Origin of the sequence: Ruegeria sp. HKCCD6428 (genome assembly GCF_013110595.1) — a bacterium.
GTDB lineage: Bacteria > Pseudomonadota > Alphaproteobacteria > Rhodobacterales > Rhodobacteraceae > Ruegeria.
Map to the genome: position 1 here is coordinate 169264 of NZ_WVQX01000003.1, position 112459 is coordinate 281722.

General features: G+C 59.3%; 114 protein-coding genes and 1 pseudogene (1 of these 115 cut by a window edge). 61 read left to right on the forward strand and 54 right to left on the reverse strand.

Annotated features, from left to right (window positions below):
* The 7 genes from GS620_RS09530 to GS620_RS09560 form a co-directional block, all read left to right on the forward strand.
* Positions 1–701, forward strand: partial view of a class I SAM-dependent methyltransferase gene (locus tag GS620_RS09530; protein ID WP_152459015.1) — the 3' portion only. 34 nt of this gene lie to the left of the window's left edge; only the last 701 of its 735 coding nucleotides appear in the window; the start codon falls outside the window, past its left edge; it ends in the stop codon at positions 699–701.
* Positions 702–1001: 300 nt separating this feature from the next.
* Positions 1002–1562 carry a F0F1 ATP synthase subunit delta gene (locus GS620_RS09535; protein WP_171232889.1) on the forward strand — a complete coding sequence of 187 codons (561 nt, stop codon included), beginning with the start codon at positions 1002–1004 and terminating at the stop codon, positions 1560–1562.
* Entirely contained in the window at positions 1563–3101 is a 1539-nt protein-coding gene (gene atpA, locus GS620_RS09540; protein WP_152459013.1) for a F0F1 ATP synthase subunit alpha, read from the forward strand.
* Positions 3102–3116: 15 nt separating this feature from the next.
* On the forward strand, positions 3117–3995 hold the full coding sequence (locus GS620_RS09545; RefSeq protein WP_171118815.1) for a F0F1 ATP synthase subunit gamma: 879 nt from the start codon (positions 3117–3119) through the stop codon (positions 3993–3995).
* Positions 3996–4013: 18 nt separating this feature from the next.
* Positions 4014–5438, forward strand: a complete 1425-nt coding sequence (atpD, locus tag GS620_RS09550) for a F0F1 ATP synthase subunit beta (protein WP_171118813.1) — start codon at positions 4014–4016, stop codon at positions 5436–5438.
* 12 nt (positions 5439–5450) lie between these two features.
* Positions 5451–5861 (forward strand): F0F1 ATP synthase subunit epsilon, encoded by a 411-nt coding sequence (locus tag GS620_RS09555; RefSeq protein WP_171118811.1) that lies wholly within the window; start codon positions 5451–5453, stop codon positions 5859–5861.
* A gap of 114 nt (positions 5862–5975) precedes the next feature.
* A complete protein-coding gene (locus tag GS620_RS09560) occupies positions 5976–6326 on the forward strand; it encodes an H-type lectin domain-containing protein (protein WP_171615506.1) in 351 nt (116 codons plus the stop codon).
* Positions 6327–6370: 44 nt separating this feature from the next.
* On the opposite strand, the gene rpiB is transcribed toward GS620_RS09560, so the two are convergent.
* A complete protein-coding gene (rpiB, locus tag GS620_RS09565) occupies positions 6371–6820 on the reverse strand; it encodes a ribose 5-phosphate isomerase B (protein ID WP_171363929.1) in 450 nt (149 codons plus the stop codon).
* A 103-nt stretch (positions 6821–6923) separates the two neighbouring features.
* A complete protein-coding gene (locus GS620_RS09570) occupies positions 6924–7943 on the reverse strand; it encodes a ribose-phosphate pyrophosphokinase (protein WP_152459007.1) in 1020 nt (339 codons plus the stop codon).
* Between the two features lie 107 nt (positions 7944–8050).
* On the opposite strand from GS620_RS09570, the gene GS620_RS09575 reads away from it, so the two are divergent.
* Together GS620_RS09575 and GS620_RS09580 are read left to right on the forward strand one after the other, a co-directional pair.
* Positions 8051–8653, forward strand: a complete 603-nt coding sequence (locus GS620_RS09575; protein ID WP_171615508.1) for a 2-hydroxychromene-2-carboxylate isomerase — start codon at positions 8051–8053, stop codon at positions 8651–8653.
* Positions 8650–9483 (forward strand): alpha/beta fold hydrolase, encoded by an 834-nt coding sequence (locus GS620_RS09580; RefSeq protein ID WP_171615517.1) that lies wholly within the window; start codon positions 8650–8652, stop codon positions 9481–9483. Before GS620_RS09575 ends, GS620_RS09580 begins: the two co-directional genes overlap by 4 nt.
* On the opposite strand, the gene GS620_RS09585 is transcribed toward GS620_RS09580, so the two are convergent.
* Genes GS620_RS09585 through GS620_RS09595 form a run of 3 tightly spaced genes read right to left on the reverse strand, consistent with a single transcriptional unit; the run spans position 9470 to position 11906 of the window.
* The gene (locus GS620_RS09585) at positions 9470–10504 is read right to left on the reverse strand and encodes a low specificity L-threonine aldolase (RefSeq protein ID WP_171615519.1); all 1035 of its coding nucleotides are present in this window, start codon (positions 10502–10504) and stop codon (positions 9470–9472) included. The two genes, GS620_RS09580 and GS620_RS09585, sit on opposite strands and share 14 nt — an antisense overlap.
* Positions 10504–10977, reverse strand: a complete 474-nt coding sequence (locus tag GS620_RS09590) for a YcgN family cysteine cluster protein (RefSeq protein WP_171615521.1) — start codon at positions 10975–10977, stop codon at positions 10504–10506. The genes GS620_RS09585 and GS620_RS09590 overlap by 1 nt, the downstream gene beginning before the upstream one ends.
* A complete protein-coding gene (locus tag GS620_RS09595; RefSeq protein WP_171206267.1) occupies positions 10974–11906 on the reverse strand; it encodes a bifunctional riboflavin kinase/FAD synthetase in 933 nt (310 codons plus the stop codon). The genes GS620_RS09590 and GS620_RS09595 overlap by 4 nt, the downstream gene beginning before the upstream one ends.
* A gap of 260 nt (positions 11907–12166) precedes the next feature.
* Here GS620_RS09595 and GS620_RS09600 point away from each other — a divergent pair, with 260 nt between their 5' ends.
* Together GS620_RS09600 and GS620_RS09605 are read left to right on the forward strand one after the other, a co-directional pair.
* Positions 12167–12748 carry a methylenetetrahydrofolate reductase C-terminal domain-containing protein gene (locus tag GS620_RS09600; RefSeq protein WP_171615523.1) on the forward strand — a complete coding sequence of 194 codons (582 nt, stop codon included), beginning with the start codon at positions 12167–12169 and terminating at the stop codon, positions 12746–12748.
* Positions 12745–13734 (forward strand): methylenetetrahydrofolate reductase, encoded by a 990-nt coding sequence (locus GS620_RS09605; protein ID WP_171615525.1) that lies wholly within the window; start codon positions 12745–12747, stop codon positions 13732–13734. Before GS620_RS09600 ends, GS620_RS09605 begins: the two co-directional genes overlap by 4 nt.
* A gap of 75 nt (positions 13735–13809) precedes the next feature.
* On the opposite strand, the gene GS620_RS09610 is transcribed toward GS620_RS09605, so the two are convergent.
* From GS620_RS09610 to GS620_RS09630, 5 genes are all read right to left on the reverse strand, one after another.
* Entirely contained in the window at positions 13810–14253 is a 444-nt protein-coding gene (locus tag GS620_RS09610) for a MaoC family dehydratase (protein WP_117872517.1), read from the reverse strand.
* A 101-nt stretch (positions 14254–14354) separates the two neighbouring features.
* Positions 14355–15230, reverse strand: coding sequence for a TIGR01459 family HAD-type hydrolase (locus tag GS620_RS09615; protein ID WP_171168937.1), 876 nt, complete (start codon positions 15228–15230; stop codon positions 14355–14357).
* A 102-nt stretch (positions 15231–15332) separates the two neighbouring features.
* Entirely contained in the window at positions 15333–16409 is a 1077-nt protein-coding gene (locus GS620_RS09620; protein ID WP_171168936.1) for a DUF389 domain-containing protein, read from the reverse strand.
* Between the two features lie 132 nt (positions 16410–16541).
* Entirely contained in the window at positions 16542–17462 is a 921-nt protein-coding gene (locus GS620_RS09625; protein ID WP_171229002.1) for a manganese-dependent inorganic pyrophosphatase, read from the reverse strand.
* Between the two features lie 110 nt (positions 17463–17572).
* Complete coding sequence (locus tag GS620_RS09630) at positions 17573–18553, reverse strand: TraB/GumN family protein (RefSeq protein WP_171232882.1); 981 nt, start codon at positions 18551–18553, stop codon at positions 17573–17575.
* Positions 18554–18663: 110 nt separating this feature from the next.
* Here GS620_RS09630 and GS620_RS09635 point away from each other — a divergent pair, with 110 nt between their 5' ends.
* From GS620_RS09635 to GS620_RS09660, 6 genes are all read left to right on the forward strand, one after another.
* On the forward strand, positions 18664–19386 hold the full coding sequence (locus GS620_RS09635) for a DUF2161 domain-containing phosphodiesterase (protein WP_171615527.1): 723 nt from the start codon (positions 18664–18666) through the stop codon (positions 19384–19386).
* Positions 19387–19490: 104 nt separating this feature from the next.
* Positions 19491–19778: a co-chaperone GroES gene (gene groES / locus GS620_RS09640; RefSeq protein WP_152458994.1), complete on the forward strand. Its 288-nt coding sequence runs from the start codon at positions 19491–19493 to the stop codon at positions 19776–19778.
* A gap of 53 nt (positions 19779–19831) precedes the next feature.
* A complete protein-coding gene (gene groL, locus GS620_RS09645) occupies positions 19832–21475 on the forward strand; it encodes a chaperonin GroEL (protein WP_152458993.1) in 1644 nt (547 codons plus the stop codon).
* Positions 21476–21719: 244 nt separating this feature from the next.
* Positions 21720–22562: a DMT family transporter gene (locus tag GS620_RS09650; RefSeq protein ID WP_171168928.1), complete on the forward strand. Its 843-nt coding sequence runs from the start codon at positions 21720–21722 to the stop codon at positions 22560–22562.
* Between the two features lie 38 nt (positions 22563–22600).
* A complete protein-coding gene (locus tag GS620_RS09655) occupies positions 22601–23374 on the forward strand; it encodes an alpha/beta fold hydrolase (RefSeq protein WP_171206261.1) in 774 nt (257 codons plus the stop codon).
* On the forward strand, positions 23371–24522 hold the full coding sequence (locus tag GS620_RS09660; protein WP_171615529.1) for an alpha-D-ribose 1-methylphosphonate 5-triphosphate diphosphatase: 1152 nt from the start codon (positions 23371–23373) through the stop codon (positions 24520–24522). The genes GS620_RS09655 and GS620_RS09660 overlap by 4 nt, the downstream gene beginning before the upstream one ends.
* Before the next feature lie 67 nt (positions 24523–24589).
* Here GS620_RS09660 and GS620_RS09665 read toward each other — a convergent pair whose 3' ends face one another.
* The 4 genes from GS620_RS09665 to GS620_RS09680 form a co-directional block, all read right to left on the reverse strand.
* A complete protein-coding gene (locus tag GS620_RS09665; RefSeq protein WP_171615531.1) occupies positions 24590–25657 on the reverse strand; it encodes a 5-(carboxyamino)imidazole ribonucleotide synthase in 1068 nt (355 codons plus the stop codon).
* A gap of 2 nt (positions 25658–25659) precedes the next feature.
* Positions 25660–26415, reverse strand: a complete 756-nt coding sequence (locus tag GS620_RS09670; protein WP_171206258.1) for an NAD(P)-binding domain-containing protein — start codon at positions 26413–26415, stop codon at positions 25660–25662.
* Positions 26412–26897, reverse strand: a complete 486-nt coding sequence (gene purE, locus GS620_RS09675; protein WP_117872985.1) for a 5-(carboxyamino)imidazole ribonucleotide mutase — start codon at positions 26895–26897, stop codon at positions 26412–26414. The genes GS620_RS09670 and purE overlap by 4 nt, the downstream gene beginning before the upstream one ends.
* A 76-nt stretch (positions 26898–26973) precedes the next feature.
* Positions 26974–27198: a YdcH family protein gene (locus tag GS620_RS09680; protein ID WP_152458986.1), complete on the reverse strand. Its 225-nt coding sequence runs from the start codon at positions 27196–27198 to the stop codon at positions 26974–26976.
* 163 nt (positions 27199–27361) lie between these two features.
* Here GS620_RS09680 and GS620_RS09685 point away from each other — a divergent pair, with 163 nt between their 5' ends.
* The 3 genes from GS620_RS09685 (at position 27362) to GS620_RS09695 (ending at position 28980) form a co-directional block, all read left to right on the forward strand.
* Positions 27362–27775, forward strand: a complete 414-nt coding sequence (locus tag GS620_RS09685) for an Hsp20 family protein (RefSeq protein ID WP_058275530.1) — start codon at positions 27362–27364, stop codon at positions 27773–27775.
* 5 nt (positions 27776–27780) lie between these two features.
* Positions 27781–28005 (forward strand): DUF1150 family protein, encoded by a 225-nt coding sequence (locus tag GS620_RS09690; protein ID WP_152458985.1) that lies wholly within the window; start codon positions 27781–27783, stop codon positions 28003–28005.
* A gap of 84 nt (positions 28006–28089) precedes the next feature.
* Positions 28090–28980: a PhzF family phenazine biosynthesis protein gene (locus GS620_RS09695; protein WP_171615533.1), complete on the forward strand. Its 891-nt coding sequence runs from the start codon at positions 28090–28092 to the stop codon at positions 28978–28980.
* 51 nt (positions 28981–29031) lie between these two features.
* Here GS620_RS09695 and GS620_RS09700 read toward each other — a convergent pair whose 3' ends face one another.
* The 4 genes from GS620_RS09700 to trxB form a co-directional block, all read right to left on the reverse strand.
* Complete coding sequence (locus tag GS620_RS09700) at positions 29032–29868, reverse strand: hypothetical protein (RefSeq protein WP_171615534.1); 837 nt, start codon at positions 29866–29868, stop codon at positions 29032–29034.
* Between the two features lie 126 nt (positions 29869–29994).
* On the reverse strand, positions 29995–31716 hold the full coding sequence (locus GS620_RS09705; RefSeq protein WP_152458982.1) for a bifunctional sulfate adenylyltransferase/adenylylsulfate kinase: 1722 nt from the start codon (positions 31714–31716) through the stop codon (positions 29995–29997).
* A gap of 196 nt (positions 31717–31912) precedes the next feature.
* A complete protein-coding gene (locus tag GS620_RS09710; RefSeq protein ID WP_171615536.1) occupies positions 31913–33604 on the reverse strand; it encodes an adenylate/guanylate cyclase domain-containing protein in 1692 nt (563 codons plus the stop codon).
* Between the two features lie 215 nt (positions 33605–33819).
* Entirely contained in the window at positions 33820–34761 is a 942-nt protein-coding gene (trxB, locus tag GS620_RS09715; protein ID WP_171615538.1) for a thioredoxin-disulfide reductase, read from the reverse strand.
* Positions 34762–34988: 227 nt separating this feature from the next.
* Here trxB and GS620_RS09720 point away from each other — a divergent pair, with 227 nt between their 5' ends.
* A complete protein-coding gene (locus tag GS620_RS09720) occupies positions 34989–35489 on the forward strand; it encodes an Lrp/AsnC family transcriptional regulator (RefSeq protein ID WP_152458979.1) in 501 nt (166 codons plus the stop codon).
* Between the two features lie 119 nt (positions 35490–35608).
* On the opposite strand, the gene GS620_RS09725 is transcribed toward GS620_RS09720, so the two are convergent.
* The 5 genes from GS620_RS09725 to lgt all read right to left on the reverse strand — a co-directional run bounded on the left by GS620_RS09725 (position 35609) and on the right by lgt (position 39828).
* Positions 35609–36391, reverse strand: a complete 783-nt coding sequence (locus tag GS620_RS09725) for a Hint domain-containing protein (protein ID WP_171168906.1) — start codon at positions 36389–36391, stop codon at positions 35609–35611.
* Between the two features lie 334 nt (positions 36392–36725).
* A complete protein-coding gene (locus GS620_RS22200; RefSeq protein ID WP_256367481.1) occupies positions 36726–36854 on the reverse strand; it encodes a hypothetical protein in 129 nt (42 codons plus the stop codon).
* Between the two features lie 267 nt (positions 36855–37121).
* The gene (gene pgeF, locus GS620_RS09730) at positions 37122–37880 is read right to left on the reverse strand and encodes a peptidoglycan editing factor PgeF (RefSeq protein WP_171615540.1); all 759 of its coding nucleotides are present in this window, start codon (positions 37878–37880) and stop codon (positions 37122–37124) included.
* The gene (locus tag GS620_RS09735) at positions 37877–38944 is read right to left on the reverse strand and encodes a class I SAM-dependent methyltransferase (RefSeq protein WP_171615542.1); all 1068 of its coding nucleotides are present in this window, start codon (positions 38942–38944) and stop codon (positions 37877–37879) included. Before GS620_RS09735 ends, pgeF begins: the two co-directional genes overlap by 4 nt.
* Positions 38941–39828, reverse strand: coding sequence for a prolipoprotein diacylglyceryl transferase (gene lgt / locus GS620_RS09740; RefSeq protein ID WP_171615544.1), 888 nt, complete (start codon positions 39826–39828; stop codon positions 38941–38943). The genes GS620_RS09735 and lgt overlap by 4 nt, the downstream gene beginning before the upstream one ends.
* Before the next feature lie 97 nt (positions 39829–39925).
* Between lgt and GS620_RS09745 the strand changes: the two genes are divergently transcribed.
* The 5 genes from GS620_RS09745 to GS620_RS09765 all read left to right on the forward strand — a co-directional run bounded on the left by GS620_RS09745 (position 39926) and on the right by GS620_RS09765 (position 43132).
* Complete coding sequence (locus GS620_RS09745; protein WP_152458974.1) at positions 39926–40174, forward strand: accessory factor UbiK family protein; 249 nt, start codon at positions 39926–39928, stop codon at positions 40172–40174.
* Between the two features lie 321 nt (positions 40175–40495).
* Entirely contained in the window at positions 40496–40996 is a 501-nt protein-coding gene (locus GS620_RS09750) for a YbjN domain-containing protein (RefSeq protein WP_152458973.1), read from the forward strand.
* A gap of 39 nt (positions 40997–41035) precedes the next feature.
* On the forward strand, positions 41036–41851 hold the full coding sequence (gene proC / locus GS620_RS09755) for a pyrroline-5-carboxylate reductase (RefSeq protein WP_171615546.1): 816 nt from the start codon (positions 41036–41038) through the stop codon (positions 41849–41851).
* On the forward strand, positions 41844–42182 hold the full coding sequence (locus GS620_RS09760) for a tRNA-binding protein (RefSeq protein ID WP_117867910.1): 339 nt from the start codon (positions 41844–41846) through the stop codon (positions 42180–42182). The genes proC and GS620_RS09760 overlap by 8 nt, the downstream gene beginning before the upstream one ends.
* Entirely contained in the window at positions 42182–43132 is a 951-nt protein-coding gene (locus GS620_RS09765) for a D-glycerate dehydrogenase (RefSeq protein ID WP_171615548.1), read from the forward strand. Before GS620_RS09760 ends, GS620_RS09765 begins: the two co-directional genes overlap by 1 nt.
* On the opposite strand, the gene GS620_RS09770 is transcribed toward GS620_RS09765, so the two are convergent.
* Complete coding sequence (locus tag GS620_RS09770) at positions 43129–43707, reverse strand: thymidine kinase (RefSeq protein ID WP_171615550.1); 579 nt, start codon at positions 43705–43707, stop codon at positions 43129–43131. The two genes, GS620_RS09765 and GS620_RS09770, sit on opposite strands and share 4 nt — an antisense overlap.
* A gap of 354 nt (positions 43708–44061) precedes the next feature.
* Here GS620_RS09770 and GS620_RS09775 point away from each other — a divergent pair, with 354 nt between their 5' ends.
* Both GS620_RS09775 and GS620_RS09780 read left to right on the forward strand, forming a co-directional pair.
* The gene (locus GS620_RS09775) at positions 44062–44523 is read left to right on the forward strand and encodes a hypothetical protein (protein WP_152458969.1); all 462 of its coding nucleotides are present in this window, start codon (positions 44062–44064) and stop codon (positions 44521–44523) included.
* A gap of 166 nt (positions 44524–44689) precedes the next feature.
* Positions 44690–46492, forward strand: coding sequence for a hypothetical protein (locus GS620_RS09780; RefSeq protein ID WP_171615552.1), 1803 nt, complete (start codon positions 44690–44692; stop codon positions 46490–46492).
* Between the two features lie 18 nt (positions 46493–46510).
* On the opposite strand, the gene GS620_RS09785 is transcribed toward GS620_RS09780, so the two are convergent.
* A complete protein-coding gene (locus GS620_RS09785) occupies positions 46511–47635 on the reverse strand; it encodes a beta-ketoacyl-ACP synthase III (RefSeq protein ID WP_171232869.1) in 1125 nt (374 codons plus the stop codon).
* 159 nt (positions 47636–47794) lie between these two features.
* Between GS620_RS09785 and GS620_RS09790 the strand changes: the two genes are divergently transcribed.
* The 3 genes from GS620_RS09790 to GS620_RS09800 are packed head-to-tail and all read left to right on the forward strand — an operon-like array spanning position 47795 to position 52349.
* Positions 47795–48262: a MarR family winged helix-turn-helix transcriptional regulator gene (locus GS620_RS09790; RefSeq protein ID WP_152458966.1), complete on the forward strand. Its 468-nt coding sequence runs from the start codon at positions 47795–47797 to the stop codon at positions 48260–48262.
* A complete protein-coding gene (locus GS620_RS09795; protein WP_171615554.1) occupies positions 48259–49296 on the forward strand; it encodes an efflux RND transporter periplasmic adaptor subunit in 1038 nt (345 codons plus the stop codon). The genes GS620_RS09790 and GS620_RS09795 overlap by 4 nt, the downstream gene beginning before the upstream one ends.
* 11 nt (positions 49297–49307) lie before the next feature.
* Positions 49308–52349 (forward strand): efflux RND transporter permease subunit, encoded by a 3042-nt coding sequence (locus GS620_RS09800; protein WP_171168886.1) that lies wholly within the window; start codon positions 49308–49310, stop codon positions 52347–52349.
* A 225-nt stretch (positions 52350–52574) separates the two neighbouring features.
* Here the strand turns inward: GS620_RS09800 and carB are convergent, their stop codons facing one another.
* Complete coding sequence (gene carB, locus GS620_RS09805; RefSeq protein ID WP_171329289.1) at positions 52575–55919, reverse strand: carbamoyl-phosphate synthase large subunit; 3345 nt, start codon at positions 55917–55919, stop codon at positions 52575–52577.
* A gap of 177 nt (positions 55920–56096) precedes the next feature.
* Here carB and GS620_RS09810 point away from each other — a divergent pair, with 177 nt between their 5' ends.
* From GS620_RS09810 to aspS, 4 genes are all read left to right on the forward strand, one after another.
* Entirely contained in the window at positions 56097–57224 is a 1128-nt protein-coding gene (locus GS620_RS09810) for an aminodeoxychorismate synthase component I (RefSeq protein ID WP_171615556.1), read from the forward strand.
* On the forward strand, positions 57179–57826 hold the full coding sequence (locus GS620_RS09815) for an aminotransferase class IV family protein (RefSeq protein ID WP_171615558.1): 648 nt from the start codon (positions 57179–57181) through the stop codon (positions 57824–57826). Before GS620_RS09810 ends, GS620_RS09815 begins: the two co-directional genes overlap by 46 nt.
* Positions 57823–58494: a CPBP family intramembrane glutamic endopeptidase gene (locus tag GS620_RS09820; protein WP_371809794.1), complete on the forward strand. Its 672-nt coding sequence runs from the start codon at positions 57823–57825 to the stop codon at positions 58492–58494. Before GS620_RS09815 ends, GS620_RS09820 begins: the two co-directional genes overlap by 4 nt.
* Before the next feature lie 77 nt (positions 58495–58571).
* The gene (gene aspS / locus GS620_RS09825) at positions 58572–60350 is read left to right on the forward strand and encodes an aspartate--tRNA ligase (protein ID WP_171168880.1); all 1779 of its coding nucleotides are present in this window, start codon (positions 58572–58574) and stop codon (positions 60348–60350) included.
* 169 nt (positions 60351–60519) lie between these two features.
* Here aspS and GS620_RS09830 read toward each other — a convergent pair whose 3' ends face one another.
* Positions 60520–61239 carry a response regulator gene (locus GS620_RS09830; protein WP_171615561.1) on the reverse strand — a complete coding sequence of 240 codons (720 nt, stop codon included), beginning with the start codon at positions 61237–61239 and terminating at the stop codon, positions 60520–60522.
* A 136-nt stretch (positions 61240–61375) separates the two neighbouring features.
* Between GS620_RS09830 and mce the strand changes: the two genes are divergently transcribed.
* A complete protein-coding gene (gene mce / locus GS620_RS09835; protein WP_170346086.1) occupies positions 61376–61780 on the forward strand; it encodes a methylmalonyl-CoA epimerase in 405 nt (134 codons plus the stop codon).
* Between the two features lie 24 nt (positions 61781–61804).
* Positions 61805–62077 (forward strand): DUF1467 family protein, encoded by a 273-nt coding sequence (locus GS620_RS09840; RefSeq protein WP_117867937.1) that lies wholly within the window; start codon positions 61805–61807, stop codon positions 62075–62077.
* Positions 62078–62083: 6 nt separating this feature from the next.
* On the opposite strand, the gene GS620_RS09845 is transcribed toward GS620_RS09840, so the two are convergent.
* Both GS620_RS09845 and GS620_RS09850 read right to left on the reverse strand, forming a co-directional pair.
* Complete coding sequence (locus GS620_RS09845) at positions 62084–62782, reverse strand: EI24 domain-containing protein (protein WP_171206244.1); 699 nt, start codon at positions 62780–62782, stop codon at positions 62084–62086.
* The gene (locus tag GS620_RS09850) at positions 62779–63357 is read right to left on the reverse strand and encodes a nitroreductase family protein (protein ID WP_171206243.1); all 579 of its coding nucleotides are present in this window, start codon (positions 63355–63357) and stop codon (positions 62779–62781) included. Before GS620_RS09850 ends, GS620_RS09845 begins: the two co-directional genes overlap by 4 nt.
* Positions 63358–63493: 136 nt before the next feature.
* Here GS620_RS09850 and GS620_RS09855 point away from each other — a divergent pair, with 136 nt between their 5' ends.
* A complete protein-coding gene (locus GS620_RS09855) occupies positions 63494–63769 on the forward strand; it encodes a DUF167 domain-containing protein (RefSeq protein WP_171168874.1) in 276 nt (91 codons plus the stop codon).
* On the opposite strand, the gene GS620_RS09860 is transcribed toward GS620_RS09855, so the two are convergent.
* The gene (locus GS620_RS09860; protein WP_170346090.1) at positions 63757–64005 is read right to left on the reverse strand and encodes a hypothetical protein; all 249 of its coding nucleotides are present in this window, start codon (positions 64003–64005) and stop codon (positions 63757–63759) included. The two genes, GS620_RS09855 and GS620_RS09860, sit on opposite strands and share 13 nt — an antisense overlap.
* Before the next feature lie 120 nt (positions 64006–64125).
* Between GS620_RS09860 and GS620_RS09865 the strand changes: the two genes are divergently transcribed.
* The 5 genes from GS620_RS09865 (at position 64126) to GS620_RS09885 (ending at position 66063) form a co-directional block, all read left to right on the forward strand.
* A complete protein-coding gene (locus tag GS620_RS09865; protein ID WP_171118712.1) occupies positions 64126–64833 on the forward strand; it encodes a M48 family metallopeptidase in 708 nt (235 codons plus the stop codon).
* Entirely contained in the window at positions 64830–65198 is a 369-nt protein-coding gene (locus tag GS620_RS09870; RefSeq protein ID WP_152458953.1) for a YigZ family protein, read from the forward strand. The genes GS620_RS09865 and GS620_RS09870 overlap by 4 nt, the downstream gene beginning before the upstream one ends.
* Positions 65199–65267: 69 nt before the next feature.
* Positions 65268–65519 carry a DUF6455 family protein gene (locus GS620_RS09875; protein WP_152458952.1) on the forward strand — a complete coding sequence of 84 codons (252 nt, stop codon included), beginning with the start codon at positions 65268–65270 and terminating at the stop codon, positions 65517–65519.
* Between the two features lie 14 nt (positions 65520–65533).
* Positions 65534–65803, forward strand: a complete 270-nt coding sequence (locus GS620_RS09880; RefSeq protein ID WP_152458951.1) for a DUF6455 family protein — start codon at positions 65534–65536, stop codon at positions 65801–65803.
* Positions 65803–66063, forward strand: a complete 261-nt coding sequence (locus GS620_RS09885; protein ID WP_152458950.1) for a DUF6455 family protein — start codon at positions 65803–65805, stop codon at positions 66061–66063. The genes GS620_RS09880 and GS620_RS09885 overlap by 1 nt, the downstream gene beginning before the upstream one ends.
* Here the strand turns inward: GS620_RS09885 and GS620_RS09890 are convergent, their stop codons facing one another.
* On the reverse strand, positions 66064–66306 hold the full coding sequence (locus GS620_RS09890) for a CDGSH iron-sulfur domain-containing protein (protein ID WP_171615563.1): 243 nt from the start codon (positions 66304–66306) through the stop codon (positions 66064–66066). It lies immediately after the preceding gene.
* Between the two features lie 229 nt (positions 66307–66535).
* Between GS620_RS09890 and GS620_RS09895 the strand changes: the two genes are divergently transcribed.
* Positions 66536–66724, forward strand: a complete 189-nt coding sequence (locus GS620_RS09895) for a hypothetical protein (RefSeq protein ID WP_050604769.1) — start codon at positions 66536–66538, stop codon at positions 66722–66724.
* 609 nt (positions 66725–67333) lie between these two features.
* Here the strand turns inward: GS620_RS09895 and rimO are convergent.
* A complete protein-coding gene (rimO, locus tag GS620_RS09900) occupies positions 67334–68722 on the reverse strand; it encodes a 30S ribosomal protein S12 methylthiotransferase RimO (protein WP_171615565.1) in 1389 nt (462 codons plus the stop codon).
* Between the two features lie 40 nt (positions 68723–68762).
* Between rimO and GS620_RS09905 the strand changes: the two genes are divergently transcribed.
* Positions 68763–70772: an AsmA family protein gene (locus GS620_RS09905; RefSeq protein WP_253283860.1), complete on the forward strand. Its 2010-nt coding sequence runs from the start codon at positions 68763–68765 to the stop codon at positions 70770–70772.
* 47 nt (positions 70773–70819) lie between these two features.
* On the opposite strand, the gene GS620_RS09910 is transcribed toward GS620_RS09905, so the two are convergent.
* From GS620_RS09910 to GS620_RS09925, 4 genes are read right to left on the reverse strand one after another with little or no spacing between them, the layout of a single operon-like run.
* Positions 70820–72316: a phosphomannomutase/phosphoglucomutase gene (locus GS620_RS09910; protein ID WP_171615567.1), complete on the reverse strand. Its 1497-nt coding sequence runs from the start codon at positions 72314–72316 to the stop codon at positions 70820–70822.
* A 15-nt stretch (positions 72317–72331) separates the two neighbouring features.
* The gene (gene kdsA / locus GS620_RS09915; protein WP_171615568.1) at positions 72332–73165 is read right to left on the reverse strand and encodes a 3-deoxy-8-phosphooctulonate synthase; all 834 of its coding nucleotides are present in this window, start codon (positions 73163–73165) and stop codon (positions 72332–72334) included.
* 5 nt (positions 73166–73170) lie between these two features.
* Positions 73171–74748 (reverse strand): capsule biosynthesis protein, encoded by a 1578-nt coding sequence (locus tag GS620_RS09920; RefSeq protein ID WP_171329311.1) that lies wholly within the window; start codon positions 74746–74748, stop codon positions 73171–73173.
* Positions 74726–75385: an ABC transporter ATP-binding protein gene (locus GS620_RS09925; RefSeq protein ID WP_152458943.1), complete on the reverse strand. Its 660-nt coding sequence runs from the start codon at positions 75383–75385 to the stop codon at positions 74726–74728. Before GS620_RS09925 ends, GS620_RS09920 begins: the two co-directional genes overlap by 23 nt.
* Positions 75386–75607: 222 nt before the next feature.
* Here GS620_RS09925 and GS620_RS09930 point away from each other — a divergent pair, with 222 nt between their 5' ends.
* A complete protein-coding gene (locus tag GS620_RS09930; protein ID WP_371809795.1) occupies positions 75608–76219 on the forward strand; it encodes a uracil-DNA glycosylase family protein in 612 nt (203 codons plus the stop codon).
* Positions 76212–77000, forward strand: coding sequence for an SseB family protein (locus tag GS620_RS09935; RefSeq protein WP_171615569.1), 789 nt, complete (start codon positions 76212–76214; stop codon positions 76998–77000). Before GS620_RS09930 ends, GS620_RS09935 begins: the two co-directional genes overlap by 8 nt.
* Before the next feature lie 59 nt (positions 77001–77059).
* Here the strand turns inward: GS620_RS09935 and yghU are convergent, their stop codons facing one another.
* Positions 77060–77938, reverse strand: coding sequence for a glutathione-dependent disulfide-bond oxidoreductase (gene yghU / locus GS620_RS09940; protein ID WP_170346105.1), 879 nt, complete (start codon positions 77936–77938; stop codon positions 77060–77062).
* 234 nt (positions 77939–78172) lie between these two features.
* On the opposite strand from yghU, the gene GS620_RS09945 reads away from it, so the two are divergent.
* Positions 78173–78691: a YHS domain-containing (seleno)protein gene (locus GS620_RS09945; RefSeq protein ID WP_171615570.1), complete on the forward strand. Its 519-nt coding sequence runs from the start codon at positions 78173–78175 to the stop codon at positions 78689–78691.
* Positions 78692–78740: 49 nt separating this feature from the next.
* On the opposite strand, the gene GS620_RS09950 is transcribed toward GS620_RS09945, so the two are convergent.
* Both GS620_RS09950 and metF read right to left on the reverse strand, forming a co-directional pair.
* Positions 78741–79406, reverse strand: a complete 666-nt coding sequence (locus GS620_RS09950; RefSeq protein WP_152458939.1) for a J domain-containing protein — start codon at positions 79404–79406, stop codon at positions 78741–78743.
* A 230-nt stretch (positions 79407–79636) separates the two neighbouring features.
* The gene (gene metF / locus GS620_RS09955; RefSeq protein ID WP_171615571.1) at positions 79637–80503 is read right to left on the reverse strand and encodes a methylenetetrahydrofolate reductase [NAD(P)H]; all 867 of its coding nucleotides are present in this window, start codon (positions 80501–80503) and stop codon (positions 79637–79639) included.
* Between the two features lie 94 nt (positions 80504–80597).
* Here metF and GS620_RS09960 point away from each other — a divergent pair, with 94 nt between their 5' ends.
* A complete protein-coding gene (locus tag GS620_RS09960) occupies positions 80598–81503 on the forward strand; it encodes a LysR family transcriptional regulator (protein ID WP_152459911.1) in 906 nt (301 codons plus the stop codon).
* 98 nt (positions 81504–81601) lie between these two features.
* Complete coding sequence (locus GS620_RS09965) at positions 81602–82387, forward strand: inositol monophosphatase family protein (protein WP_171118687.1); 786 nt, start codon at positions 81602–81604, stop codon at positions 82385–82387.
* 18 nt (positions 82388–82405) lie between these two features.
* Here the strand turns inward: GS620_RS09965 and GS620_RS09970 are convergent, their stop codons facing one another.
* Both GS620_RS09970 and putA read right to left on the reverse strand, forming a co-directional pair.
* On the reverse strand, positions 82406–83149 hold the full coding sequence (locus tag GS620_RS09970; protein ID WP_171615573.1) for a rhomboid family intramembrane serine protease: 744 nt from the start codon (positions 83147–83149) through the stop codon (positions 82406–82408).
* A 42-nt stretch (positions 83150–83191) separates the two neighbouring features.
* Positions 83192–86590, reverse strand: a complete 3399-nt coding sequence (gene putA / locus GS620_RS09975) for a bifunctional proline dehydrogenase/L-glutamate gamma-semialdehyde dehydrogenase PutA (RefSeq protein WP_171615575.1) — start codon at positions 86588–86590, stop codon at positions 83192–83194.
* 108 nt (positions 86591–86698) lie between these two features.
* On the opposite strand from putA, the gene GS620_RS09980 reads away from it, so the two are divergent.
* Both GS620_RS09980 and GS620_RS09985 read left to right on the forward strand, forming a co-directional pair.
* The gene (locus GS620_RS09980; protein WP_171615577.1) at positions 86699–87181 is read left to right on the forward strand and encodes an Lrp/AsnC family transcriptional regulator; all 483 of its coding nucleotides are present in this window, start codon (positions 86699–86701) and stop codon (positions 87179–87181) included.
* Between the two features lie 84 nt (positions 87182–87265).
* Positions 87266–87778, forward strand: a complete 513-nt coding sequence (locus GS620_RS09985; RefSeq protein WP_253283872.1) for a hypothetical protein — start codon at positions 87266–87268, stop codon at positions 87776–87778.
* Positions 87779–87892: 114 nt separating this feature from the next.
* On the opposite strand, the gene GS620_RS09990 is transcribed toward GS620_RS09985, so the two are convergent.
* The gene (locus GS620_RS09990) at positions 87893–88666 is read right to left on the reverse strand and encodes a FadR/GntR family transcriptional regulator (RefSeq protein WP_152458933.1); all 774 of its coding nucleotides are present in this window, start codon (positions 88664–88666) and stop codon (positions 87893–87895) included.
* 334 nt (positions 88667–89000) lie between these two features.
* Between GS620_RS09990 and GS620_RS09995 the strand changes: the two genes are divergently transcribed.
* The 4 genes from GS620_RS09995 to dld all read left to right on the forward strand — a co-directional run bounded on the left by GS620_RS09995 (position 89001) and on the right by dld (position 95096).
* The gene (locus GS620_RS09995; protein WP_152458932.1) at positions 89001–90050 is read left to right on the forward strand and encodes a TRAP transporter substrate-binding protein; all 1050 of its coding nucleotides are present in this window, start codon (positions 89001–89003) and stop codon (positions 90048–90050) included.
* 120 nt (positions 90051–90170) lie between these two features.
* On the forward strand, positions 90171–92234 hold the full coding sequence (locus tag GS620_RS10000; RefSeq protein WP_171615579.1) for a TRAP transporter large permease subunit: 2064 nt from the start codon (positions 90171–90173) through the stop codon (positions 92232–92234).
* Positions 92235–92246: 12 nt separating this feature from the next.
* Positions 92247–93398 (forward strand): alpha-hydroxy acid oxidase, encoded by a 1152-nt coding sequence (locus GS620_RS10005; RefSeq protein WP_171118676.1) that lies wholly within the window; start codon positions 92247–92249, stop codon positions 93396–93398.
* 18 nt (positions 93399–93416) lie between these two features.
* The gene (gene dld / locus GS620_RS10010; RefSeq protein WP_171615581.1) at positions 93417–95096 is read left to right on the forward strand and encodes a D-lactate dehydrogenase; all 1680 of its coding nucleotides are present in this window, start codon (positions 93417–93419) and stop codon (positions 95094–95096) included.
* 754 nt (positions 95097–95850) lie between these two features.
* Here dld and gph read toward each other — a convergent pair.
* Positions 95851–96510: a phosphoglycolate phosphatase gene (gene gph / locus GS620_RS10015; RefSeq protein WP_171615583.1), complete on the reverse strand. Its 660-nt coding sequence runs from the start codon at positions 96508–96510 to the stop codon at positions 95851–95853.
* A 206-nt stretch (positions 96511–96716) separates the two neighbouring features.
* Here gph and hemP point away from each other — a divergent pair, with 206 nt between their 5' ends.
* Positions 96717–96884, forward strand: a complete 168-nt coding sequence (gene hemP / locus GS620_RS10020) for a hemin uptake protein HemP (protein WP_083445319.1) — start codon at positions 96717–96719, stop codon at positions 96882–96884.
* Entirely contained in the window at positions 96881–97357 is a 477-nt protein-coding gene (locus GS620_RS10025) for a hypothetical protein (RefSeq protein WP_171118670.1), read from the forward strand. The genes hemP and GS620_RS10025 overlap by 4 nt, the downstream gene beginning before the upstream one ends.
* 50 nt (positions 97358–97407) lie before the next feature.
* Here GS620_RS10025 and GS620_RS10030 read toward each other — a convergent pair whose 3' ends face one another.
* The 8 genes and pseudogenes from GS620_RS10030 to GS620_RS10065 all read right to left on the reverse strand — a co-directional run bounded on the left by GS620_RS10030 (position 97408) and on the right by GS620_RS10065 (position 108388).
* Positions 97408–100473: an aminotransferase class III-fold pyridoxal phosphate-dependent enzyme gene (locus GS620_RS10030; RefSeq protein WP_171615585.1), complete on the reverse strand. Its 3066-nt coding sequence runs from the start codon at positions 100471–100473 to the stop codon at positions 97408–97410.
* Positions 100474–100575: 102 nt separating this feature from the next.
* A pseudogene (locus tag GS620_RS10035) lies at positions 100576–101454 on the reverse strand (NAD(P)-dependent oxidoreductase); the annotation flags it as partial.
* Between the two features lie 95 nt (positions 101455–101549).
* A complete protein-coding gene (cueR, locus tag GS620_RS10040; protein WP_171615589.1) occupies positions 101550–101939 on the reverse strand; it encodes a Cu(I)-responsive transcriptional regulator in 390 nt (129 codons plus the stop codon).
* Positions 101936–104404 carry a heavy metal translocating P-type ATPase gene (locus GS620_RS10045; RefSeq protein WP_171615591.1) on the reverse strand — a complete coding sequence of 823 codons (2469 nt, stop codon included), beginning with the start codon at positions 104402–104404 and terminating at the stop codon, positions 101936–101938. The genes cueR and GS620_RS10045 overlap by 4 nt, the downstream gene beginning before the upstream one ends.
* 78 nt (positions 104405–104482) lie before the next feature.
* On the reverse strand, positions 104483–105247 hold the full coding sequence (locus GS620_RS10050; protein ID WP_171615593.1) for an SDR family oxidoreductase: 765 nt from the start codon (positions 105245–105247) through the stop codon (positions 104483–104485).
* Positions 105244–106176 (reverse strand): SDR family oxidoreductase, encoded by a 933-nt coding sequence (locus GS620_RS10055; protein ID WP_152458921.1) that lies wholly within the window; start codon positions 106174–106176, stop codon positions 105244–105246. Before GS620_RS10055 ends, GS620_RS10050 begins: the two co-directional genes overlap by 4 nt.
* Positions 106173–107075 (reverse strand): bile acid:sodium symporter family protein, encoded by a 903-nt coding sequence (locus GS620_RS10060; RefSeq protein WP_171615595.1) that lies wholly within the window; start codon positions 107073–107075, stop codon positions 106173–106175. Before GS620_RS10060 ends, GS620_RS10055 begins: the two co-directional genes overlap by 4 nt.
* Entirely contained in the window at positions 107072–108388 is a 1317-nt protein-coding gene (locus GS620_RS10065; protein WP_171615597.1) for an NAD(P)/FAD-dependent oxidoreductase, read from the reverse strand. The genes GS620_RS10060 and GS620_RS10065 overlap by 4 nt, the downstream gene beginning before the upstream one ends.
* A gap of 140 nt (positions 108389–108528) precedes the next feature.
* On the opposite strand from GS620_RS10065, the gene GS620_RS10070 reads away from it, so the two are divergent.
* The gene (locus GS620_RS10070) at positions 108529–109116 is read left to right on the forward strand and encodes a TetR/AcrR family transcriptional regulator (RefSeq protein WP_253283863.1); all 588 of its coding nucleotides are present in this window, start codon (positions 108529–108531) and stop codon (positions 109114–109116) included.
* 257 nt (positions 109117–109373) lie between these two features.
* Positions 109374–110069: a THxN family PEP-CTERM protein gene (locus GS620_RS10075; RefSeq protein ID WP_171615601.1), complete on the forward strand. Its 696-nt coding sequence runs from the start codon at positions 109374–109376 to the stop codon at positions 110067–110069.
* Positions 110070–110244: 175 nt separating this feature from the next.
* On the opposite strand, the gene GS620_RS10080 is transcribed toward GS620_RS10075, so the two are convergent.
* Genes GS620_RS10080 through GS620_RS10090 form a run of 3 tightly spaced genes read right to left on the reverse strand, consistent with a single transcriptional unit; the run spans position 110245 to position 111554 of the window.
* Positions 110245–110406, reverse strand: coding sequence for a hypothetical protein (locus GS620_RS10080; RefSeq protein WP_171615603.1), 162 nt, complete (start codon positions 110404–110406; stop codon positions 110245–110247).
* Positions 110407–110456: 50 nt separating this feature from the next.
* On the reverse strand, positions 110457–111077 hold the full coding sequence (locus GS620_RS10085; RefSeq protein WP_171615605.1) for a pyridoxamine 5'-phosphate oxidase family protein: 621 nt from the start codon (positions 111075–111077) through the stop codon (positions 110457–110459).
* A gap of 12 nt (positions 111078–111089) precedes the next feature.
* On the reverse strand, positions 111090–111554 hold the full coding sequence (locus GS620_RS10090) for a nuclear transport factor 2 family protein (protein WP_171206217.1): 465 nt from the start codon (positions 111552–111554) through the stop codon (positions 111090–111092).
* A gap of 293 nt (positions 111555–111847) precedes the next feature.
* Between GS620_RS10090 and GS620_RS10095 the strand changes: the two genes are divergently transcribed.
* Positions 111848–112411 carry a TetR/AcrR family transcriptional regulator gene (locus GS620_RS10095; protein WP_171615607.1) on the forward strand — a complete coding sequence of 188 codons (564 nt, stop codon included), beginning with the start codon at positions 111848–111850 and terminating at the stop codon, positions 112409–112411.
* The last annotated feature ends 48 nt before the right edge of the window (positions 112412–112459 follow it).

The following is a 112459-nucleotide window of genomic DNA, read 5'->3' on the forward strand; positions in this document are numbered from 1 at the left end:
ATTACCGCAGCACATTGGGGCGTGCGGCGCAGGCGGCTATTCGCGGGCGTCTGATCGAGCTTTGGCCCGAAGCAAAAGGCCAGACAGTGGCGGGATTCGGTTTTGCGGTGCCTTTGCTGCGCCCTTACCTATCGGATGCGCGCCGGGTCATCGGGTTGATGCCGGGACCACAGGGCGTGATGCCATGGCCGGCAGGCATGCCCAACGTTTCGGTCCTGACCGAAGAAACCCTCTGGCCGATCGAGACCGGCCACGTGGACAAGCTTGTGGTGATGCATGGGCTGGAAACGTCGGAACGGCCAAACCAGTTGCTTGACGAATGCTGGCGCGTGCTGGGCCCCGGTGGCCGGGCCGTCTTCATAGTACCCAACCGGGCGGGTCTGTGGTCACGGTCGGACAAGACCCCGTTCGGGTTCGGGCGCCCGTACTCGGCAACTCAGCTGGAGAACCAGCTCAAGGCGCATCACTTCCTGCCCGAGGTGCATTGCTCGGCCTTGTATATGCCTCCGTCGTTCCGGCGATTCTGGTTGAAATCCGGCAACCTGATCGAAAAGACCGGCCAGCGGATTCCGACGGTCATGGCCGGTGGGGTGCTGATGGTCGAAGTCAGCAAACATATCCGCCCGCCAAGCGGCAGCGTGACCAAGGACGCGGTCAAAAAACCGATCAAGGCGCTGGACGGCTTGCTGAAGCCCGCCTGAGACCCCGGGCAATTCCACGCGAAATATTGAGGAAAAAAAGTCACAGGAATCGCAAAAACCTGCATATTCGTAACATTTTTCAACTGGGCCAATGTGTTCAAACCGTCGCACTTGCCGTAAGTTAATGAAAAATAACAATTTGTGGATAAATCTGTTACCGCTATAGCGTATTGCTTGGTTGGTTCGGCTCTGCTACATCCCCGGTGATTTTGATCCCCGACCGTCTGGCCGGGGTTTCTTCACGCCCCCGGGGTAGCTGCCGCACGCGAATTCGGGGCCCAAAATATCGGAAGGGTGGACGTGTCCGAACCAGCTTCGATTTCCACTGGCATCGCCGAGCGCTATGCCACCGCGATCTTCGAGATCGCAAAAGAGAACAACGACCTTGCAGGTCTGGAATCCGGCATCAATGATCTGGCAGCCGCGCTGGACGACAGTGCAGAGCTGCGCGACCTGATCGCATCGCCGCTGGTTTCCCGCGCTGAACAGGAAGGCGCGATCACTGCGATCGCAGACAAGATGGGTCTGAACCCCATCCTGCGCAACACGCTGGGTCTGATGGCGCAGAAGCGCCGCCTGTTCGTCGTGCCGCAACTGCTGAAGGTTCTGCGCGACATGCTGGCCGAAGAGCGCGGCGAAGTGACCGCCGAGGTTGCCTCGGCCAAGGCACTGACCAAGACCCAGATGGAAAAACTGTCCAAGACACTGTCCGAGCGTGTGGGCAAGACGGTGACAATCAATGCGACCGTGGATGATAGCCTCATCGGCGGTCTTGTCGTTAAAGTGGGCTCGAAAATGATCGATAGTTCGATCCGTTCGAAGCTGAACTCCCTACAGAATGCAATGAAAGAGGTCGGATAAATGGGAATCCAAGCTGCAGAGATTTCTGCAATCCTGAAGGACCAGATCAAGAATTTTGGTCAGGAAGCCGAAGTGGCCGAGATCGGTCGCGTGCTGAGCGTCGGTGACGGGATTGCCCGTGTATACGGTCTGGACAATGTGCAAGCCGGTGAGATGGTCGAATTCCCCGGCGGCATCATGGGCATGGCGCTGAACCTGGAAAGCGACAACGTCGGTGTCGTTATCTTCGGTTCCGACCGTGACATCAAAGAAGGTGACACCGTCAAGCGCACCAACTCGATCGTGGACGTTCCGATCGGTGACGAGCTGCTGGGCCGCGTTGTGGACGGTCTGGGCAACCCGCTGGACGGCAAAGGCCCGATCAACGCAACCAAGCGTGGCGTTGCAGACGTCAAGGCCCCCGGCATCATCCCGCGTAAATCGGTTCACGAGCCGATGGCAACCGGCCTGAAATCGGTTGACGCGATGATCCCGATCGGCCGTGGCCAGCGTGAGCTGATCATTGGTGACCGTCAGACCGGCAAAACCGCCGTTGCTCTGGACGCAATCCTGAACCAGAAAACCTACAACGACGCAGCAGGCGACGACGAGTCGAAGAAACTGTACTGCGTTTACGTAGCGATCGGTCAAAAACGTTCGACCGTTGCACAGCTGGTGAAGAAACTGGAAGAATCCGGTGCGATTGAATATTCGATCGTTGTGGCCGCAACCGCTTCGGACCCGGCACCGATGCAGTTCCTGGCACCCTACGCCGCAACTGCGATGGCTGAATACTTCCGCGACAACGGCCGCCACGCGCTGATCATCTATGATGACCTGTCGAAACAGGCTGTGTCCTATCGTCAGATGTCGCTGCTGCTGCGTCGTCCGCCCGGACGTGAAGCCTATCCTGGCGACGTTTTCTACCTCCACTCCCGTCTGCTGGAACGTTCGGCGAAGCTGAACGAAGACTTCGGCGCGGGTTCGCTGACCGCTCTGCCGGTTATCGAAACCCAGGGTGGTGACGTTTCGGCGTTTATTCCGACCAACGTGATCTCGATCACCGACGGCCAGATCTTCTTGGAAACCGAACTGTTCTACCAGGGCATCCGTCCTGCCGTGAACACCGGTCTGTCGGTTTCGCGTGTGGGCTCTTCGGCTCAGACCAACTCGATGAAGTCGGTTGCCGGTCCGGTTAAACTGGAACTGGCTCAGTACCGCGAAATGGCTGCTTTTGCGCAGTTCGGTTCAGACCTCGACGCCGCAACCCAGCAGCTGCTGAACCGTGGTGCGCGTCTGACCGAGCTGATGAAACAGCCGCAGTACTCGCCGCTGACCAACGCTGAAATCGTCTGCGTCATCTTCGCAGGTACCAACGGTTACCTCGACAAGATCGATGTGTCCGACGTTGGCCGTTACGAAGCTGGCCTGCTGGCACACCTGCGTGGCAAGCACGCGGATCTGCTTCAGTGGATCACGGACGAAGACCCCAAGATCAAGGGTGACGCTTCCGACAAGATCAAGGCTGCGCTGGACGAATACGCCGCAACCTTCGCTTAAGGGAGAGGCGGGCATATGCCAAATCTTAAGGACCTTAAAAACAGGATCGAGTCGGTCAAATCGACCCGCAAGATCACCAAGGCCATGCAGATGGTCGCGGCTGCAAAACTGCGCCGCGCCCAGGAATCTGCCGAAGCCTCGCGTCCGTATGCCGAACGGTTCAATGCCGTGATGGCAGGGCTGGCGGCTTCGGTCGGGGGCAGCGACAGCGCCCCCAAGCTGCTCCGTGGAACGGGCAGCGATGATGTCCATCTGCTGGTTGTCATGACAGCTGAACGCGGCCTCTGCGGCGGCTTCAACTCGAACATCGCCAAGCTGGCCCGCCAAAAGGCGGAAGAGCTGCGCCTGAAAGGCAAGACGGTCAAGGTTTTGACTGTCGGCAAGAAGGGCCGCGACGCGCTGAAGCGTGATTTTGGCGATCTGTTCGTTGGACATATCGACCTGAGCGAGGTCAAGCGTCTTGGCTATGCCAACGCGCAGGACATCGCGAAGGACATCCTGTCTCGTTTCGACGGGGGAGAGTTCGACGTGGCCACGATCTTCTACTCGAAGTTCGTCAACGTCGTGACCCAGATCCCGACGGCACAGCAAATCATCCCTGCCTCGTTCGAGGACGAAGCGGCGGGTGACGACAGCGGTGCCATCTTCGACTACGAGCCCAGCGAAGAAGCCATTCTGGCCGACCTGCTGCCCAAGGGGGTTGCGACTGCGATCTTCTCGGCTCTGCTCGAAAACGGGGCGTCTGAACAGGGTGCACGGATGTCCGCGATGGACAACGCGACACGCAACGCGGGTGAGATGATCGACAAGCTGACGATCCAGTTCAACCGCTCGCGTCAGGCCGTGATCACCAACGAGCTGATTGAAATTATTTCCGGCGCCGAAGCGCTGTAAGAAAACCGGAGACGAAACATGGCGAATGCAAAAGGCAAAGTCACACAGATCATCGGGGCCGTCGTCGACGTGCACTTCGAAGATCAGCTGCCTGAAATTCTGAACGCGCTGGAAACCACCAACAACGGCAAGCGCCTGGTGTTGGAAGTTGCTCAGCACCTGGGTGAAAATACTGTCCGCACCATCGCGATGGACGCGACCGAAGGTCTGGTCCGCGGCGAGGCCGTGACCGACACCGGCGCACCGATCTCGGTTCCGGTCGGCAACGCCACCCTGGGCCGCATCCTGAACGTGGTCGGCGAACCGATCGACGAAAAAGGCCCGGTCGAAGCATCCGAAACCCGCGCCATCCACCAGCCCGCGCCCGAGTTCGACGAACAGTCGACCGAGTCGGAAATCCTGGTCACCGGCATCAAGGTTGTTGACCTGCTGGCCCCTTACGCCAAGGGCGGTAAGATCGGCCTGTTCGGCGGCGCCGGTGTGGGCAAGACCGTTCTGATCATGGAACTGATCAACAACATCGCAAAAGTGCACTCGGGTTTCTCGGTGTTCGCGGGTGTTGGTGAACGGACCCGTGAAGGGAACGACCTGTACCACGAGATGATCGAATCGAACGTGATCAAGCCCGATAACCTGTCGGAAAGCCAAGTGGCGCTGGTTTATGGTCAGATGAACGAGCCTCCGGGTGCGCGTGCACGTGTTGCTCTGACCGGTCTGACCTTGGCCGAACAGTTCCGCGACCAGTCCGGTACCGACGTTCTGTTCTTCGTCGACAACATCTTCCGCTTTACGCAGGCGGGTTCCGAGGTGTCGGCTCTGCTGGGTCGTATTCCTTCGGCAGTGGGCTACCAGCCGACGCTGGCCACCGACATGGGCGCCTTGCAGGAACGGATCACCTCGACCAAGTCGGGCTCGATTACTTCGGTTCAGGCGATCTACGTGCCTGCGGACGACCTGACCGACCCTGCGCCGGCAACCTCGTTCGCGCACCTGGACGCGACCACCGTCCTCAACCGTGCGATCTCGGAAAAGGGTATCTATCCGGCCGTTGACCCGCTCGACTCGACCTCGCGTCTGCTTGATCCGGCCATCGTTGGAGAAGAGCACTACAAGGTTGCGACCGACGTTCAGCAGATCCTTCAGCGCTACAAGTCGTTGCAGGACATCATCGCCATCCTCGGCATGGACGAACTGTCGGAAGAGGACAAACTGACCGTGGCCCGTGCCCGTAAGATCGAACGTTTCCTGTCGCAGCCGTTCGACGTGGCCGAGGTATTCACCGGTTCGCCCGGCGTTCAGGTTCCTCTGGATGTGACCATCGCGTCGTTCAAGGCCGTTGTGGCCGGCGAATACGATCACCTGCCCGAAGCGGCCTTCCTGATGGTTGGCGGCATCGACGAAGTGATCGCCAAAGCGGAGAAGATGGCCGCAGAAGCCGCCTAAGGAGTATCCCTGATGGCAAACACGATGCAATTCGACCTCGTCAGCCCCGAGCGGAGCCTTGCTTCGCTGCAGGCGAGCGCGGTCCAGATTCCCGGCGCGGACGGGGACATGACGGCAATGCCCGATCATGCCCCCACCATCACCACGCTGCGCCCCGGTCTGCTCAAGGTCGAGGCACCCGAAGGGTCCAGCGAATACCTGGTCACCGGCGGGTTTGCCCAGATCAACGGCGACAGCCTGTCGGTTCTGGCCGAAAAGGCCATCCCGGTGGATGAAGTGACCCGCGCGCATCTGGACGAGCTGATCGAAGACGCCCGCGCCTCGCATGAGGCAGCCAAGGGTGGCGATGATCAGACCATCGTCGACGACGCGGCCAAGCTGCTGGCCGACATGGAAGCGCTTGGAACACATATGAGCCTGTAACGGGCCCACCAGTGAAAAAATAGAGCGGCCTCGCAATTGCGGGGTCGTTTTTTTGTCGTGCTTTTGCCGAAATGCCGGGGTAAGTTACGGGAATTCAAGAATAATGATGATATGATGAAAAAGTTCCTAACCCATCCGATTGGAATTGCGCAGGGCGAGAATGTCCTGTTTTCGGAATTTGCCGAAGGCGGCGAAATGTGGACCGGGCAGGGGCCGCGCGAACGCCGAACCCCCATTCGGTTCAAAGAAGCATTTCGAACTCCGCCTATGGTGCAGATCGGGATCTCGCTGTGGGATGTCGACACGTCCTCGGCGCTGCGCGCAGAGGTTCAGGCCGAACATATCACCGCCGAGGGTTTTGACGCAGTATTCCGGACCTGGTCCGACACTCGGATTGCCCGCATCCGGGCAAGCTGGACCGCGATAGGAGAGGTGGCACACCCGGACGACTGGAATATTTCCTGATCCGGGTTCGCCATGTTTTCAGGCGTTTGAACGATTGATTGGGCTCAGTCGTCCTGCGCTTCGATCATGTCCACGCGCGTGGCGTGGCGGCCGCCTTCGAATTCGGCACCCAGAAACGCGTCAACGATGTCCAGCGCCAGACCTTCGCCGACAACTCGCGCACCAATCGACAGCATGTTGGCGTTGTTGTGCTGGCGGATCATGCGGGCCGAGAATGCGTCTGAACAAACGCCACAGCGAATGCCGGGCACTTTGTTCGCAGCCATCATGATACCCTGCCCAGTGCCGCAGAGGACGATACCCAAGCTGCAATCGCCCGAGGCAACGGCCTGCGCCGCGGCCTTGCCGTGCTTGGGGTAATGGGTGCTTTCCGGGCTTGTCGGGCCGATATCAACCACGTCCCAACCTTGCTGTGCGATGTGGTTGGCCACGGACTGGCGCAGCTCGATCGCCGCGTGATCGCTGGAAAGAACAATACGTTTGTTGGCAGTCATGGAGGTGATTCCACTTGTATCGCCGATCGCGCCCCATGGTCAGATATCCGCGCAATCGGTATTTCAGATATCAGGGGGCGACATGTTCGGTCGCCCCTGTAGCTCAATCCATCTGGTACATGGATTCGTAGATTGGGGTCAGCGTCTTGTCTTCGAACAGCGAAGACACACTGGTTCCGTTCCAGATGTTCAGGATCGCCTGGGTGAAGATCGGCGCAGTCGGAACGATGCGGATATTCTTTGCCTTCAAAATCTCTTTGGTCGGCTGGATCGTATCGGTCAGCACCAGCGACTTCATGACCGAGTTCGTCACCCGCTCGACCGCGGGGCCGCTCATGACGCCATGCGTGATGTACGAATGAACTTCCTTGGCGCCGTTGTCCAACAGGACCTGCGCGGCCTTGCAAAGCGTTCCGGCGGTGTCACACATGTCGTCGACGATCAGGCAGATCTTGTCCTTCACATCCCCGATAACGGTCATTTCCGCGACTTCGCCTGCTTTCTCGCGCCGCTTGTCAACGATCGACAAGGGGGCGTTGATGCGCTTGGCCAGTTCACGGGCGCGCGCCACGCCGCCCACGTCGGGTGAAACCACCATGATCTCATCCAGATTGTCCTTGAACTGGTTTTTGACATCCAGCGCAAAGATCGGCGAGGCGTACAGGTTGTCGACGGGCATATCGAAAAAGCCCTGAATCTGCGCGGCATGAAGATCCATCGTCAGAATCCGCTCGATCCCTGCGCCGGTCAGCATATTGGCCACCAGCTTGGCGCTGATGGGCGTGCGGGCCTTGGTGCGGCGATCCTGGCGGGCATAGCCGAAATACGGGATCACGGCCGTGATCCGCTGTGCAGACGAACGGCGCAGTGCGTCGGCGATGATCAGCAGCTCCATCAGGTTGTCGTTGGCCGGGTTCGAGGTCGGCTGGATGATGAACATATCCTCGCCGCGTACGTTCTCGAACACTTCGACGAAGATCTCGCCGTCGTTGAACCGTTCGACGCGTGCATCGACCAATCCCTGGTCGACACCGCGATACAGGCTCATGCGGCGTGCGATGGTTTCGGCAAGTGGAAGGTTGGCGTTCCCAGCGATAAGCTTGGGTTCGTGAAGTGTCGGCATCGACTGAGGTCCCCGGGCAGCAATGGCAATGTGACAGATTCGTGATGTTGACACCGCTTAGCATGGCCTTACCGTCCCGCAAAGGTAACGCAGCGGAGAAAGTGAACATGACCCAGATTGACTACTTTTTTGCGACAATTTCGCCCTACAGCTATCTTGCGGGGAACCGGCTGGAAGAGATTGCGGCGAAACACGACGCAACGATCAACTACAAGCCGCTGGACATCATGGCCCTGTTCGCACGCACCGGGGGCACGCCGCCGAAAGACCGCCATGTATCGCGCATCGAATACCGTGCTCAGGAGCTGCTGCGCCAATCGAAGAATCTGGGGATGGAGTTCAACCTGCAACCGGCGCACTGGCCGACCAACATGGCGCCGTCTTCCTATGCGATCATCGCCGCGATCAAGGATGATTCGGGCGACGTGGGCAAGTTGTGCCAGTTGATCCTGCGCGCCTGCTGGGCCGAAGAAAAGGACGTCGCTCAGGATGATGTGATCAGGGACTGCCTGGCAAATGCCGGGTTTGACCCGGAACTGGCCAACAGTGGACTGCTGGTCGGGGCCGAGACCTATGCCGCCAATCTGGAAGAAGCCGTGGATCGCGGCGTGTTTGGCGCGCCGTTCTACATCACGCCGGATGGTCAAAGGTTCTGGGGGCAGGATCGCCTGGATGATCTGGATCGGCATCTGTCCGAGATGAAAGGATGACAACACCGACAGCGATGCAATCCGTCTTCGTCAGACGATTGGGCGACGGAGGGCGCAAAGTGCTTGCCCTTCATTGCACCATTGCGCATTCCGGCGCGTGGTCTGGCCTGTCCAAGGCATTGGATGGCAGCGTGTGTCTTGTTGCACCGGATATGCTGTCTCACGGGCGCAGTCCGGATTGGGACGATCAAAGCGATTTCTTTGACGCTGTGACAGGTCTGGCGGCGGTCGAGTTGACCAAGCCCATGGATCTGGTGGGCCATTCCTTTGGGGCGATCGTTGCGCTCAGACTGGCCATGGAGCACCCGGACCGTATTCGAAGCTTGACCCTGATCGAGCCCGTGTTCTTTGCCGTGGCAAAACAGGACGCCCGCCATTTGTACGATCAACACCGGCAAGAGTCACAACCGATTGAAGCAGCGTTCCAAGCAGGCGACGAAGCGCTGGCCGCGCGGTTGTTCAACCGGATGTGGAGCACCGGTATCGGCCCAAAATGGCCTGACCTGCCAGAGCGGACGCGCGCCGGAATGGTGCGTGGGATTCATGTTGTTCCCGCGTCTTACCCCGTTCTGTACGATGACCGCGCCGGGTTGCTTGACCCCGACAGATGCAAGCGCGTATCGATGCCAACCCTGTTGCTGAGCGGATCAAAGACCCACCCGACGATCCCCGCAATCTGTGATGGATTGCAGCGCCGTCTGCCGAACGCACGCCATGACGTGGTGCAAGGTGCAGGGCATATGCTGCCCATTTCGCACCCCCGTGAAACCAGCGCGCTGCTTCGAAAGCTCTGGAAAGCTGGCCGCGGAACGGGTGTTACAACAGGCTGAGAAACTGATCGATCTCGGCCGTTCCGATCGACCAGTCGCAGACCAGTCGGCATGCAAGGCTTTCATCGTCATCATTACCTTCCAGCTCGGCCCCCCAGAGGTGGTAGATCGCCCCGGCCTCATGCAGCTGTTTGTGCTTCGCGCGTGAAAAAGCGGCAAAGATCATATTGGCCTGTGGTTCGTGCAGGAACTCGGCCCCTTTTGCACGCAGGCCGCTGGCCAGCCGGGCACAGTTTGCGTTGGCCTGACGCGCCAGCTTCAGCCACAGATCATCCTCAAGATAAGCCGCCATCTGAGCGGACAGGTAGCGATGCTTGGAAAACAGATGCGCCCCGCGTTTGCGCCGCAGCTCGAATTCCCAGGCCTTGCTCTCGTCAAAGAACACCACCGCTTCAACGCCCATCAGCCCGTTTTTCGTGCCGCCAAAGCTGACCGCGTCCACCCCGGCTTTCCATGTCATGTCAGCCGGAGAACAATTCAGGGCCACCAGAGCATTGCTGAACCGGGCCCCATCCAGATGGACCGGCAAGCCATATTCCTTTGCGACCCCACACAGCGCCTGCAATTCCTCCAGCGAATAGACCGATCCGCGCTCGGTGACCTGAGTGACCGACACCGGCCCGCGCTGCGGCCCGTGTACCCCGCGGGTTTCTTCGCCCAGGATGGACCCGCGCAACGCGTCCGGTGACATCTTGTCGCCGCCGGGAACAAGGGTCAGCTTGGCCCCGGTGTAAAACTCGGGCGCGTTGCACTCGTCTTCGTGGATATGGGCAACCGGAGAACAGAAGATCGTTTCCCAGGGGTTGGACAACGTGGCAAGGGCCAGCGAATTTGCCGCTGTCCCCGTCGCCACCAGATAGACGGCAGCCCCCGGCGCTTCAAAGATGCTGCGAATGCGGTCCCGTACCTCGTTCATCATCGTGTCGGCGCCATAGGCCATCTGATAGCCCTGATTGGCCTCGGCCAGTTTGGCCATGACCTGAGGGTGAACCGGCCCGGAATTGTCAGATGCGAAATACATCAGCTAGGCTCCTCGATAATGTAGTCTTCCCACTCTTCCATGGGGGTTTCGAACTCGGACACCGTGCGCCCCTGAACTGAAACGCCTGCGGCATGCACGCTGTCCGGCGTACCAGATATCAAAGGGTGCCAGTCGTAAAGCGGTTTGCCCTCCCACAGCAGCCGATAGGCGCAGGTTTGCGGCAACCAATAGGCGTGTTCGTCGATATTGTCGGGTGTCATGACGATGCATTCCGGGACAAATTGATGCCGGATGTCATATTGCGTGCAGCGGCAGCTTTCATCGTCCAGCAGTCGGCAGGCGACGCAGGTCAGGGCAACTTCGCCCGAGTCTTCATCTTCCAGCTTGTTGAGGCAGCACTTGCCGCAGCCGTCACACAGGGCCTCCCACTCGCGCTGGTTCATCTTGCGCAGGGGTTTGCGTTCCCAGAACCGGGCGGGCAGGCCGGTGCGTTCAATCGGATCGGCGCTCATAGGGCGGCCAGTATGCCCCGGGCCTGTTCACAATCGGCATTCATCTGCGCGATCAGACCATCCAGCCCCTTAAATGTCATTTCAGGGCGCAGGAATTCGATCAGCCCCACCGACAAGGTCGCCCCGTACAGGTCGCCGGAAAAGTCGAACAGGAAGGTTTCGATATTTGGCACTTCGCCATGGAACATCGGGCGCACCCCAACCGAGGCCGCGCCGTGATAACTGCCCTGATGCGGGCCATCCAGCACGTCGACCAATACCGCGTAGACACCGAATTTCGGCGGGTGGAGCCCTTCGATGGACATGTTCGCAGTTGGGAAACCCAGTTCCCGCCCGCGTTGCTCGCCGCCGATCACCTCGCCTTCGATCCTGTGCCAATGGCCCAGCATCGCGGCTGCATCCCTTGGGCGACCCTCGCTCAATGCGGTGCGGATGGCGGTTGACGAGACCACGTTTTCCGACCGCTGCATCAAAGGGGCAATCGTCACGCCAAATCCCATCTCTTGCCCGAAGCGAACCAGATCGTCAGCCGTCCCACTGCGGCCCTTGCCAAAACAGAAATCGGCCCCGACCACGACATGGGACAGACCCAGACCGTCACAAATCACGTTGCGCGCGAATTCATCAGGGGAAAGCCCGGCCAGCGCCGCGTTGAACGGCAGCTCGTACAGTTTCTCCACACCCAGCTTCTCAAGCCGATGCGCCCGCGCATTGCCGCGCATCAGGCGGAACGGAGGAGAGTCCGGCGCAAAGTATTCACGTGGATGCGGCTCGAATGTCATGACCCCCAGTGGCGCATCCGGGGCCGCGTCGCGGGCCAGTTCGATGACCGACTGGTGCCCCAAATGGACGCCATCAAAATTCCCGATCGCAACGCTGGCGCCGCGATCTTCTGGCTCGACAAACTGGAAATCTCGGATGATGTGCATAGGCGATTGCGTAGCGTTGCGTTGCGATTTGTTCAAGCGGCAGTTTGAATTCAAGGCACGGGTCCTGGCGAAACACACCAAAACCATTTGTCAGACCTGATTGCACACAGGGCATCCCCGGAATGCTGTGCGACATTCGGCCAACTGCTTGATCCAAAAAAAATACTGGGTGTAGACTGGGTTTCCGGCCCTCGGACCACGCTGGGGGGGCGGACGATGGCCCGGCCAGGTTCAAATGGACCCAGCACAGGAGGCAGACCATGTATCGATTGCGACTGTTCGCGATTCGCAACGCCCGTGCGTTCGAGTGGATTTACAAATGTGTCGAACGGGGCATGGTCGCGATGGATCCGGTCTTTGCAAGGATCGGCTACAACCGCGTTGAACACCCCATCGCGCTGGTCGAAAAAGGCGTCAAAAGTCTTTTGTTTGATTGCAAGATGTGCGGACAATGCGTTTTGTCTTCGACGGGTATGTCTTGCCCGATGAACTGCCCCAAGCAACTGCGCAACGGCCCATGCGGCGGTGTACGTCCCGGTGAGTTCTGCGAGGTCAAACCCGACATGAAATGTGTCTGGGCCTTGGCCTGGGACGGGGCCAGCCGTATGCAACACGGGGGCGACAAGATAAAAGAGGTCCTTCCGCCGGTGGAACACATGTTGAAGGGGTCATCATCCTGGTTGCGGGTCAGCCGCGAGATTGCAGCACAGGAACGCGAGGCCCGGGACGCTGCACGCGAAACGCTTGCGCAAGCATTCCCGGAGGCGCGCGAAAACGAACCCTCTGCGGCACCTCTGGCTGCTGAACCCCCCAACGCGGTGAACCGGGAGCTGAAGAAATGAATGATGCCCATCGCAGCGAGGTCGAGCCGATCGGCTATTTGCCTGTTCCCGAAGGCTATGTCTCGCACAGTCGATTGGAAAGAGTTCTGCGTTCGGGCCGCTTTGCGGTGACCGCTGAACTGAACCCGCCAGACAGCGCTGACCCCGAGGATGTTTTTCAGGCGGCGCAGCCGCTGGGTGAAGTGGCGGATGCGATCAATGCAACCGATGCGTCTGGTGCCAACTGCCACATGTCTTCGATAGGGATCTGTGCGTTGTTGACCCGCGCGGGGTATTCTCCGGTCTATCAGATTTCCTGCCGAGACCGGAACCGGATCGCCATTCAGGGGGATGTTCTGGGGGCTGCGGCGCTGGGCGTCAGCAACGTGCTGTGCCTGACGGGCGACGGTGTCGGTGTTGGGGATCAACCGGGGGCAAAACCGGTGTTCGACTTTGATTCCCTGACCTTGTTGCGGACGATCCGAACGATGCGCGATCAGGGAAAGTTTCTTTCCGGCCGCAAGATAACGCGCCCCCCTCAACTGTTTTTGGGTGCGGCGGAAAACCCCTGTATACCGCCCTATGACTGGCGCCCGGAACGTCTTGCAAAGAAGGTCGAGGCGGGGGCCGAGTTTATTCAGACCAACTATATCTACGACATTCCGCTCTTTGAAAGGTTCATGGATCGTGTTCGGGATGCCGGTCTGGACAAAAAAGTATTCATCATCGCCGGTGTGGGGCCCATCGCTTCGGCACGCGCGGCACGCTGGATGCGCAGCAATGTGCCCGGAATTCACATCCCGGATCATGTCATCGAGCGGATGGAAAAGGCCGAAAAGCCCGCGGAAGAGGGCAAGAAGATCTGTATTGAACTGATCCAGCAGATTAGGGACATCGTCGGTGTTTCCGGGGTTCATGTGATGGCCTACAGGCGTGAACACGTGGTGTCGGAAATCATTCTGGAATCAGGTGCGCTGAAAGGGCGAAAACGAACTCGTTCTTCCTGACGACCTTGTGTGCAGTTGAGTGCCCAAACAAAAAAGGCGCCGGTCCGGCGCCTTTTGCAAAACTGTGTTTGCCAGTCAGTCGAACTTGCGCGACGGGGCAAGCACCATGGCTTCGCCGATCAGGACCTTCTTGCCCTCGACCGAACAATGGCAGTCTAGCTTGACGCGGCGCTTGGCAAAATCGATGTCGATCACTTTCACCTCGGCATACACCATGTCACCCGGACGCACAGGCGCCAGGAACTTCAGTGACTGACCCATGTAAACGGTGCCATGACCCGGCAGTTGTTCACCAATCACGGCCGAGATCAGACCCGCCGTCAGCATTCCGTGGGCAATACGGCCTTCGAAGATCGTATCGCGGGCATAGTCGTCGTCCAGATGCACCGGATTCCGGTCGGTCGAGACCTGCGCGAACATTTCGATATCTTCATCCGTCACCACTTTGCGCAGGTGGCGGGACATGCCCATTTCGATGTCTTCGATACAGATCGTTCCGCGCGGAAGATTGTCCAACATGTTGCCCTCACTCGAAGTCGGCCGTGAAAGAAAAAACCATCATTTGGCCAAGGTTGGCAACTTTATTACTTCGCAGTTGCAGAAAATCAAGTCTTTTCTTGCTACCTCAAGCGCCCGATCGTGTAGGTTGGATTGATCTTTTCCCTTTCAATATAGGCGGTTAAGGATTCGTGGTGCGGATGATGCGACGTTTTTGTTTCTGCCGCGGCCAATCCGCCCGAGATGAACAGAGAATCAATGCCCTCTCCCATGCCGCCCAGAATGTCCGTGTGGGGGCCGTCGCCGATCACCAGAATGTCGCTGTCGGGGATATCGTGCCCCAGTTCCTGCAACCTGCGACGGGCCAGATCATAGATCGGGGGATGCGGTTTGCCGAAATACAGGCTCTCGCCGCCCATTTCGGTGTACAGCCTGGCCAAAGCACCGGCACACCATTCGCGCACCTCGCCGCGGTCCACGACAATGTCAGGGTTAGCACAAAGCAGTTTCATCCCCATCTGCTTGGCGTACAGGAAATCCGGCCGGTTCACATCCGGGTCGGCCATCGGGTCGAACGGGCCGCAGCAGACAATACCCTCGGCTTCCTTCAGCGGCACACGCTCGATATGGATGGGGTGATCCAGCAATTTCAGCGGTTCGAAAAAGCCCGCATCGCGCTGCCACTCGCCCATGAAATAAACCTTATGCCCGACAGCACCGCGGAACATCGCAGATCGCGCGGAATCCCCGCTGGTGGCGATGGTGTCATACGCGTCGGCGGGGACGTTGAATTGCACGAGTTGCTCTGCCACCCCGGCGCGGGGTTTGGGAGAGTTCGTGACCAAGACCACCAGTCCACCCTTGGCGCGATAGGCCTTCAGCGCTTCGACGGCCTCGGGGTAGGCCGTGATGCCGTTGTGAACACAGCCCCAAAGGTCGACGAACAATGCCTTGTATCGGTCCGAGATCTCGGAAAGCGAGGAAACGATCTGGGTCATGGGGGCCTCTGGGTCTGATATCGCGCTGGCGACAGCTATGGCAAAGCTTGGGCCCGAACACCATCCCGCATTCCCGTTTGCGCGAAGGAATGGGTGAAACTGCTACTCGTCTTCGGTAATTTCAGTGACGTCCGGGGCCTGCTGAACGTTTTCCGTTCCCAGGATGATCTGGGCCCCGATACGCGGCTGATACCGGATAATGGCCAGGTATCCGGGTCCAAGCTCCTCCTCCAGCACCCCGACCAGAGGGGTCTCACGCAGCTTGGGTGGCAGCAAACCGGCAATGGAAGAAACTTTGAACTGCGCCTCGGCCGGCAGATCGACGACCAGCCAAACCTCGGCTCGCTTGCGCTGAGCGTTGACGTCGATGCGGATGATTTCCACGGAAACCGGATCGGCCCATGCGCGAATGGCATCGGCCAGTTGCGCCTCGGTGCGCGTCTCTAGATAACGGTTGTAGGTGGACTTCCCAAGTTGCAGGACGACGACGACCAGAAACGCGATCGCGACAAAGACGCTGGCGGTGAAGTTCAGCTTGCGCTTTCCCTTGCTGAAAACCACGGACCGCGCGGCATAGACAAGATAAACCGCGCAGGCTGACAGAATGATCGCGCCAAGGTTCGTTGCGAAAAGCAGCCCTGCCTCATAGGCCTCGGCGGGTTCGTCAAAATATAAAAGAATGCCCGAGGCCGACAGCGGGGGAACAAGCGAAACACCGATGGCCGCGCCGGGTAGAAGGCTCAATTCGGATTTGTTGATCTGGACATAGGCCCCGGCCACACCGGCAGCGAGCGCGACGATCAGGTCTTCGGTGCCGGGATCGGTGCGTGCCAGGACCTGATCGGGGATCAAAATGCCACGGGGAACATCGGCGACATAGACCAGAAACCACGCCATCATCACGCAGACAATGGCAGCCAGACAGACCGTAAGCGCCAGCGTCACCGCGCGTTTCAGCCATCCCATGACCATCGCGGCGGCCACCCCGAGGATCGGGGTCATCAGCGGCGCCACAAGCATGGCCGCGATCACGACAGCGCCGGAGTTGCGCAGCAAACCCATGGTGGCAATCACGACCGAAAGCGTCAGCAGCATTGCAAAGCGTCGCCAATACGCCGCCTTGTCGGCACCTTCAAAAAGAAGGATGCTGCGGGTGGTGCTTAGTTTTCGTACGACCATTGCATTTACCTGACCTGGGATAGGCTCTGGACCCCCGGTCAGACTAACAACCGACAACGCGTCCGCAAATGGCTGTCAGCAAAGAAAAAAGGCGCCCGAATTGGACGCCTTTAGATTTGGGTCGCTTGAGGATCAGACCTTCAGGTTCGGAATGATCTGCTTTTTGCGGCTCATGATACCGGGCAGAACGACGGCGTCCCCGTCCACGGTTGCGCCAAAGCTCTTCTCGGCCACGGTTTTGACCAGATCATTGGGGACCAGCAGCGTGGCCTCTTCGTTCAGGATATCAACCACGAACAGCAGCACCTGATCGACGCCGTCTTCCTTGGCAACGTCCACCATCGAGTCCGCCAGGCTGGCCTTGCGGTCCAGAACGACGCCGGGGGCGGTGGTTTCCAGAACCGAGACCCGGAATTTGGTGCCGTCGACCTCGTATTCTTTACTGTCCATGCGGATCAACTCGGCGTCCGAAAAGGACGAGACATCCGATTTCGCCGCGAACATGTCTGCCGCATATGCCGAAATGTCCAGCTCGAGCTCAGCCGCCAGACGTTCTGCAACCTCGCGGTCATGCGCTGTGGTGGTCGGAGAGCGGAATTCCAGAGTATCCGACAGAATGCAGGTAAGCGCGGCGCCCTTGATGGCGTCGGGCATCTTGGCCGCATCTTCACCCATCAGATCAACCATGATGGTGGCGGTGCAGGCCAGGGGGCGCACGGTGATGTCGATCGGGCCTTTGGTTTCCAGGCCACCGACCAGCTTGTGATGGTCGATGATGGCGCGGATGTCCGCGTCGTTGATGTTGGCCGGCAGTTCGGCGGGGTTGTTGGTGTCGACGATAACCACCGGAGTTTCCGCAGGCAGGTCCTCAAGGATCCGCGGCTTGGGCAGGTCCCAGTTTTCCAGCATGAATGTTGCTTCGGTGTTGGGTTCACCCAGCAGCACGGGTTCGGTCTGCTCACCCTTGACCTCGTTCAGGTACCACGACCACAGGATCGGCGAACCTGTGGAATCTGTGTCGGGGGATTTGTGGCCAAATACTAGCGTCGTCATGTCAGTGCCCTGCGGAATGGAAATTTGCGCGCCTTATAGGGCGGCTAAAGGCCGTTGTCACGCTGCTGAGCACTGTCTGCGACGCTTGGTCTGAAAACCGCTGGGTCCGTTCAGAATTCGGCGCGTGTCAGAACGTATCCGGCTTCTTCCAGTTGGTTCAGCAGGCCGTAATCATCGCTCAGGTGTCCCGCGCCGACCGCAATCACAACTGTCTGATCCCTGATGTCCAGAATCTGCGCCATCCAGTTGGCATTTCGCTGCACCAGCAACTGCTGCTCGAAATTTTGCCATTCCGCATCAAAGGCTTCGGGGCTCAAGCCCGACTGCTCAAGCCCCTGTAGGCGGGCAAGCTGTATGATCTCGGCGTGCTTTTCTTCCAGATACGCGTTGGCCATGGTGGCCAATTGGTCTGCATTGCCCTGCATCGCCCCGGACAGGCGCACAAGCGACTCGACCTGTTTCTCGAGCGGATAACTGTCGAACATGGCCATCAGGTCTTCGATTCGTTCCAGCGAGTGCTGCGGGATACCTTTTTCAACGGCCAGATCGTTCAGGCGGGCGTCCATTCCATAAGTTGAATTCGGGTCCTCGATCATGCAGGGCGGAATGCTCAGCATCATGGTCAGGAACCACGGACGCATCTTCGCAGCCATCCAGCCGGGGATGCCGCGCTGGGCCAGGGCTGCGGACAGCGCATCCCAGTCGTCTTCCGCCATCAGATCGATCAACGTAGGGCCCGAGGTAATCATTACCGCACTCAGGTCGTTGGCCATGGTCTTTTCGAAGGCGTCCATGTCGTGCTGAGTGACTTCGAAATAAAAGGCGTCCGCTTTGCTGAGTTCGGGCGACAGGCGGTCAATCACGTCTTCCATGCGCGGATCGTAACTGTGCAAAGTGCCGATGATGTGCAAAACCGTGTCGCCCTTGCGTGCAATCCAGTGATTGCCTTCGGGATAAGCGATCTGGGCCACTGCACTTTGCAATTTGGTCCGGGTTTCCTCGGGCAGTTGCGGGCGCAGGTCCACCCCCTCGCACGCGGCCTGAGCCGAGATCGGAAACAGAAGGAACGCAAGAAAAGTGAGCAAACGCATGGGGCCAGCCTAAATGGTGTCAAGAAGTTGAACCCAGACTTAGCCACGCCACCTGCCGATGTTCAAGCCGCCCGTCTGGTATTCTCCGGCAATCTGCGTAGCATGGCGGCATGAACCGCGAGCAGGATCTCTATCCCCCGGTCAAGGCGCTGCTGGAGCGTCAGGGATACACCGTCAAAGGTGAAGTCGGCGCAGCCGACATAGTTGCGGTGCGCGATGGGGATGCGCCGGTGATCGTCGAACTGAAACTGCGGTTCACGCTGGCCCTGTTTCATCAGGCGATCACCCGGCTGAAACTCACTGATCTGGTTTATGTTGCAGTCTACAAACCCACGGGCCGAACGGCCCGGCGGGCGCTCAAGGATAATCTGGCACTGTGTCGTAGGCTTGGCCTGGGCCTGATCACCGTGCGGGCTGATGGCACGGTCGAGGTTCAGTGCGATCCCGGCCCCTACGCGCCCCGTAAGAACAAAGTCAGGGCCGCACGGTTGCTGCGCGAATTCGACCGGCTGCAAGGCGACCCGAACGCCGGGGGCGCGACGCGCCATGGTATCGTGACGGCGTATCGGCAGGATGCGCTGAAATGTGCGGCCTATCTGGCCGAGAATGGCCCGTCCAAGGGGGCGGACGTCGCCAGATCGGTCGCGGTCCCGGTCGCCACCCGGCTTATGCGGGAAAACCACTACGGGTGGTTCGAGAAGGTTGAAAAAGGCATCTATGGGCTTACGTCTGAGGGCGCAGAAGGGTTGAAGCATTGGGCCTATAGCTGGGAACAGGCTGACTGGTCCATTTTGCAAAAAAATCTCTCACAAATTGTTGACTCGGACTTTTAGACTCCCTAGCTATGCGTCGTTATCACTCACACACCACGAGTGCTAACGCCTCGTCGGAAGGCGGGGGGAGGATAGATAAACTTTGAGCCCAAGGAGCTACAAAGATGGCATTGAAACCGCTTCATGACCGTGTGTTGGTTCGCCGCGTAGAGAGCGAAGAGAAAACCGCAGGCGGCCTGATCATCCCTGACAGCGCAAAAGAAAAGCCGAGCGAAGGCGAAGTCGTCGCAACCGGCGAAGGTGCGCGCAAGGACAGCGGCGAACTGATCGCAATGGCTGTCAAAGCTGGGGACAAGATCCTGTTCGGCAAATGGTCGGGCACCGAGGTCAACGTCAACGGCGAAGAGCTGCTGATGATGAAAGAAAGCGACATCATGGGGATCATCGAGTAAGCGCGCGCTTTCTCTGATCTTCATTTCAAACTTATTTCTCAAGGAGAAACGACATGGCTGCAAAGGACGTCAAATTCGACACCGATGCCCGCAACCGTATGCTGAAGGGTGTGAACATCCTGGCCGACGCGGTTAAAGTGACCCTGGGCCCCAAAGGCCGCAACGTGGTTCTGGACAAATCTTTCGGCGCACCGCGCATCACCAAGGACGGTGTTTCGGTTGCCAAGGAAATCGAACTGGAAGACAAGTTCGAAAACATGGGCGCGCAGATGGTGAAAGAAGTCGCCAGCCGCACCAATGACGAAGCCGGCGACGGCACCACCACCGCAACCGTTCTGGCACAGGCGATCGTAAAAGAAGGCCTGAAGCAGGTTGCAGCTGGCCTGAACCCAATGGACCTGAAGCGCGGCATCGACCTGGCAACCGCCAAGGTTGTTGAAGGCATCAAAGAAGCCTCGCGCGAAGTCAAAGACTCGGCAGAAGTTGCTCAGGTTGGCACCATCTCGGCCAACGGCGAAGCCGAAATCGGTCAGCAGATCGCAGACGCGATGCAGAAGGTTGGCAACGAAGGTGTCATCACCGTCGAAGAAAACAAAGGTCTGGAAACCGAGACCGACGTTGTCGAAGGTATGCAGTTCGACCGCGGCTACCTGTCGCCTTACTTCGTCACCAACGCAGACAAGATGATTGCAGAGCTCGACGACTGCATGATCCTGCTGCACGAGAAGAAACTCTCGTCGCTGCAGCCGATGGTTCCGCTGCTGGAACAAGTGATCCAGTCGCAGAAGCCGCTGCTGATCATCGCGGAAGACGTTGAAGGCGAAGCGCTGGCAACTCTGGTTGTCAACAAACTGCGCGGCGGCCTGAAAATTGCTGCTGTCAAAGCACCTGGCTTCGGCGATCGCCGTAAGGCCATGTTGCAGGACATCGCAATCCTGACCGGCGGTCAGGTTATCAGCGAAGATCTGGGCATGAAGCTCGAGTCCGTCACCATGGACATGCTGGGCACCGCCAAGAAAATCGAAATCACCAAAGACGAAACCACCATCGTCGACGGTGCTGGCGAGAAAGCCGAGATCGAAGCACGTGTTGCTCAGATCCGCACCCAGATCGAAGAAACCACCAGCGACTACGACCGCGAGAAGCTGCAAGAGCGCGTTGCCAAACTGGCTGGCGGTGTTGCCGTTATCCGCGTCGGCGGCATGACCGAAGTCGAAGTGAAAGAGCGTAAGGACCGTGTTGACGATGCTCTGAACGCAACACGCGCTGCCGTTCAGGAAGGCGTTGTTGTGGGCGGTGGTGTTGCTCTGGTCCAGGCCGGTAAAGCACTGGAAGCTCTGAAAGGTGCAAACGCCGATCAGGACGCAGGTATCAACATCGTTCGCAAGGCAATCGAAGCGCCGCTGCGCCAGATCGCTGAGAACGCAGGTGTCGACGGCGCGGTTGTAGCCGGCAAGGTCCGTGAATCGTCGGACGCAGCATTCGGCTTCAACGCGCAGACCGAAGAATATGGCGACATGTTCTCGTTCGGTGTGATTGACCCGGCCAAAGTGGTTCGGACCGCTCTGGAAGACGCTGCATCGGTTGCTGGCCTGCTGGTCACCACCGAAGCAATGGTTGCCGACAAGCCGGCCAAGGAAGGCGCGGCACCTGCCGGCGGCATGCCCGACATGGGCGGCATGGGCGGCATGATGTAAGCACGCCGAATTCGCCTCTGGCGAATTCTGGCGACCCGACAGGCGCTTGGCGGTATCGCCAAGCTGCCGAGGGGGGAGCATTGGAGCTTGAGAACGGGGTCGCCTTCGGGCGGCCCCGTTTTGTGTTGACAGTTCTGTTTTCATGGCGTGTTTAGACACTGCTTTGTCCGGCGCCGGATGTCTGTTCCCACAACCCTCGCGAAAGTGAGTGTGCAAATCCCGCCCGAACGGCTATGCGGATGGCATGAGATTGTTTTTGCTCACCGCCCTGACCATGTGTGCCTTTGCGGCGAACTCCATTCTGAACCGGCTGGCCATCGACAGCGGAGCCAGCGATCCAACCGGATTTGCCATCGTTCGGGTTTTGGCGGGGGCCGTGGTCCTGGCCGCTCTTGTGCTGGCACGCGGAGGGCGCCTTCCGCTGCGCAATCGAAGGCGGATCATTGGCGCGGGATCGTTGACGCTCTACATGATCGGATTTTCAATCGCCTACCTGACGCTGGATGCAGGCTTGGGTGCATTGATTCTGTTCGGCGTGGTGCAAATTACGATGTTTTCTGTGGGCGCATTGACGGGCGCGACTCCGACCGCCCGGCAGGTGGCGGGGGCGGGGGTTGCGCTTGCTGGTCTTGCCTATGTGCTGTGGCCGACTGGCGCCGTTCAAGTCGACTTGGCTGGCGCGGCTTTGATGGCCGCCGCCGGTATTGGTTGGGCCCTTTACTCGATAGCGGGTCGATCAGAAACAAACCCGCTGGAGGGAACGGCCGCCAATTTCATCGTCGCTTTGCCGTTGACTGCCTTGGCGATGCTTGCCGGCGGCAGCGCCTGGCAGATGAGCGGGGCGGGGTATCTGCTGGCCGTCCTGTCCGGCGCGGTAACATCCGGGCTTGGTTATGCTTTGTGGTACCGTGTTTTGCCTCAACTGGCCCCGTCCGTGGCGGCTGTCGTTCAACTCAGCGTGCCAGTGATCGCAATTCTCGGCGGTGTCGCCTTTCTGGGCGAGATTGCCGGAGTGCGGCTGATCATCGGCGCCACGCTTGTTTTGGGCGGTATCGCGCTGGCCGTGCTGCGACGTCACCGGGGCTAGGGCTTTTATCAAAGGCTGATAGGCTTTATCTGGCGGTTATGAAACTTTTGATTGCCTTGCTCTTCTGCCTCGTTCCTGCCGCAGCCAGTGCGAAATGCGTGATCCTTCTGCACGGCCTTGCGCGCACCGAGGCCTCGTTCACCGTGATGGAGCAGCTGTTCAAGGCGCATGACTATACCGTTGTGCGCCACGGGTATCCATCGACCGAAATCGGTATTCCGGAACTGGCAAGGCAAACCATACCGGACGCGCTTGCGGCATGTGGCGATGACAAAGCCAATGTCGTTGCGCATTCCATGGGCGGTATCCTGTTGCGCTATTGGCTCAAGGACCATCGGCCCGAAAACCTGGGTCGTGTCGTCATGCTCGGCCCGCCCAATCAGGGCAGCCAGTTGGTCGATGAGCTGAGCGCATGGGAAGTGTTCGGGTATCTGAACGGCCCGGCGGGCCTGCAATTGGGCACAGGTCCTGAAGGCATTCCGCGCCGCCTGCCGCCGGTGGATTTTGAGCTGGGGGTGATCGCGGGTGAGAATTCGCTCAACCCGCTGTTTTCATCGCTGATCGACGGGCCGGATGACGGTAAGGTTTCGGTTGAAACCACCAAGGTCGAAGGGATGAAGGATCATCTTGTTCTGCCGGTGACCCACACCTTCATGATGAACAACCCGCGCGTTATGGCACAGGCGCTGCATTTCATCGAATTCGGCCAATTCGATCGGCAGATCACCTGGCTGGACGGCGTGATGGAGATAATCGACGAGATCTGCATCGGGCAGGATTGCTCGGAACCTGACTCGGAGCCCACACGATGACCTCTCTGGATCTGACTTTGACCGGCGCAGAGGTTCTTTTGCCGGGGGATGGTCTGTCGCGCTGCGATCTCTCGATGGCGGAGGGCGTCATTCAGCAAGATCGGACCGGGCGCAGGGTTGACCTGACCGGTTATCTTGTCCTGCCCGGTATCGTCGACCTGCACGGGGACGGGTTCGAACGCCACATCGCCCCGCGTCGGGGCGCAATGAAGCAAATGAGCGAAGGCATTCTGGCAGCCGAAGCCGAACTGGCCGCCAATGGCATCACCACCGCCGTTCTGGCCCAGTTCTACAGCTGGGAAGGTGGCGTGCGTGGCCCCGAGTTTGCCGCGCAGGTGTTTCGGGCCATCGCTGCGGTCAAGGACAGCGCCGTCACGGATCTGATCCCACAATTGCGGTTCGAGACCAACATGCTGGAGGATTACGAGGGTCTGGCCCATCGCATCGCCGAATGGCAGGTGCCCTATGTGGTGTTCAATGATCACCTGCCGCATGATCGTTTGGCGCAGGGCAAAAAGCCGCCGCGCCTGACCGGGCAGGCGTTGAAGGCCGGACGCAATCCGGATGCGCATTTTGAGATGCTGCTCAATATGCATGTCCGCAGGAACGAGGTTCCCGCTGCCGTCGAAGTACTCAGCGCCGAACTTGTCTCAATGGGGGTGCGTTTGGGCAGCCATGATGACGCGACCGCCGAGACAAGGGCATGGTGGCGCGACCGGGGCGTGCGCATTGCCGAATTCCCCGAAACGCTTGAAGCCGCCGAAGCCGCGCGATCCGCCGGGGATCACGTTATCCTTGGCTCTCCCAACGTTGTGCGGGGGGGATCACACAAGGGGAACGCAAGCGCCGTCGAGCTGATCGCCATGGGGCTCTGTGATGCGTTGGCCTCGGATTATCACTATCCCAGCCCGCGCCGCGCAGCGTTGATGCTGGCCAAAACCGGTCTGCTGGATCTGGCCGGTGCCTGGGCGCTGGTCTCGTCCGGCCCCGCGCGGGTGCTGGACATGCAGGACAGGGGCACGCTCGTGCCGGGAAAACGCGCGGATCTGGTCATCCTGGACGCGGGCACCCATCGCGTTGCAGCCACCCTGGCCGGTGGGCGCGTCAGTTACATGTCAGGCGACATCGCCGCCCGGTTTCTGGGATAGGCCCCGCAAAACCTTCATCTTTTCCAAAATACTCTCGCCGAAGGCGTCGCGCTCAGGCGCGACAGCCTCAACGTTTGATGCGGTTGAAATGCCCCATCTTGCGCCCGGCCTTTACCTCGGCCTTGCCATAGAGATGCAGCGCCACATCCCGTTCGCGGGCCAGCTCGGGTACACGGTCCATGTCGTCGCCGATCAGGTTCTCCATCACGACGTCGGAATGGCGCTGCCCGTCCCCCAAAGGCCACCCCGCCACGGCGCGGATATGCTGTTCGAACTGATCGACAGCACAGCCGTTCTGCGTCCAGTGCCCCGAATTGTGAACCCGCGGAGCGATTTCATTCACGATCAGGCCACCGGGCGTCACGAACAGCTCAACGCCCATCACACCAACATATTTGAGAGCGTTCAGGATGTTCGCCGCCAGCAGGATTGCATCTGTGCGCTGGGCCGGGGACAGGCGGGCAGGGATGGTGGTGGTGCGCAGGATGCCATCGCGGTGCACATTCTCACCCGGATCGAAACAGGCGACCTGACCGTCCAGACCACGGGCCGCGATGATCGACACCTCGTGCGAGAAATCCACGAACCCTTCCAGAATGGCCGGTGCCCCGGACATATCGGCCAGAGCGGCCTCGGCATCCTCGGGCTTGCGCAGCCGGGCCTGCCCCTTGCCGTCATAGCCAAAGCGACGGGTTTTCAGGATGGCGGGTGTCCCGATCTGTTCGATCGCCGCATTCAGGCTGTTCAGGTCGGTGATATCCGCAAACGGGGCCGTCTTCAGGCCCACCTCTTGCAGAAACGTCTTCTCGGTCAACCTGTCCTGGCTGACCCGCAATGCTTCGCGCCCGGGGCGGATCGGGCGGTGCACTTCCAGAATGTCCAGCGCTTCGGTCGGGATGTTTTCGAACTCATAGGTGATGACATCCACCGCGTCAGCAAAGGCTTTCAGCGCATCTGCATCGTCATAGGCCGCAGTGGTGACGCGATCCGCAACCTGCCCCGCCGGTGGGTTCGCACCCGGTTCGTAGATATGGCTGACAAAACCCAGCCTAGCGGCTGCCACGGACAGCATCCGACCCAGCTGACCGCCCCCCAGAATCCCGATCACTGCACCTTGGGCGAGCATTTCCGCCATCTTCAACTCTCCAAACGTTTGCCAATTGCCCCAAGCGCGGACCGCAGCGCCTCGTGCGCGCCCCCGTCTTTCAGAGCGTCCGTCATTTGCAGGCTCAGCGTGCCCTCGGTCGCCAGGGCGTCACGCTCCTGCGCCAACCGTCCGGCGGCGCCTTTTTCCATCGAGGCCAGAAAACCCGCCATCAACTGCGTTGTATAGAACTCGGCCCCGTGCGCATCACCGGTTGCGTCACCCAGCCATTCGGCACCGGTGGCCATCAGGTCCAGAATGCCGGGAACCATGGCACAAATGGCGAAATGCGCGTTCAGCGCGGCTTCATCCGCAACCTTGACCACGGGGTTCTCCGGTTCAAACAGATCCGCCAGCAGGCGATCATTGCCAAAAGCCGCCATCGGGCAACCGCCGGTTTCCAGAAAGCCCAGCGGGATGGTCTGCACGAAATCCGACGCCGGCGCGCAAAGCGCGGCCAGGTGCTCGGCCGAAACCGCCGCCATGACCGACACGATCTGCTGATCGGCGCGGAATGTCAGCGGGTCCAGAACCTCGGCCGCGATATGCGGGCGCAGGCACAGGAACACGATGTCCGAGGTGTCAATCACGGCCTGAGGCGCAGCGACGGTTGCACCCAGTTCCGCCTTCAAGGCGGCTGAAACCTTGGCATTGCGCTCGGTTACGCTGATCTGGTGCCCCTTGGCGGCCATCAGCCGCGCAATCGGCGCGGCGATATGGCCGGTGCCGATAAATCCGATCCGGCTCATCCCTGCGGTTCCTGGGGGATCGACGCTGACAACGCGTCACGCCAGTTGTCCAGCCTTTCGGCCAAAGCATCATCCTGCAATGCAAGAATGCCCGCCGCCATCAGGCCGGCATTGGCCCCGCCGGCGGACCCGATCGCCATGGTCGCCACCGGAAACCCTTTGGGCATCTGTACGATGGAATACAGCGAATCCACGCCCGACAAGGCTCGGGTCTGCACCGGGACGCCAATCACAGGCACCCGCGTTTTCGACGCCATCATGCCCGGAAGATGCGCAGCCCCACCTGCACCTGCAATGATCACCTGCAACCCACGCGAAACGGCGGTCTTGCCATAGTCCCACAGCCGGTCCGGCGTGCGGTGGGCCGATACGATGCGGGCTTCGTAGGCGACGCCCAGTTCGTCCAGAATATCCGCGGCTTCCTTCATCGTGGGCCAGTCCGACTGGCTGCCCATGATGATCCCCACTTTCACATCGCTCATCCGCATACGTCCCCGCGCTCAGAAAGAGCGCGCACTATAGCCAAATCCGGTTGGCTGGCAATGCGGTACAGGGCGTTCAGGCGATGATATCGGGCGTCAGACGGTCTTCGATCAGGCGGATGATGTCTTTCAGGCGCAGTTTCTCTTTTTTCAGGCGCCGCAAGGTCAGTTGATCGGCCGTTCCCTTGTCATGCAATGCCTGAATCGCCTCATCCAGATCGCGGTGCTGTCGGCGGAATACCTCAAGCTCAACACGCAATACTTCATCTGTTTTCATCGAAAGATCGGTAGGCGCGTTCATTGGCGACTCGAGTTGGTTGTGGTGCTTGGCCAACAAGATAGTGTGTCAGACGTTATCGCGCCAGACCTTGTGGACATCCTGGTTTCTTCCCATATTCTATTGCAGGCGGTTGCCAGAACGGGGCCGCACACCACGTCGCTTTTACAAAGAAGGACGAAAATACGTGTCGAAACTTACTCTTGGCTCATACCCGCATCTTTTGGGGTTCGAGCAGTTGGAACGCCTTCTGGAACGGTCTGCAAAGGCCGGAAATGAGGGATACCCGCCCTATAACATCGAACAGACCTCGGATTTTTCATATCGGATCACTCTTGCAGTGGCCGGGTTTGCCGAAGAGGATCTGTCAATCACGATCGAGGATCGCCAGTTGGTAATCCGGGGCCGTCAGCGCGACGACAGCGAGGGGCGCATCTTCCTGCATCGCGGCATTGCGGCGCGTCAGTTCCAGCGCATGTTCGTGTTGGCCGATGGCGTCGAAGTGGGCGAGGCGATCATGGAAAACGGTCTGCTGCATGTGGATCTGACCCGCGCCGTGCCGGAAACCGTGGTTCAGACGATCAACATACGGAAGGGGTAAGAGCAATGAATACACCGATTGAAATCAACACCCAGGGCAACCGTATTGTCTATGTCAAAACGGTTGAAGTATCTGAATTGCCTCGGGAAGTTCGTGAACAGGCCGGCGATCTGGATCAGCTTTACGCCGTCCACGATTCCGACGGGCAGCAACTGGCGCTGGTGGCTGACCGCAAGCTGGCCTTCGTGCTGGCGCGCGAACATGACCTGTCTCCGGTGGCGGTTCACTAGGCGGCCTGAAACACTGCTGAAAAGACGTGACATTTTCTGCCTATGCAGTGATCGTGCCATGAATGCTAAAGCAGGAGTGGCATCATGGGCTGGTTTGACTTTGACTGGGTGGACGCCTTCAGTGATCGCGCCTTCGGTGGCAACGGATGTGCCGTCGTCCATGAAGGTGCGCGCCTGACGCAAGAGGTCTGCATGGCCTATGTGCGCGAAACCTCTCTGGTCGAATGCACCTTTACCGGGCCGTCCGACGTGGCCGACATCCGCGTCCGCTACTTTCTGGCCAGCCGCGAAATTCCCTTTGCGGGGCATCCGACTATCGCCACCGTCGCGGCGATGCGATCCCGTGGCATGATCTCGGGCGACGGGCTGACGCTGGAAACCGGTGCCGGCCTGGTGTCGATCCGTTTGCAGGGGGATCAGATCGAAATGACTCAGGTCGCACCGCAATTCGGTACGCGCGTCCCAGCGGAACTGGTGGCGGAAGCGGTCAGCCTGCCACCGGAAGCCATCATTTCTCCGCCTCAAATGGTTTCGACCGGCTTGCCGTTCTGCATCACCGTCCTGCGGGATCATGCGGCCTTACGGGCCGCTCAACTGGTTGAAGGCCCGTTGCGCAAAGTGGCTGAAACTGCGGGGTATTCCGGCTCGGACATGGCCGAGCCGTTTCTTGTCACGCTGCAAGGGGCAACCGATGAGGGGGATACGTTTTCGCGCCTTCTCATGGCACCGCCCAGCCCGCCCGAAGATCCGTTTACCGGGTCTGCCACCGGTGCGATGGCCGCCTATTTGTGGAAACATGGCTTGATGCAAAAGGAAAGCTTCATCGCCCAGCAGGGTCACGATATGGGCCGCCCCGGGAAAGCCATCGTCACGCGTGTCGGCCCGCCTGATGCGATGACGGGCATCAAGGTTTCTGGTCAGGGGCATATCCTGATGCGCGGGCAGGTCGACCTGCCGGAAATGCCAATAAACTAGGCGGGAGCCGACCAAGGGCTGACCCGCGAAACCCTGGCCGGATGCCACAGGCTACATCCAGGCCAACCGCAGAATCGGGGCCGTACTTGGTTCGATCCCGTGTCGTTTACACAACCTGTCCAGATATGACCCTGAAACCGGCAGCCCGGCCATCCGGTTGGCCATCAGTTTCTTCTGATGGCCGTAGATGTGTACCGAATGCACGGCTTCGGTTTCGATTTCGTTCGTCGCGATGCGCGGATCGTGGAGCTTCCACAATTCCTCCTGGGCCAGCGGATAAAAGGTTTCAGCAGCCATGGCATGGCGGTCCTCTGCCGTCCGGCGCAGGAAATGGCCAAAGGCTTTGGGCCCCGAACTGGCCCAGGGCAGGGCTTCGATGCCCCAGCGTTCCCCTCTGGCGGTTCGTTCCCGATTGTGGCGCTGCAATCTGCGTCCACGCCAGGGTTGGGACGGGTTAGACGACATGACAAATTCCAGCATCTGTTCCAGGGTCGCCGATCTTGTGGGCAGGCGCAGCACACCAGTTGGGAAGTCACCCAGCCTGGAGCGACCGAACACGAAATCCGTCGAAAATTCAAACGCCCGTACGCAATAGGCATCCAGATCGACCCAGATCATCTCGCCTTGCCGCATCAGGTGCAGCCGGAAAATATCCGAGAAGACGGCAACGCCCTGTCTGTCTTCGGCTTTGACCACAAAAGGCGGGGGCCAGAAAACGTCGCTGGCAGGGCGGGTTTCGACGCCTGCCGGAATGCCTTTTACCTCGTGCGCGACATACAGGACGAAGCGGTGGCCATGATCCAGAAAGGACTGAAGGCAGAGTTGCTCCAACCAACTCAGATCGGATCCAAACCAGAAACTGGCAATGGTCGGAGACCTGTTCGTCATCTCAGTTTCACACCCGTCTTGAGGTCCTGAAAACCATCAGGACCAGCGGCAATTGTCAATCGAAGACCAAAAAAGGAACGGCCCCCGGAATGACCGGAGGCCGCCAAACAAAGTCAGATGAAACCGTTATCCGTTTGCTGCGATCAGGCCCATGCTTTCCAGTTTCAGCAGCACCTGATGGGCGCAGTTGTCGACTTCGACATTTTCGGTTTCGACGCGCAGCTCGGGGTTTTCCGGAACATCGTAAGGGTCCGAGATGCCGGTGAACTCCTTGATCTTGCCCTCGCGCGCAAGCTTGTACAAACCCTTGCGGTCGCGGCGTTCGCATTCCTCGATGCTGGTGGCCACATGTACCTCACAGAAGGCACCGAACTGTTCTATTTCTTCCCGGACAGCACGGCGCGTGGTGGCATAGGGCGCGATCGGGGCGCAGATGGCGATGCCGCCGTTCTTGGTGATCTCGGACGCCACATATCCGATGCGGCGGATGTTCAGGTCGCGGTGTTCCTTCGAGAAGCCCAGTTCCGAGCTGAGATTCTTGCGCACGATGTCGCCATCCAGCAGCGTCACCGGGCGGTCACCCATCTCCATCAGCTTGACCATCAGCGCGTTTGCGATGGTCGACTTGCCCGAGCCCGAAAAGCCGGTGAAGAAGACGGTGAAACCCTGCTTGGAGCGCGGCGGGAAGCGGCGGCGCAGTTCCTCGACCACCTCGGGAAACGAGAACCACTCGGGGATTTCCAGCCCTTCACGCAGGCGGCGGCGCAGTTCGGTACCCGAGATGTTCAGGATCGTGACGTTGTCCTTGTCGAGAATCTCGTCATTCGGTTCGTACTGGGCGCGTTCCTGCACATAGACCATGTGCTTGAAGTCCACCATTTCAACGCCGATTTCGTCCTGAAACTGTCGGAACAGATCCTGCGCGTCATAGGGGCCGTAGAAATCCTCACCCTTGCTGTTCTTGCCGGGGCCTGCGTGGTCGCGGCCGACGATGAAGTGGGTGCAGCCGTGGTTGGCGCGGATCAGGCCGTGCCAGACGGCCTCGCGCGGGCCAGCCATGCGCATGGCCAGGTTCAACAAGCTCATAGAGGTGGTCGAGGCGGGGTACTTGTCCAGCACCGCCTCGTAACAGCGCACGCGGGTAAAATGATCGACGTCGCCCGGTTTGGTCATGCCCACGACCGGGTGGATCAGCAGGTTGGCCTGTGCCTCTTTGGCGGCGCGGAAGGTCAGCTCCTGATGCGCGCGGTGCAGCGGGTTGCGGGTCTGGAAGGCCACGATGCGGCGCCAGCCCAGCTTGCGGAAATAGGCGCGCAATTCATTCGGGGTGTCGCGGCGCCCACGAAAATCGTAATGCACGGGTTGTTGGATTCCGACCACCGGTCCGCCCAGATAGACCTTGCCGGCCACGTTGTGCAGATAGTTCACTGCCGGGTGGGCATCGTCATCGGCACCAAAGACCTTCTCTGCCTCGCGTGACTTGTCCGGAGTCCAGCGGTCGGTCACGGTCATGGTGCCCAAGATCACGCCTTCCTGATCACGCAGAGCGATATCCTGCCCAAGTTCGATCTGATCCGCGAAGTCTTCGCTGACATCCAATGTGATGGGCATTGGCCAAAGCGTTCCATCGGCCAGGCGCATATTCTCGACCACATTGTCGTAATCCGCTTCGCTCAGAAATCCCTTGAGCGGGTTGAACCCGCCATTCATCAGAAGTTCCAGGTCGCAGATCTGACGCGGGCTCAGATCCCAGCTGGTCAGGTCGGCCGCTTCCACCTTCAGCTTCTGCGCCGAATCGTATGACACATACAGTTCGGGGATCGGGGCCAGATTGCTTAACATCGTCATTGGAATTCTCTTGTCGCAGTGTTGATTTGCCAGTGGATATCAGGCGGTTTCGAGGCGTTTGCACCGACTGACAGGCGAAGTCCACAGGCGTGAATGTAACAAAGGAGGATATGCGCTGAATATTTTTGAATTGGAAGGAATTTCTAATTCACGGGTCAAATCGATGATCTGATCCTTGCGATCAGAGGTTATTGCTTCATGCAGAGAATTTCTGTTCCTGTTCTGTGGCGTTCTGCTCAAGTGTGGACGCACGGGTGACGGGTAGTGCAGGAATCGGTTCAGACACGCCGCGCAGCTGGAACAATCTGATATCGTTCTGGGGCACGACGACACCTGCGGCCTTCAGCAACTCTTGCGAGACCAGCAGTTCGACCTTCAGCGCCTTGGTTTCGCTTTCCAGACGACTGGCGACGTTGACGGCGTCGCCGATTATGGTTTTCGACGCATGGCCCGCGGCGCCGATCTCACCCACCACCAGATCCCCAAGATGCAGACCCATCCCGATTCGAATGCCGGGGCTGCCTTCGGCCTCGAGCTGTGCGTTGAATTCATCAAGGGCGTGACTGATGTCGATGGCGGCTTGCAATCCGGCACGGGCGGACGCCGCTGCATTCGGCTTTTCAAAAACGGCCAGCAGCCCGTCTCCCATATATTTGTCCACGACACCGCCTTCCTTGGTGATGGCTGGCACGACCGCATCGAAAAACCGGTTCAGCAGGAACACGATGTCATAAGGTAATTGGCCGGTCGTGCGCGCGGTAAAGCTGCGCATGTCCAGAAACAAAACAGCCAACTGACGTTCCTGACCCTGGCTGGCATGTCCGCGTATGCGCCCGCCATCTGGCCTGAAAACCCGAAAAACGGTGGTGGGTTCCGTTGGGCGTATCTGGCAGGCCAGTCGCGTCTGCGGCGAGGCGCCCACAGCGGCAAGGCTGCGTGCTTCGACGTCGCCGGGCGGCGGCAGGGCGTCGCTGCCACCCTCTACGATGACCCGGCATGTGGTGCAGCGCCCCTTTCCACCGCACAGGGCGGCGTGCGGCACGCCGTTCACCTGCGAAATCTCAAGCAACGTCATGCCTTTTTCCGCGACCACCTCGGGCCCTTTGGCGTAATTCACGCGCACCGAATGCCTGCGCCGCCACAGTTTGCGCCCGATGTAAACCAGACCCGTCGCCCCCAGAGCCAGCCAGAAGATCAAAAGGCCATAGTCTTTTACACTGAACAGGGTCTGGAAGGTCTCGGGCGATGGCCAATTGTAGTGCTCGATATATTGCTCGCGCAGGAATTCATCAGCAAAGTCGGCCCATATGCGTCGACCTTCGGTCAGCAATCCGGCCAACGCGAATAATGGCACAAAAACCGCAACGCCGATCAGATAGGGCACGACCCGCGACCACCACCGGGTCAGCCGCAACCACATATGCAAACCGATGCAGCCGTGTATCCAAACGATCAGCAACAAGGCGCTTTGCATCCATACGGCGATACTGGGCCACATCAGGATGATGATATATCCCATCTCGTCATTGACGTCATAGATCTCGTGCGCGACCCGCGTCTGCACGATGTGCGAGATCAGTTGCAGCGGAATCAGCAAGCCCAGAACGACCTGCAATGCCGTGCTGAAGGGCATGCGCAAGGTTCTGCGTTGCGCGATCGATGTCAGGGCCAGACCTGCATGCGTGAGCAGGGCAGCATAAAAAAGCACGCTCATGACATCGTGGCGTGTGACGGCCTTTCGACCATCCTGCATCCCGTGCAGGTAATCCGTGTGAAACAGGCCCAAGCCAATATTTATGAAATGGAAGAACGCGAACACAAACAACACAAGACCACTGACGATCCTGAGTCGGGTTGACCACCCGCCGCGCCAAAGAGCGTTGTTCAAATGTTCACCTGTTTTTCGCTTTTCCCTCGGCAATCCTGATACGCCGCCGGCTGGGGGTCAAGGGATTGGCAGGTGGCATCGGCTGCCGATCAGTGATTGCAGAGCAGCGTATGCTGTGCAGTGCCCCCTTAAACCCCGGGGGCACTGTACTGAAAGGGCTGACGGCCTTCGGATCTGAACTCACCGGGGCAGCCCCGCAACATTCAGAACGCGCGTTATTCGTTTTCCGCCAGGAACCGTTCGGCATCCAGTGCCGCCATGCAGCCCATACCGGCGCTTGTGACCGCCTGACGATAGACGTGATCGGTCAGATCGCCCGCTGCGAACACGCCCGGAACCGAGGTTTCCGTGCTGCCCGGTTTGGTGACAACATAGCCACCCATATGCGTTTCAAGCGTGTCCTTGACCAGCTCGTTCGCGGGCGCGTGGCCGATGGCAACAAACACGCCTTTACAGGGGATTTCTGTGATCTCTCCGGTTTTGACATGTTTGACGCGAACGCCCTCGACTCCCAGCGGCGCGTCGGTACCGATCACTTCGTCCAACTCGTGGAACCACAGAGGCTCGATTTTGTCGTTCTTCATCAGCCGGTCTTGCAGGATCTTTTCCGCGCGCAGCTCATCGCGGCGATGGATCAGAGTCACCTTGCTGGCGAAATTGGTCAGGAACAGGGCCTCTTCCACGGCCGTGTTGCCGCCGCCGATCACCACGATTTCCTGTCCGCGATAGAAGAACCCGTCGCAGGTGGCGCAGGCTGAAACGCCAAAGCCCTTGAACTTTTCTTCCGACGGCAGGCCCAGCCACTTGGCGCGCGCGCCGGTCGCCAGAATGACGGCGTCCGCCGTGTAGGTAGTGCCGCTGTCGCCCTCGGCGGTGAAGGGGCGCTGGCTGAGGTCCAGATCGTTGATGATGTCGCCGATCACTTCGCAACCCATGGCCTTGGCATGATCCTGCATCCGGACCATCAGGTCCGGGCCCTGTACCTCGGTGTCGCCGGGCCAGTTCTCGACCTCGGTCGTTGTCGTCAGCTGGCCGCCGGGCTCGATACCCTGCACCAGGATGGGTTCCAGCATGGCGCGGCTTGCGTAAACGCCCGCAGTGTATCCTGCTGGCCCCGATCCGATGATCAGAACCTTGGTGTGTCGTGTGTCGGCCATGGTAACTCCGCTCGAATTGCCTGAATTGGGCTTTTGGCCCGTCGCCCCGATATAGCGACCGACAGACCCGGCTTAAAGCCCCTTACTGTTCAAGGCCGCTCAAGCCACCTTGCGCAGGGTCAGGGCGAAATGAGAGATTTGAAAACAAAGAAAATTGCGCATGTACGAAACATTATTGCGCGCGCGTGGGGGGCTGATATAAGAACCGCAATAATCAGGAGCATTTGATGGTCACGACTCGGCTGGATGATATCGACCGCAAAATTCTGGCGGAACTACAGGCAGACGGTCGGATGACCAATGTGGAACTTGCCAAACGGGTCGGAATTTCGGCGCCGCCCTGTCTGCGCCGGGTGCGCACACTGGAAGAATCCGGCTATATCACCGGTTACCACGCCGAGGTGAATTCCCGTGAGTTGGGATTCGAGGTGCAGGTGTTCGCCATGGTCGGTCTTGACAGTCAGGCCGAGACCGAGCTGCGCGCGTTCGAAGAACGCTGCCGCGAATGGCCGCTTGTCCGTGAATGCCACATGCTGAACGGCGAGGTGGACTTCATCCTGAAATGCGTCGCACCCGATCTAAGCAGTTTTCAGCAGTTTCTGACCGGTGAACTGCTGACCACGCCAAACGTGGCCAGCGTCAAGACTTCGCTTGTTATCCGCGGCGCAAAAGACGAACCAGGCGTGCCGTTCGACGTTCTGGAAGAACGAATGAACCGGACGGCGTAACCCCCAGACGTTTTGCAGGTGCGGTGTTCGGTGGCAGCATGGCAGCCACCGCCAAGGATAGAATCCAACTTAGTAACAGCTGCATGATGCCCCCCATAATGCAGTAATCGCTATCGTACTCAGGCTGTCATCGCGTCGATTTCTCCGTCCCCGGCACGCGGCATCAGCAGCGGACCAAAATCGTTGAGCGACTCGATATGCGCAAACAGGTTCAGATAAACCGACCGCAACGAGTGGCTGATCATCCGGACCGCGTTCACACCTGGGTGATACGTTTCGAACTGTAAACCATCTACCCGAATAACGGAATGCCGTTTCAGACAAATGTGAAACAGTTCAACTGGCGTCGGCGGCATTGTTTCAATCACGCCCGTTCCATCCTGAAATTCGGACACAGGTGTCAGAATCGGGTCATTTCCATACAAATGCCGTAAATGCGTCGGTGTGCCCACGATCCGTGCTGCAGGCCCGGCGATTACACCCGACATCGGCTTTTGCATCCCGAATGTATCTGCCGTGACGCGCGTAAGCGGCCGCGTGCGGCCCCGCGAATCCGGGCGTCCGGGGATCAGAGTGACAGATCCCTTCCACAGTACGGTTTCCGACGCGCCATCCTGAGTCAGGACTGTATCCCCCGGCATCAGGTCTTCGATGGCCATGGGCCCATGTTCCGTTTCAACCAGCGATCCGCGCGTGAAGGCACAAAAGGCGTCTTCGAACATTGGCAGAGCGGGCGCGATGTGTCTGGTCTGAACCACGTTTCCGTTTTTCAACAGGCTGCTGACTTCATACCGGCGCAGCTGAGCCTTTGGTTTCGCAACCGGCCGCGGTGCTTCCCGCAGCATGGCTGTCGTTTCGATCGCATTTCTGGCCGCACGGGCCAGTGAACTAGGAATAGTCATAAATATTCCTTCCCCTCAAATTGTCCGGTCAGGCGCGGCGTATCCCCGTACAGGCCAACCTGGCGAACTGGTTCTTTGTCTTGAAACAAATGGGTGACCCTTGGGCGGCGGTCGGTCGGACCCCGCATTGCGACAAAATCTCGCTTTCCAATGGTCAACACATTGACCCCCCAGACAAACTCGTACTTCACGGGCGAAAATTGCCCGCACACACACAACTCCTGAATCCGTCTCGACCCCCTCAGATCGCGACGCACCACACATCGGGCAGGAGCAAGCCCGAAGCGCGTTCACCCAATCGAGACCGGCAGCTTGGCCTCAGGGTGTTTCTGTCTCAGCGTCGTGCCGCGATGCGGCTGGCGACCCTGACAGAATGGCTTGATACCCGCTTCCACGGCATTTCCAGCTTCTGGCTCCGCGTGGCGGCAACCATGGCTTTGAGAAAGCGAGATTTGGTTTTCATTTTCTGGTCCTGCTCTGAACGGGTTTGTTTCCCGCATCCGTTATGAACCTTTTGTGACGCACCTTTGCGGCATGGATAAGGCTTATCCGGGATGTTTTGCAGACAAGAAATTTATAGTCGGTCCATCCTTCCACTCAACACGCCAGCGTCCGAAACAAGGACGTCAGAAGACCATCTGATAGCTGGCAAAACTCGTTACGATTCTGAGTCCGGTAAACACAACAAATGTGGCGGAAAAGTGGCGCGACGCCTAAATCTGGGCCAAAATCACAATCTTATGACCGAGATCAACCGCCCGTAATCGGCCTCGTTTGCATGTGTTGTGCGGCGATAGGAATAGAACCGGTCCGGGTCGGAATATGTGCAGTGCCGGGTCCATTCCGCCTGCCCGACACCGGCCTGCCGCAATCGGTGCAAGCCAAAGGCGGGCAGGTCGAATTGCAGCCGGTCATCCTGTCCGTTTGCAAAGAACCGGGTGTTGTCTGGAGAATCGGCGATAAATGCGCCCAGAAACTCGGGGCCCACTTCGTAGGCGCGTTGCGAAATGCTGGGGCCGATGACGGCGTTGATATTCCGGCGTGTTGCGCCAAGCGCTTCCATGGCGTCCAGCGTCGCCTCCAGCACACCGTCAAGCGCGCCGCGCCAGCCCGCATGGGCTGCTCCGATCACATTGGCCGCGGGATCGGCAAACAGAACTGGCTGACAATCTGCCGTCAGAATCGTCAGCGCCAGACCGGGTGTCGCCGTCACGACCGCGTCCGCGCGCGGTTTTTCACCTTCCGGGGGCTGCTCAACCGTCAGAACTGTTGGGGAATGAACTTGATGCACGCCGATCATCGCCTCGGGCGCGACGCCCATCGCATCGGCAACCCGCCGGCGGTTCAGCGCGACAATTTCGGTTTGATCTGACGATCCATAACCGCAATTCAATCCGTCGAAGATACCAGAGGACGCCCCGCCGCGACGGGTGAAGAACCCGTGCCGAAATGGGGAAAGCAAGTCCGAAGTCAGAATTTCCAGTGTCATGGCTCTAATCCCGGCGGTGGTGCAGCATAGGCCGGATAGAGGCCCATCACCTTGAACAGATTTCCCATTTCGGCCGGATGCGTCAACCGGCGATGCGCGGCAGCCAGGGCATCCAGCTCGGAACCGCTCAGCGACCGGGACAAAGCCTGTGCCCGGGCGGTTATGCCAAGCCGTTCCAGAAACACGCCCTGCGGTGTCAGGCGTGTGTGCCTGGCTCCACAAGCGCGGGTCGCAATGGCCAGTGGCTCAAAATCCACATGTGCCGTCAGGTCGGTCTGACCGGGTGACGCCAGCGGATCGGCGGGCTCGTGGTTTTGCAGGGCTTGCAGTGTATCGCCCAACGAATGCCAGTCGCCATAATCGACGATCAGCGCGGCACCTCCGTGGCTGGCGATCCGACCGGCAATCACGGTCAGTATGGGGATCGCTGCGGCGCATAGCTCGACCAGATCACCATCCTTGGTGTCCGAAAGCCTGTCCGCCAGCGCCACCTGCGGCCCGTTGGGCCCTCGCCCAAACAGCAATTCGCCGTCGCGCTCACCGACCAGGCGTTCACTCCAGCCGCCACCGTCGCGCAGGAACTGCCGGACAGGCAGCGCGTCGAAGAACTCATTCGCCACCAGCAGCAGTGGCTGGTCCGGCAACTCTGCGACACTGTCGGCCCAGTTCGGTGTGTAGTCCTTCAGCGTGTCCGCCTGCACCTGCTTCAGGGCAGGCGAGGCCTCGACCAGCACAATCCGGGCAGCATCGTGAAATCCCTGCACGGTTCGGGTGGCACGCAATATGTCACTCATCAGAGTGCCGCGCCCGGGCCCCAATTCGCACAGGGTGAATGGCGCGGGACGGCCCTGATCCATCCAGCATTGCGCAAGGCACAGCCCGATCAGTTCGCCAAACATCTGGCTGATTTCCGGTGCCGTGGTGAAATCCCCGGCCGCCCCCAACGGATCACGCGTCGTGTAATAGCCCAGCGTGGGATGCAGAAGGCATTCGGCCATGTAGTCGGCCACGCTCATCGGTCCATCCTGTCGGATGCGGGCGATCAGGCGATCGGTCAGGCTCATTTTGCCCGCCCTACGCGAAAGACAAACCACAGGCCAAGCGCGATCATGGGCAATGACAGGATCTGGCCCATGGTCAGGCCATATCCGCCCAGATGCCAGGCCAATCCCAGCGGATTGCCGGGCGAGACGAATTGAGCATCCGGCTGGCGGAAGAATTCAACAATAAAGCGTGATGCGCCGTAACCGGCCAGAAACGTGCCCATGATCAGGCCGGGTTTCTGAAAGGCCCCCCGGCGATAGACCAGCCACAGCAACAACGCTCCCAGCAACACGCCTTCCAGCGCTGCTTCGTACAGCTGCGAGGGGTGCCGGGCGCACATTCCCGCAACCACGCCGGGGCAGTCCTGCGCGGCAAAACCGGGAAAGATGACGGCCCAGGGCAGCTCGCTCGGGCGGCCCCACAGCTCGGCATTGACGAAATTGGCCAGTCGTCCCAACAACAGGCCGGGTGGCACGGTGTAGGCAACCAGGTCGCCCAGCGACAGGGCGGGGATCTGATGGCGGCGGGCAAACAGGTACGAGGCCAGGATCACGCCCAGCAGACCCCCATGAAACGCCATGCCGCCTTGCCAGACCTTCACGATCTCAAGCGGATGCGACAGGTAATAGCCGGGTTGGTAAAACAGCACGAAACCCAGCCGCCCGCCCAGGATCACGCCCAGAATGATCCAGGTGACCAGATCCTCCAGTTGGTCCGGTTTCATCGGCGGGCCGTCCGCAGGCCACAGGGCAGGGCGGCGCAACGCCACGACTGCCAGCCGCCACGCAATCAGGATGCCCGCGATATAGGCCAGCGCATACCACCTCAACGCGAACTCCATCCCGAACAGCGAGATCGAGAACAATTCGGGCGACAGATCGGGAAAATTCAGAACAGCCTGCATGTGCGTCTCATTGCCCGGGGTTTGCAGGGCAAGTCAACCTTGAGCCTGCGGCATTCTTTCCCCATATAGAGATCAACCGCGATACCGGAGTAGTGATATGCAAACCCGCAACAAGATACTGGACGACATGTCCCAGCTGATGACCAACGCCATGGGTGTCGCGCAGGGCGCGCGGGAAGAGGCCGAGAACGCGATGAAGTCGATGATCGACCGCTGGCTGGCCGACCGTGATTTCGTCACCCGCGAAGAATTCGACGCCGTCCGCGCCATGGCCCAGAAAGCGCGCGAAGAAAACGCCGCACTCGAAGCCCGCATTGCCGCGCTCGAGGCGAAACTGGACAAGTAACGCCCCGGGCGTTCCCTGTTTTCACAATTTTGGACGAACTCTTACGCCGCGCAATCCAGCCGGGATTGTGCGGTGTCGTGCATTCTGACGCATTGCGGGATTTAATCAAGACAAAGCTGACCCGGCAGCCAATATTTTGATCCCCGTTGCCATCTGTCCACAACTTATTGCTGTTATCCCCAACAAATAGGGTTGCCAGAACACACGCCACATCGCACCATATTTAGTACAGGCCTATGGGGGAAGCCCGGTTTGTAGAGCAGGCAACTAGCGCTGGGGCGCTGCCAGCCCCAAAATGCTAGAGATTAGTGAGGTGGCATTATGGCCCTTTCCGAGCAGTATCTCGAAGAAGACATTCATCCGATCGACATTGTTGAACATCTGGCCGAACATCACGACTGGGATTTTGACCGCATTGGGGACGATCAGATCGCCATGGCTGTCGAGGGCCAGTGGCGGACGTATTCGATCACACTCGCCTGGTCCAACTATGACGAAACGCTGCGGATGGTGTGTTCGTTCGAAATGGAACCACCGGCCGAGCGGGAAATGCAGCTCTATGAGCTGCTCAACAAGATGAATGATCAGTGCTGGGCAGGTGCCTTTACTTATTGGGCGAACCAGAAGCTGATGGTGTACCGGTACGGGTTGGTCCTTGCCGGAGGGCAGACAGCCAGCGCCGAACAGATCGATACGATGATCACCGCTGCCGTCATGAGCGCGGAACGGTACTATCCGGCGATTCAACTGGTCACCTGGGGCAATCGAGAGCCAGAAGAAGCCATGCAAGTGGCCATTGCAGAGGCCTACGGCCGGGCGTAAAGCTTTGCCCCGAACCGACATGTAACGCGGGAGGGGCAAATGGACATGACGCGTGTGGCCGAACAGGGGCTTGTGCTTCTGGGGTGCGGAAAGATGGGGTCCGCAATGCTGGCGGGATGGCTGGAACACGGCCTCCCGCCGGCGTCCGTTTGGGTGATCGATCCGCACCCGTCCGACTGGCTGAAGGCGCAGGGCGTCAACATCAACACACCCTTGCCCGAAGCCCCTGCCGTGGTGTTGGTCGCGGTCAAGCCGCAGATGATGGGCGAGGCCTTGCCTGCCATTCAGGCGCTGGGCGGTGGCAGCACGCTGTTTGTTTCGGTCGCGGCGGGCACCTCGATTGCCACGTTCGAATCCGTTCTGGGCAGCGATACGCCGATCATTCGCGCCATGCCCAACACCCCCGCCGCCATCCGTCAGGGCATCACCGCGCTGATCGGGAATTCAAACGCATCCCCTGATGATCTGACGCTTGCGGAAAACCTGCTCTCGGCAATTGGCGAAACGGTTCTGTTGACGGATGAGGCGCAGATGGATGCGGTCACCGGCCTCAGCGGATCCGGTCCTGCCTATGTGTTCCATCTGATTGAAACGCTTGCCAAAGCCGGCGAGGCGCAGGGTCTACCGCATGACCTTGCGATGAAACTGGCCAAATCGACGGTGGCCGGAGCCGGCGCACTGGCGATGGCCGCTGATGAGGATCCGTCTCAACTGCGGATCAACGTAACCTCGCCGAACGGCACGACCCAGGCCGCGCTTGAGGTGCTGATGCATGAAGAACGCGGCTTCCCTGACTTGCTGCACCGTGCCGTCAAGGCCGCAACCGACCGATCCAAGGAGCTGTCACGTGAGTGAGATTTCTTTCGACGATTTTCTCAAGGTCGATATCCGCGTGGGTGAGGTGATCCGCGCCGAACCTTATCCCGAAGCCCGCAAACCCGCGATCAAGATGTGGATCGATTTCGGTGATGAGATCGGTGAACGCAAGACGTCGGCCCAGATCACCGCGCATTATGATCCGTCGACACTGGTGGGCAAACAGGTCATGGCCGTGGTCAATTTCCCCCCTCGCCAGATCGGCAGGTTCATGTCCGAGGTTCTGGTGCTGGGTCTGCCCGATGAAAACGGCGAGATTGTTTTGATCGGCCCCGACGGCCGAGTTCCGACAGGCGGGCGGATGCACTGATGAAATTGCTGATCACGCGCCCGATGACGCCGGCAGTCGAGGCCCGCGCCCGCGCCGCGTTTGACGTAGAGACTCGCAAAGATACGGCGCCCATGTCGCGACAGGAAATGCTGTCGGCTCTGACGGATTTCGACGTGGTCGTGCCCACGCTGGGCGATCAGTTTTCGGCTCGGATATTTGCGGATGCAGGCGCGCCTCGGTGCAAGCTCCTGGCCAATTTCGGCGTCGGCTACAACCACATCGATGTCGAGGCCGCGCGCGCAGCAGGCGTCGAAGTGACCAACACGCCCGGCGCAGTCACCGACGCCACGGCGGATATCGCCATGACCCTGCTGTTGAGCACGGCCCGGCGTGCGGGCGAAGGCGAACGGCTGGTCCGCGCAGGCCAATGGCAGGGTTGGCATCCCACACAGATGCTGGGCCATCATGTCACGGGCAAACGCGTCGGTATCGTCGGGATGGGCCGTATCGGGCAGGCCATCGCGCGCCGGTGCCATTTCGGTTTCGAAATGCAGGTGGCCTATCAATCCCGAAGCGCCAAGCAACTGGACTTTCCGGCCGAGTTCACACCTGACCTTGAAACACTCGCCGCGTTGGTCGATTTCCTTGTGCTCGCCGTTCCCGGCGGTGCAGAAACCCGACACCTGATCGATGCGCAGGTTCTTGAGACGATGAAATCTTCGGCCATTCTGGTCAATATCGCGCGGGGCGAGGTCGTGGACGAAGCGGCCCTGATCGCGGCGCTGCAATCGGGTCAGATTGCCGGGGCCGGGCTGGATGTCTACGAGTTCGAACCCGAAGTACCCCGGGCCCTTTGTGAAATGGAAAACGTCACCCTGCTGCCCCATCTGGGCACGGCCACCGAAGAGGTGCGCAGCAGCATGGGACACATGGCCCTGGATAACGTGGCGGCCTTTGTGGCGGGCGAGGCGTTGCCCAACCCGGTCTAGTCGCCCACCGCCTCGCGCCAGTGTTTGCGGCAAAGCGAAACATAGGTCTCGTTGCCACCGATCTGCACCTGGGCACCTTCGGTGATGGCGTTGCCGTTTTCGTCCTGACGTATCACCATCGTGGCCTTGCGTCCGCATTTGCAAATGGTGCGGACTTCACGCATCTCATCGGCCAACGCCAGCAGCGCCGCTGATCCCGGAAACAGCTTGCCCTGAAAATCCACCCGCAGCCCGTAGGCCAGCACCGGTACGTCCAGATCGTCGACGGCGCGCGCCAATTGCCAGACCTGCGCTTCGGACAGGAACTGGGCCTCGTCGATGAACACGCAGGTTACGGGACCTTCGTTCAGACGATTTCGGATCATCGCAAAGACGTCGTCGCCGGGCGTGAAGGTATCAGCCTTCTCCGAGATGCCGATGCGCGATGCGATCCGTCCGGCACCCGCCCTTCCGTCAATGGCTGCGGTCATCAGGTAGGTCTGCATCCCACGCTCGCGATAGTTGTGCGAGGCTTGCAGCAACACGGTCGATTTCCCCGCGTTCATGGTTGAATAGTTGAAGTACAGCTTTGCCATGACGCGGGTCTAAAACGCTTGGGGAAAAGGAACAAGATATCAATCGTTTTGATGGAGCGACGTCGCCGTTGCGTTCGCAGAGGCCGAGCTACGCTCTAGGGGATGGAACCCCCACATCTGCAACAGCGACGCCGTCGGCCAACATGTGGCCAAAACGCAGCAAGGTTTAACAATATCACCCTGCAATCACTCATTACCGGCTTGAACTGCCGCCACTCACTCACAAAATCCCCCGCATATCTGAGGGATAGCCAATGTATGACATTTCAATTATGACTTGGTTATGGGAAATTTACCCACGCTTTCCCCTGTTTGGACATCGGGCAGGCGTTTGCAGGTAACAAAGGTAAAACAATGGCAGATATCGGGGCCTATCTGAAAAAACACACAGAAGCGCTGGTCAAGGATGTTGGAATCGAAGCCGCGTGTGAAATTACAGGGAAATCCAAGGCCACTTTAGGACGATACTATTCAGACAATGCTGAACACGAGGACAGGTTCATGCCAGTGGACGCGGTGGCCCGCCTTGAAAACGCGGCGACCTATCCGCATGTGACGTCGGCTTTGGCGGATCTGAAGAACATCACCTTGTCCTATAGCGACCGCAACACCTCTACCCCCCGCACCGGTGGTGTCAATTCGGATGTCATTGCGCTAAGCCAGCGGTTTGCGATGTTGATGACCGAGTATCAGGCCGCAATCGAAGACGGAATCATCACCGTCAACGAAGCAAAACGGTTGCTGAAAGAAACCAGTTTGCTGCAACAGGTTCTGATCGAGATGAAGCTGCATCTGGAAGAAGAAAGCGTCAGCTAGCCGGGGTCGGGAACCTTTGCACCCATGACTGGCCAGTTTTCGCCTGTGCGGCGTACCTCTTTTCATGCTCGAAAAGACAGAAACGCTGACCGTGCCTGTTGCCTCAATTCAGTCACGTCTGTCCTGTAAGGTCCGTCGCGGGCAAGAACGTCAAGGGCAGTGGACCATGCAGAAATCGCAGGGAACATTCAGTATTTTCGCAGACCGGGTGGTTCTGCGATTTTTCGTATGCGCCTATGCGGCACTTCTGGTTTTGATGGCCCTAAGTGGTCATCAGGAAGGCTCTGACGACGTGATGCGCTGGGTGGTCGTGCAGGATCTGTTGCAGGGGCAGGGCTGGTTCGACAGCCATCAGTACCGGCTGGGCCCCGAGGGCGGCACGCTGATGCATTGGTCCCGATTGATCGACGCGCCGATTGCTTTGCTCTACGGAACATTCGGGTTGGTTTTGCCGCCCGATATGGCCCTTCAGGTGACGGCATTTGTCTGGCCCTCACTTTTGGCGGGTCTGACCTTGTGGGCCTTTGCGGTGACTGGCAGTGTTTTGGGCGCGCGGGAAGGCGCCGTTTCGGCGCTGGCTGTGGGGGTGCTTGCGCTCGAACACTCCAGGAAGTTCGACTATTTTTCGTTTGATCACCACAATGCTCAGATTCTTTTGTTCGTCACGGCCCTGATGCTGTTTGCTTTGCGCAGGGACAAACCATATGCCGGATGGCTGCTGGGTGCCTGCCTGGCGCTTTCGGTGTCGATAGGCACCGAATCGATATTGCAGATCGCACTTGTCGCCGTGTTTTTTACCATTGACTGGATCGTAAACGGCGAACCGACCCGTCGCCGGACCATGGCGTTTGGTATCGGGCTGGTCCTGACGCTTGTGCTGACCAGCCTTGCAACAACGGGACACGAGGCCTTTCTGTTTCCAAGCTGTGACGCCCTGACTCTCAGCGTGGCATTGCCGGCGAGCGTTGCCGCGGCAGGGCTTTGCATTGCGGCATGGATCGGGTCTGGCTGGTCACTTTGGGGCCGCATCGGCGCATGTGTTGCAATTGGAGTGGTGACATTGGCCTGCGCTTACGGCTTCGCCCCGCATTGTCTCAGCAACCCGATCGAAGCCCTGCCACAGGACATGCGCGACTATTGGTTGAGCCAGGTGGCGGAAGCCCAGAAAATCAACGTCATTCTGCAACTGCACCGGGGCGAAGCGCTGGCCCTGATCGCGATGTCGATCCTGTGCATGGCAGCCGCCCTGATCTTTGCAGTCAGATCGCCTTTCAGACTGGAATACGCCCTGTTTCTGGCTCTGATCGTGACCGGCCTGGTGGTGTTCCTCTATCAGTCCAGAATGATGACATTCCTGGGTGTTTCGCTGGTGGCTGTCCAGGCGCAGATCCTGCGTGTCCTGTACAGCTCTTATGCAAGCCGTCGCCGCGCGTTGTCAGGGTTTGCGATGGTTGCTTTCATCCTCTGCATCTCGCCGAAAACCGGCGCCAGCATCGATGAGCAGCTGGGGCGTTTTGCCGGGCCGTCCCTTGCCGCATCCGCGAAGCCGGCCCGACAGTCACAGCAAAACTCGGGCGCATCCTGCAAAACGCCCGAAGCCTATGCGGCCCTGCGTGATCTTCCAGCCGGCAGATTCCTTGTTGATTTCGACTTTGCCGCAAACGTGCTGCGCCATACCGACCATTCCGTTCTGGCGGGCAATTATCACCGGAATCAGGCTGGAATTCTGGCGCAGATCGAACTGTTCCGATCGGACGCGGACCAGATCGGATCTCGCCTGACCGAGCTGGACGTGGATTACGTCATGCTCTGTACGTCCGCGCCGCGTGCCGAATTCTGGTCCTGGGCATCACAGGGTCGTGGTTTGCAGTCGCGATTGATTGCGAGTGAAATCCCGGCCTATCTCAGACGGATACAAGCTGCGGAAGGTGCAGCCTTTCAGATCTTCCAAGTGACTGGGGCAGGCTAGGCCAGACAAGATCGACCGTCAGGCGTGGCGCTTCACGATCACCGACCCGACCGAATACCCGGCGCCGAAAGAACAGATCAGGCCCAGATCACCCTCCTGCAAGTCGTCGGAATACTTCGAAAACGCGATGATCGACCCCGCAGATGACGTGTTGGCATAATCCTGAAGGATGTTGGGTTGCTCGCCCGGCTCGGGTTCGCGGCCCAGAACTTTCTTGCCGATGAAGTCGTTCATCGTCTTGTTGGCCTGATGCAGCCACAGGCGTTTCAGATCAGAGTTTCCGACCCCTTCGGCATCCATGTGGTCGCTAATATGGTTGCTGACCATCGGCAGTACTTCCTTGAATACTTTCCGACCGTTCTGCATGAACTGCATGTCGCGCCGGTCGGTCAGCCCGTCTGGGCGCGAGCGGCGCAGAAAGCCGTTGTTGTTGCGGATATTGTTGGAAAACGCAGTGGCGCAGCGCGTCGACAGAATTTCGAAATGCGGCCCTTGTGCGTCTTCGATCCGTTCGATCAGCGTTGCCGTCGCCACATCGCCAAAGATGAAATGGCAATCGCGGTCGCGCCACTCCAGATGGCCCGAGCAGATTTCGGGGTTCACCACCAACGCCGCCCGCACCGATCCCGACCGCACCATATCCGCCGCGGCCTGAATGCCGAACGTGGCCGACGAACAGGCGACGTTCATGTCAAAGCCGAACCCGTTGATCCCCAGTTCCTGCTGGATTTCGATCGCAATCGCCGGATAGGCGCGCTCGTGGTTCGAAGCCGCGCAGATTACCAGATCAACATCCGCCGCCGTACGCCCCGCCTGTGCCAGCGCCTTGTTGCAGGCATCCACCGCCATTTCGGTCATGATGCCGGGTTCATCATCGCTGCGCTGCCGCAGCAGTGGATGCATCACGTCCGGGTCCAGCACGCCGCTCTTGTCCATCACGTAGCGGTTTTCGATCCCCGATGCCTTGACGATGAACTCTTCCGATGAATGCTGCATCGGCTCCATCCGTCCGGCGGCGATGGCTTCTGCATTCTTGGCGTTCTGCTTGTCGGCATAAGCGTTGAATGCCTCGACAAGCTCGGCATTGGTGATGACGTTCTGAGGCGTGAAGACACCGGTACCGGTGATGGCGGGGGTATACATGGCGAGCCCTGAATGTTTCGGATTTGCCCAAAATGCAGTCACGTTGTGATTTGATCAAGGTATGTTGACCTAAGGGAATGTGCGTAAAGCCGTAGCTTCATATCTTGAATAGTTCAGAAACTGAAGTATATGACCCCTCCAAACGCGCGGAGATCCCCGATGCCCGACGATATCAGCACCAGGCTTGGCCGCCTCAGCCCCGAGATTCAGGCGATCATGGGGGTATATGCCCTGTACTGGAAACTGGAAGAGACATTCGACAGCATCGAAACCGACCTGAGCCACCCCGAATGCCATATGCTGATCAAGCTGGATCAGCCGAAACGCATGGGGGTTCTGGCTGCGGATATGCTGAGTGTACCGTCCACAATCACCGCCACCGCGGATTCGCTGGAAAAAGCCGGCTATCTCACGCGCGAGCGTGACCCGGAAGACCGCCGCGCCTGGTTGCTGGTGCTGACCGAGCGTGGTGAAGAAGCCCGCAACATGCTGGTGGCCGAGGCCGGAGACCTGTTTCACAGGGCCTCGGGCCTGAACGACGAAGAAACAGCCGAATTCGCGCGACTGGCGCGCAAAATCCGTGACAACGTTTTGAAAACGGGAATTCCCGAGGGACTGAAGAAATGAAACTCCTGACCTCTCTGGGCCTTGCACTGGCCGTTCTGGCAACTCCGATTGCCGCTCAAGATACTCCGAAACCGGTCAAGCTGATGCAGGTGCGCGAAACAACGCCCGGCTTCACCCGCCAGTTCTTCGGTCGTGTTGCAGCGCGGCAGACGGTCGATCTTGCCTTTCAGGTCGCCGGTCAGATCGTCGAAATGCCGGTCAACGAAGGGTTTGTCATCCCCAAAGGCGGCCTGATTGCGCGACTGGATCAGGAGCCGTTCGAACTGCGGCTCGAACGGGCGCAGCTGCAAAAGGAACAGGCCGACCGAACCGTCGCACGCCTGTCGCGTTTGCGGGGCACCACGGCCAGCCAGGTGGCGGTCGATGACGCAGAGACCGAAGCGCAACTGGCCGCGATCGCACTGCGCGATGCCGAATACGAACTGGAACACGCGACTTTGACCGCACCATTTGACGCGCTGGTCTCCAGCCGCGCGGTCGAGGCTTTCACCACCGTATCGGCCGGCACGCCGATCGTCCGCATCCACGACATGTCCGAATTGCGCATCGAGGTGGATGTGCCCGAGATCCTGTTTCAACGCTCGGGCCAGAACGACGACATCACCATCACCGCCAAATTCCCCGTAAGTGACGAAGTCTTCCCGCTGGAAATCCGGGAATTCGACGCTGAAACTTCCAGCGTCGGGCAGACCTTCCGCATTCAGTTCGGCCTGACCCCGCCCGAGGGGCTGCAAATTCTTCCCGGCTCGTCCGTCACAGTCAACGTAAAGGTCCAGGACGAGCGCACAGGCATCATCGTGCCAGCGACGGCCGTCATCGCGGATGCAACAGGTGAACTGAGCGTCATCGTGTTCTCTCCCGCTGGCGCGGATGAAGGCACGGTCCGCCGCGTTCCGGTGACAATCGAACCCACGCAGTCGGGCGATGTTCGGGTGTTGAAGGGCTTGTCTGACGGTGACGAAGTTGTTGTGGCTGGCGGTGCTGTGCTGACAGACGGTCAGCCCGTGCGCCGGTTCACCGGCTTCGCGAACTGAGGGGCAGACAGATGAACATCGCGCGCGCCTCGATTGATCGACCGCTTTATACATGGCTGATCATCCTCATTGCCCTCTTCGGTGGCATCTGGGGATTCACGTCGCTTGGTCGTTTGGAAGACCCGGCTTTCACCATCAAGAACGCGGTCATCGCCACGCAATATCCCGGTGCCACGGCGGAACAGGTGGCGCTTGAAGTGTCCGAACCCCTTGAATCCGCGATCCAGCAGATGGGCGAGGTGGACGTCATCACCTCGGTCAACCAACCCGGACAATCGCTGATCGAAGTAGAGATCAAGTCGACCTACGACGGCACCGAACTGCCCGATATCTGGACCCGCCTGCGGGCCAAGGTGCGCGATGCCGCCCGCGGGCTTCCGTCGGGTGTCAGCCAACCCTATGTGAATGACGGGTTCGGTGATGTGTTCGGCCTGTTCTATGCGGTGACTGCCGAAGGGTTTTCGGACGCCGAAAAGCATGAACTGGCAACGTTTCTGCGTCGCGAACTGCTGACCGTGGACGGCGTCGCCGATGTCGAGGTTCAGGGCCTGCCGGACGAGGCGATTTTTGTAGAGCCCGATCTGGCGATCTCGGTGAATCAGAACGTCCCGCTGCAAGCGATCAACGAAGCCATAGCCAACGCGGATTCGGTGAATTCCTCGGGGTCTTTGCGGTCTGAAGATGCCCGTACCACCATTCTGACGGCCGAGGGTTCGGACAGTGTCTCGGCCATTGCGGGCCTGTCTGTCGGCTCGCAAGGGCAGGTGATCAACCTGTTCGACATGTCCGATGTCTATCGCGCCCGTCAGAACGATCCGGACATCATGATCCGCTACAACGGGACCGAAGCCTTTACCCTCGGCATCGCCGGTCTGGCGACGGAAAACATCGTCGAGGTCGGCAAGCGGGCTGACGCCAAATTCGCCGAGCTGGATGCGAATATCCCCTTCGGTGTCGATATTCTGCCGATCTATCAGCAACATGTGGTGGTCGAGCAGGCCTCGAACGACTTTCTGGTAAATCTGGCCATGTCAGTGGCCATCGTGGTCGCCGTACTGGGAATCTTCATGGGCTGGCGCGCGGCCATCGTCGTCGGTTCGACCCTGTTGCTGACCGTGGTCGGCACGCTTCTGTTCATGTCACTGTTCTCGATCGAGATGGAACGGATTTCCCTGGGTGCGCTGATCATTGCCATGGGTATGCTTGTGGACAATGCCATCGTGGTGGCCGAAGGGATGCAGATCGCGATGTTGCGAGGAAAACCATCGCGCGATGCGGCTGAAGATGTGGCGTCAAAAACCCAGATTCCCCTGCTTGGAGCCACCGTGATCGGCATCATGGCCTTTGCCGGGATCGGGCTCAGCCCGGATGCGACGGGCGAGTTTCTGTTTTCCCTGTTTGCGGTGATCGGCATTTCGCTGCTGCTCAGCTGGATACTTGCCATCACGGTCACGCCTTTGCTGGGGCACTATTTCTTCAAGCAGGGCAAGGAGGGTGAGATCGACGCCTACGGGGGCATCCTGTTCCGCACATATGGCGCGATCCTGCGGTTTGCGCTCCGTTTCCGGTGGCTGGTTGTTGCGGGTCTCATCGGCGTAACCGTTGCGTGCTATGCCGGGTTCGGGTTGATGAAACAACAATTCTTCCCCAACTCGAACACGCCTTTGTTCTTTGTGCATTACAAGCTGCCTCAGGGCACGCCGATTGCCCGCACGGCACAGGACATGGCGGTTTTCGAAGATTGGCTGACCCAACGCGATGACGTGGTTTCGGTCACGACATTCGTCGGTCAGGGGGCAACCCGGTTCATGCTGACCTATTCGGCAGAGAAACCGAACCCGAGCTATGGTCACATGATCATCCGCACGGAAAGTCTGGATGACATCCCGGCCTTGCAAGCGGATCTGGAAGCGTTCGGGTCGGTCCAGTTCCCCGAAGGCGAGTTCGGAACCAAGCGCCTGGTGTTTGGCCCCGGCGGCGGCGATCCGATTCAGGCCCGGTTCTCGGGCAGCGATCCGGTGGTTCTGCGTCAACTTGCGGACGAGGCCGTGCAGCGCATGGCGGCGGCGTCGCCCAACGCGCTGCTCGTTCATCATGACTGGCGCGAACAGGAACTGGCGGTGCAGCCGATCTATGCCACGGAACGGGCCCAGACCGCGGGTGTTACGCGCGAAGACATTGCGGCCACGCTGCAATTTTCGACCGATGGCATCACGGGCGGTGTGCTGCGGGAACGCGACCGCCTGATCCCTATCATCCTGCGTCGTCCGGCGGACGGAGATTATTCCATCGTCGATCAGGTGGTGTATTCGGACCAATCCGGGAAATTTGTACCAATCGAACAGATGGTCGATGGATTCGAGTACAAATCCCTCAATACGCTGGTTCATCGCCGCGATCGTGTACTGACCATCACTGTCGGCGCGGACATCCCGCCCGACCTGACGGCGGCTCAGGTACACGCCGAAGTTCGGGACGCCATCGAGGCCATCGAACTGCCACCGGGCTACAAGATGGAGTGGGGCGGTGAGTTCGAAAACTCGCGCGATGCGCAGGAAAGCCTGGGCAAACAATTGCCGCTGAGCCTGCTGATCATGGTGCTGATCTCGGTCCTGCTGTTCAACGCGATCCGACAGCCGATCATCATCTGGCTGCTGGTTCCGATGTCGGTCAACGGCGTGGTCATCGGCCTGTTGGGAACTGGGCTGCCCTTTACCTTTACGGCCCTTCTGGGCCTGCTCAGCCTGTCGGGCATGCTGATCAAGAACGGCATCGTGCTGGTGGAAGAGATCGACCTGGTTCGCGCCACGGGCAAACCCCTGCGCGAATCCATCGTCGAAGCCTCCGTCTCGCGTTTGCGCCCGGTGATGCTGGCTGCGATCACGACCATTCTGGGCATGGCGCCGCTGCTGACCGATGCGTTCTTCGTCTCGATGGCGGTGACGATCATGGGCGGGCTGGCTTTTGCGACCGTCCTGACAATGGTCGCCGCGCCGGTGTTCTACCTGCTCTTCTTTGCGCGCGATGAAAAACGCGAGGCGCTGGCAGCCTGAACACTGGCCTCTTGTGGGTCCAGCTGAAAAGCTGGGTCCAATCAGGTTAGATCAAAGGAACAAACGGCACGTCACAGGCGGCCAGTGCAGTGAAGATTACGAGAACCAGAAATGTGCGCATTGTTTCATTCTCCTTATGCCTGAACGAAATGCGCGCCCGTTGAGTTCAGGTCAACGGGCGCGCATCTTTTCGTTCATTGATGAGCCAATTGTGGCTCAGGCGGGTTATCCCTGAAGGGATTTCACCTCGACATCCCCTTCGGCCTGCGCCTTGATGGCCAGAGCGGCAGCATGGCTTGCGGCGGCAGTGGTGTAATACGGGATCTTGTCATAAAGCGCGATGGACCGGATGGCCTTGCTGTCCTCGACCGCCTGCGCGCCTTCGGTGGTGTTCATCAGCAGTTGAACCTGACCGTCTTTCAGCATGTCGACCACGTCTGGGCGGCCTTCATAGACCTTGTTGACCACGTCGCATGGCACACCCTGTTCCGCCAGCCAGCTTTGGGTGCCGCGGGTGGCGACCAGCGTGAAGCCTTGTTCGACCAGAACTTGTGCGGCCTCGAGCATCGCCGCGCCCTTGTCGGCATCCTTGATCGAAATGAAGGCCCGGCCCGAAGTCGGCAGCACCATGCCCGCGCCCATCTGCGCCTTGAGGAAGGCGCGCGGGAAATCGCGGTCCCAGCCCATGACCTCGCCGGTCGAGCGCATTTCCGGGCCCAGGATGGTATCGACGCCCGGAAAACGGGCGAAGGGCAGGACCGCCTCTTTCACCGAGAACCATGGCATGTCCGGGTCGGCCAGCGTCATCTGATCTGCGATCTTGGTGTCGTCCACGGTCTTGTAGGGCGGACGCTGCGGGAAGCTCGCCAGCTTTTCGCCTGCCATGACACGCGCGGCGATGGACGCAATCGCACTGTCGGTGGCCTTTGCCACGAACGGCACGGTGCGCGAAGCGCGCGGGTTGACCTCGATCAGGTAGATCTCGTCATCCTTGATCGCGAACTGAACATTCATCAGGCCGACAACGTTCAGCGCCTTGGCCAGCTTGAACGCCTGATCCTTGATCTGCGCGATGATCTCTTTCGACAGCGAATAGGGCGGCAGCGAACAGGCGCTATCGCCCGAGTGCACGCCGGCCTCTTCGATATGCTGCATGATGCCTGCCACATGCACATCGGTGCCGTCGCACAGCGCGTCCACGTCCAGCTCGACCGCGCCAGCCAGATAGCTGTCCAGCAGAACGGGGCTGTCGCCCGAGACCACCACGGCCTCGTTGATGTAGCGTTTCAGCTGGTCCATGTCGCGCACGATCTCCATCGCGCGGCCACCCAGAACGTAGGACGGGCGGATCACCAGCGGGAAGCCGATTTCCTCAGCGATTTCCAACGCCTGCGTGTCGGTCGAGGCGATGCCGTTCTTGGGCTGTTTCAGCCCTAGTTCATTGACCAGCGCCTGAAAACGCTCGCGGTCTTCGGCCAGGTCAATCGCGTCGGGCGTGGTACCCAGGATCGGGATGCCCTCGGCCTCAAGCGCGTTGGCCAGTTTCAGCGGTGTCTGTCCACCGAACTGAACAATGACGCCGTGCAGCGTGCCGTTTTCCTGTTCCTTCGTCAGGATTTCCATGACGTGTTCAAAGGTCAGCGGCTCGAAATACAAGCGATCGGAAGTGTCATAATCGGTCGAAACCGTCTCGGGGTTGCAGTTGATCATGATGGTTTCATAACCCGCTTCGGTCAGCGCGAAGCAGGCGTGGCAGCAGCAATAGTCGAACTCGATGCCCTGACCGATGCGGTTTGGGCCGCCGCCAAGAATGACGACCTTCTTCCTGTCGCTCGGGCGCGCTTCGCATTCGACCTCGCCCATCATCGGAGCTTCGTAGGTTGAATACATGTAAGGCGTCTGCGCCTCGAACTCGGCGGCGCAGGTGTCGATGCGTTTGAACACCGCTGAAACGCCCAGATTGCGGCGCGCTCGGCGGACGTTGTCTTCATCACGGCCCGTCAGCTTGCCCAGACGCGCATCGGTGAATCCCAGCATTTTCAGCTTGCGGATGCCGTCCTCGGTGACGGGCAGGCCGTCCTTGCGGAGCTGACGTTCGGCCTCGACGATCTCGCGGATACGGGCCAGGAACCAAGGGTCGAACTTGGTGACGCCGAAAATCTCGTCATCGCTCAGGCCATGGCGCATCGCTTGTGCAATGGTGCGCAGGCGGTCGGGTGTCTGCTGGCTGATCGCCTTGATCACGGCGGCCTTGTCGTCGGCCTCGTCCCAGAGGCCCACGTTCAGGCCGGGGATTTCGACCTCATCAAAGCCGGTCAGGCCCGATTCCATCGAGGCCAGTGCCTTTTGCATCGATTCGTGGATCGTACGGCCAATCGACATCGCCTCGCCCACCGACTTCATCGCGGTGGTCAGATAGGGTTCGGAACCGGGGAATTTCTCGAAGGCGAATTTCGGAATTTTTGTCACGACATAGTCGATGGTCGGCTCGAACGAGGCCGGGGTGACTTTGGTGATGTCGTTGTCCAGCTCATCCAGCGTGTAACCCACGGCCAGCTTTGCCGCGATCTTCGCGATCGGGAAACCGGTGGCCTTGGATGCCAGCGCCGACGAGCGCGACACGCGCGGGTTCATCTCGATCACGACCATGCGGCCATCGACCGGGTTGATCGCCCATTGCACGTTTGAACCGCCGGTTTCGACACCGATTTCACGCAGCACGGCAATCGAGTGATTGCGCATGATCTGGTATTCTTTGTCGGTTAGCGTGAGGGCAGGGGCCACGGTGATCGAGTCACCCGTATGTACGCCCATCGGATCGACGTTTTCGATGGAACATACGATGATGGCGTTGTCGGCAGTGTCGCGCACCACCTCCATTTCGTATTCTTTCCAGCCCAGAAGGCTTTCGTCGATCAGGATCTGACCCACGGGCGAGGCATCCATACCCGAGCGGCAAATATGGATGTAATCCTCACGGTTATACGCCACGCCGCCACCGGTGCCGCCCAGTGTAAAGGCCGGGCGGATGATTGCAGGAAGCCCCACGGTTTCAAGGGTTTCAAGGGCCAGCGCCACACCGGCGTCCAGGTCTTTCTTGCCGCTCTCGTCCTTGGGGGCCGTAACGATCTCGGCCTTGGGGTTTTCGATGCCCAGCCGGTCCATCGCCTCGCGGAACAGGGCGCGGTCTTCGGCCATTTCGATGGCATCGCGCTTGGCGCCGATCATCTCGACGCCGAATTTTTCCAGCACACCCATTTCTTCCAGTGCCAGCGAGGTGTTCAGGCCGGTCTGTCCGCCCATGGTGGGCAACAGGGCGTCAGGGCGTTCTTTCTCGATGATCTTGGCGACCACTTCGGGTGTAATCGGCTCGATATAGGTGGCGTCGGCCAGACCGGGGTCGGTCATGATCGTCGCCGGGTTCGAGTTCACCAGAATGACCCGGTATCCTTCCTCTCGCAGGGCCTTGCAGGCCTGAGCACCGGAATAGTCGAATTCACAGGCCTGACCGATAACAATGGGGCCCGCCCCAATGATCATGATCGACTGGATGTCGGTTCTTCTCGGCATGGCCTTGTTCCTTCGATTGTCCGCGAGTCAGGGCACCGCCCCAGCGCCCAAATTGTCCTGCGTTATAGGGACCGCGCAAAAAGGTGCAAGAGGTATCGGAAACAGGGGCGAAATTGCCGCTTTCCCCTCTTTCACTTGGCAGAGTATTCTCTATATGGCCCCTCACGGCAAATGAGGATGCAAGTGCGTATTCGTTTCGATCAGGGACCGGCCGGGCGAGGAACCCGGTTTCAGCGTCCGTCTCAGGTGATCCGCGCGGATGTGGCGGAGGACGTGCCCCAGGCTCTGGCGGCACTGGACGAGGCGCGCGCAGGTGGTGCCTGGCTGGCAGGGTATGCCAGTTACGAGCTGGGCTATGCGCTTGAACCCCGGCTCAATGGTCTTTTGCCGGAAGAAAGACGCCTGCCTTTGTTGTGCTTTGGGGTCTATGATGCACCGGATCGGGTCGCCCTTCCGTCGCCTGCGGGCGAAGTGGGCGCATTCCGGCCGCGATGGGATGAAGCGCGATATGGCAAGGCCTTCAGCGCCGTGCATGACGCCATTGGTGCCGGCGACATCTATCAGGCCAACCTGACCTTTCCGATTGATCTGACCGTCTCGGGCAACAGCGAAACGCTCTATGCCGCGCTGGCGGCGGGGCAGCCGGTGGGCCACGGAGCACTGGTGCAGCAGGATGGGCTGCCCGATCTGCTCAGCCGCTCGCCGGAGTTGTTTTTCCGCACCGATGAGGGTGGGAGGATCGAAACCCGGCCGATGAAGGGCACGCAACCGCGCAGTGAAGACCCGGATGAGGATGCGCGCCGCCGGGCTTTTCTGAGCGCGGACGAAAAGAATCGGGCCGAGAACCTGATGATTGTTGATTTGCTGCGCAACGATATCAGCCGCGTCGCGCTGCCCGGATCCGTTCATGTGCCTGACCTGTTCCGGGTGGAAACCTATGCCACCGTACATCAGATGGTCTCGCTGGTGCGGGCGCAGCTGCACAAATGCGTGGGGTTGGGTGAAATACTGACAGCACTGTTTCCCTGCGGGTCGATCACCGGAGCCCCCAAGATCCGCGCGATGGAAATTCTGACGGAACTGGAGCCATGGGCGCGCGACATTTATTGCGGGACGATTGGCTGGGCCGCACCTGATGGTCGGTCCGAGTTCAACGTGGCCATCCGCACCTTGATGCTTGAGGATGATCAGGCCACTCTGAACGTAGGCGGCGGTGTCGTTTGGGACAGCACCGCCCCGTCAGAGTATGAGGAGGCGTTATGGAAAGCCCGCTTCGCCCGCCAGCTGAACCTGATTTCAGCCTGATTGAAACACTGGCCTTCCGCCCGGATCAGGGCTTTGTCAGGCTGGACCGCCATCTTGCACGAATGGCCCGTACTGCGCGGGTGTTCGAGATTCCTTTCAACCCCGATGAAGCGACCGCCAGACTGAATGGCGCTGCTTGTGACACCCCGCTGCGTTGCCGCCTTACGCTGGATGTGTCGGGCTCGTTCGATCTGTCGACCGGCGAACTGGTGGACAATCCCAGAATCTGGCGCGTCGCTCTGTCAGATCAACGTCTGGCTTCGAATGACCTGTGGTTGCGTCACAAGACCACGCGCCGTGCGCTCTATGATTCCGCGCGCGCAGCGCTGCCCGAAAGGGTGGACGAACTGTTGTTTCTGAATGAACTGGATGAGCTTTGTGAAGGCACCATCACGAACCTGTTTATGGAAATGCCTGATGGTCGGGTTCTGACGCCCGCTTTGTCCTGTGGGCTCTTGCCGGGGATACTGCGCGAAGAACTGCTGGAAAACAAAGCGGTCACCGAAGCCGTGCTGACCTTGACCGACCTGAAAAATGCGCAAACTGTGCGGATCGGAAATTCACTGCGCGGACTGATCGAGGTGGAGCTGATAGACGGGTGACAAAAAACAGCACGATGATCGGACCGCCGGTTGCAATGCGACGGCTGCGGCTTGAATTTGGCCTGTTCTATATTGGCTTGCCGCTGCTGATCGCTGTTCTTTTACCTCCGAACTGGATGTTTCCGGCGCTGTTTGCGCTGACCGGGCTTGGTATCGTGCTGCTGCACCGGACGCCCGGGTTTCAATGGGCCGAGCTTCGTTATGACTGGGCCAACTGGACCCTGCGCGAGGTGGCTTTGTTCTCTGCCATCGTGACTGCCTTTTGTGTTGGTCTGATTCAGATCACGCGCCCGGATGCCGCGTTCTTCCTGCTTGTGCACCGCCCCGAAATGCTAGCCTTCATCTGGGTCGGCTACCCACTTTTGTCAGCGCTGCCGCAAGAGCTGCTGTTCCGCCCTCTGTTCTTTCGCCGCTATCACGCGATCCTGCCGGATGGGCGTGCGGCCTATCTGCTGAACGCGGCCATATTCTCGTTCGCGCACCTGATGTACTGGAGCTGGATCGTCGCACTGATGACATTCGCCGGCGGCCTGCTGTTCACATGGGCCTACCGGCAGCGTGGGTCATTCTTCTATGCGGTGTTGCTGCACGCAATTGCGGGCAATATCATTTTTGCGGTGGGGCTGGGCGTATATTTCTACTCGGGCAATGTGCAAAGGCCGTTTTGAAGGGGCAACCCGCCTTGACTTTCCGGGGCTGACAGGGTGTATCGGCGCGACGAATTCTGCGCCCGAAGGGATATTCCATGCACGCCTATCGCAGCCACACCTGCGCCGCCTTGACCGCCGCCAATGTTGGAGAAACCGTTCGCCTGTCCGGTTGGGTGCATCGGGTTCGAGATCATGGGGGCGTGCTGTTCATCGATCTTCGCGACCATTTCGGCGTAACCCAGATCCTGTGCGACGGCGACAGCGCCGCCTTTGCCGAGCTTGAAAAGGTGCGGTCCGAATGGTGCATCCGCATCGACGGCACCGTCAAAGCCCGTGACCCGGACCTGGTGAACCCGAAACTGCCCACCGGCGAGATCGAGGTTTATGTACGCGAACTGGAAGTTCTGGGGGCCGCCGACGAATTGCCGCTGATGGTCTTTGGCGATCAGGAATACCCCGAGGAAACCCGCCTGCGCTATCGCTATCTGGACCTGCGCCGCGAGGCGATGCAGCGGAACATGACCCTGCGCTCGGACGTGGTTGCGTCCATGCGCAAACGGATGTGGGATCAGGGCTTTCGCGAGTATCAGACGCCGATCATCACCGCCTCGTCGCCCGAAGGCGCGCGCGACTTCCTGGTGCCTTCGCGCCTGCATCCGGGCAAATTCTATGCGTTGCCGCAAGCCCCGCAGCAGTTCAAGCAGCTGATCATGGTGTCGGGTTTCGACAAGTATTTCCAGATTGCACCCTGTTTCCGAGATGAAGATCCACGGGCAGACAGGTCGCCCACCGACTTCTACCAGTTGGATCTCGAGATGTCCTTTGTCGAGCAGCAGGACGTGTTCGACGTCATTCAACCTGTTCTGACCGGCGTGTTCGAAGAATTTGGCGGCGGTCGCAAGGTTGATCAGGACTGGCCGCAAATTTCCTACAAGGACGCGGCGCTGTGGTACGGCACCGACAAGCCGGACCTGCGGAACCCCATCAAGATGCAGGTGGTGTCCGAGCATTTCCGCGGTTCCGGTTTCGCGATCTTCGCCAAGCTGCTTGAACAGGAAGGCACCGAGATCCGCGCGATCCCCGCGCCGGGCGGCGGCAGCCGCAAGTTCTGCGACCGCATGAACGCCTTTGCCCAGAAAGAGGGTCTGCCGGGCATGGGCTATATCTTCTGGCGCGATCAAGGTGAGGGGATGGAGGCTGCGGGTCCGTTGGCCAAGAACATCGGCCCCGAGCGCACCGAGGCAATCCGTCAGCAACTGGGTCTGGGTGTCGGCGATGCAGCCTTCTTCCTGGGCGGTAAGCCAAAAGCCTTTGAAAAGGTTGCCGGTAAGGCGCGTGACGTGATCGGTGAGGAATTGAACCTGACCGAAAAAGACCGTTTTGCCTTTGCCTGGATCGTCGATTTCCCGATCTATGAGCAAGACGAGGAAACCGGCGCGATCGACTTCGAACACAACCCGTTCTCGATGCCGCAGGGCGGTATGGACGCGTTGCAGGGCAACCCGCTGGATGTGCGCGGCTACCAGTATGATCTGGCGTGCAACGGGTACGAGCTGGTTTCAGGCGCGATCCGGAACCACAAGCCGGAAATCATGCTGAAGGCCTTTGAACTGGCAGGCTATGGCGAGGATGAAGTAAAATCCCGCTTTGGTGCCCTGTTCAATGCCTTCCACTACGGCGCCCCGCCACACGGTGGATGCGCGGCTGGTATCGACCGGATCGTGATGCTGCTGGCAGATGAGGCCAATATCCGCGAAGTCATGATGTTCCCGATGAACCAGCGCGCCGAAGATCTGATGATGGACGCACCTTCGGACCCGACCTCGGATCAGTTGATGGAGCTGGGTCTTCGCATTATCCCTCAGGACCAGTAAAAAACCGCCCGCGTATCGCGGGCGGATTTTTCACGCAGGCAGCGTGTGTCAGTCCAGCGGGTCTTTCAGATCGGTTCGGTTGACGCGGATGGAACGCGCGGCCTGCCGTGTTTGGCGGTACAGCCAGATGCACAAAAGGGTTGCAGTGATGAAATACGCTGTCACCATTTCAAATTGCCTCTCGCTGTTCCAGTCGGTTCTGCACCATCCCGGCAACCTGCGCCGCCTGCGCCATGATCGGCGTCCCGTTCGCGCGTGAAAATGCCAGCTTTCGCGCTGCTTCCGCCAAGGGCCTGTCATTTGCCTCGCGCGCGACGCCGTGCAGGAACTGTGCGGCGTAGTCCAATGTACTGTGATCGTTGGGACCTGCGAGCACATCGGCGATATGGGCCATGTCGTCCTGATAAGCCAAAGGGTCCGGGCGAATGATTTCATCGCGTACGGCATGAAGCCCGCTGGGCCGCCGGTCCTCTGGCAGGCGTTCCAGAATGAATTTTTGAAAATGTGACATTGATTTTAGCGGCTTGGACAAAAACCCATCCGCGCCGGCCGCCAGAGCCATGTCTTCGCTGCCGTCATCGCCCGAAAGGCCCATGATGACACTGATACGGGGCGTGGCCTCGGCCAATTCGGCGATCAGTTCGGCGCCGGAACCGTCCGGCAGGCCCATATCGACCAGGATGACCGAAGGCCGATAGATCTGTAGGTGCCTTCGGGCCGATTTCAGGCAATCCGCACGGCGAATGCGCGCGCCGCTGTGTAGGCACATCAGGCGGATGGCATCGCAAGCGTACCGGCTGTCTTCGACAACCAATATGGTCTGACCCAGCAAGGGTCGAGTCGCGGTGGGCGCGGCGGTGGTGGTGGCAAGTAGGCCCGAATCGTCCATGGCAGCTCTCCTATGCAGCAGATGCTTCACGCTAGGAACTTCTGGCTAACACGACGTTAACGCGCGATTTGGCGCACTTGTCCTTTGGCGGATCAGCCCCCATAACCCATGCAACGCAGGACAGCAGGAGTGAGACATGATTGGACGTCTGAACCACGTCGCCATTGCCGTACCGGATCTTGAGGCGGCGTCCGAGCAATACCGCAACGCGTTGGGCGCCAAAGTCGGCGCGCCGCAGGACGAGCCGGATCATGGTGTCACGGTCGTGTTCATCGAACTGCCCAACACCAAGATCGAACTTCTGTATCCGCTGGGTGACGACAGCCCGATCAACGGGTTTTTGGAAAAGAACCCGGCCGGCGGCATCCACCATGTATGTTACGAGGTCGAGGATATCATCGCGGCCCGTGATCATCTGAAAGCGACCGGAGCCCGTGTTTTGGGATCAGGTGAGCCCAAGATCGGTGCGCATGGTAAACCGGTTCTGTTTCTGCACCCCAAGGATTTCAATGGCTGCCTGGTCGAGCTGGAGCAGGTATAATCCCCCAGCCCCGGAGGGCCTGAAATGACCATTACTGCCGCGCTGGTGTTGTTTGCCGTCATCTGGTTCATGACGTTGTTGGTGGTGCTGCCCATTCGCATCAAAACCCAGGGCGATCTGGGTGACATCGTTCCCGGCACGCATGCGGGCGCGCCGGAAGTGCATCACATGAAAAGAAAGATGTGGATCACCACCGGTATCTCTGTGGTTCTGTGGGCGATCATCGCTGGAATCATCCTGTCGGGCGTGATCTCGGTGCGGGATTTCGACTGGCTGAACCAGTTGGAGCCAAGGTAATCCCCGTCAGGCCTTTTGGCCTGACAAGGCATGATAGATATGGGTGAACGTGGCGGCCCCGATGATCGGGATCACCAGGTTCACCAGCGGCACTGAAAGCGGAATGGCCATCAATGTGCCCGCCACCCAGATCGTCGTTGAATGTTTGGCCCGCAGCTTGCGCGCGCCATCGCGCCCGATCCTTCGCATCGCGGCAAGGGTAAAGTATTCACGCCCCAGCAAAAATCCGTTCATCGCCCAGAAGATGAAAGGCGCAAGCGGGGTGAAAATCGCATAGAGGATCAGCGCCAGCAGGTTTGCCACAATCAGAACGCCAAGGAAGCTGAGACCGTCCATAAGCGCCTCTGAGGCCGGGATGCGCCGTGCGGGCGGCAACGCCGGAAAATGCTTGTCCTCAACCGCCTGTGCCACCTCGTCCAGAAAGATCGAGGTGATGGCCGACGCGACCGGCACCATCAGAAAAACGGGCAGGATCAGAACGAGCACGATACCGGAATAGTTCAGAACGTCGTTCAGCCACGGCACAGCTCCCACAAACGGCAGTGAGATTTCGCTGCCGGACAGCCAGTTGATCAACCAGATCGCACCTGCACAGGCCAGAACCAGCAGCAGAATGGTCAGGCCCACGCCGCGCAGCAATACGGCGCGAAACCTGGAGTCTCCGGTCTGGCCGAGTGCGCTGAAAAAGGCGTTCAGAATGATCATTCCGTAATCCACTCTGTCAAAGCGGCAACGTTGGGCCGGGGGCGTTCCGGCGGAGTCGCTCCCTCGGTGGCGATATGGATCAAACCGGCCACGCGTTCGTTTTCGGCAAGCCCGAAAGCATCGACACAGAATTCGCGATCATGTGTTTGCCAGCCCGACAGCCAATTGGCGCCCCAGCCCGCTGCCAGCGCGGCATTCAGCAGCGCCAGACAGACCGCGCCAGCAGAGTAGGATTGTTCGATGGCCGGAATCTTATCGGATTGTTTGCGAACCTCGATGACCGCGACGGTCAGATGCCCCATATCGAACTGGCTGCGCGCCTTGGCGATATCTTCCGGGCTTTTGTTCAGCCTTTGTCCACAGACCTCGGTCAGGGTCGCCAGGCGTGGCATGGCGCCCTTTTCCAGAACGATAAATCGCCAGGGCTCCAGTTTGCCGTGATCGGGGCTGCGGGCTGCGGCCGTCAGCAACGGCAGCAACTCTTCCCGGGTTGGGGCCGGAGCAACCAGTGTCTTGGCCGGCCGGGACCGGCGCGACTGCAAAAACTCCAGAGCGGCGGGGTTTTTCAGGGACATATGTTAACTTCCTTTACATCGGGACTCTGTATCTTGGTCGGTATTCTGCCCGTTTCAAGGGCACGCCAATGGATTGCGTGGATCAATTTCATTACGACGTGCTTCGTGCAAGACTTTGAGAAAAAAAGAGGAGACAATGGCGAAACCCAAACTGCGCGATCTGCCGGATCTCAGCGCGATGGCGCAGGCCGGGGCCGTTTTCAAACTGAAGGTGACGCCCAAGGCGGCCCGCGATCGGGTGAGCGTCGAAGACGGTCAGATCAAGGTATCAGTTACGGCCCCGCCGGAAAACGGCAAGGCCAACAGGGCCGTGCAGTTGCTGCTTGCAGAATGTCTTGGCGTCGCGCCCTCGACCCTGATGCTGAAGCAGGGGCAAGCCGCACGGATCAAGCTGTTTTCCTATGACCCCTGAGGTCCGGTTTCGCGAATTTGATAAACACCTTCGGGCAGATCCAGCGCGGCCGCCAGATCCCGCACCTGCTCGGGCGACAACGTGATCTTCTGTATTTGATCGGTGCGGGGATCAAGTTGTTCCAGCGTGACGCATTCCGCGAAATTGTTGATCACCACATCTTCCTGCAAAGGTTGTTCGCCTTCGTCCACAAGCGTAATGACCGTCGAGTCGAATTCATGCTCAATCGTAAACATGAGGCCAGAGTGCAAGCCGCCGGGGCGCAATGCAAGCCGTTCGTTGAACCGGCGGTGTGGTTTCGCCGGCACGGTCGTACTATGTTGAAATCACGGCCATTCGGTCTCAAAGGATATGACATGCACAGATGGTTTGTTTTTTTGCTGTCCCTGCTGCTTGCTGCATGTGGAGAGGGGGCCTTGCGCGTCCAACCCGCCGAGGAATGGCGGGGGGATGAGCCAGAGGCCGAACCGATGGTGCAAACCTTCCGAGAGGTCAGTCGGGCCGTTGGGGCGGAAGCCCGCAGACAGTGTCTGAAACAGACGACCGGGCAGAATTGCGACTTTCGGATTCTTGTCGACTTGAACCCTCAGGCTTCGGTCAATGCATTCCAGACGCTGGATGAGAACAAGCAGCCGGTGATCATTTTCACCCGCTCGATGATCGAATCCACCCAGAACGCGGATGAACTGGCGTTTGTCATGGGGCATGAAGCAGCCCACCACGTGTTGGGGCACATCGCCAGGCAGAGTGAAATCGCCAGCGCCAGCGCGGCTGAGTTCGGGCGGGTGGCAGAGTTGCGCGGCGGGGACGCCGCCGCCATTGAAGAGGCGCAAAAGCTGGGCGCGCAGGTCGGCGTTCAGGCTTATGTGAAAGACTTTGAGCTGGAGGCAGACCAGTTGGGAACCATCATCACGTATAATGCGGGATACAATCCGTTGGTCGGGGCAAGGTTCTTTGATCGCATCCCGGATCCCGGTGACAGGTTTTTGGGAACCCACCCACCAAATGCACAACGTGTGCAGATCGTGCGGGAAACAGCAGAGCAATTGGGTTTGTCCCAATGAGCCGACTCACATGCCTGGGTGTCGTCCTGACGGATCGCGGCTCGAAATACGCGGTGTCTGGGGCGCAGGTCACGACGCGGGCTGAAATCGACGCGGTTCTGAACGATTTGAAATCCGACAAGAGCTATGCCAAGGCCACGCACAACACCTGGGCTGCGACTTTGCCGACCGGCGCGTTGAAAGCTGACGACGGGGAAAGCGGCGCGGGCATGGTGATCCTTCGGATGATCGAACGCGCCGGGCTGAAAAATCACTTAATAGTCGTGACGCGCTGGTATGGGGGCAAGAAATTGGGCGGGGACCGCTTTCGCCGCGTTCAGGATGCCACGAGGGCCTATCTGGATCACATCGGCGTCCAATCTTGACCTGAGTCAATGTTTGCCTTCGCGGATGCGCTACCCTTTGGACACGGCGTGAAAGCGAAAGGAAACAGCATGCCCACACACGAGACCCTTCGGCTGCATGCCGGATTGGTGGACGATATGGCCAGAATGCTGGACATTGATCTTGAGGAAGCCGCCATTGATGGTTCCGTTTCCGTGGACCAGATCTCTGATGCTGTTTTGCGCTGTACCGACTGCCCGAACCCGGATCACTGCAAAAGTTTGCTGAACGATCCCGGATCTGCTCGGCGTACGCCCGAATACTGCCGAAATCAGGAATTGCTTCACAATCTCCTGCCTTGACACAAAGGTCTGCCATGACACATCTGGGCGAAATCATGACCCATCTGCGCTTGGTGTTGCGTATGGGGCAAGCAACCGGAACCGACTTGGCCGCGGCCTATCGGAAAGGTCATCTGAAACAGGAAGAATGGGCTGAAATCGTGCAGCAGTGTCGCGGCTGTTCCTGGGCCAAGGACTGCCCGGAATGGTTGGAACGGCGTGAGCAGGTTGAACAGGCGCCGTCGACATGCCCGAATCGCAAATACTTTGCAGCCCTCAAAACCAAGCAGGTGGAGAACGCTTGATGTCTCAGGTCGCGTTAGGGGAAATCGAAAAGCACTTTTGGCTTACACGCTCGGTTTCACGCTGCATGGGCATTTCAATGACCGAAGCGATGGCCGAAGGACGTCTTTCACCCGAAAAATACGCCGAGCTTGTCACACGGTGCCGCGCTGCCGGATGTGATGTGCAATGCGAGTTTTGGCTTGCCCGGCAACAGGGCACAGCGACCACTGCCCCGGATTTTTGCCCCAATGCCGAGATACTGAATGGGTTGAAAACCTGATCAAAGCCCGTTGTGCGTTCCGTCGCACAAAGGGGGTTTCGAACTGTGTTTGCAGCCACAAAAGAAGACCTTTTTGCTGCTTTCCGCAGTATATCTCACAGGCTCTAGCCCGGTGCCTTTGTGCGATCCGTCGCAAAACGGCTGGCGGCTGGATTTGCCGCAGGCGCACCAGAAATAGGTTTTCCCTTCGACGACCTCGACCGGTAATGGCGATTTCTGGGCAACAATGGGCGCGTTTGACATATGGCTTCTCCGTCTTTGGCTGAATTCGCTGCAACAGTTTAGGGCGCCGGAGTCAGAAGAATAGGTTTTACGCCTCAAAGAACATCATTGCGCCATTTGATTGGCATGGATTCGCTGTGACTCACGAAGACGTGATCGATTCAGTTGCCAGATTGTCGTTCAGCCCGTATTCTTAACTTGGCCCCGAAAAGCTGGGCAATATCAGAAAAGTAATAAAGGATTGACGGACATGAAACTGAAACTCGCTGCCGTTGGCGCATTTGCACTGATCCTGACTGCCTGTGCGCAGCAGGAAGAACCGACACCTGTTTACGTTCAGCCCAGCTATGACAAAGCCGGCACACCCAGCTGTCCGGGTGGTTATCAATTGGCCACAACCGAGGCTGGCCAGACGGTCTGTGACCCAATCACTCAGTAAGCCATTCGCAGGCGGCCCGGACCTGGACCGCCTGTACGCTTTCGGGAAAAACCGTCACCAGTTGTGGCGGTTTTTTCTTGCCTGCGATTTCGCGGCTATCGGACAGGTTGCGTTCTTCGCGTTGCGTGAACCCTGTTTAGTGCCTTTTGAAGCCGTAGGTATGCTTGAACTTGAATGACTTGAATTTCTGTCGTTTGACCGACCTGTAGGGGATATGCCCGAGGACACGCCGTTTGGGAGCGGTGTATCGATAAACAGGGGCCGGCTTTTTGATATGCGCCTTGGGCCGCTTGACATGTGACTTGGCCTTCGGGGCCACGTAATACCGGTTTATCTTGTGACGGCCGTTTTTTGTGAAAGCTTAGATGTTTGCCGCCAACCGTAATGAATCCGGCAGAGCCGACCTGTGTAGGCTGGGCGTACCCGGGAGTGGCCACGAAATGCGCGGCCATCAGGAAAACCACGCAATTCAGGCCAAGCTTGAAGATACGAGACATGAAAACCTCCATGATTGGCTTTCAGTCCAAGATCGGGTCTGACCGCGTGTTCGGCCAATAAACTCGGTTCACGCTTTGCCCATATGCCGTGTGCTCGACGCGGTGTCGGACCTTAGACAGGCTTGCCCCACAAATCGTATTCTCCGGCCTCGTCCACTTCGACCGTGACGATGTCACCGGGCTTGAGGTTTTCGAACCCCTCATCGATGAACAGGTTGCCGTCGATCTCGGGCGCGTCTGCTTTGGTGCGGCAGGTGGCGGCCTCGTCATCGACCTCGTCCACGATCACCTCAAGCGTCTGTCCGACCTTTGCCCGCAACTTGGCCTCCGAGATCGCCTGTGCCTTTTCCATGAAGCGATCCCAGCGCTCCTGCTTGATTTCTGCCGGGACGTGATCGGGCAGGTCATTTGACCGCGCGCCATCGACGTTTTCATATTGAAAACACCCGACACGTTCCAACTGCGCCTCGTCCATCCAATCCAGCAGGGTCTGGAATTCCGACTCCGTCTCACCCGGATAGCCGACGATAAAGGTCGACCGCAGGGTGATATCCGGGCAGATCGCGCGCCAGGCCTTGATTTCATCCAGCGTTCTGGCCGACGCGGCCGGGCGGGCCATGCGTTTCAGCACATCCGGGTGGGCGTGTTGAAACGGGATATCCAGATAAGGCAGCACGTTGCACCCGGCATCCGCCATCAGCGGAATCAGGTCCCGCACATGCGGGTAGGGATAAACGTAATGCAGGCGAACCCAGGCATCGAGCTGCCCCAGCTCGCGCGCCAGATCGGTGATATGGCTGCGCACTTCACCATCTTTCCACGGGTTGATGTCGTATTTCCGGTCCAGCCCATAGGCCGAGGTGTCCTGCGAAATCACCAGCAGCTCACGCACGCCATTTTGCACCAGCTTTTCCGCCTCGCGCAGAACCCCATACGCCGGGCGGCTGGCCAGCTTTCCGCGCATGTCGGGGATGATGCAGAACTTGCACTTGTGGTTGCAGCCCTCGGAAATTTTCAGATAGCTGTAATGGCGCGGCGTCAACTGCACGCTGCTGGCGGGCAACAGATCCACGAACGGATCAGGATCGGGGGGCACGGCGGCATGCACCGCATCCAGCACCTGCTCGTATTGGTGTGGGCCGGTGACAGCCATGATGCGGGGGTGATGTTCGCGAATGTAATCCGGCTCGGCCCCCAGACAGCCGGTCACAATGACCTTGCCGTTTTCCACCAGCGCCTCTCCGATCGCGTCCAGCGATTCCGCCTTGGCGCTGTCGAGGAATCCGCAGGTGTTCACAATGACGGCATCGGCTCCGGTATAATCCGGCGAAATGCCGTATCCTTCGGCACGCAACCGGGTCAGAATGCGTTCACTGTCGACCAACGCCTTCGGGCAGCCCAACGACACCATGCCGATGGTTGGCTGGTTCGATTGGGGTGTCTCGGTGATCCGGGCAGAAGGTGCCAGGTCGGGGCGGAGGTTCGGCGGGTTTGTCGTCATGCGCGGCATATAGTCGGGAAAGCTTGCCCTTGCAAATGTGATGCGTGATTTGAATGATCACGGCAATGACAAGCCAAAAGGCGGAGAGCAGAATATGAAATGGCTGATGCGCATCCTGTTTATCGTTGTCGCCGTGATCGCGTTGATCATTGGCGCACTGTTGCTGATGCCGGGGGAAAAGCTTGCCGCGATTCTGGCCGAGCAGGTCAAGGCCCAGACCGGGCGTGATCTGACGCTGACCGGTGATGTGCGCATTTCCTTCTGGCCGGTGGTCGGGATGGAAACCGGGCCGGTGCGTTTCGGCAACGCAAGCTGGGCCGGACCGGAGCCGATGCTCAGCGCGGATAGCCTGGCCGTCGGAGTGGACGCTGCCGGGCTGTTGAATGGGGATCTGCGGATCAAACGAGTTTTTGCAGACAATCCCGTGTTGCGGTTGGAACGATCAGATGGGCGCGGCAATTGGGAGTTGAGCGCCCCGACAACCGCGACAACTGCGGTCGCGACCGGGGGCACCACACCCGCTGAGCCCTCGGGGCAGGTCACGCTGGATCAGCTGGAGCTGACAAATGCACGGCTGATTTACGTGGAAAATGGTTCGACGCAGATGGATTTCTCGGGCGTGACGCTATCTGCAAGCTGGCCCGAGGTGGCGGCCCCGTTGGTGATGGAGGCCGCCATGCCAGTGCCTGGAGGGGCGGTTCAGGTTGACCTGAAAATCCCGGACTTACCGGCATTTGCCGCCGGGTCAGTGACTGATCTGGAACTGGCTTTGACGGCCCCGGGCGGAGAGATCGGATTTGACGGGCGCGTCAATCTTGCGGGTGAAATGGATGGAACCACCAAGGTCGTAACGCGGAACACGGAAAGGATGCTTGCCGCCTTCGGTCAGGCTGGCACATCCGTACCGCCGGGATTGGGTAAGACCGCCGACATTTCAGCGCATATGACGTATACGCAGGACGGGCGGATTTCCATGCGGAACATGGTTGCGCAATTGGATGACAACCGGTTCGTGGGCGAGGCGGATATCACCATTTCGGAACCGCCGCGTATCGTGGCCCGTCTGGAAGCCGGTGATTTGGATCTGTCGCGGATTTCCGAAACCGCTTCTGCCTCAGGCGGCACGTCTCAGGCAAACGCTCCTGCACCTGAGGGGTGGTCGAAGGACCCTATCGACGCGTCTGCTCTGGCATTGGCGAACGGTAAGATCCGCCTGACGGCGAACTCGATCGCCGTGCCCGGGATGACGTTCGGCAAAAGCGATCTGACCCTGTCGCTGGATCGGTCGCGGGCCGTTCTGGAAATGCACCCGGCCACGCTGTTTGCGGGTCAGTTGCACGGTCAGGTGGTGGCCAACAACCGCAACGGCCTGTCGGTCGGCGGCAACGTGACCGCCACCGGGATCGATCTGAAACAGGCACTGACCACGATGGCCGGGGTCAAACGCCTGTCGGGAACCGCTGCGGGAGCGTTTGAGTTTCTGGGCGTCGGCCAGTCCGAGGATCAGATCATGCGGTCCCTCAGCGGCAAAGGAAACCTGGATGTCGGTCCCGGAGTGATTTCCGGGCTCGATCTGGACCGATTGATGGGGCAGGGCACCGGATCAGGCGGAACCACCGTGTTCAACAGCCTGACGGCCAGTTTCGCCATCGACCAGGGCGTGTTGACGAACAACGATCTGCTCATGTCACTGAAGAATTTCCGCGCAGATGGCACTGGCACCGTGGATCTGGGGGCCCGCAACATCGACTATCTGTTCACGCCTGTGGCGCTGCGCGCCAATTCCGGGCAGGGGATATCGGTTCCCGTTCGCATCAAAGGCCCCTGGAGCGATCCGACGATCAAGCCGGACCTGACCAAGGTGATCGAGGCGGCCGCAGATGTGAAGGTCAAGGAACTGGAAGACGACGCAAAACAGAAGGTTCTTGAAAAGGTCGGCAACGAATTGGATACGACGATCACCGACAGTGATCAGATCGAAGACGCCATCAAGAATAAACTTGAAGAAGAGGCAAAAAAAGGTCTGCTCAAATTATTCGGCGGCGACTGAGCAACCATCGTGCTTGGGGCATCGGGATATGCCCCAAGCAGTTGTGTTCAGATGGTTTGGTCGTAATCGCCGACACCGGGCTCGGTTCGGATGACGGCGTCAATGTCCGCGAAGATGGCGCGCATCTCAGCCTCGCTTTCGCTGCTTTCACAGACGACGACCAGATTGGGGGTATTGGACGAAGCCCGCACCAGGCCCCAGCTTCCGTTGTCCAGAATCACGCGTGCGCCGTTCACCGTGACCACTTCTTTGATTGCGCGGCCAGCGAGTGTTTCGCCCGCATCTCCCTTGGCGACCAGCTTGTCGACCAGCCGCTGAAGGATTTCATATTTCTCGGTATCGGCGGCGTGTGGTGACATCGTGGGGGTGGACCAGGTCTTGGGCAGGGCCTTGCGCAGGTCCGACATGCTCTTGCCCGGGTTGCGGTCCATCAGTTTGCAGATTTCGACTGCGACACGCATTCCACAGTCGTATCCACGCCCGATCGGTTCGGCCAAAAAGTAGTGGCCTGATTTTTCGAACCCTGCCAGTGCCCCGATTTCCTTGACGCGGCGCTTCATGTGGCTGTGGCCGGTCTTCCAATAATCGGCTTTGACGCCCAGGGCCTGCAACTCGGGGTCGCTGGCAAACAGACCGGTGGATTTCACATCCGCAACAAAGGTCGATCCGGGGTGAAGCTTGGCCAGATCACGCGCCATGATCACGCCAACCTTGTCGGCAAAGATCTCCTCACCCTCATCATCGACGACGCCGCAGCGGTCTCCGTCACCGTCAAACCCAAGCGCCAGATCGGCTCCGCTGGATTTCACCGTGGCGGCCATGTCGTGCAGCATCTCCATGGCTTCCGGGTTCGGGTTGTAGTTGGGGAAGGTATAGTCCAGCCGGTTATGGCTGGGAACGACCTCAACCCCGATCCGTTCGAAAATCTCGGGCGCAAAGGCCGAAGCCGTGCCGTTGCCTGTTGCGCAGACCACTTTCAGCGGGCGGGACATTTTGAAATCGCCGACCAGGTCGTCGATATAGGCCTCTTTGACGCCATCGACGAACTCGTACGAGCCGCCTTCGCGCGCGACGCCCTCGCCGTTCAGAACGATGTCACGCAGTTCCGACATCTCATCCGGGCCATGGGTCAGCGGGCGGTCAAAACCCATTTTGACCCCGGTCCAGCCGTTCGGGTTGTGGCTGGCGGTGACCATGGCCACTGCGGGCACATCCAGATGGAACTGCGCAAAATAGGCCATGGGGCTGAGCGCAGGGCCGATGTCTTTGACACGGATACCAGCCTGCATCAGGCCCAGCATCAGGGCATTTTTGATCGCCAATGAATAGTCACGATAGTCGTTTCCGACTGCGATCACAGGCTCGATCCCGCGCCTGTGCATCTGTGTGCCAAGCCCCAGCCCAAGCGCGGTCATTCCGGGCAGGTTGATCTCTTCAGGATATTTCCAACGGGCATCGTATTCACGGAACCCGGTGGGCGTGATCATCGCGTCGCGCAGAAAGTTCCAGCTGTTGGGTGTTACCTCGGTGAGGGGTTTGATCATAAGAAATCTCAATCTTTAAATCTGTATCGGATTCGCTTTAGCAAGCGCATCAAATCGCATCAATGTGTCAACAAGTAGGGGCATCTGGTCGAGCGGGATCATATTTGGCCCGTCCGATGGGGCCGAGTCCGGATCCTGATGGGTTTCAATGAACACGGCCCCAACACCCAGAGAAACCGCGGCGCGGGCCATCACGGATGCAAATTCGCGTTGTCCGCCCGAAGACCCGCCCCTGCCTCCGGGTTGCTGCACGGAATGGGTGGCGTCCATCACCACCGGATACCCGGTCTTCGCCATTTGGGGCAGCGCACGCATATCGGCAACCAGCGTGTTGTAGCCAAATGAGGTGCCACGTTCGGTCAGCAGAATATTCTGATTCCCGGTGCTTTCGATTTTGTCGACGATGTTGGTCATTTCCCAAGGTGCAAGGAATTGCCCCTTTTTCACATTGACCGCTTTGCCGGTGTTACCGGCCGCCAGCAGCATGTCCGTCTGACGGCACAGGAATGCCGGAATTTGCAGAACGTCCACCGCCTCGGCGGCGATGGCGCATTGCGCTTCGGTATGAACATCGGTCAGAACCGGGATACCCATCGTTTTACGGATGTCATCCAGTACCTTCAGCCCCGCATCGATGCCCATGCCACGCTTGCCCGACAGGGATGTCCGGTTTGCCTTGTCATAAGACGCCTTGAAGACGTATTGCGCCCCGGCTGCGTCGCAGGCTTCTTTCATTTTGCCCGCGATCATCTGCGCATGGTCTGCCGTTTCAAGCTGACATGGCCCAGCTATGATGGTCAGCGGAAGGTCGTTGCCGACTGTCAGGTCGGAGATTTTAACATGTTTCATGAGTTTTATGAGGATACCTGTTCACGAAGGACCGACGCGGTAAGCGAGATCATCAGGTAGATACCAGCAAACAACAGGAATGCCAAAATCGTATTTTCGAACTTGCGCGGATAACTGGGTTCCTGACTGGGAACGGGGTTGACCGAGACGGTCAGATAGCGCACCTGCCGGTTGGCTTCGGACCGGGTCGCTTCCATTTGCTGCATTGCCGTTTGCAGCATCATGTCACGCGCCGCCAGGTCCGCCTGCGCGATCTGGATACGCACGCTCAGCCGCGCCAGCGAGTTTTCGCCGTCCGAGGCATCCTGCATCTCGGCATTCAGTTCTCTCAGAACCTTTTCCAGGCGGGCGATATCTGCCTTGACGCCATCAACCTTTGCCTTGTTCGGGCGCAGGTTGTCCTGAAGCGCGGCGAGCTCAAGCTCTTTGTCCTGAACCAGTATTTCGATTTCGTTGATGCGGGCTCGCAGGCTGGCAATGACGTTTTCGGGGTCAAGAACCGCGCCCTGAAGCTGAAGCTCGATCAACTCTTCCTGAGCCTGCCTGCGCGCTTCCTGCGCCGCTTCGAAACTTTGCAGCGCGTCGCGCATCTGGTCTTCACGTTTTTTTCCGGACAAGGCATTCACCCTGTCTTCGGCATAAGAGATCAGGCGCTCGGAAAATTCGGTCGATGTCTGCGCGTCGGGTGCGGCAACCTCCATCCGAATGACCCCTTCGGTCGGGTCATAGCCGATGGTGATCATGCGTTTGAACAGCTTATAGGCGTCTTCAAGCGAGGCGTCCGGTGCCAGTCTTTGAATAGGGTCGATCCATTCCTGCTTGAAGACATCAGAAAACCCGGCATCGCGGTCCAGCAACAGCAAAGCTTCTTTCGATTCCAGAAAGGACTGAACCGAGATCGAATCCTGCGTGGTGGCGAATTGCGTACCGGCAAGAAGACCGCCGATATTGCCCGGTCCGCCATCCGCTTGCAGGATCAGGAATTCGGAATCGCTGGCATACATCGGCGTGGCGATGCGGTAGAAATAGAAGCCGACAATGAAGGTCGGCAGGAACACAAAGGCCGCCAGACGCGCAAACAGTCCAAACAATTTACGCTTGCGACGACGGGCGATGTCTTTTTGGATTTGGCCAATTTCAAAATTGCGCCGCTCAGCCGGGCTGAGCTCGGGCCCGGGCAGGTTTGTTTTCTCGGCACCCATGGCCTGCGGCAGTTGAACGTTGATCCTGTCCTTGGGTTTGTCACCCTCGTCCGATGGCCTTGCGGCGGCAAGGTCCAGAAGATTGGTGCGCTGGAAGGGGTCGATGCCCTTTTTGCGCAGCAATCGCACCGCGTCATAGTCCGACGTCGCGGCCAGACCGTGTTTCTGCGCCAGACGTCGTGCGATACGCAATTGACGGCCCGTCAGGCCTTCGCGCTTGATGTCATCCAGCTGCGTGCCGGGCTGCGCTTCGCCGGCGGCCTCGGGGCCCTGCGTCGCGTTGCGAATACGCGAGATGGCGTCCGATCGCGCCTCGGCCGAACTTGCCGTCTGGCGTCTGCGGCGCCAGTTGTATTTTCTAACCTTGGGTTTCGTAGTCATAAAGCTGCTTTGCCTCTTCCAAGGAGTCAAACATATACAATTGCCCGTCCAGAAGTACGGCCGCTTTCTGGGCGAATTTCTCCAACACGGACGGGCTGTGCGATACGATCACCAAAGTCGTCGTGCGCAACCTTTCCTTCAGGATCGCCCCTGCCTTTTCGTTGAATTCGACATCTGTTGTCGCCGGCATCCCTTCGTCGATGAGATACATGTCAAAGTCCAGCGCCAGCATCAAAGAAAAGGTGAAACGCGCCCTCATCCCAGAGGAGTAAGTGGCAAGGGGCTGGTCGAAATATTCGCCCAGACCGCAGAGCCATTTGCAGTAGGCCTCGATATAGTCGGGGTCCATACCGTAGATCTTGGCGATGTAGCGCGCGTTCTCAAGCGCTGACAGTTTTCCCGACACGCCACCGGTGAACCCCATGGGGAAAGAAACCCGGCATTCGCGACGGACCACGCCTTCGTCGGGTTTCTCCAGGCCGGCCATCATGTTGATCAACGTGGTTTTTCCGGTTCCGTTCGGGGCCAGAACGCCCAGTGAGGTACCCAGTTCGACCCGAAACGAGACCCGATCCAGAATCACCTTGCGGCGCGTTCCGGTCCAGAAGGATTTGCTGACGTTGTCGAATTCTAGCATTCGCTGTCTGCTGCTCGTTTTGGTCGTTTGTCGCACTTGCGGGCGGCCAGAAAAGGTATTTTTACCGGCCCATGTTGGCTACATTATGTCGAATTATGAAACAAATGATCAATGCGTCCCGGTTGCGCGCATGAATGTCTGGTCGGGTGCAGCAAGGGGTGCCATTCACTTGGTGCTGCGTTCGGTCGTTATTATCTGTTTTGGCAGCCAACAACAGACTGGATGGACAGGGACCGTCACGATCAGATGAACGCTTTACGTCAGGAAATCCGCGCTTGCCGCTTGTGTGCCGACAGGTTCGCGCAAACAGAAACCGCACACGAGCCGCGCCCGGTGGTCTGGTTCCGCCTAGGAACGCCAATCCTTGTCGCGGGGCAGGCACCGGGCGCCCGTGTGCACGAGTCGGGGCGGCCCTTCACCGACCCGTCCGGCGACAGGCTGCGGCACTGGCTGGGGATTGATGAGTCGGTTTTTTACGACCGCGACCGTGTTTCGATCGTGCCGATGGCGTTCTGCTTTCCGGGGTATGATGCGCGCAATGCTGATCTTCCTCCACCTGCGATGTGCCGCAAGACCTGGCATGACCGAGTGATGCAGGAACTGGGGCGTGTGCCGCTGACCGTGTTGGTCGGAGGTCACGCGCACAAGTTTCATCTTGGCGCGCACGGGTCGGTGACGGACACCGTCCGCAACTGGCGGGACCAAGCGCCGCGGGTCTTTGCCTTGCCTCACCCGTCCTGGCGCAATACGGCATGGTTGAAGAAAAACCCGTGGTTCGAGGCCGAACTGCTGCCTGTTTTGCGTGCACGGGTCCAAGAGGTGCTGAATGACTGACTCCACGGCGTTGGACACCGCGCATGCCGCGATGCAGGCGGACCCGACAAGTGATGCCGCCCGTCTGCGTTTCTTTGAACGGCTTGCGGATAGCGAGCTGTTTCTGATGCTGACCGAAGAAGCGCGGGACCAGAATATCTCGCCCGAAGTGTTCGATGTGGCTGACGGGCGCTTTGTTCTTGCCTTTGATCGTGAGGACCGGCTGGCGCAGTTTGCCGGGCGGCCCGTGCCGTATGTGGCGCTGTCGGGGCGGGTGCTTTCGGGGATGCTGTCGGGACAGGGCATCGGGCTTGGTCTGAACCTTGAGACGGCGCCATCTTCCATGCTGATTCCGGTGGAAGCACTGGAATGGTTGGCTGAAACGTTGCAGCACAGCCCGCAAGAGGTCGAGGAAGAGCTTGCCGAGTTTTTGCCGCCCGCTGGCCTGCCGCAGAACCTGCTGACCGCGCTGGATGCAAAACTGGCGACGGCAGGCGGACTTGCCAGCGCGGCTTATCTGGTCGCCACCAAGTCCAAATCGGGCGCGCAGGGCCATCTGTTGGGGTTTGTCGATGCGATCGAGGGGGCCGAGCCCGCTTTGGCCAAGGCCGCGTCCGAGGCGCTGACCTTTTCCGGGATCGAGGCAGGCGCGATGGATGTCGGGTTTTTCACCGCAAGCGAGGCCGCCGCCGCGCTGTTGGCCAAGGTGGGCCTTCGGTTTGATCTGCCCCAGCCGCAAGTTGCCGATACGGTCCGTGAAGCCCCCGGCAGCAACCCGGACAACCCACCCATTCTGAAATAACCATCCAAAGGCAAACACGCGGCGCAAGCTGCACCGCGTGTTGTTGCATTGGGGTTTGTTTATTCCGCTGCCGCTTCCAACTTGTCCTGCGTGCGGGTTTCGAAGTCGGTGGCGTCGTGGCGTTCGTGAAGCTGCGTGTGCGGCTCGCCAAAGGTGCGGTTGACCATGCGGCCGCGCTGAACCGCAGGGCGCGCGTCGATCGCCTTGGCCCATCGCATGACGTTCTTGTAGGACTCCACGTCCAGGAACTCTGCCGCGCTGTAAAGGCGGCCCAGAACCAACTGACCATACCAGGGCCAAATCGCCATGTCGGCGATCGAATAGTTTTCGCCCGCGATGAAGGTTTTTTCCGCCAGTTCACGATCCAGAACATCCAGTTGGCGCTTGGTCTCCATGGCGAAACGGTTGATCGGGTATTCCCATTTCTCGGGTGCATAGGCGTAGAAATGCCCGAACCCACCGCCCAGATACGGCGCGCTGCCCATCTGCCAGAACACCCAGTTCATCACCTCGGTCCGCTCGGGGCCGGAAGCCGGCAGAAACGCGCCGAACTTTTCGGCCAGATGGAACAGGATCGAGGCGCTTTCAAAAACCCGAACAGGTTTGTCGCCCGACCGATCCCAAAGCGCGGGGATTTTCGAGTTCGGGTTGACCTCGACAAAGCCCGAGCTGAATTGATCGCCTTCTCCGATGTTGATCAGCCAGGCGTTGTATTCAGCGCCTTCATGACCAAGTGCCAGCAGCTCTTCCAGCATCACCGTGACTTTCACGCCATTGGGTGTCGCGAGCGAGTACAGCTGAAGAGGATGCTGTCCGACCGGCAGGTCCTTGTCATGGGTCGCTCCGGCGATCGGCCGGTTGATGTTGGCGAATTGTCCGCCACTTTTACTGTCCCAGGTCCAGACCGCTGGAGGGGTATACGAGGATTGGTCGCTCATCACTTGCCTTTCTTGCCTATGTCAGGGCTGCCATACAGCTAATATTGCAAACCGCCGAGTCCAACCCCACCCAACTGGCGTATTCTGTAACAATCCGCCGCCAAACTCTCACGTTTTCTCGTGCCGGGTCACAGCGGCGTTAGGGGGACTACGCACCGCACGGGAATCGCATATTGTCCATCCAGACCTGCACAAGGCATCACGGATTTAGTTGACCCGAAAAGGATGGACGACATGAAACGCTTTGCATTGACACTCGCTGCGGCCATAGCGCTGGCGGTTCCGGCTTTTGCCGGCCCTCAATATGTTGACGGCACAGGTTTTGCTGTTTCGGGTTACGATGTCGTTGCCTATCGCAGCCTGGATCAGGTGCCGGTGGGCCAGCCGCAGCCCGAGGGTGTGCGCGGAAATGCCAACATCACCGCCGAGTACAACGGTGCGACCTGGGCTTTTGCGACCGAGGAAAACCGAGACAAATTCCTGGAAAACCCGGCATACTACGCGCCGCAATATGATGGGCACTGCGCCTATGGCGTGTCGCGCGGTGGCAAGGTTCCGGCAAACCCGAACCTGTGGCGGATCGTGGATGACAAGCTGTATCTCAACATCACCGACGTGGTTGTCGGATTTTTCGAGGAAGACATTCCGGGCAATATCAATCTTGCCGAAGGAAACTGGCCCGGTATCGAACCTAGCGACGCCTCGACCAACGTGATTCCGAAATTCACGTCAGAAGGCCCGGTTTCGAACTGATCCGGCGTCACAAGATCAATGCCCGGCTGGTCCAGCCGGGCTGAGGCCGTTACCCCGCAAGCCAGAATTGATCCCGAATATCCTGATCAGCATCAAACCTGATCCGCACACTTTTGGCCCCCGGAAACTTCCGTTCGCGGATCGTATCAGGGATGATGACTTCTCCGGCGCCGGTGTCTTTTGACTGAAAGCTCAGAATTTCAGCCTCGGTGTGGCGCGCGTTGGTCAGGACGGTCGTTGGCAAGGCCACGCGATTTGCCCCATGATGCACGGGCGTGGTGACAAAATAGGTCAGATGCCGCCCGTAACACCCGACCGCGTCGGGAACGTGATCCGAGACACATGCATCAGATGTGTCCTGAGTATCGGCTTCATCGTGCATTTGCGGCAACCTCTGGTCGGGATTCAGAATCGCCTTGCAGGCGGCGATATCTTCCAGCGGAAGTTCGATGATGCGCTTTTTCAAACGGGGGCGGCGCGGTTGCGGAGGGCCGGAACTGGCACCACCTTTTGTAACCAACCCTTCCTTGCGCAGAAAATCATAAGCCGCTTTGGCGCGCGAAAAACCGGAACTGTCCCCATCCGTATGATCGGGATGTGAATGGAAGGCGATCTGCCTCCAGGCGTCCCTGATCTCTTGGGAACCGGCGCAGGGACTCAACCCCAGATCCGCCAACGCATCCGCGCGCGCCCGCACTTTATCGACAGGTTCCATACTCAAAACACTCTTTACAAACTACACAGAACCAGTGTGGTCACAGTCATAGTTTTGTCAAATTTCAGGGATGATTTGCCGGGCTGGGGACAACAATCGCGATGCTGAGATTCAATTGTCCCTCAAAGGCACCGTTTTACGGGCGGGGTTGTGAAACAGTACACATCTTCTGAAACGACAAACGCCCGGGCGTAAACGTAACCCGGGCGAATCATTGGGTTTTTTGAAAGTCAGGCGACGTTTTCCAACTCAACGCTCGGTGTAATGCCCAGTGCAAAGCAGACATCGCGCGTCAGTTCGGGACGGTTCAGGGTATAAAAGTGCAGCTTGTCCACGCCGCCTTCGATCAGGTCTGAACACAGCTCTGTGCAGATTGCCGTGGCCAACAGATCCTCACGCTCGTCGCGCACCGCCTTTTCAAACGCCTGTTCGACCCACAGGGGAATATGCGTGCCACAGCGCTTGGCGAAGTTGCGAGCACCTGCCCAGTTCTCGATCGGCAGGATGCCCGGCACGATCGGTTTGTCGATGCCGGCCTTGGCGCAAGCATCGCGGAACCGGAAAAAGGTTTCGGCTTCGAAGAAGAACTGTGTGAGCGCTTCGTCTGCGCCTGCGTCCAGCTTAGCCTTCAGCCAGTTCACATCCGCAGCCATGTTTGCGGCCTCGGGGTGGGTGTCGGGATAGGCCCCGACACGAATGCTGAACATTTCGGTTTCGGCCAGTGCCTCGATCAGTTCGACCGAACTGGAAAACCCGTCGGGGTGCGGCACAAACTTGTCCTGACCCTTCGGCGGGTCGCCGCGCAGGGCGACGATGTCCTGTACGCCGGCGCGCGCAAAGGTGTCTGCGATCTCCAGCGTTTCCTGCCGCGAAGCATCGACACAGGTCAGATGAGCGGCCACGTTCAGGCCCGATGACTTGTGCAGGGTCGAAACCGCGTCGCGTGTCAGTTCACGCGTTGTGCCACCAGCGCCGTAGGTGACGGAAACAAAGCGGGGATCCAAAGGGGCCAATGTCTGGACCGTGTCCCAAAGGCGGAAAGAGGCTTCCAAAGTTTTGGGCGGAAAGAACTCGAAGGAAATTTCAGGTTTGGACATCGTGGCCTCACTGGATCAACTGAGCCTCTTGTGCCATGGCGAGCATTGTGAAACAAACTCATATTACTCAACAACAACATGAATGCTGTTTGAAATGCATATTGAATTCCGGCACCTGCGCACCATCAAGGCGATCCATGAATGCGGCGGGCTGGCCCGCGCTGCGGATCAGTTGAACATCACCCAGTCCGCATTGAGCCATCAAATCAAAGGGTTGGAGGATCAGGCCGGGGTCGAGCTGTTTCTGCGCCGCTCCAAACCCATGAAACTGTCGGCTGCCGGTTTGCGCCTGTTGCGATTGGCCGAGCAAATTCTGCCGCAGGTCGAAGCCGCCCAAAATGAATTTTCTTCGCTGCGGGACGGGCGCACGGGGCGGATGCACATAGCCATTGAATGCCACGCCTGTTTCGAATGGCTGTTCCCGGTGCTCGAATCTTTCAGGAAGTCCTGGGGCGACGTGGATGTCGATATCCGCCCCGGTCTGGCCTTCGACGCGCTTCCGGCCTTGCAGAAAGAAGAGGTCGATCTGGTGGTCTCGTCCGATCCCGAAGACCTGCCGGGCGTCGAATTTGTCGAACTTTTCGATTATAACGCGGTGTTTGTGGCCGCTTCGACCCATCCCCTGGCCAAGAAAGACTATATCGAGGCCGAGGATTTTCGCGGCCAGACCCTGATCACCTATCCGGTGGAACGCACGCGTCTGGATGTGTTCAGCCAGCTGTTGATCCCGGCGCGGGTTGAGCCTGCAACGATCCGGCAGGTGGAACTAACCGCCGTCATCCTTCTGCTGGTCGCATCGAACCGGGGCATTTCAGTGCTGCCGGATTGGGTCGTGCGCGAGGTCAAATACAACTCGGACTACATCACCCGACCCTTGACGAAAGAGGGCATTACACGGCGTCTCTATGCCGCGGTCCGGTCGGAAGATCTGGAGAAACCCTTTGTACAGGAACTGGTGAAACTGGCCCGGGAAGAAGCGCGCAAGCTGCAATCCCAGTAACGGCGTTTCCTGCGGGTCTGTTATGCGCATCATTCCTCTTGGCAAGGGCGCATTGCGGCAGTATACGCGCGGTTTGACCGGACAGGAGCCTTTTGACAATGGTTGGCAGCGCAAATCTCAACATCATGATCAAGGCCGCGCGCAAGGCGGGGCGTTCTTTGGTCAAGGATTTCCGTGAAGTCGAGAATCTGCAGGTGTCGATGAAAGGCGCCGGTGATTTCGTCTCGAAGGCCGACATCGCCGCCGAAGCCATCCTGAAAGAAGAGCTGCTGGGCGCACGGCCGACCTATGGTTGGCTGGCCGAAGAGGGCGGCTCCATCGATGGCGAGGATCCGACCCGCCGCTGGATCGTCGACCCGCTGGACGGCACCACCAATTTCCTGCACGGCCTGCCGCATTGGGCGATTTCCATAGCCCTGGAACACAAGGGCAAAATCGTTGCCGGCGTGATCTATGACGCCGCCAAGGACGAGATGTTCTTTGCTGAAAAGGGTGAAGGCGCCTGGATGAACGACACCCGTATTCGCGTGTCGGGTCGTCATCGCATGATTGAATCGGTCTTCGCGACCGGCCTGCCCTTTGGTGGCCGCTCGGATCTGCCTGCGACTTTGCAGGATCTGGCGCGTCTGATGCCCGCCTGCGCCGGTGTGCGTCGTTGGGGCGCCGCCGCGCTGGATATGGCATATGTAGCCGCGGGCCGGTACGAAGGCTTCTGGGAGCGCCGCCTGAATGCGTGGGATCTGGCCGCCGGTGTGATCATCGTCAAAGAGGCTGGCGGCTTCGTGCAGGCGCTGAACCCTGAAGGCAACGTGCTGGAAGATGGTGAAGTGATCTGTTCAAACGAACCGATCTTCGATCAGTTCGCAAAGGTGATCCGGGGCTAGGCGCCCTTTGAACCGGCTTTAGCGGCGCGGAACGCGCGGAATGCGGGATTGTGACAACTTGTACTTCGCCTCCGGGTGGGGCGGATGTCCATGGGTTCGATCCCAGAACTGAATTCCGCCGCGTCTCAGCCACAGCGGTATGCACAGGATCAGGCCAACGGCAAACCCCCCGGTATGGGCCCAATAGGCGATGCCGCCTTCGTCCGGATTGCTGGTGACGCTGCCAAAGAACTGTATCGCCAGCCAGACGCCCAGCATGATGAAGGCGGGAATGGTAAAGACCCTGAAATAGACGACCAGGATCAGCAGGATATCGACCCGTGCTTTCGGGAACAGCAACAGATACCCGCCCATCACGCCCGCAATCGCGCCCGAGGCCCCAACAGTGGGAACTTGGGACTCGGGCCCGGTGATTACGTGAAACAGGCCCGCGCCGATTCCTGCCGCCATGTAAAGCAGCAGGAAGGGCAGATGGCCCATCTCGTCTTCCAGATTGTCACCGAAGATCCACAGAAACAGCATGTTGCCCGCCAAGTGCATCCAGCCCCCGTGCAGGAACATGGATGTCACGAGGGTTTCCAGCCCGAACCCGTCGCTGACCCGCGCCGGAATAATGGCGTAGTCGAAAAACAGCCTGCCGATCCGCGGCCCATCATCCATGATCCCCACATAGCTGAGGAAGATCAGGATATTGGCCGCCAGCAAGGCATAGACAACATAAGGTGTGCGCCCCGAGGGGTTATGGTCGCGGATCGGAAACATGCCGTGACGCTGGGCTTTTGTGCGCCCAGCGTCAAGGCAAGCTTATGCCGCACCTCCCAACAACGCGGCGTTTCCGCCCGCCGCGGTCGTGTCCACGCAGACATGGCGTTCACCCAGAACACGCGCGCGGTCGGGCTTGCCGGGTATAAGCGGCAGAATCGGGCCGTCGCGGCGCGCCAGATGCTGTTCGATCAGCCGCGCTGTTTCGTCGTCTCCCCACCACAACACGCCCGAAATGCCGGTCAGGTTTTCCAACCGGTGCAGGTCAAGCATCCCGGTCGCCTGAATGGCGGTGCCGCCCAGCGCATATACAGCATCGGCCTGCGCACGCGCTGCGGCTTCTCCGGGTCCCAAGCACAAAAGAGGCGGACGGGGATACTCGCTCAGGCGGTTCGATTCACCGGTCGGGCCGGGCAGGGACCGGGTTTTGACCGGCGCAGGTTGACCTTGCGCCGCAGGCAGATCAGCCACGGCGCCCCATGTATCCGCCGTGCTTTGACGGTCGGGTGCACAGAACCGGATCATGTAGTTCGGCCCGCCCGCCTTGGGGCCCGTGCCTGACAATCCTTCGCCACCAAAGGGCTGAGACCCGACGATGGCGCCGATCTGGTTGCGGTTGACATAGATGTTGCCCGCATGGATCGCCTCGGTCACATGCTGCACGCGGTCGTCGATGCGGGTGTGCAGACCGAAGGTCAGGCCGTATCCGGTGGCGTTGATATCGGCGATGATCTTGTCGATCTCTTGCGACTTGAACCGGGCGACGTGCAGCACCGGGCCGAAAACCTCGCGTTCCAGCGCGGCGATGCCGGGGATCTCGATCAGTGTCGGAGCAACAAAGATACCTTCGGGCGGCAACGGAAGCTCCTTCAGCACCCGCCCTTCGTGGCGCGCCCTGGTCACATGTTCGGCGATGCCCTGTCGGGCTTGCGCGTCGATGACCGGGCCGCAATCCGTCGAGATCAGCCACGGATCTGCAACACTCAGCGCATCTATCGCCCCTTTGAGCATGGTCAGAACGTCGTCGGCGATATCCTCCTGCAGATACAGACACCGCAGCGCGGAACAGCGCTGGCCCGCCGACTGAAAGGCGCTTTCGATGATCGATTGCACGGCCTGTTCGGGAAGGGCGGTGCTGTCGACGATCATTGCATTCAGACCACCGGTTTCTGCAATCAGAGGCGTACCGGGACGCATGGATCCGGCCATCGCCGCACGGATTTTCAGCGCGGTGGCCGTAGACCCGGTGAAGGCCACACCCGAGACACGCGGATCCGATGTCAGCGCCGCGCCCACGGCAGGCCCGCCGGGCAACAGTTGCAGCACATCGCGTGGCACCCCTGCCTCATGCATGAGTTGAATCGCACGATGCGCGATCAGGGGCGTCTGGGGCGCTGGCTTGGCCAGAACTGCGTTTCCGGTGGCCAGCGCGGCGGAGATCTGTCCTGAGAAAATCGCCAGCGGGAAGTTCCACGGGCTGATACAGGTGAAAATTCCCGCGGGATCGGCGTCGGGGATGTTGGCTGCATAATAGCGCAGGAAATCCACCGCCTCGCGCAGTTCCGCCACCGCATCAGGCAGCGACTTCCCTGCCTCACGCGCCAGCAGCGCAAACAACTCGCCATAATGCGCTTCATAAAGATCGGCTGCGGCATTGAGGACACGGGCGCGTTCGGCAGCAGGGGCGTCCCAGGGGTCGGCCGAAGCCAATGCCATCTCCACGTCCGCGGCACTCGCTGCGGCCACCGCGCCGGGCTTGTCCTGAGGCTGCGCCGGGTTGATCACTGGCTCGTCCGCTTCAGGCTTGGCCTCGCCGGCCAGCAAGGGTTGCGCATACCAGTGATGGGCGCGGAACTGATCCCGTGCCGCATCAATCTGATCCAGCGTTGGTGTGTGATGCAGGTCAAAACCCTTGGAGTTCGGTCTTTCAGGCTGGAACAGGTCCGGCCCGGTCGGCAGTGCGGGCGGAGGAGTCCGGAGCGCAACAAACGGATCGGCTGCGACCTCTTCCGGCGGCACATCTTCGTCCACAATCTGGTTGACGAAGGATGAGTTTGCGCCGTTCTCCAGCAAGCGTCGAACCAGATAAGCCAGCAAGTCGCGATGCGCCCCGACCGGTGCATAAATGCGGCACCGGGTGTTCTGCTTGTCCATCACGATCTGATGCAGGGTCTCGCCCATGCCGTGCAGGCGCTGGAACTCGAACGGTTGATCTTCGGCCATGTGAAGGATGGCGCTGACCGTGTGGGCGTTGTGCGTGGCAAATTGTGGGTAGATCCGGTCGGTCATGCCCAGCAGTTTGCGTGCATTGGCGATATAGGAGACGTCGGTCGCGGCCTTGTGCGTGAAGACCGGAAAGCCATCCACCCCTTCGACCTGCGCGCGTTTGATCTCGGTATCCCAATAGGCACCTTTGACCAATCGCACCATAATCTGGCGATCATGACGTTCGGCCATGCCATACAGCGTATCCAGTACCAGACCTGCACGCGGGCCATAGGCCTGAACCACGATGCCAAACCCGTGCCATCCGGCAAGGGCCGGGTCGGACATCACCGCCTCGATCACCTGCAACGACAGCGACAGACGATCCGCCTCTTCTGCATCGACGTTCAGGCCCATTCCGGCCGCCTTGGCCAGCAGGGCCAGCGCCCGCAGCCGCGGCACCAGCTCGTCCATCACACGCTGTTCCTGTGCCAGCTCATAACGGGGATGCAGGGCGGACAGTTTTACCGAAATGCCCGGGTTGGCGCGGATATCGTCATGGGTGCAGGCCTCGGCAATGGCCGAGATGGCGCGGGAATAGGACAGGTGATAGCGCGCCGCGTCCGCTTCGGTCCGGGCCGCTTCGCCCAGCATGTCGTAGGAATAGGTATAGCCTTTTTCCTCCATCCCGCGCGCGCGCTCCATGGCGGACTGAATGGTTTCCCCCAGAACGAACTGTCGCCCCATCTCTTTCATCGCGCGCGCGACAGCCGTGCGGATCACCGGCTCGCCCAGCCGCTTGATTGCACCGCGCAGCGCCCCGACCGGAGACGCTTTGCCTTCGTCCAGTACCTTTCCCGTCAGCATCAGCGCCCAGGTCGAGGCGTTCACCAGCGAGGACGAGGATTGCCCCAGATGCTTGCCCCAATCGGATGGTGCGATCTTGTCTTCGATCAGCGCATCGATTGTGTCGGCATCCGGCACGCGCAACAACGCCTCGGCCAGACACATCAGGGCGATACCTTCGTCGGTGGACAGGCCATATTCGGCCAGAAACACCTCCATCAACCCCGGAGAAGTGCTGGACCGGATGTCGCGCACAAGCTGCGCAGCGGCGGTGCCGATGGCGCTGCGATCCGTGTCTGTCAGGTTCGCCTGAGAGATCAGTGTATCAAGAACTGCCGACTGATCGGCGTAGGTTGAGCTATCGATGAGGGTTCGCAGGCTGTGTGACATATGTCCTCCGGTCTTTTTGATAATATAATGCGGAAAATTCAGGACAACGGCCCGAATATTGGCTATTGGAAGGCCTGTGTTCTGAAGATTCGGCAAAAGACAGCGCAAATGAGCTTTCCTGATCTGGATCGGTTCGACCGGTCGATTCTAAAAATTCTGGCCGAGGATGGTCGTATCTCGGTGGCTGATCTTGCGCGCGAGATCGGGCTGTCGAAATCTCCGACGCAAGCGCGGCTCAAACGGCTTGAGGCAAGCGGAGTAATCCAGGGGTATCGGGCGATGCTGGATCCGATCCGGTTGGGCCTGGATCACGTCGCGTTTGTCGAGGTGCGTTTGACCGATACCCGCGAAAAGGCTCTGGCCGAGTTCAACGCAGCCGTCCGCAAAACCGCCGAGGTCGAGCAGGCGCATATGATCGCGTCCAATTTTGACTATCTTCTGAAAGTGCGCACCGCCACCATGTCGGAATACCGCCGTGTATTGGCCGAGAAGATTTCGTCTCTGCCGCATGTCGCCAATACCTCAACTTTTGTTGCGATGGAGGCCGTGAAGGAAACCGGTATGCTGGGCGGTTTTGAACATCAGCCTTGACGCGGTGGAATTATGGCCCACCCTTGTTTCGTGATGCGAACCTATGCCGCAACGTTTTTTTTGATCGCGTGTTCATGCTCGGCCATGGCCGAGACATGCCCCACGGCTCCGGATCATATCGAAGGGGTGGATGCGCTGATCAAGCAGGTCCAAAAGGCGCAATCGCAAAGCGACGCCCGGATCATCTCGAATAAAATGTGGGAACTTTGGACAGACGCGCCGGATGCCCGGTCGCAGACCCTGCTGGATCGAGGAATGGCGCGACGAGAGGCGTGGGATTTGTCGGGCGCATTGGACGATTTCAACCAACTTGTCGAATATTGCCCGGATTACGCCGAAGGCTACAATCAGCGTGCTTTCGTAAACTATCTGAGGCAGGATTTTGACGCGGCATTGCGCGACCTGAATGTCACGATCGAAATGTCGCCAAACCATATCGGTGCGCTGAGTGGGCGGGCTTTGTCCCTGATGGGGTTGAGACGCCTGGAAGACGCGCGTGCAGCACTGTCCGAGGCACTTGAGCTCAACCCGTGGCTGTCCGAGCGGGCCTTGTTGGAGCCAGGCGGCTTTCTGGAACCGCCCGGAGAAGATATCTGACAGCCGGATCGGGCAAGTTTGGAAACCGGTCGCAAATCGCCAAACAGGTGCCTTTCGCGGCCACCTCGGGGACTGGGGCCCCGCAATCAGAAGGGCAAATGGGTGGCAAAGCCGTCAGCGTGACAGTATCCGGCGCTTTTCGGCCATGGCTTCGCGTCGCCGCTGCTCGATCCCGAGTTTGAAAGATTCTTCAACAAAGTCGATGTGATCCTTTGCCGCTTTTTCGGCCCGCTTCTCATCCCCTTCGATCACCGCGCGTCCAAGTTCGAGATGTTGTTGCAGCAACTTTTCGCCGGTCCCGTCAATCGTGCGCAGGAAGTCGCGATTGTAGAAAACGCCCTTGCGGGTGAGTTCGTAGATCGACGCCATCATGTGGATCAGGGTCGCGTTCTGGCTGGCATCCACAATCGCGGAATGCAGCGCAAAGTCCGCCTCTTGCGAAGCCTTGGCGTCCTGCTCCTGCCAGGCACGCTCGTTTTCATCAAGGATCTCGGAAATCCGTTCCTTGTCTGCCTTGGTGGCGCGACGTGCGGCAAGCCGGGCCGCGAAACCTTCCTGCTCGCGGCGATACTCCAGATAGTCGAAGAAAGCCGGCTCGTGACGTTCGTACAAAGCAAGAAGCGCGGGCATCATGGCTTGTCCGGTCAGGGCCGCGACGAATGTTCCCTCACCGTGTTGCGTTGTGACCAGCCCGCGTTCTTCCAGCACCTGAAGGGCCTCGCGCAGCTTCGGGCGCGACACGCGCAACATCTCGGCCAGATCGCGCTCGGAAGGCAGTTTTCGGCCCTGCTTCAGGATGCCCGAAGCGATCAGGTCCTCGACCTGTGAAACCACCGCATCAGCCAGCGATTCGTGTCCAACCGGTTCAAAAATCGCCGTGGTGTTCATGAGATATTGCCCCGTGTGACGCTGAAATAACCAGAATAACTGGTAAACAAAGATAACCATATCCGTTCAGATTTCAAGCGCGAGGCTGTTCTTCCCGAACGTGAATTACGTGTCTGTTTCTGAATGATTTTTGGAGAATCTGTTAGTTTTTGATGCAGTCATATCGGGATTTTGCAGGGCTTGTAGAAGGCGAGATTCCAGTTTCGGTTAGCGCCAGTGGTAAACAAAGTTATTGACTGGTTTAAGCTGGTAAAGTTAGTTTACCACCGGAGCGGCGCTGGAAGAGCCTGCGCCACTGATCGGAGAAAACCCGACCAACCCTGGAGGAGATTTCATGAAGAAGACCCTGACAAGCCTGGCCGTGGCCGCCAGCCTGCTGGCGGCACCCGCAGTTGCGGCGGACAAGCTGCTGCTGAAAACACCGATTGCCTTTTCGACCGAACTGCCGGGCCTGGGTTCGCCTATTCCACGTGTGGCTGATCAGCTGGAACTGATGTCCGGTGGCACGTTGAAGATGAAGGTGTACGAGCCGGGAAAACTGGTGCCGCCCTTTGAAATTCTGGACGCTGTGTCCACCGGCAAGATCAACTCGGGTTACACCACGGCTGGTTACTGGGCCGGTAAAATCCCGGCTGCGCCGCTGTTCTCGGCCGTTCCGTTCGGCCCCGAGGCGGGCGAATACATGGCTTGGCTGTATTATGGCAACGGCATGACCCTGTATCAGGAGATGTATGATCAGGCCGGTTACAACGTCAAAGTACTGCCCTGCGCCATTATCGCGCCGGAAACCTCGGGCTGGTTCGCGTCCGAGATCAATTCGCCCGAAGACCTGAACGGGCTGAAGATGCGTTTCTTTGGTCTGGGCGGCAAGGTGATGCAGAAACTGGGTGTGGCGACCTCGCTGCTGCCAGGTGGCGAGATATTCCCCGCATTGGAAAAAGGCGCGATTGACGCGACCGAGTTTTCAATGCCTGCCATCGACGCGCGCCTGGGCTTCCACAAGCTGGTCAAGTTCAACTATTTCCCTGGCTGGCATCAGCAGGCGACCGTGTTTGAACTGCTGATCAACAAGGACGTCTGGAACGAAACCAGCGATCAGCACAAGGCAATCATCGAAAGCGCCTGCAAGGCTTCGATGGCGGACAGCTTTGCCGAAGGCGAAGCCATCCAGCACGCGGCCCTGATCGACAACGTTGAAAACAACGGCGTCACCATCAAGCAGTGGTCGCCCGAGATGCTGGATACCTTCCGCGCGACCTGGGAAGAGGTTGCCGCAGAAGAAGCCGCCAATGATGCCTTCTTTGCTAAGGTTCTGGCCGACATGAACGAATTCCGTGACGGCTATAACCTCTGGAAGACGAACGCCTTCCTCCCACGTCAGTAATCTCTCCCTCACTGACGTTGCCGGGGCGGCCCGATCCGCCGCTCCGGTTCCTGCTTTTCGATCTTCGGACTTTCTAACCTTTCACTACCCGTATTCCGGGTTGCTGAGCGAGGAATGACCATGACCACCCAAAAGAACCTCAACGATCCGGTCGAAGCCTATGAAGGCATCCTGGAACACCCCGATTCCGACCGCCAGAAAATCGCCGTCGCGATCGACGCCGGGGTCAAGGCTGTGGGTCATGTCGTCATGTGGGCCAATGTCCTGCTGATGGGCGCGATCTTCGCACAGGTCTCGTTGCGCTACCTGTTCAGCCAGAACTACCCGAAACTGGATGAGATCCAGTGGCATTTCTATGGAATCGTCACGATGATCGGCATCTCGTATGCCCTGATCACCGACAGCCATGTGCGTGTGGACGTCCTGCATATGCAGCTTTCGCGCCGCGCGCAGCGGATCATCGAGGTGATCGGCATCCTGACCCTGCTGACCCCGTTCATCTATCTGATGGTCGATCAGGGCTATGATTATTTCTACGAAAGCTTCCGCGTCAACGAACGCTCGGACAGCCCAACTGGCCTGCCTGCACGCTGGGCTTTCAAGGCGGTTATCCCGATCAGCTTTGTGCTGTTGGCTCTGGCGGCGTTGGCGCGGCTGATCCATGACGGGCACGCGCTGCTCTACGGGCCGGCCTCGGAACGTGAAGGCGCCCCGCTGCGCCGTATTCTTCTGGTGCTGGCGGTATTCGCAGCCGTCTGCGTTGGCTTGACCTTCCTTGTCGAAACGACCGAGGAAAAGCTGGTCATAGCGATGTTCTTGACCTTCATCGCGCTTTTGTTCACCGGTTACCCGGTGGCGTGGGTGCTGGCCGGTGTCGGCGTCGCCTATTGCGGTCTGGCTTATCTGTTCGACAACGATCTGATGCTGTGGACCGGGTTGGAAAGCACCTTTACCGGGCTTGATTATCTGACGCTTGGCGCGGTGGTGAACCGGGTCTACGCGACCATGTCCAACGCGGTTCTGGTTGCCCTGCCGATGTTCATCTTCATGGGGCTGATGCTGGACGAATCCGGAGTGGCCGAGCGTCTGATGTCCTCGATGCAGCGCCTGTTCGGGACGGTGCGCGGAGGACTGGCCATCACCGTGACCCTGATCGGGATCATTCTGGCGGCCTCGACCGGCATTATTGGTGCCTCGGTTGTTCTGCTGGGCGTGCTGTCGCTGCCGTCGATGATGCAGCAGAAGTACCAGCCGACGCTGGCGGCGGGCGTGGTTTCGGCCTCTGGCACGCTGGGTATCCTGATCCCGCCCTCAATCATGCTGGTGATCATGGCCGACCAGATGGCGCTGTCCGTCGGAGACCTGTTCATGGCCGCGGTTTTCCCGGGCGTGATCATCGGCGCCTTGTATCTGACCTACATCTTCATTCTGGCTCTGGTGAAACGCGACGCGGCCCCCGTACCCGAAGGCGCGAAAGCCCCCGACTGGGCAGCCGTGAAGGACGTGCTGATCGCAGTCATCCCGACGCTGATGCTGATCCTGGCCGTGCTGGGGTCGATCTTTGCCGGTCTGACCACACCAACCGAAGCGTCCGGCATCGGTGCCTTGGGTGCGACCCTGCTGGCGCTGGGCTATCGCAAGCTGACCTTTGCCAAACTGTGGAACGTGTTGGTGTCGACCTTCAACACCACCGCCTATATCTTTGCGATCTTCCTCGGTGCGACTGTGTTTTCCTATGTCCTGCGCGAGTTGGGCGGGGATGAGCTGATCGAACACGTGGTGCAATCCACCGGCTTTGGCGCCAGCGGGACAATTCTGTTCATCCTGTTCATCGTCTTCCTGCTGGGCTTCGTACTGGACTGGATCGAGATCACGCTGATCGTGCTGCCCCTGATGCGCCCCATCGTGAACGGTCTGGGCATCGATATCCCCGGCTTTGGCGTTCTGGATGAACCGGCGCTGGTGTGGTTTGTGATCCTGGTTGCGGTGACGCTGCAAACCAGCTTCCTGACGCCGCCTGTTGGCTTTGCCTTGTTCTATCTCAAAGGTGTTTGCCCACCAGAGATCAAGCTGACGCATATCTACAAGGGCATCATCCCATTTGTCCTGCTGCAATTGACCGGATTGGCGCTAGTGTTTCTGTGGCCGACCCTTGCCACCTGGTTGCCGTCGGTCGCCTACTAAGGAGCTTATCGGATGCGCCTGAGCCAATGTCATAACTTCCACGACTTCCGGCGGCTGGCCAAGCAACGACTGCCGGGGCCGATCTTCAATTACATCGACGGTGGCGCGGATGATGAGGTGACGTACCGGGAAAACACCAAGGCGTTCGACCGCTGCGATCTGTTGCCTTCGGTCCTGCGTGGGGTTTCGGACGTGGACATGTCCGTCACTGTGATGGGGCAGAAGCTGGACATGCCGGTCTATTGCTCACCCACCGCGTTGCAACGCCTATTCCACCATCAGGGTGAGCGCGCCGTCGCGGCGGCGGCCGAGAAATACGGCACCATGTTCGGAGTTTCCTCTCTGGGAACCGTCTCGCTGGAGGAGCTGCGCCAAAAACACAAGAACCCGCAGGTCTATCAATTCTACTTTCACAAGGATCGCGGGTTGAACGCCGCCATGATGCAGCGTGCCAAAGAGGCCGGTGTCGAAGTCATGATGCTGACCGTCGACAGCATCACCGGCGGCAACCGCGAGCGTGATCTGCGCACGGGGTTCTCGATCCCGTTCCGCTTGACGCTGGGCGGCATGATACAGTTTGCGATCAAGCCGATGTGGGGCATCAACTATGTCACCCATGAAAAGTTCCGGCTGCCTCAGCTTGAAGAACATGTGGATATGGGCGGTGGGGCCAGCTCGATCGGCGGGTATTTCACCGATATGCTCGATCCGTCTATGAACTGGGATGACGTGGCGCAGATGGTGCGCGACTGGGATGGTCAGTTCTGCCTGAAGGGGATCATGACCGTCGAGGATGCCAAACGAGCGGCTGAGATCGGTTGCACCGGCATCATCCTGTCGAACCACGGTGGCCGCCAACTGGACGGATCGCGCACGCCGTTCGATCAACTGGCCGAGATTGTCGATGCCGTCGGCGACAAGCTGGACGTGATGATGGACAGCGGCATTCAGCGTGGCACCCATGTGCTTAAGGCGCTGTCGATCGGGGCCAAAGCCGTGGGTATCGGGCGGCACTACCTGTATCCTCTGGCTGCCGCGGGGCAGGCTGGGGTCGAACGGGCCCTTGGGCTGATGCGTGCCGAGATCGAGCGCGACATGAAGCTGATGGGTGTCACCAGTGTTGGCCAGCTCAGCCGCGAAAATATTCGTTTCCGCAATCCCTAACCCGAAACGGGGGCCGATATGACCAATGACGCGTTGATCAAACATTTCCGCTCTATCGTCGGTACGCGTCACGTGCTGATTGGAGAGCGCGCGACAGAGCGCTTTCGGCGCGGTTTCCGCTCGGGCGAGGGTGAGGCGCTGTGCGTCGTTCAGCCGGGGACCCTGCTGGAGCAATGGAAGATCCTGCAAGCCTGCGTTGCAGCCGACAAGATCGTCATCATGCAGGCGGCCAATACTGGCCTGACCGAAGGGTCTACGCCGTCCGGCACCTATGACCGTGACGTAGTTCTGATCAACACGCGTAGGATGGATACTCTGGTGCCCTTGAACGACGCAGAGCAGATCGTCAGCTTTCCGGGCGCCACGCTTTTTGCGTTGGAAAAACTGTTGGCCCCGTTCGGACGCGAGCCGCATTCGGTGATCGGTTCGTCCTGCATCGGCGCGTCGATCGTGGGTGGGGTATGCAACAATTCCGGCGGTTCTCTGGTAGAGCGCGGTCCGGTTTACACGGAACTTTCCGTCTATGCCCAAATCACCGAACAGGGTGAATTGGAACTGGTCAACCATCTGGGCATCGATCTGGGCAGCACGCCGGAAGAGATCCTTGCAAACCTCGATGCAGGCAGGTTCGAACGCAATCCCGGGGCAACCAACAAACGCGCGTCGGCCAGCGACTACGCACAGATCGTGCGGGACGTGAATGCGGAAACGCCTGCGCGGTTCAATGCGGACAAGGCCAAGCTTTTCGAATCTTCGGGCTCGGCCGGGAAGCTGGCCGTTTTTGCCGTGCGCCTTGACACCTTTCCCAAGAACGAGGTCGAGAAGGTGTTCTATGTGGGCACCAACAATCCCGACGATCTGGCGGACCTGCGGCGCCACATATTGTCAGAGTTCAAATCGCTGCCGGTTTCGGCCGAATACATGCATCGCGAAGCGTTCGATATTGCAGCACGCTATGGCAAGGACACGGTCGTGATGATCGACAAGCTTGGCACGGACCGTCTGCCAATGTTCTTTGCGATGAAAGGCGCCGTGGATGCACGCCTGCGGCGCATTCCGTTTTTGCGAAATTTCACTGATCGTTTCATGCAGGCAGCAATAGCTTTGTGGCCCCGTGTCCTGCCCAAACGGATGACGGATTTTCGCGACAAGTTCGAACATCACTTGATCCTGAAAATGAAGGATGAAGGTGTGTCCGAGGCTGCTGAGTGGTTGCCGCGATTTCTGAGTGGCCGGGATGGCGGATTTTTCGAATGTGATGCGCGAGAGGCAAGGATCGCGGGCCTTCATCGTTTTGCGGCGGCAGGCGCGGCGGTGCGTTACATGGCGATCCATTCGGACGACGTCGAAGATATCATTGCACTTGACGTCGCACTGCGCCGCAACGACCAGGACTGGCTGGAGAAGCTGCCGCCTGAGATCGAAGACCAGTTGGTTCACAAACTCTATTACGGGCACTTCATGTGCCACGTAATGCATCAGGACTACATAGTCAAAAAAGGGGCTGACCCAAAAGCTCTGAAGGCCGCAATGTTGAAACTGTTTGACGAACGCGGCGCGGAATACCCTGCTGAACATAACGTGGGGCACCTTTACAAGGCCAAGCCGGACCTGGCGGCACATTACAAATGCTGTGACCCGACCAACGCGTTCAATCCGGGTATCGGCAAAATGTCCAAGGCGAAGAATTACCAATAGCCGGTTTTCCTGCACGGCAGGGTGCTGTGAAAACGGCCGACAGATTCGTCGGGTTCTGATGAAAAGGGTGTTGGTGCCCGACTGTCTGATATCCTGAGCGCAACCCCGCAAGCATCTGCCGCGCAGAAGGCTGCCAGAACCGAATGAACGTCGCTTGTCAGGAATAGGGAAGATTCGGACAGCGCAGTCGGGGTCGTCGGACTCGGCAAGGAATCTCGCGTAGAGACGCGGAATTCAGCCGCGTTTGACGCAAGCCGTTTGGTTTTGAGTATCACAAACACGCATTTGTCAGGCTGTCCGGGATTTGAACCGACGGGTTCATGCGGTCAATTGACAGAGCACCTTTCTGTTCAGGTAATTTCAGGGTCGCGTGATTTCTGACAGGTTTTCCTAGGGTTACCCTTGGCTTGCAATCGGCTTGCAGATCATCCCTGCGAAGCTGCGGGCCAGAAGCCCGTCTTGCATGCGAAAATTTGCAGATGACCGGGGCCGGAAAAACGCCATTTATCCCTTATTTTTCGCGTTTTTTGGGGAACTACGGGAAACCCCCAATTTCGCGCCGCGACAAACAGGGGTAAACATACCTTACCGTACTTACCACACAAACACACACGGTATTAACTTTCCCCGATGAGGGGCTGGCCACACCCCCTCGGTCGGCCCCTCTTAACTTTTGGGGGTCATGGCAGTCGGGGTCGGTGGCCATGCGGATCGCTACGGGCGTCGAAGGGCGCGATGATCTTCGCGACCGGCGTCAGCTTTTGATCAATTCGGCGACGAGGGCGGGCAAATCTTGTGATGCACCATAGGCCAGGGTGTGTGGAATTTCGGCGACCGGCGTCTTCCGGTATCCTTCTGTAAACAGCAAAAACGGGATCTTCGCACGCGCAGCCGTTTCCGCGTCAACTTCGCTGTCGCCGACGAACAAACGTGGGCCGGACGTCTGAAGCGCATCGAAGCTTGCGAACAGATGGTTGGGATCCGGTTTTCGCGTCGAAAGGCTGTCGCCACCCAGAACCACGTCGAAATACCGGGACAGGTTCAGTGCCTCCAGCACATGCCGCGCCGGTGTTTCGGGTTTGTTGGTGCAGACGCCCAGAACGCATCCCATTTGCTGCAATTTGGCCAGTGCCTCTGGGATGCCGGGGTAGGGAACAGTCGTTTCGCTGGCCGCGGAATTGTAGTGTTTGAGGGTCAGTTGGGTCAGTTCCGCGTGGCGATCCAGCGGCAGTCCGCAATGCCGGATCACGCGTTCGACCAGCTTGGGTAAACCGTTGCCAACGAATCCTTTGATGATATCCGTCGCCAATGGATCATGCCCAACGTCGTTCAGCGTGCGGTTGGCCGCCGCCGCCAGATCGCCCAGGCTGTCCACCAGCGTTCCGTCAAGATCGAATACAACTGCTGCGGTCATGTTTGCTTGCCCTTCATCGCCCGACCCAAGACCTAACGCGCCCTGTACCGGGGGGCAATCGCCTGTTTCAAAACGATGCTTGACAATCCTTACTAAAATAATCAGATTAAGTGACAGGAACAGAAAGCCAACCCTTTCGGGGTCAGCCAGATCAATTGAAACGCGATAGATATGGCACCATGCCGAAACGCTCTGGAGATGTCCCGATGAACGTACAGAACCCGACCCCAACCCAAGGTTACGCTGTCTCGATGCTTCCCGCGCACAAGGCCGAGGATCTGACCAAGGGCGGCAACCTGGCCCATATAGAACTTGGCGATCAACTCTATACCCTGCGCATCACCCGTGCAGGCAAACTGATCCTGACGAAATGAGCGCGCCTTTAAAGCGCGGCGGCGCAGCGGTTGGCCGCCTTGCCGATCTCGATCCCATCGAAGCGGGTGCCGTGATGTACCTGCGGATGTGGAGCGAAGGCGAGGGCGGTCGTGCCGACGCTGCCAGCGATTTCCAAGTCGCGCTGGGCGCGGATTGCGGGCGTGCGGCAATGCTGACTTTGGATCGCTTGTGCTCGCTATGCGCCGCCCATGGCCGTCGCCCCCTGATCCGGCATGGTCTTGGATGTGCATGCCTTGGCGCGGATGAGAATTGCTTTGCACAGATGATCGCGGCAGCGTCCGAAGGGGCGCGTGAAGATGCGATGATGCTGGCGTCTTTGATCGTACGTCCGGATTTTGCCCCCGCGCTGGCATCCCTGTCGGAAGAACTGGGGCTGACTCTCAGACGTATGACCGCAGGTTTCAAAATGCCGACCACCGGCCACCAGACCCCCTCGGCCGTGCTCCACTGACCCTGTGTGTGAAACGGTTGAACCCCGGCGATGCGCCGGGGTTTTTTCGTTCAGCAGCACCCGCATCCGGCATGGTGATGGTCATGATCGCAAACAGGGGCAGGGATAAAGTCGCCCACCTCGGACAACACATCCCGCAACGCCCACAGGATCATGTCAACATCCTCGGCCTCGATGGTCAGGGGCGGGCGGATTTTCAGGGTGTTGTCCCTGGGCCCTTCGCTGCCGATCAGGATGCGGTGATCGCGCATCCGGTTTTTGACATAGCTGCAAATCTCGGTGCCTTCGCTTCCATCGGGGTTGATCAGTTCCACGCCGAGAAACAGCCCCATACCCCGCACGTCGCCAACGCAACCAAAGTCGGCTTCGATCTGGCGCAGTCCCGCCATCAGACGATCCCCCATCCGGCGGGCATTGTCCTGCAACCCTTCGTCATCGACGATATCCAGCACCTCTTTGCCGATCCGGCAGGACAGGGTTGAACCGCCAAAGGTCGAAAAGAACTCGATCCCGTTGTTGAAGCTGTCCGCGATCTCGCGGGTTGTCACCAACACGCCCAGCGGGTGCCCGTTTCCGATTGGCTTGCCCATCACCACGATATCCGGAACCGCGCCCTGGTGTTCGAAGCCAAAGTAATACTCACCCAGCCGTCCCAGACCTGTCTGCACCTCATCGGCGATGCAAACACCCCCCGCAGCACGTATTTTTTCGTAAACCGCAGGCAGATAGCCTTTGGGTGGAATGATCTGGCCGCCGACCGACGGGAAGGTTTCCGCGATGAACCCGGCCACGCCCTGTCCCCGATCCCGGAGGGCGGCAATCGCCGGATCGACAAGATCAGCAAATTTCTGCGCCCGGTCCGCATCGTCACGCCTGAATGACCCGCGATAGTCATCGGCAACCTCGACCAGTTCAACCCAGTCGGCTTTCCCGATGCCGCCCGGTTTGTTGAATTTGTAGGCCGAGATCGCCACCGCAGCGTTCGTGTTCCCGTGATAGCCGTGATCCGGCGTCACGATCCCCTTTGCGCCGGTATGGGCGCGGGCCAGCCGCAGGGCCAGTTCGTTTGCCTCGGTGCCCGAGTTGACGAAAAAGCAGACCTGTAGGTAATCCGGCATCTTCGACAGGATCTTGTCGGCAAATTCCACCTGTGCCGGATGCAGATAGCGGGTGTTCGAATTCATCCGCTTCAGCTGATCCGCCGCCACGGCCTGAATGCGCGGATGGGCATGGCCCACATGCGGCACGTTGTTGTAGGCATCCAGATAAGGGCGTCCCCATTCGTCGAACAGGTGATGCTTCCAGCCGCGCACCAGCATGACCGGATCGTCATAGGTCAGGGATAAGTTGCCCCCGAAAAGCGCCCGCCGTTTGTGCAGGATGTCCGCTTTGTCAGTGGGGTGATAGAACACCTTGTCATCCGGTAGGTTCAGCAACGCCGCCGGGTTCGGGCAGACCGCGTGCCACAGCTCCAGTTCGTCCGGGTCTCCCACACCGGGCCAATCCGCTTCCATGCCATCGGTGGTCAGGGCCAGCTGGAAATGCACATGCGGGGCCCATCCGCCATTCTGGCCGGCATCGCCCAACCGCGCAAACGCGGCCCCCTGTGCCACCGGGTCGCCCGGTTTCAGCCGGTCACAGCATTCCGGATCCAGATGGCCATAGAGCGTATAGAACGGGTCGCCTTCAGGCGTTTCGTGATGCAGGATGATCACCCCGCCGTAATCAAGGTGCTGGTCGCGGTTTTCGACCACTTCGACCCGGCCGCTTATCGGTGCATGCAGAACCGTCCCGGCAGGCGCAAACACATCCACGGCCAGATGAACCGTCCGCCGGTCCGAGGCTTTCCACGGGCCCTTGCGAAACCCCGGCTCGGCATAGATCAGGCGGGGCTCGTTATAGTAACCCAGCCACAGGTCCTGCCCGTATTCCTCGCCAACGCGCGCGGCCTCGGCCAAAGGCATGTGGAATGGGTCTTGCGGCCAGACGCAGTTTTCGACCGAAAGCGAGCCCATGGGCACACCGCCCAGGTCCTGGCCGAACATGTCGGCAAAATGTCCCCGGTGTTCCTGAAGATAGGCGTGGATGCGTTCAGCCCCATCAACCACGGGCAAGCCGCAAGCCGCCCGCAACCGCGCCGACATCAGCCCGCCATTGACGGATGTGTTCTCAAGGAACCGCCAAGCGGGCGCCTGAGAGATCGTCACATAGGGATCATCCGGATTCTCGGCCGTCATCAGGGTCGAGTTGACGACCGACACGGCAAGCCGCATCCTCAGCAACGGCCAGATCAGGTCAACCTCATCCGCCCGCAGCCGATTGGCCGCGTGATAGCCCTTTACCAACGCAGCCAGTGCCCGTTCCGGTTTGGGGTGATCCAGCACGACATACGCGCCGGCAATCGCCAGATCGCAGATGCGCGGCGCGGCGCACATGTCGCCCAGATCGATCAGGCCCGAGATCCGCCGCCGCTCGCTCAGTTCCCCTTCGACCAGAATGTTGTAGTCATTGGCGTCATTGTGGATGGCCTGTTTCGGCAGGTCCGCAAGGACATCCGCGATTGCAGCGAACCCCTCACAGATTTCCGTCAGCAGTGCCTGCCGCGCGGGGTCAGAGATCGCGTTTAACTTGTCAGCAATCCAGCCCGCCTGCATCAGGTCCCATTTGAAACCGGCCCGGTGCAACCCTTCATGCTCAAACCCTTCCAGGGCCCGGTCGGTTGCCCCCAATACGCGGCCCAGTTTCAGGATCAGCTCTTCGGATTTTGGGGCGGCCTTCGCGTAACATTGGCCCGGCAGGCACTCCAACAGCCAAACCAGCCTGCGCTGTCCTTCAGAATCGGCAATCTCTGGCAGCATTGCGCCGGTCAAATCAGGGAATACCTTGGGAAACGGCAACCCCGGTGCCTCAGAAGCGATATGCGCCAGCGCCTTGATTTGCAAATCAACCAGATCCGCATCGCATCCGGCCCGCATGGCTTTCAGCACATAATCCTGACCATTGGTGGCGTGCACCCGAAAGTTCAGATCATATTCACCATCCAACCGCGTCAAACGGGCGTCCAGCCCCCAGAGCTGCCGCAGCGCGGCCGTCCAAAAAGCACTCAAATCGTCCATTCCCGTCTCCGCTCCGAACGCGCCGGAGCCCTCTTCATCTGGCCAAAATATCCTCGGGGGGAATCGCGCCTTGGCGCGATGGGGGGCAGACAGCCCCCCGCGTTACCCCATGGCCCGCAGGCGCTTGATCAACGACGAGGTGTCCCAGCGGCCACCACCCAGTTTCTGAACATCTTTGTAAAACTGATCGACCAGAGCGGTGACGGGCAGGGACGCACCGGTTTCATTGGCGGTATCCAGACAGATGCCCAGATCCTTGCGCATCCAGTCGACGGCAAAGCCATGTTCGAACTGATCATCCAGCATGGTCTCATACCGGTTTGCCATCTGCCAGCTGCCCGCCGCGCCCTGGCTGATCACCTCGACCACGGCCCTTCCGTCCAGCCCGGCCTTCTCGGCGAAGTGCAATGCTTCGCTCAGCCCCTGAACCAACCCTGCGATGGCGATCTGGTTGCACATCTTGGTCATCTGGCCCGCGCCGCTGTCCCCGATGCGGCGGCAGATCTTCGCATAGACCTGCATCACCGGTTCAGCCGCATCATACGCCGCCTGATCTCCGCCGCACATGATTGACAGAACACCGTTTTCGGCGCCTGCCTGGCCGCCCGAGATCGGCGCGTCCACGAAGGCGATACCCTGTGATTGGCCGGCAGCGTACAATTCCCGTGTGACCTTTGCAGAAACCGTGGTGTGGTCGACGAAAACAGCCCCGTTGGACATGCCGCGAAATGCGCCGTCCTCGCCCGTGCAAACCATGCGTAGATCGTCGTCATTGCCGACGCAGGCCATCACAAACTCGGCGTCTTCAGCCGCGTCTTTCGGGGTGGCCGCTATCGATCCGCCATGCTGCTTTACCCAGGCTTCGGCCTTGGCAGCCGTCCGGTTGTAGACGGTGACGTCATGACCTGCGGCCTGAAGATGCCCAGCCATGGGATAGCCCATGACGCCCAGGCCAAGGAACGCGACTTTTGCCATTTTGAGATCCTCTCCGCTGTTCGGTCGGCTTCAGCGGTGCGTGCCTGGCCGAAATGTTTGGCGAAGACAAAGCAAAGCTGCGCCCAAAGGGCAACCCCAAGTCAGCCCTTCCCGCCCAGATCCTGCAGGATCGGGCAATCCGGCCTGTCATCCCCGGCGCAGGCGTCGATCAGGTGGCTCAGCGTCTCGCGCATCGCGTTCAGGTCGGCGATCTTGGCTTCGATCTGCGCCAGATGATCCCGCGCGACCTGTTTCACATCCGCGCTGGCGCGGGTTTCATCTTCGTAAAGCGCCAGCAATGTCCGGCAATCCCCGATGGTGAATCCCAGAGCCCGGGCCCGGCCCAGAAAGTTCAGCTTGTGCACATCCTGATTGCGAAATCGGCGATAGCCGTTGTCGTCGCGCAGCGGTTTGATCAGGTCGATGTCTTCATAGTACCGGATCGTCTTTGCAGGCAGGCCAGTGCGGGCGGACACATCTCCGATATTCATGCGTGCACCTCCTTGGCGGGCGGGATCGGGGTTTCCGGCACGCTGGCTTGAACGCGACGCAGACGCAGCGCGTTCGAGACGACAAAGACGCTCGAAAGCGCCATCGCACCTGCGGCCAGCGCCGGAGACAACAGATGGCCTCCGAACGGGTACAGCGCACCAGCGGCGACCGGGATCAGCAGGACATTGTAACCGAATGCCCATCCCAGGTTCTGGCGTATGTTCCGCATCGTTCTGCGGCTGATCTCGGTTGCATTTGCAACCCCGCGCAGATCGCCGGACATCAGAACGACATCAGCCGTTTCGATGGCCACATCGGTGCCCGTCCCGATGGCGATGCCGATGTCAGCCGTTGCCAGCGCCGGGGCGTCATTTATGCCGTCGCCGACGAAAGCCAGCGTACCGAACTGGTCCCGCAAGGCGGTGATCGCATCCACCTTGCCGTCGGGCAGCACTTCGGCGGTGACGTGATCAATCCCCAGCCGATCAGCCAAGGCCTGCGCGGTGCGCGCGTTGTCTCCGGTGACCATGGCAACGGTCAGACCCATTTGGTGGAGCCGCTCCAGCGCCTCTTCCGTGCCGGGTTTGACCGGGTCGGACACAGACAACGTGGCTGCGGCCTGCCCATCCAATGCGACGAACAATGGTGTAGCCCCTTCGGCGGCGCGGGCCTCTGCCTCGCTTGCCAGGGGGCCAAGGTCGATCCCGCGTTGTTGCATAAGCCGGTGCGACCCGATCAACACGTTGCGGCCTTCAACCAGCCCCTGCATGCCAAGCCCGGTAAGCGACAGGACGTCCGTCGCCTGTGGCAGCGCCGCAGGCCCGGCCCGGGTGATCGCCGAAGCTATCGGGTGCTCCGACCGCGCCTCGAGGGCGGCGGCCAGCCGCACGACCTCATCCCTGTCAAACCCGTTCGCCGTCAGAACATTGTCCAGTTCTGGACGGCCCAGTGTCAGGGTCCCGGTCTTGTCCAGCGCGATGACGCGTGCCTGCTGAAGCTGCTGCAAGGCGTCACCTTTGCGGAACAGAACCCCCAGTTCGGCCGCGCGCCCGGTGCCGACCATGATCGAAGTCGGAGTGGCCAGACCCATGGCGCAGGGGCAGGCTATGATCAGCACGGAAACCCCGGCGACAAGCGCCAGCGGCAGGGCGGGGCTTGGGCCGAAGATCAGCCAGGCCGCGACGGCGATCACGGCGACCAGGATGACCGCCGGGACAAAGCGATATGTGATCCGATCGACCAGGCCCTGGATCGGCAGCTTGGCCCCCTGCGCCTGCTGCACCATGCGAACGACCTGGGCCAGCACCGTGTCGCCTCCCACGCGCGTCGCCCGAACCCGCAAGGCGCCGGTGCCATTCACGGTTCCTCCGACAACAGCCGCGCCAGCTGATTTTCCAACGGGTATCGGCTCGCCCGTGATCATGCTTTCATCGACGTAAGAGGTGCCCTCGAGCACTTCGGCATCCACCGGCACACGTTCGCCCGGGCGGATGTGCAGGATGTCGCCCACCGCAATCTCGGCGATAGGGCGGTCTTCTATCCGGCCATCGATTTCGACCCGCGCGCTTTTGGGCTGAAGGCCCGCCAGTTTACGGATCGCAGCCCCGGTTTTGCCCTTGGCGCGCGCCTCCATCAGACGGCCCAGAAGGATCAGAACGACAATCACAGCCGCCGCCTCGTAATAGACGTTGGCAGTTCCGATCGGTAATGCGCCGGGGGCAAATGTGGCCACCACCGAATACAGATAGGCCGCCCCGGTTCCCAGCGCGACCAGCGCGTTCATATCCGGCGTGCCCCTCAGCAACGACGGGATGCCCTTGCAATAGAACACACGACCGGGTCCCAGCAGCAGGGCCGTTGTCAGGGCGAACTGAATCAACTGGCTGGTCTGCGTACCGATGGTGGCGTGTACCCAATGGTGGAAGGCGGGGATCATGTGCCCGCCCATCTCAAGTATGAACACGGGCAGGGCAAGAGCGGCCGCCAGCAGAGTGGCCCGGGTCAGCCCTGCTGTTTCAGTGTCTGCGCGGTCTTCGGGTGTCGAAGCGGCTTGAAGCCGCGCCGGGTATCCGGTGTCGGTGACCACCTGTGCCAGCGCCTGTGGCGTCGTTGTCCCAGCAGCGTAAGTCACCGCGGCAGTTTGTGTCGCCAGATTGACCTGCGCTTCGATCACACCGGGGCTGGCCTTCAGTGCGCGCTCGATCTTGGCCACGCACGAGGCGCAGTTCACACCTTCAATGATCAGATCCGCCCGGCTGGTCTCGGCCGGATACCCTGCCGCGTCCAATGCCTTGGTCAGCGCCGAAACCGGCCCGTCAAAAGCCACCTGTGCGGACTTGGTTGCAAAGTTGACCGAGGCCGTTTCCACCCCGGGCACATCACGCAGCGCCTCTTCAACGCGTCCCACGCAGGATGCGCATCCCATGCCCGTGATTTTCAGCTCTGTCAGTGCTTTTTTCGCCATGCGACTCGCCCATGAAGTTTCCTTACTCACCAGATGGGGGTTCCAGTGACGGGAAGGTCAAGGGCCTGGGGCAGTTTTTTAGTGCCCCGCGCCGCGCATGTTGCGCTCCATCATGCGCTGATACAGGCGTGGCGAAAGGCGGTTGAGCCACCAGGACAGGCGCGCCACGCGGCCAACCGGGATCATGGGCAGCGATTTGTCCAGCCCGCGCAGGATCGTTTCAGCGGCGGCCTCGGGGCTCATCTCGTCCATCCCGTCCTTCGCCGATCCGGGCCGCGCTGTGCCATTCGCCTGCTCTTGCGCGTTGCCGGGGTTGGTGGCCACAAAGGACGGCGCAGCGATCAGAACCTCAACGCCATGAGGGGCTTCTTCCGAGCGCAGAGATTTGAAGAACCCTTCCAACGCGTGTTTCGAGGCAGCATAGGCCGTCCGATGGTAAAGCGGTGCAAACCCGGCCACCGATGAGATGGCCAGATGTGTCCCCTTTGACGCCCGAACCGGGTGCAAGAACACGCGGGCCATTTCAACGGCCGCAAAATAGTTGATGTCAAACAGAGTTCGGTGGCTGGCCGCGTCGGACTTTTCAAAGCCCCGGATTTGCGTGACACCGGCGTTGTAGATGACCAGATCGATACTGTCGCTGGTCGCGATCACCTTTTGGGTTGCTCTGGCAAGCTGGTCGGGATCCGTCAGATCGCAGCCAACAGGCAACTGGTTCGGCCCGGTGACCAGACCTGAAACATCGAGATCCAGCAGCACTACCCGCCACCCGCGACTTTGCAGAGCATGGCTGAGGGCCCGCCCCAAACCGCCCGCCCCGCCGGATATGACAGCCGTCTTCATAGCCCCGCCTGCTTTTGCCAGAGCGCGAATACCTGGGCGCTGGTTTTTTCCGGCGTGTAACCGAAGTCGGATTTCAGGGCGGTGTTGTCCAGAACCGGTCGATATTGCAGAAATCGCACCTGTTCCGGCCCATAGCGGGACAGACCTAGCGGACGTGCAGCGGCCAAAGCCGATTTCAGCGCCCAAGCGGGCAGGCGCAGAACCGGTTTTCCCATCGCACGCGCCAGATCGGTCACGCCCATCGCGCCGTCCCCGGCGACGTTGTAAACGCCGTCCGGCCCGTCGGTTGCCGCGCGCTTCAGGATGCGTGCCAGATCATGCGTCCAAATGAACACAAACGGGCTTTCGCTGCCGACCACGGCCAGCAGGCGGGGTTTGTGAAACAGGGCGGTGATCTGGTTTTCGGACCCGGCCCCCAGAACCGTGCCCACGCGCAGCACGACCTGTTCCAGATCGGGGGCGGCTTTGCGAACCTCGGCCAGCATCTCTTCGACCTGCCTTTTGTGATCGGAATACGGGAACTCTGGGTTGCCGCGCAACGGATCATCCTCGCGCAGGGGCACGGGGTTGTCCGGGTGATAGCCGTAGGCCGCACCCGAGGATGTGACCACCAATCTTCGCACTCCGTTTGCAAGGGCCGCGTTCACCACCTTGCGGGTGCCCTCGACATCAACCGCATATGCCGCTGCCCGTTCCATTTTTGGCGGAGGCGTCACGATGGAGGCCAGATGCACTATGACTTCAGGCTTCACGTTGGAGATCGCGCGCGCGGGCGCGTCGGTCGTTACATCCAAGGGCAGATAGTGGACGTTTTCCGGCATGCTGTCGGGGCGTTTGATATCCGTTGCAAAAACATCGTGCCCCTTAAGTTCGGGCAACAGTGCCTGCCCGACCATACCGGCGGCGCCTGTGATCAGGATACGGCTCATCGCGCGGCCTCGGTTCGGGCCATGAGCGACGCCAGGGCAATCCCCGAGATCGCGTGCCAGATGCCCCAGAACGCCGCCACGACGGCCATGCCGCCCAGCCCGTGGAAAAAGGCAAAGATCAGAACCAGCCCAAGGCCGGAATTCTGAATGCCGGTTTCGATGGTGATGGCGCGGCGATCGAAAGGGGACAGCCGGGTCAGAGTGGCCACAACCCAACCGCCCCCCAGCGCCAGGGCGTTGTGAAGGATCACAAGCCCGGCAACAGCCCCGGCAAAACTGAGGAAGAACCCCCAGTTCGCGCCCAGGGCAAGTAAGATGAAAGCCGCAAAAATACCCATCGACAGGTATTGCAGCGGCGCACGCATCCGTGCGGTCAGGGCCGGGCGGCACTGGTTCAGAGCAATGCCCAGGACCAGAGGCAGGATCAGCATCAACCCGACAAGGATTGCGATTTGCACCGGGTCAATCTGGGTCTGTTGCAGGATCGCGCGTGTCGGCGGATACAACCCGCCCCAAAGCGCAATGTTGAAGGGCGTCATGAAAATCGCGCCAATGGTGGCAAAGGCGGTCATCGACACCGACAGCGCCGCATTGCCACCGGCGCGGTGCGTAATGAAGTTCGAGATATTGCCCCCCGGACAGGCTGCGACAAGGATCAGCCCAAGCGCAATTGACGGTCGCGGGGCCGTCACCCACACAAGCGCAAAAGTCAGCGCCGGCAGGACCAGGAATTGGGATACCAGCCCGACGATCACTGGCTTCGGCGCGCGTCTGAGGCGATCAAAATCCCTTGGTGTCAGATCGATCGCAATCGAGAACATCACGATCGCCAGTATCGCATTCAACAGCGTCAGAGAGGCCGGGCTGAAATTCAGCGTAATTTCGTCGATACCACTCATACGGTGGCTTTCCGCAACCGTTCGATCCACCCGGTGACAGCCTTTCTGTAGGTGGCCTTGTCGACGTAGTAAGCCATTCGCGGCAGATCGATATAGCTCATGCCTCCGGTGGCGCGCTTATAGTCTTTTTGCTTTTCGGATTTCAGATCGGCCGCCACCGGGCAGCCCTTTTGAAGACCTTTGATATAGCGCGCCACCATTTCGGCCTGCTCGTGCCTGCCCTGCCAGCCCAGACCCGTGGCCTCGACCATACCCAGCACAAAAAGATCGTCCCGTTCGGGGTGCATCGCGTTCAGGTACAGATGTGGGGCATCGCCCTGCCAGTTCAGCAGGGCCCGGTCGATGAACGGATAGTGCAGCTTGTATCCGGTCGCGGCGAGAATCATGTCATATTCTTTGCGCGTGCCGTCCTTGAAATGCACGGTTTTGCCTTCCAGGCGGTCGATATCGGGGCGAATGCGCAGATCGCCATGGCCTGCGTGGTACAGGACCAGCGAATTCACCACCGGGTGGCTTTCGTACAGCTGGTAATCGGGCTTGGGAAAGCCGTATTTCTGCGGATCACCGACAAACCAGCTGAGGATGAGGCTGTCCACCTTACGCTTGAGCCACATGGGCAGGCGGATCTTGCCGCCCATCGTGTCGGCCGGTTTGCCGAAAACGTATTTGGGCACGAAGTAATAGCCGCGGCGCATCGACAGATCGCAGCGTTCTGCGTGATGGATTGCGTCAACCGCAATGTCACAGCCGGAATTGCCCGCGCCCACGACCAACACGCGCTTGCCGTCGAACTGACTGGGGTACCGATATTGCGAGGCGTGGATCAACTCGCCGTCAAACGTGCCAGGAAAGCTGGGCATATTCGGTTCCGACAAGGTGCCGTTTGCAATCAGAACCCCTGCGAATTCAGCCTGATGCTCACCTTCGGCGTCCCGCCAGCCAACACGCCAACCGTCACCGGATTTGCCCAGCGGAGTGATCCGGGTGACTTCTGCATTGAACCTGTAGCTTTCACGCAGGCCGAAACGATCGGCAAAGGACCGGAAATAGTCGCGCATCGCCCGGTGCGAGGGGTACTCGGCCACAGCCTCATCCATCGGGAAATCCTCGAATTCGGTCATGCGCTTTGAAGAGATCAGATGCGCCGATTCATACATGGTTGATCTGGGGGCATCGATATCCCACAGACCGCCCACATCCGAATGTAATTCGAACCCCTGAAAGGCGACGCCCTGTTCCTTGAGCACCTTGGCTGCGGCCAAACCCATCGGCCCCGCCCCGATCAGGGCGAATGCGTTGCGCGTCTGTGTCATGAACCCTCCCGAAGTTCGTGATGCTTAACTTGAACGAACGACCAAAATAAGGCAAGATGAAATTCATGAGTCCAAAAAACATAGAAAAACCAAGGCAAAGAGCACCGTCCAAGCGATCGCTTGAAACCAAGGCGCGGATTATGGATGCGGCTGAAACCGTCTTTGCCGAACGGGGATTCGAAGGTGCGTCGATCCGGGACATCGCGGCACTGGCGGGGGTTCAGATTGGTCTTGTGCACCATCATGGTGGTGGCAAGGAGGAGTTGTTTTACCGAACGGTCGCGCGGCGCGCGGACGCGCTGGCGCAGCTTCGGATCGACGCATTGAACAGGGCCAGGGCTGTTGCTCCGCTGACGCTTCACAGCATTCTGGACAGCTTTATCCGACCCTATGTGGACCTGGCTGAGACGGGTGGGCCCGGATGGATGGCATATGGGCGGTTGGTGGCCCACGTATCGGTTGACCCCAGGTGGCGCGATATCGCAGCAGAGTGTTTCGACCCCACCGCCCAGTTGTTCATCACCGAGATCGCCACGCTTTACCCGGATGTCGATCCAGCCGTTTTGGCAAGTGGCCAGGTTTATTCGGTCTCGGCGATGCTGGCCCATCTCAACAGTGGATGGCGGGTCGAAGCCCTGTCGCAGGGCGGTGACGTATCAGGCATGGAACGTCTGGTGGACTTTTGCGCCGCCGGTATCGAAGCAATGGTACGATCCGGTCGTGAATGAACCCTCACGCGACGCCGGTTGTGCGTTCAATCGTTGAGGTGGTGCCCTGTATCTACATCTACATACCTGTTTCCAAAAGCCGGACAATTAGCGCAGGTAGAACGATTGTGTCCTCTTTGACGCTGTTTGAGGCGTCATTCGCCTTGATTGAGGTGAAAACGTGGCGTCAATGTGGCGCGTGAGCTGTAAATATGTTTCTGTTGTGCTACTCTTTCACAGAGTGGTTTGTAACGAGTATTAGTTCGTAAGGTGGGCACATGACATTCATACGAAACATAGCTGCGATCGCTGTTGCAGGTGTGATGACTGCAAGCGGTGCGTCGGCGCTGACCATTTCCAGCATCTCGCCCTCTTGGCAAAACGTAAATCCAAGTTCCGGCGTTACTGAAAGCACCTCTGGTTCTACGATTTCTCTTCGCTGGGGAAGTGGCAGCAGCTCTAGTGGTTACGATTTCACGCCAACTGGCACGCCAATTTCAGGTCTGATGCCTGGAACTGCTTTTGCTCTGGGTCAGTTCTCGCATCTGAATTTCCCGATCACGGGAACAACCCTAAGCTCCGTCGACCTTCTTGTTGACATATTGATCAGCGGTGGCCCTTTGGTGTCTTCGTCGTTTGCCCTGACGCATAACGAGACATTGAATCGTCCAACGAACTGTCCGGCGGATGCTACCCCTTGTGATGACATCGTGACCATTACCAACAATTTGGGCTCTCAGAGCTTTAATTTTCGTGGACAGAATTATGTGTTCTCGGTCCTCGGTTTCTCTCAGGACGGCGGCAGCACCATTTCGAACGGCTTCAGCACAACGGAAAACATGCAAAACGTCGCAACGCTGTATGGGGAATACACGGTAGCCCCCGTGCCGCTGCCCGCAGCTGGCTGGCTGCTTCTTGGCGGCATCAGCGGTTTGTTTGTGATGGGGCGCCGGAAAAAGCGCAGCACGGCCTGATCTGGCTTATTTATGCTCTCACCATTCTTGGTGGTGAGAGCAGACCTGGAACCGGGCCGCTTTAGGCCAGGTTCTTCAGCCTTTCAGCCTAAGCGCCCCATGAGCCCGAGTTGATGGCATTGGCTTGAAACGACAAGCGCGCTTGTCGGGTTCCTGCCGCAGTGACGCTCGGTCATCATTCTTGCTGCAAATGTTCGAACAAAATCTTGCTGAACACCGATGGCGGCGATGTTCTTACCGCACTGGGTGAAGCGAAAAAACCGAACATGATGATCAAAACGATCAGGGCAGTACCGGCAAAGCAAGCCGCCGAGAGGTGAAAGACCGAGCGAACCATTGCGACACTCCCTTCTCTTGAAATCCGTAAATTCTGTGAGGGCTGAAACGTCAACCTGACTTTGCCAATTGCTGTTTCAGCCTTTGGTTTTCCGCCTGCAACTCTGCCAACTGCTGCCCCAGCCTGTTCAGATGAGGGCGCAACTCTGCTTCGGTGAACCGCGGCGTGATGTGGCTTGGGCAGTTCCAGTCCAATGCCTCGACGCGGATGATCACGGCCCGTTCGGCCGGTCCCTCGGCCTCTTCCGGGTAAAGGGTGGCGGCCGCTGTTTCGCCTTCCGTGAACTCTACGCGCCCAAGGATCTTGAGACGGCGTCGGTTGGCGTAATCCATCAGGATCATTGCAATACGATCATTGCCGTCCAGATTCCCGCGCGAGATATACTGTTTATTGCCCGAAAAATCCGCATATCCGATGGTCTGAGGGCCAAGTACCTTCAGAAACCCTGTCGGCCCGCCCCGATACTGCACATAGGGCCAGTCGGTCTCGGACACGGTGGATTGATAGAACCCGTCCCGCGCCTGAATGAACTCTTTCTCGGGGTCTCCGATCAGATGGCCTTGCCGCGGGCCACCTGCAATGAACTTGGCATAGGTTCTGGCCGATCCCATCCTTTCTTGATGGGCGCGGACAGCGGGTGTGAAGGTCAGTTCGGAAAAAGCGCGGGGCATTGGAAAATCCTTTCAAAGACCCAGTTCGGACAACCCGGGGTGGTCATGAGGGCGTTCGCCCAAGGGCCAATGGAACAGCCTGTCATCTTCGGCTATCGGAAGATCGTTGAGCGAGGCATGGCGATGTGACATGCGCCCGTCATCGGCGAATTCCCAGTTTTCATTGCCATAGGATCGGAACCACTGACCGCTGTCGTCGCGCCATTCATAGGCATAGCGTACGGCAATGCGATTTCCGGCAAAGGCCCACAGTTCCTTGATCAGACGATAATCCAGTTCCTTCCGCCATTTGCGGGTCAGAAAGGCGTGGATGTCGGCGTGGCCGGACAGGAATTCAGCCCGATTCCGCCATTGACTGTCATCCGTATAGGCGGGCGTCACGCGGTCGGGATCGCGACTGTTCCAGGCATCTTCCGCCGCGCGCACTTTTTGAGCGGCAGTTTCCAACGTGAAGGGGGGCAAGGGGGGTCTGGACATTTCGCAAAAGGCTTTCAGGTGAGGGAGGCGGCAAGAAGAGCCATGGTCAGAAGGAAGGGGACGTACTGAGGTGGAAAAATGCTGGCGCGACGTTTCATCGGTCAAATCCTCGGGTGTACAGATCGGTTAACTTACAGGCAAAGTGTACCGATCTGTAAACTTTTGCAAGTGGAAATTTCATGGTGAGACAAGGCGCCTGGTAAAACTATTTCAAAACAATGCTTTGGACTGAGGTCATTGTACTTCACGTTCCATGATAATATGTACAGAACGGTACACCATGGAGCCGAATCATGCGCCCAAACAAACGGGATGAGTTGGTCAGCAAGGCCCTGAAGGTCTTTTACCGCGACGGGTTTCACGCAACCGGCATGGACAAGCTGGTTGTGGAAACGGGCGTGTCCAAGACGTCGATGTACAAACATTTCCGCACCAAGGAAGACCTGATCATCGCCGCGCTGCGCTTGCGGGATGAGAACTTTCGCAACTGGTTCTTTCAGCGCATCGACGAGATGGCGGAAACACCGGCCGATCAGATCATCGTCAGTTTCGATGCCCTGAAAGAGTGGTTCGAAGAGGACGGGTTCCGGGGCTGCATGTTCATCAAGGCCGGGGCCGAGTATCAGGACAAGGATCACCCCATCCATGTGCAGGCCGCCGAACACAAACAGCTTTTGCTGGAACACTTCGCGGCCATAGCCCAACAGGCCGGCACGCATGATCCTCGGAAGCTCGCGAGTCAGATCGTGTTGTTGCAGGAAGGAGCCATCGTTTCCGCCGTCCTGCTCAAGAACTGCGATCCGGCGGAAGACGCCAAGGATGCGGCCAAGCACCTTTTGGCCAAAGCACTGGCTTAACCCCGCCAGCCAAAAGGTGTTCTCTGACATCGCAGGCCGAGACGTTGC

Bases quoted from the DNA above. Each gene is read 5' to 3' on its own strand.
- GS620_RS09875 (WP_152458952.1), top strand. From the start codon at position 65,268: ATGCCCACACACGAGACCCTTCGGCTGCATGCCGGATTGGTGGACGAT.
- GS620_RS10055 (WP_152458921.1), bottom strand. From the start codon at position 106,176: ATGAGCCGTATCCTGATCACAGGCGCCGCCGGTATGGTCGGGCAGGCA.
- GS620_RS09950 (WP_152458939.1), bottom strand. From the start codon at position 79,406: ATGGAACCTGTCGATAAAGTGCGGGCGCGCGCGGATGCGTTGGCGGAT.
- GS620_RS09845 (WP_171206244.1), bottom strand. From the start codon at position 62,782: ATGATCATTCTGAACGCCTTTTTCAGCGCACTCGGCCAGACCGGAGAC.
- GS620_RS10090 (WP_171206217.1), bottom strand. From the start codon at position 111,554: ATGTCCAGACCCCCCTTGCCCCCCTTCACGTTGGAAACTGCCGCTCAA.
- GS620_RS09605 (WP_171615525.1), top strand. From the start codon at position 12,745: ATGAATGATGCCCATCGCAGCGAGGTCGAGCCGATCGGCTATTTGCCT.
- GS620_RS09650 (WP_171168928.1), top strand. From the start codon at position 21,720: ATGAGATTGTTTTTGCTCACCGCCCTGACCATGTGTGCCTTTGCGGCG.
- mce (WP_170346086.1), top strand. From the start codon at position 61,376: ATGATTGGACGTCTGAACCACGTCGCCATTGCCGTACCGGATCTTGAG.
- GS620_RS09765 (WP_171615548.1), top strand. From the start codon at position 42,182: ATGAAATTGCTGATCACGCGCCCGATGACGCCGGCAGTCGAGGCCCGC.
- cueR (WP_171615589.1), bottom strand. From the start codon at position 101,939: ATGAATATCGGAGATGTGTCCGCCCGCACTGGCCTGCCTGCAAAGACG.
- GS620_RS09985 (WP_253283872.1), top strand. From the start codon at position 87,266: ATGGCCGAGACATGCCCCACGGCTCCGGATCATATCGAAGGGGTGGAT.
- GS620_RS10085 (WP_171615605.1), bottom strand. From the start codon at position 111,077: ATGCCCCGCGCTTTTTCCGAACTGACCTTCACACCCGCTGTCCGCGCC.
- GS620_RS09890 (WP_171615563.1), bottom strand. From the start codon at position 66,306: ATGTCAAACGCGCCCATTGTTGCCCAGAAATCGCCATTACCGGTCGAG.
- yghU (WP_170346105.1), bottom strand. From the start codon at position 77,938: ATGAGCGACCAATCCTCGTATACCCCTCCAGCGGTCTGGACCTGGGAC.
- GS620_RS09725 (WP_171168906.1), bottom strand. From the start codon at position 36,391: ATGACTATTCCTAGTTCACTGGCCCGTGCGGCCAGAAATGCGATCGAA.
- GS620_RS09995 (WP_152458932.1), top strand. From the start codon at position 89,001: ATGAAGAAGACCCTGACAAGCCTGGCCGTGGCCGCCAGCCTGCTGGCG.
- GS620_RS09785 (WP_171232869.1), bottom strand. From the start codon at position 47,635: ATGTATACCCCCGCCATCACCGGTACCGGTGTCTTCACGCCTCAGAAC.
- GS620_RS09920 (WP_171329311.1), bottom strand. From the start codon at position 74,748: ATGACTACGAAACCCAAGGTTAGAAAATACAACTGGCGCCGCAGACGC.
- GS620_RS10070 (WP_253283863.1), top strand. From the start codon at position 108,529: ATGGATGCGGCTGAAACCGTCTTTGCCGAACGGGGATTCGAAGGTGCG.
- GS620_RS10075 (WP_171615601.1), top strand. From the start codon at position 109,374: ATGACATTCATACGAAACATAGCTGCGATCGCTGTTGCAGGTGTGATG.
- GS620_RS09980 (WP_171615577.1), top strand. From the start codon at position 86,699: ATGAGCTTTCCTGATCTGGATCGGTTCGACCGGTCGATTCTAAAAATT.
- GS620_RS09870 (WP_152458953.1), top strand. From the start codon at position 64,830: ATGAGCCGACTCACATGCCTGGGTGTCGTCCTGACGGATCGCGGCTCG.
- GS620_RS09720 (WP_152458979.1), top strand. From the start codon at position 34,989: ATGGTCACGACTCGGCTGGATGATATCGACCGCAAAATTCTGGCGGAA.
- GS620_RS10045 (WP_171615591.1), bottom strand. From the start codon at position 104,404: ATGGCGAAAAAAGCACTGACAGAGCTGAAAATCACGGGCATGGGATGC.
- GS620_RS09670 (WP_171206258.1), bottom strand. From the start codon at position 26,415: ATGAGCCGGATCGGATTTATCGGCACCGGCCATATCGCCGCGCCGATT.
- GS620_RS09745 (WP_152458974.1), top strand. From the start codon at position 39,926: ATGCAAACCCGCAACAAGATACTGGACGACATGTCCCAGCTGATGACC.
- proC (WP_171615546.1), top strand. From the start codon at position 41,036: ATGGACATGACGCGTGTGGCCGAACAGGGGCTTGTGCTTCTGGGGTGC.
- GS620_RS09880 (WP_152458951.1), top strand. From the start codon at position 65,534: ATGACACATCTGGGCGAAATCATGACCCATCTGCGCTTGGTGTTGCGT.
- GS620_RS10095 (WP_171615607.1), top strand. From the start codon at position 111,848: ATGCGCCCAAACAAACGGGATGAGTTGGTCAGCAAGGCCCTGAAGGTC.
- kdsA (WP_171615568.1), bottom strand. From the start codon at position 73,165: ATGAAACATGTTAAAATCTCCGACCTGACAGTCGGCAACGACCTTCCG.
- rpiB (WP_171363929.1), bottom strand. From the start codon at position 6,820: ATGACTGCCAACAAACGTATTGTTCTTTCCAGCGATCACGCGGCGATC.
- GS620_RS09610 (WP_117872517.1), bottom strand. From the start codon at position 14,253: ATGTTGGACAATCTTCCGCGCGGAACGATCTGTATCGAAGACATCGAA.
- GS620_RS09665 (WP_171615531.1), bottom strand. From the start codon at position 25,657: ATGGCGGAAATGCTCGCCCAAGGTGCAGTGATCGGGATTCTGGGGGGC.
- GS620_RS09580 (WP_171615517.1), top strand. From the start codon at position 8,650: ATGACAACACCGACAGCGATGCAATCCGTCTTCGTCAGACGATTGGGC.
- GS620_RS09570 (WP_152459007.1), bottom strand. From the start codon at position 7,943: ATGCCGACACTTCACGAACCCAAGCTTATCGCTGGGAACGCCAACCTT.
- GS620_RS09695 (WP_171615533.1), top strand. From the start codon at position 28,090: ATGGGCTGGTTTGACTTTGACTGGGTGGACGCCTTCAGTGATCGCGCC.
- GS620_RS09705 (WP_152458982.1), bottom strand. From the start codon at position 31,716: ATGACGATGTTAAGCAATCTGGCCCCGATCCCCGAACTGTATGTGTCA.
- GS620_RS09840 (WP_117867937.1), top strand. From the start codon at position 61,805: ATGACCATTACTGCCGCGCTGGTGTTGTTTGCCGTCATCTGGTTCATG.
- atpA (WP_152459013.1), top strand. From the start codon at position 1,563: ATGGGAATCCAAGCTGCAGAGATTTCTGCAATCCTGAAGGACCAGATC.
- GS620_RS09590 (WP_171615521.1), bottom strand. From the start codon at position 10,977: ATGAGCGCCGATCCGATTGAACGCACCGGCCTGCCCGCCCGGTTCTGG.
- GS620_RS09925 (WP_152458943.1), bottom strand. From the start codon at position 75,385: ATGCTAGAATTCGACAACGTCAGCAAATCCTTCTGGACCGGAACGCGC.
- GS620_RS09655 (WP_171206261.1), top strand. From the start codon at position 22,601: ATGAAACTTTTGATTGCCTTGCTCTTCTGCCTCGTTCCTGCCGCAGCC.
- GS620_RS10005 (WP_171118676.1), top strand. From the start codon at position 92,247: ATGCGCCTGAGCCAATGTCATAACTTCCACGACTTCCGGCGGCTGGCC.
- trxB (WP_171615538.1), bottom strand. From the start codon at position 34,761: ATGGCCGACACACGACACACCAAGGTTCTGATCATCGGATCGGGGCCA.
- GS620_RS09680 (WP_152458986.1), bottom strand. From the start codon at position 27,198: ATGAACGCGCCTACCGATCTTTCGATGAAAACAGATGAAGTATTGCGT.
- groES (WP_152458994.1), top strand. From the start codon at position 19,491: ATGGCATTGAAACCGCTTCATGACCGTGTGTTGGTTCGCCGCGTAGAG.
- GS620_RS09735 (WP_171615542.1), bottom strand. From the start codon at position 38,944: ATGAGCCTGACCGATCGCCTGATCGCCCGCATCCGACAGGATGGACCG.
- GS620_RS09790 (WP_152458966.1), top strand. From the start codon at position 47,795: ATGCCCGACGATATCAGCACCAGGCTTGGCCGCCTCAGCCCCGAGATT.
- GS620_RS09630 (WP_171232882.1), bottom strand. From the start codon at position 18,553: ATGCGTTTGCTCACTTTTCTTGCGTTCCTTCTGTTTCCGATCTCGGCT.
- rimO (WP_171615565.1), bottom strand. From the start codon at position 68,722: ATGACGACAAACCCGCCGAACCTCCGCCCCGACCTGGCACCTTCTGCC.
- dld (WP_171615581.1), top strand. From the start codon at position 93,417: ATGACCAATGACGCGTTGATCAAACATTTCCGCTCTATCGTCGGTACG.
- GS620_RS09855 (WP_171168874.1), top strand. From the start codon at position 63,494: ATGGCGAAACCCAAACTGCGCGATCTGCCGGATCTCAGCGCGATGGCG.
- hemP (WP_083445319.1), top strand. From the start codon at position 96,717: ATGAACGTACAGAACCCGACCCCAACCCAAGGTTACGCTGTCTCGATG.
- GS620_RS09545 (WP_171118815.1), top strand. From the start codon at position 3,117: ATGCCAAATCTTAAGGACCTTAAAAACAGGATCGAGTCGGTCAAATCG.
- GS620_RS09690 (WP_152458985.1), top strand. From the start codon at position 27,781: ATGAATACACCGATTGAAATCAACACCCAGGGCAACCGTATTGTCTAT.
- GS620_RS09625 (WP_171229002.1), bottom strand. From the start codon at position 17,462: ATGACGACGCTAGTATTTGGCCACAAATCCCCCGACACAGATTCCACA.
- GS620_RS09895 (WP_050604769.1), top strand. From the start codon at position 66,536: ATGAAACTGAAACTCGCTGCCGTTGGCGCATTTGCACTGATCCTGACT.
- GS620_RS09930 (WP_371809795.1), top strand. From the start codon at position 75,608: ATGGACAGGGACCGTCACGATCAGATGAACGCTTTACGTCAGGAAATC.
- GS620_RS09560 (WP_171615506.1), top strand. From the start codon at position 5,976: ATGAAAAAGTTCCTAACCCATCCGATTGGAATTGCGCAGGGCGAGAAT.
- GS620_RS09555 (WP_171118811.1), top strand. From the start codon at position 5,451: ATGGCAAACACGATGCAATTCGACCTCGTCAGCCCCGAGCGGAGCCTT.
- GS620_RS09585 (WP_171615519.1), bottom strand. From the start codon at position 10,504: ATGTATTTCGCATCTGACAATTCCGGGCCGGTTCACCCTCAGGTCATG.
- GS620_RS09800 (WP_171168886.1), top strand. From the start codon at position 49,308: ATGAACATCGCGCGCGCCTCGATTGATCGACCGCTTTATACATGGCTG.
- GS620_RS22200 (WP_256367481.1), bottom strand. From the start codon at position 36,854: ATGAAAACCAAATCTCGCTTTCTCAAAGCCATGGTTGCCGCCACGCGG.
- GS620_RS10080 (WP_171615603.1), bottom strand. From the start codon at position 110,406: ATGGTTCGCTCGGTCTTTCACCTCTCGGCGGCTTGCTTTGCCGGTACT.
- GS620_RS09910 (WP_171615567.1), bottom strand. From the start codon at position 72,316: ATGATCAAACCCCTCACCGAGGTAACACCCAACAGCTGGAACTTTCTG.
- GS620_RS09970 (WP_171615573.1), bottom strand. From the start codon at position 83,149: ATGTTTCCGATCCGCGACCATAACCCCTCGGGGCGCACACCTTATGTT.
- GS620_RS09815 (WP_171615558.1), top strand. From the start codon at position 57,179: ATGGAAAGCCCGCTTCGCCCGCCAGCTGAACCTGATTTCAGCCTGATT.
- metF (WP_171615571.1), bottom strand. From the start codon at position 80,503: ATGTCCAAACCTGAAATTTCCTTCGAGTTCTTTCCGCCCAAAACTTTG.
- GS620_RS10030 (WP_171615585.1), bottom strand. From the start codon at position 100,473: ATGGACGATTTGAGTGCTTTTTGGACGGCCGCGCTGCGGCAGCTCTGG.
- GS620_RS09750 (WP_152458973.1), top strand. From the start codon at position 40,496: ATGGCCCTTTCCGAGCAGTATCTCGAAGAAGACATTCATCCGATCGAC.
- GS620_RS09860 (WP_170346090.1), bottom strand. From the start codon at position 64,005: ATGTTTACGATTGAGCATGAATTCGACTCGACGGTCATTACGCTTGTG.
- GS620_RS09965 (WP_171118687.1), top strand. From the start codon at position 81,602: ATGGTTGGCAGCGCAAATCTCAACATCATGATCAAGGCCGCGCGCAAG.
- GS620_RS09810 (WP_171615556.1), top strand. From the start codon at position 56,097: ATGCAAGTGCGTATTCGTTTCGATCAGGGACCGGCCGGGCGAGGAACC.
- GS620_RS10050 (WP_171615593.1), bottom strand. From the start codon at position 105,247: ATGAAGACGGCTGTCATATCCGGCGGGGCGGGCGGTTTGGGGCGGGCC.
- putA (WP_171615575.1), bottom strand. From the start codon at position 86,590: ATGTCACACAGCCTGCGAACCCTCATCGATAGCTCAACCTACGCCGAT.
- GS620_RS09865 (WP_171118712.1), top strand. From the start codon at position 64,126: ATGCACAGATGGTTTGTTTTTTTGCTGTCCCTGCTGCTTGCTGCATGT.
- purE (WP_117872985.1), bottom strand. From the start codon at position 26,897: ATGAGCGATGTGAAAGTGGGGATCATCATGGGCAGCCAGTCGGACTGG.
- GS620_RS09905 (WP_253283860.1), top strand. From the start codon at position 68,763: ATGCGTGATTTGAATGATCACGGCAATGACAAGCCAAAAGGCGGAGAG.
- GS620_RS09660 (WP_171615529.1), top strand. From the start codon at position 23,371: ATGACCTCTCTGGATCTGACTTTGACCGGCGCAGAGGTTCTTTTGCCG.
- GS620_RS09595 (WP_171206267.1), bottom strand. From the start codon at position 11,906: ATGCACATCATCCGAGATTTCCAGTTTGTCGAGCCAGAAGATCGCGGC.
- GS620_RS09990 (WP_152458933.1), bottom strand. From the start codon at position 88,666: ATGAACACCACGGCGATTTTTGAACCGGTTGGACACGAATCGCTGGCT.
- GS620_RS09830 (WP_171615561.1), bottom strand. From the start codon at position 61,239: ATGGACGATTCGGGCCTACTTGCCACCACCACCGCCGCGCCCACCGCG.
- pgeF (WP_171615540.1), bottom strand. From the start codon at position 37,880: ATGACACTGGAAATTCTGACTTCGGACTTGCTTTCCCCATTTCGGCAC.
- GS620_RS10025 (WP_171118670.1), top strand. From the start codon at position 96,881: ATGAGCGCGCCTTTAAAGCGCGGCGGCGCAGCGGTTGGCCGCCTTGCC.
- gph (WP_171615583.1), bottom strand. From the start codon at position 96,510: ATGACCGCAGCAGTTGTATTCGATCTTGACGGAACGCTGGTGGACAGC.
- GS620_RS09850 (WP_171206243.1), bottom strand. From the start codon at position 63,357: ATGTCCCTGAAAAACCCCGCCGCTCTGGAGTTTTTGCAGTCGCGCCGG.
- GS620_RS09600 (WP_171615523.1), top strand. From the start codon at position 12,167: ATGTATCGATTGCGACTGTTCGCGATTCGCAACGCCCGTGCGTTCGAG.
- GS620_RS09780 (WP_171615552.1), top strand. From the start codon at position 44,690: ATGCAGAAATCGCAGGGAACATTCAGTATTTTCGCAGACCGGGTGGTT.
- GS620_RS09960 (WP_152459911.1), top strand. From the start codon at position 80,598: ATGCATATTGAATTCCGGCACCTGCGCACCATCAAGGCGATCCATGAA.
- GS620_RS09700 (WP_171615534.1), bottom strand. From the start codon at position 29,868: ATGACGAACAGGTCTCCGACCATTGCCAGTTTCTGGTTTGGATCCGAT.
- GS620_RS10065 (WP_171615597.1), bottom strand. From the start codon at position 108,388: ATGACACAGACGCGCAACGCATTCGCCCTGATCGGGGCGGGGCCGATG.
- GS620_RS09795 (WP_171615554.1), top strand. From the start codon at position 48,259: ATGAAACTCCTGACCTCTCTGGGCCTTGCACTGGCCGTTCTGGCAACT.
- GS620_RS09770 (WP_171615550.1), bottom strand. From the start codon at position 43,707: ATGGCAAAGCTGTACTTCAACTATTCAACCATGAACGCGGGGAAATCG.
- GS620_RS09615 (WP_171168937.1), bottom strand. From the start codon at position 15,230: ATGACCCAGATCGTTTCCTCGCTTTCCGAGATCTCGGACCGATACAAG.
- GS620_RS09775 (WP_152458969.1), top strand. From the start codon at position 44,062: ATGGCAGATATCGGGGCCTATCTGAAAAAACACACAGAAGCGCTGGTC.
- aspS (WP_171168880.1), top strand. From the start codon at position 58,572: ATGCACGCCTATCGCAGCCACACCTGCGCCGCCTTGACCGCCGCCAAT.
- carB (WP_171329289.1), bottom strand. From the start codon at position 55,919: ATGCCGAGAAGAACCGACATCCAGTCGATCATGATCATTGGGGCGGGC.
- GS620_RS09575 (WP_171615508.1), top strand. From the start codon at position 8,051: ATGACCCAGATTGACTACTTTTTTGCGACAATTTCGCCCTACAGCTAT.
- GS620_RS09945 (WP_171615570.1), top strand. From the start codon at position 78,173: ATGAAACGCTTTGCATTGACACTCGCTGCGGCCATAGCGCTGGCGGTT.
- GS620_RS09635 (WP_171615527.1), top strand. From the start codon at position 18,664: ATGAACCGCGAGCAGGATCTCTATCCCCCGGTCAAGGCGCTGCTGGAG.
- GS620_RS09620 (WP_171168936.1), bottom strand. From the start codon at position 16,409: ATGGTCGTACGAAAACTAAGCACCACCCGCAGCATCCTTCTTTTTGAA.
- lgt (WP_171615544.1), bottom strand. From the start codon at position 39,828: ATGCAGGCTGTTCTGAATTTTCCCGATCTGTCGCCCGAATTGTTCTCG.
- atpD (WP_171118813.1), top strand. From the start codon at position 4,014: ATGGCGAATGCAAAAGGCAAAGTCACACAGATCATCGGGGCCGTCGTC.
- GS620_RS09885 (WP_152458950.1), top strand. From the start codon at position 65,803: ATGTCTCAGGTCGCGTTAGGGGAAATCGAAAAGCACTTTTGGCTTACA.
- GS620_RS09935 (WP_171615569.1), top strand. From the start codon at position 76,212: ATGACTGACTCCACGGCGTTGGACACCGCGCATGCCGCGATGCAGGCG.
- GS620_RS10000 (WP_171615579.1), top strand. From the start codon at position 90,171: ATGACCACCCAAAAGAACCTCAACGATCCGGTCGAAGCCTATGAAGGC.
- GS620_RS10060 (WP_171615595.1), bottom strand. From the start codon at position 107,075: ATGAGTGGTATCGACGAAATTACGCTGAATTTCAGCCCGGCCTCTCTG.
- groL (WP_152458993.1), top strand. From the start codon at position 19,832: ATGGCTGCAAAGGACGTCAAATTCGACACCGATGCCCGCAACCGTATG.